Here is a 115,343-nt window from a genome sequence, read left to right on the forward strand (position 1 = left end):
CACCACCAACGTGCCGGTGTTCGGCAACGGCTGCGACCAGGCCGACCATGTCTATGCGATGTTCAGTGACATCACCGAACTGAAGCGCAACAACACCCTGTTCGCGCGCGCGCAGTCACTGGCCCACATCGGCGGCTGGGAGTGGGATCGTGGCCTGCAGCGCCTGTACCTCACCGATGAGGCGCGGCGCATCGTCGGCCAGCCGGCCGATCTTGAGGACATGCCGGACCTGCTGGACTGCCTGCGCAGCGACGACCGCGCCGCCCTGCAACAGGCGCTGGCCGACACCATCGAGCACCGCAGCAGCTTCGGCCTGGAGCTGCAGGGCCAGCGTCGCGATGGCCACTCGTTCTGGATCCGGATGATCGGCGAGGTCTCGGCCGGTGATGTCGATGCCGCGCGCATCACCGGCACCGTGCAGGACATCACCGAGCGCAAGCAGGCCGAGGAAACCCTGCGCGTGCAGGCCCGCACCGACCCGTTGACCGGCATCATGAACCGCGATGCGGTGCTGAGCGACCTCGGCGTGCGCATGGACAGCCCCAGCCACGACCGCGTGGCCGTGCTGTACATCGACCTGGACCGTTTCAAGGTGGTCAACGATCTGCTCGGCCACAACGCCGGTGATGAACTGTTGATCGAAGCGACCCGGCGCATCGCCTCCGCGATCGGCACCGAAGGCCTGCTTGCACGCTTTGGCGGCGACGAGTTCCTGGTGATCTGTGACCTGCGCGACCAGCCCGACCAGGCCGAACAACTGGCTGAGCGCATCACTGCGGCCTTTTCGGCGCCGTTCCAGCTGGGCAGCGACGAGTTCCCGGTCACCGCCAGCATCGGCATCGCCCGTGCACCGCGCGATGGCAACCGGCCGCAGCAGCTGATCCAGAACGCCGACACCGCGATGTACGAGTGCAAGCGACGCACCCGCAACGGCTGGCAGGTGTTCTCCCCGGAACTGGCACAGCGCCAGCATGACCGCCTGCAGATCGAGAGCCGGCTGCACAAGGCGCTCGATGGCGACGAGTTCCACCTGGTCTACCAGCCACAGGTCAACCTGCGCAGCGGCGCCACCATCGCCTGCGAGGCCTTGATGCGCTGGCACAACACGCAGCTGGGGCAGATGCGCCCGGACCTGTTCATCCGCCACGCCGAGCACACCGGCGACATCGTGCGCATCGGTCAATGGGCGTTGCGCGAAGCCTGCCGGCAGGTCCGGCAATGGCAGGACGATGGGCTCGGCCTGGTACGAGTGGCGGTCAACGTGTCCTGGCGGCAGTTCGTCGGTGAGGATCTCGCCCGCTGGGTGCGGCAGGTGCTGGATGAGTTCGGCCTGCCCGGCAGCGTGCTGGAGCTGGAGTTCACCGAGCGGGTGCTGATCGAAGATGCGCCGGACACCCTGCGCACTTTCGCCCGCCTGCGCGAGATGGGGGTGATGCTGACCATCGACGACTTCGGCGAAGGCTACAGCGCGCTGAACTACCTGCGCCGGCTGCCCATCCATGGGCTGAAACTGAGCCAGTTGTTCGTTGAAGGCATTCCCCGCAACCGCTCGGATGTGGCGGTGTGCGAGGCGGTGTGCGCGATTGCCCGCAGTCTCGGCCTGGGCGTGGTCGCCGAAGGCGTGGAAACCGAGGCGCAACGGCAATGCCTGCTCGACCTGGGGGTGACCGTCGGCCAGGGCTTCCTGTTCGCCCACGGCCTGCCCGCCGCGGACTTCGAGCGCCGCCTGCGCCGCGCCCGCGAACTGGGCTGAGGCCGGCGGCGCAGTGCACAACGGCGGCTGCCGCCGCTTCCGTTAGAATCGGCGGTTCTTGAACCTGCAGGACCGTGCAATGCAGCTGTCTTCCGTACGTGCCGTGATCACTGGCGGCGTCTCCGGCCTCGGCCTGGCCGTGGCCCAGCACCTGGTTGCCCAGGGCGGCAAGGTCGCCCTGTTCGACCTCAACGACGCCAAGGGCGCGGCGGCTGTTGCCGGGCTGGGGCAGGACAACGCCCGCTATTTCAATGTCAACGTCAGTGATGAAGCGTCCGTGTCGGCCGCCATCGACCAGGCCAGCGATTTCCTCGGCGGCCTGAATGTCGCCATGAACTGCGCCGGCATCCTCGGCGCTGGCCGCGTGCTGGGCAAGGAAGGCCCGATGCCGCTGGCCGGGTTCCAGGGCACGGTGATGGTCAACCTGGTCGGCAGCTTCAATGTCGCCAAGGCCGCGGCCAACCGCATGCAGCACAACGAGGCCGGCGTGGACGGCGAGCGCGGCGTCATCATCAACACCGCCAGCGTTGCCGCCTACGAAGGGCAGATCGGCCAGGCCGCCTACTCCGCCTCCAAGGGCGGCGTGGTGGCGATGACCCTGCCGATGGCCCGCGAGCTGTCGCGCGTCGGCATCCGCGTCAACACCATCGCGCCGGGCGTGTTCTGGACGCCGATGGTCGATGGCATGCCCGAAGCCGTGCAGGAATCGCTGGCCGCGTCGATCCCGTTCCCGTCGCGCCTGGGCAAGCCGGAAGACTTCGCCAGCCTGGTCGGCCACATCCTCGGCAACACCTATATCAACGGCGAGACCATCCGCCTGGACGGCGCCACCCGGCTCGCTCCGAAGTGATTCCCCCCGGGCGCCGGGACGGCGCCCTCCCCCAACGACCAACATCATCATGAAAGCCAACGACATCAAGAAGGGCAACGTCGTCGAGTTCAACAACGGCGTCTACCAGATCCGCGACATCGAGCGCAGCTCGCCGCAGGGTCGCGGCGGCAACGTCCGCTTCCGCTTCATCATGTACAGCGTGCCGGGCGGCAACAAGCTCGATGCCAGCTTCGATGCCGACGACAACCTGGTCGAAGTCGAACTGCTGCGCCGCCAGTCCACCTACTCGTACAAGGACGGCGATGCGTTCGTGTTCCTGGACGACGAGGACTACACCCCCTACACCCTGGACGCGGACGTGATCGGCGATGACGCTGGTTACATCACCGACGGCCTGACCGGCATCTACGTGCAGGTGATCGACGACCTGCCGGTGGCGATCCAGTTGCCGGCCTCGGTGGTGCTGGAAGTGGTCGAGACCCCACCGGAACTGAAGGGTGGCACCGCCACCAAGCGCCCGAAGCCGGCCAAGCTCAACACCGGCATCGAAATCATGGTGCCGGAATACATCGTCAACGGTGAGCGTGTGCTGGTGAATACCAGCACCGGCGAATTTGCTGGCCGTGCCGATTAACCGCGCTGCGCTGATCGCCTGCCTGTCCCTGCTTGCGGCGTGCTCGCCGCAGGCAGCGGACAACGGCGCAGGTGGTGCCACGCCAGAGGCCGTAGCGGTCGATCCGGTGGGTGCCACCGCACCGGCAGCGGCGTCGCCCGCGGCCCTGCAGGAACCCGCCGAGGAGCCCTCCGCTACCAGCCTGCCCTCGAGTTACGAGGAACTGGAACAGGCCCGTGCTGCCGCTGGCTGTGCGGTCTCCAACGACGTGTACGACATCGAAGACATACGCATCTACTGTCAGATGCCCGACGACGTGCAGGCGTTTCTCGCGCGCGAAAACACCTGCCAGCATTTCGCCGGCGAAGAGCCCTACGACGACGAGCGCCGTCGGGAACTCGAAGAGGCCAGCGCGACGTACTGCGAGGGTCGCGAGAAGATCTTCGCCGACCTGGTGGCCCGCCACCAGAACGACTGCGCGATCCGCAAAGCACTGATCGGCATCAATGGTCGCTACGACCTTGCGTTTGAGCTGGACATCAAGCCCTGCGAGGGCTGAAGCAAAAAAGGGGACGGAGGGGATTAAGTCGTTCATGGCACAAACGACTTAATCCCCTCCGTCCCCTTTTTCTTACTTGCCGCCGAAGTTGCCGCAGCCGTGGTATTGGCGCGTGCCCACGGTCAACATCGCCTTGGCCTCGAACGCCTCACCACTCATGTCGTCCTGGCAGGTGGTGCGCTGGAAGCTCAGCTTGATGTCGGTGCCGTCGGCCGCCTTGCCGACCCAGCCATCTGCGCCCTCGGTCGGCTTTGCGACGGTGAAGCGGCGCTCGCCGTAGTCGACGTCCACCTGCAGGCCCGGTGCATCACCATCGACGACGGCCAGCCAACCCGGCTCGTTGCCAGTGGCACGGAACGCCGCGTTGCCGGCACTGCCATCGCCCTCGGTCGCTTCCACCGCTGCACACTCACGATCCGCTTCGCCCTTCAGGCTGAGCAGCGCTTCATCGCTGCCGCGGGTCCAGAAGCTGTTGCCCTTGCCGTCGGCATACTTCGCACCGGAGGCCGCGCGTTCGGAGGACATCGCGAAACTGCGCCCGCCGATCACAACCATCGCTGCGTCCTCACCGTTGAAGGTCGCGCGCACATCGAGGTCGCCGCAGCGATAGAGGGTTTCGTTGCCGCCGCCATCAACAGCGGCAGCCACAGGTGCCGGTGTCGGCGTTGCGACCGCATCGCCTGCGCCACTGGCGGCCGGCGTCTGCGCCGGCTGACAGGCGCTCAGCGCAAGGCCGAGGGAGGCAGCCAACAGACTGGAAACTACACGCATGGCTCGACTCCTTGTCGAAACTACAGAGACCTTGGACCCTACCATCTGCGCGCAAACGGGGCCTGAAAGCTGCATGACCGTGTTCAGCCTGCCAGCACCGCCATCGACAGCAGCTGCGCGCCGCTGGCACTGGAAGCGCTTGTCCAGACGCGCAACAGGCGAAAGCGCTGCACGTGTTCGCGTCCCAGCCAATGCACATGCAGCTGAACATCGCCGGATAACAATGCCAGGCGTCCACACAGCAACGTTTCAACTGCATGCACCTGCAGCGCAAGAATCTGCAGGCGTCCTTGCCGCCAGTCCCTCAGCCAGGGCAGGTCGAGCATCCGACCGCCCTGTCCGTCCATCATGAACAACACCGGTGACAGCAGCGCAGTGGCTGCGCCATGGTCGCCGTCCAGCAGCGCATCCCGCAGCTGCTGCTCCAGCACGCGCAGCTGCGCCTCGTACAGGCCCTCAGGGCTCCTGCTTTCCATCCACCTGCTTTCCATCCACGCTTCCTCCCGGCGTCGGCCGGCGTCGGCGCAGGCGCTGCGCAAGCCAATGCTGCGCGCCCTGCACCACCACATAGAACACCGGCACGAAGAACACGGCCAGCACGGTCGCGCTGACCATGCCGCCGAACACGCCGGTACCGATGGCCTGTTGCGTTTCCTTTGAAGCACCCTGCGCCAGCATCAGCGGCACCACACCCAGCGCGAACGCCAGCGAGGTCATGACGATCGGCCGCAGCCGCAGGCGTGCCGCTTCGATGGTCGCCTCGACCAGGCCGCGTCCCTGCTGTTGCAGCTGGCGGGCGAACTCGACGATCAGGATCGCGTTCTTCGCCGAAAGCCCGATCACCGTGATCATGCCGACCTTGAAGAACACATCATTGGGCATCCCGCGCAGCAGCACTGCAGCAACGGCGCCGAGCAGGCCCAACGGCACCACCAGCATCACCGCCAGCGGAATCGACCAGCTCTCGTACAACGCCGCCAGCACCAGGAACACCACCAGCATCGACAGCAGCAGCAACCACGGCGCCTGTGCACCAGACTCACGCTCCTGCAGCGACTGGCTGGTCCACTGCAGGGCGAAGCCCGCTGGCAGCTGCTGTGCAAGGCGCTCCATCTCGATCATCGCCTGACCGGTGGAGACCCCGCTGGCGGGTGCGCCGGACAGGTTCAATGCCGGGAACCCCAGGTAACGCTGCAGCTGCAGCGGCGCCTCGGTCCAGTGCGCGGTGACCAGCTCGGACAACGCCACCATGCCGCCCTCGCTGTTGCGGACATACAGCTTCAACACGTCCTCCAGCTGCATCCGGTGCGGCGCATCGGCCTGCACGATCACCTGCTGCATGCGTCCGCGATTGGGAAAATCGTTGACGTACTGCGAGCCCATCGCCGCCGACAGCGTTGCACTGATGTCGGTGAACGCCACACCCATCGCCTCGGCCTTGGCGCGATCGATGTCCAGGCGCACGTTGCTGCCCGCCGGCATGCCATCGGCATGCACTTCGGCCAGCAGCGGGCTGGCCTCTGCCAGTTTCAGCAACTGCTGCAGGGCGGCCCGCAGCTCGGCCTGGCCCTGCCCGGTACGTGCCTGCAGCGCCAACGAGAACCCGGAGGAACGGCCAAGACTGTCGATGGCCGGCGGCATCACGCTCATCACCTCACCTTCCGGCACAGTCGCCATGGCCTGCTGCGCCGCCTTTACTTCGTCCGCTGCGGTGCTGCCGCCGCGCTCACCCCAGTCCTTCAACATGGTGTAGGTCAGTGCTGCACTCGGGCCGGAACCGGAGAAGCTGTAGCCGAGGATGGCCTGGTTGGACGCGATCGCCGGCCGCGAGGCGACGTGCTGCTCGTAGGCTTCGACCACCGCCAGCGTGCGTTCGGCGGTTGCTTCGGCCGGCAGCTGGATGGAGGTCATGAAATAGCCCTGGTCCTCTTCAGGCAGGAACGCACCCGGCAACCAATGCAGGCCGATCAGCAGTGCCACCAGCAAGGCAGCGAACAGGCCCATCACCCGGCCACTGCGCCGAAGGACCGCCGCCACGCCCTGCCGGTAACGCCCGGTCATCCGCTCGAAGCCACGGTTGAACGCACCGAACACACCGCCGCGGCCATGGTGACCACGCGTGCCTTGGCGCAGCAGCGTCGCGCACAACGCCGGGGTCAGGCTCAGCGCCAGCAGTGCCGAGAACAGGATGGACACCGACATCGCCACACTGAACTGGCGGTAGATCGCACCGACCGAGCCACTGGCCAGCGCCATCGGGATGAATACCGCGGTCAGCACCAGGGTGATGCCGATCACCGCACCGGTCAGCTCACGCATCGCCTTGATCGTGGCCTCGCGCGGCGGCAGGCCCTCTTCGGCCATGATCCGCTCCACGCCCTCGACCACCACGATAGCGTCGTCAACAATGATGCCGATCGCCAGCACCATGCCGAACATGGTCAATACGTTGATCGAGAAACCCAGTGCCAGCATCACCGCAAAGGTGCCCAACAGCGCGATCGGCGCGACCAGGGCGGGGATCAGCGTATAGCGCCAGTTCTGCAGGAACAGGTACATCACCGCAAACACCAGCAGCATCGCCTCGACCAGGGTCTGCAGCACCTTCTGGATCGATACCTTGACGAAGGGCGCGGTGTCGAACGGAATGCTGGACTCAACACCGTGCGGCAGCAGCGGCTGAAGGTCGGCCATGCGTTCGCGCACAGCCGTGGCGGTGCGCACCGCATTCGCACCGGGGCGCAGCTGCACGCCGGCGGCCGTCGCCGGATAGCCGTCTTCGCGCGTGCCCCAGGCATAGCTCTGCGCACCCAGCTCGACCCGGGCGACGTCACCCAGCAGCACCCGCGAACCATCGGCACCGGCGCGCAGCACGATCGCTGCGAACTGCTCGGGCGTGGACAGCTGGCCTTCGGCACTCAAGGGCACGGTGATGCGCTGGCCGGGAACACCGGGCGAATCGCCGATGCGACCCGGCGCGATCTCCAGGTTCTGCTGCTCGATCGCGCTGGCCACATCGCCCATGGTCAGGCCGTAGCCGGTCAGCCGGGTCGGGTCCAGCCAGATCCGCATCGCCTGTTCGGCACCGAACAACTGCACGCGGCCGACGCCGTCGATGCGCCGCAGCTCTTCGATGATGTTGCGCGCCATGAAATCGCCCAGCGCCGCTTCGCTGACACTGCCATCGGGTGAGCGCAGGCCCACCAGCATCAGGAACCCCGAGTCGGCAGCCTCCACGAACAGGCCGTTCTGGCGCACGCTGCGTGGCAGGCGCGGCTCGATCGCCTTGATCCGGTTCTGCACGTCCACCTGTGCCAGCTCGGGATCGGTACCGGGCTTGAAGGTCGCGGTGATCGACGCTTCGCCGGAGGTGTCCACCGACGATTCGAAGTACAGCAGGTGTTTGACGCTGGACAGCTCACGCTCGATCAGGCCGACCACCGCGTCATTCAACGTCTGCGGGCTGGCGCCGGGATAGCTGGCATAGATGCTGACACTGGGAGGTGCGACCGCCGGATAGCGCTCAACCGCCAGCCGCGGAATGGCCAGCACGCCGGCCAGAATGACGAAGATCGCCAGCACCCAGGCAAACACCGGGCGATCGATGAAGAAACGAGCCATGTCGTAGGTTCCTGGAAGGGCTCAGCCCTGGCTTGCGGGTGTCGGCGTTGCGTTGGCGTTGGCGCTGGCGACCGGCACCTGCCAGTCGCGCGGATCGACCAGCACGCCCTCCTGCAGGCGCTCCTGGCCTTCCACCACGACCTTCTCGCCCGCCTTCAGGCCATGCCGCACCAACCATTGCCGGTTGACGCTACCGTCCACCTCCAGCGTGCGGATCACTGCTTTGCCATCGGCGGCGATGACCCAGGCATAGGCCTGGCCACCGGCGCTGCGCAGCACCGCCTGCTGTGGCAGCAGCAGCGCGCTGGCCGGCGCACCGCGCGGCACCCGCGCACGCACGTACATGCCCGGCAACAGCTGCCGCTCAGGGTTGTCGACCAGGATGCGCAGGATCACATCGCCGGTGCGTGCATCGACATTGACACCGGAGAACAACAGCCGGCCGCGCTCGGGCAGCGGCGTACCCGCCGCGCCGATGATCGTCACCGGCAGCTCGCCGTCCACCGCACCGCGCCGCAGGGACTGCAGCTGCGATGCAGGCTGGCGCACGTCCACATAGACCTGGTCGATCTGCTGCACCACCGCCATCGGCTCGGCATCGGCGACGCCGACCAGCGCGCCTTCGGTCACCAATGCCTGGTCGATGCGGCCATCGATCGGTGCACTGACCGTCGCATAGCGCAGATCGAGCTGGCGTCGCGCCAGGATCGCGCGTGCCTCGTTGACTGCTGCGCGGGCCTGCTCGTGCTCGGCGCTGGCATCGTCGCGATGCTGCTGGCTGACCGCCTGCGCGGCGGCCAGTGCCTGCAGCCGCTGTGACTGCACCCGGCTGCGGCCGAGGGCGGCCTCACTGCGCTGCAGGGCCGCCAGCGCCGAATCGACGTCGGCGCGGAACGCCGCCGGGTCGATCTGGAACAGTGGCTCCCCGGCATGTACTTCCGCGCCCTGCTCGAACATCCGGCGCTGCACGATGCCGCCGACCTGCGCACGGATCTGCGCGGTGCGCACCGCCGCCACCCGACCGGGCAGTTCATCATCACGCTGCACCACCTGCGGGCCGACCGTAACCACGCTGACACGCGGCACGGCTTCGACGGTGGGTTCGGGGCGGGAGCAGGCCGTCATGGCCAAGGCGAAGGTCGCGACCAGCGCGACCGGAGTCCTGAAGGTTCTCATTGCTGTGCACAGTGCCGCAGACGCGGCTGACGAATCATGAAGCGCGCAGTGTGCGTGGCGATGATGGGGTTTCGATGGAGGAACTGTGGAGATACGATGGAGGGCAAGCACCTTCCGGCCTCGCCTTGCCATGCATGCCTCCCCTGCCCTCGCGGCGCTGGTCCTGATCGTCGAGGACGAAGCCGAGATCGCCGACATTCTTGCCGCCTACCTTGAACGCGAGGGCCTGCGCACCCTGCGTGCGGCCGATGGCCAGATTGCATTGGACATGCATCGCAGCATGCGCCCGGACCTTGTACTGCTGGACGTGCAGCTGCCGCGGCTGGATGGCTGGAGCGTGCTGACCCAGCTGCGCCAGCGCGGCGAAACGCCGGTCATCATGCTGACCGCGCTGGACCAGGATCTGGACAAGCTGACCGCACTGCGGATGGGCGCGGATGACTATGTAGTCAAGCCGTTCAACCCCGCCGAGGTGGCGGCACGCGTTCGCGCAGTACTGCGGCGTACGCTGCGCAGTTCGCGGGCGGATGCGCCCAGTGCCCTGCGCGTCGGCCCGCTGCTGATCGACACCGCCACCCACGCGGTGCATGTGGAAGGCGACGGCTACAGCCACGAGCTGCTGTTGACGCTGACCGAGTTCAAGCTGCTGCATTGCATGGCATTGGCGCCGTCACGGATCTTCAGTCGCAGCGAGCTGATGCACGAATGCCTGCCGGAAAGCGAAGCGCTGGAACGCACCGTGGACAGCCATGTCAGCAAGCTGCGGCGCAAACTGGACGAAGTGGGCCTCACCCAGATTCCGGCCAGCGTGCGCGGTGTCGGCTACCGCCTGATGGCAGACCGCTGATGCGCCGCTCCGGGCTCAGCCGGCACATCATCGTGTCGATGTCGCTGATGGTCGTCGGCGTCATCGTGATGGTGATCCTCTCTTCGTGGCTGCTGTATGCGGTACTGATCGAGTTCTTCCCGGCCAGCGCCGAAGAGCCGGAAGGATGGCTGCCGACTGGGCCTGAACTGGCGTGGATGGTCGGGGTGATCCTGACCGGGCTGGCGCTGGCGATCGCCGCCTCGTTCCGTCTGGCCCATCGCATCCTGTCGCCGCTCAATTCACTGGTGGACAGCGTACGTGCGCTGGCCGGCGGCGATCTCGGCGCGCGCGCCACGGCCGAGGCCAACTCCCCCGGCGAGGTCGCAGCGCTGGTGGACGACTTCAATGCGATGGCGCGCCGCCTGCAGCACATGGAAAGCGAACGGGTAATGTGGCACGCGGCCATCGCCCACGAACTGCGCACGCCGGTGACAATCCTGCGCGGCCGCCTGCAGGGCCTCGCCGAAGGCGTGTTCCAGCCTGATGAGTCGCAGTTCCGCAGCCTGCTGGCGCAGGTCGAGGGCCTGTCGCGGCTGATCGAGGACCTGCGGGTACTGAGCCTGGCCGACAATGCCCGCCTCGATGTGCGCCGCGCCCGCACCGACGTTGTGGCCGAAGTGCATTCGGTGATGACCCTGGTCGATCCTGCCTTCCGCAGCGCCGGCTTCGTGCTGGAGCTGGAAACCAGCCGCGAAGAGCACCCCGCCCATTGCGACCCGACGCGGTTGCGGCAGGCGCTGCTGGCCTTGCTGGAGAACGCGCGCCGCTATGCCAACCCGGGCAAGGTACGCATCGCCGTGCATGACACCGTGGCCCACGTGCAGGTGGCGATCGAGGACGAAGGCCCCGGTATCGACCCGACCCTGCACGCGGACATCTTCAATCCGTTCATGCGCGGCGACGGCTCACGATCGCGCCTGGGCGGCGGCAGTGGCCTCGGCCTGGCGGTGGTCAAGGCCATCGCCGATGCGCACGGCGGCCAGGTCTACTGCACGCCGGGCACGGCCGGAGGCAGTCGTTTCGTCATCGAGCTGCCGCGCCAGTAGGCGGCACTTCGGCGGCCTGCTCACGCACCCGCGCACCCAACACAGCGAGATTGCGGTCGATGTCATCCAGCTCGCGCTGCTGTGATGCCGGCAACTGCGCGCGCAGCTGCACACGCAGCGCCTGCCAGGCGGGTACCGTCTGTGCGCTGGCAGCGGCCACTGCCCGTGCAACTTCCGCCTGTTCTTCCGCCTGCGGCAGGCCGTAACCAGCGTCGGCCAGCAACTGGCCCGGGCGCAACCACTGGCCGCTCTGTTCCAGCAACGCACGCAGCGAACGGGTGGCCGCGCTGTCCGGGTCGGCCAGCAACCGTCGCTTCAGTGCGTCGCGTGACCGCAGTTCCGCGCGCCGCTGCGCCGCCTGTTCCAACAACAGCAGGCCGGCGCTGGCACGCACATCACCGCGCAGCAGCCACGGTGCGCGCTGTTGCGCCGGCAGCGCCAGCCATGCGCGCACATCGCGCGCCGGCAATGCCATCTGCGCTGCGGCAACCGAGAACAACTGCTGGAAGTGATCGCGCGCGGACGCAAAGTAGTAGCCCTGCGCCTGTGCCTGCGCGGGATCGGCCAGCACCTGCTCGTCCAGGGCGTGCAGCCGCGCCAGCCGTCGCCGCAGCCCGCGCGGGCTCAGCTGTGCCAGGCCGGCTTCGCCCAGACGCGGAACACCTGCCTGCAGCAACTTCGCCGTCTCCACCGCGCAGTTGTTGCTGACGAAGTAATAGCGGCCGTCATAGCTCCAGTGCACCTGTGCAGTGCGCTCGAGCAGGCTGGCGATCTCACTGCGGTCCAGCTGCAGCGGCAGCGAGGCCAGTCCGCGCAGTTCGACCTTGGTGTACTCGTCCACCACCTGCTGCAGCGGCAGCACGAACAGGCGCGAAGGATAGCCACCGGTCAGGCCGCGCCAGTTGGAAATCTGCACGTCGCCGACGAAGGCGCGAAAGGACAGCACCCGGTGATGCTCCAGGTCCAGCCTGCAGTCCGGTCCCGGTGCGCGGCCAGGACGGCAGATCACCAGTCGCAGCATGCTGTGGCCCCAGCGGCTCATCGGCTGCGCACTGCCTTCGGCGAACAGATAGTCCACGGCGTAGACGCGGGCCGGGTCCAGTGCCAGCAGCGACGCGGCGCCCTCTTCCGCGTCGGCCTGCAGCAACGGAACGGTGCCCGCGCAGTGCGGCGCAGGCAACGATGGCGGCGTACCGAAGTGTGCGCGATACCATTGCGCCAGCGCCGGGCGCCGGCACGCGAACTCGGCATCGAGCACGAAGTGTTCGGCGTTCACCGCCAGGTACTCGGTCGGGTCGGTCAGTTCATAGGCATCGGGACTGCGGTCGCGGAAGGCGTTGTCGCCACGGCCCAGGTGCCAGGGTTTGCGCTGCCAACCTGCAAGGTCACGCCAGCGGGCGCTGCGCGACCAGTTCGCAACAGTGCGGTCGGCGACATGGGTCAGTTCATGCACCAGCGCGCTACGCCGCGCGCGGCGGGCACCGGCCACGTCATCATCCAGCAGGTCGCGACGCAGCGCGATGCGTCCGGCGAAGGCACGGCCATGTACGTTCGCGGGCAGGTCGTCACGCCAGCCGACCTTTACCTGCGCGGGCAATGCCCGCAGCAGGCCTTCCGGCAGCAGCGACTGCACATCACTCAGTGTCTGCGTCGCCACCTGCTGCTGCGCCGGGCTCAGCCCGGTCGGGTCCAGCTGCAGGCGCTCAGCCGCATGCGCAGCGTGAGCGATCAGCAGTAGAGCCACGCCATGCGTGGCTGCGCTCCGAACAGATGTCATGAGGTTGCCGGCCAGCGGCCGGCACTACCCGGGCGCTGGATCAACGCGCCAGAAGCGCGCGCGCCAGCTGCAGGTCGCTCTGCTGCTGTGCAGCTGCATCGTGCTCGCGCAGGTGCACCAGTGCCGCCTGCAGGCGTGCGCCACGGATCTGGCCATCGCTGGCGACAAAAGCCGCCGCATCATCGCGTGCAGCCAGCACCACCTTGTCATCGCCCGAGCTGCTGCCCGAGGAACCCGAAGAAGCGCCCGTCGCCGACCCGGCCGAGGTGCCGGCAAAGCTCGAAGCGAAGCCGGCCAGCGGCAGGGACAACAGGGCAACCAGCAGAAGCGGACGGATCATGGTCAGGGAGTTCATCGATTGGGTGGGTGGAGCGTAACGGCTGGGTGAAGTCTTTGCCCGTGTCAAAGGTCGAACAACTTTCCGGGATTCAGCCGCCCTTCGGGATCGAACGCGCGCTTGACCGCCTTCATCAGCCCGATCTCGGCCGGGCCACGGGTGCTGTCCAGGTAGCCCTTCTTGACCAGGCCGATGCCGTGCTCGGCCGAAATGCTGCCATTGAAGCGCGCCAGCACCTGCGCCAGCAGCTTGGTCACGTGCTCGCACTGGGTCACGAAGTCGGCATCGCTGGTGTCATCCGGCTTGAGCACATTGATGTGCAGGTTGCCGTCACCGATATGGCCGAACCAGACCACATCGAAATGCGGGTAGGCGTCGCCGATCAGCGCCTGGGTCTCGGCCAGGAACGCCGGCATCGACGAGATCCGCACCGAGACATCGTTCTTGTAGGGCTTGTAGCGCGCCAGCGCCTCGGTGATGCCCTCGCGCAGGCGCCACAGCTGCGCCGCCTGGGCATCGCTGGCACTGATCACCCCGTCGCTGACCCAGCCATTGCCCATGCAGTCTTCGAAGGCGGCCATTGCCGCAGCTTCCTGCGCTTCATCGCCGGCAGCGAATTCGGTCACCACGTAATAGGGGTGTACTTCATCGAACGGTGCCTGCGCGCCGTGTGACAGCACGTGCTCCAGCGCACGGTCGGTGAAGAATTCGAACGCCTGCAGCTGCAGTCGCGCGCGGAAGGCGGCGAACACCTGCATCAGCACGTCGAAGCTGGGCAGCGCCAGCAGCATCACGTTGCTGGCCGGCGGCGGGTCGGTGAGTTTCACCGTGGCCTCGACGATCACGCCCAGGGTGCCTTCCGAGCCGATCAGCAGCTGGCGGAAATCGTAGCCGCTGGAGTTCTTGATCAGGCCCTTGTTGAGCTCGAGCAGTTCGCCCGTGGCGGTGACCACCTTCAGTCCTGCGATCCATTCGCGGGTATTGCCGTAGCGGATCACCCGGATGCCACCGGCATTGGTGGCGATGTTGCCGCCGATCGAACACGAGCCGCGTGCAGCGAAGTCCACCGGATAGATGAGGCCGTGCTCCAGCGCGGCGTTGTGCAGCGCCTCCAACGGCATGCCGGCCTGCACCACCAGGGTACGGTCGACGGCATCGTAGTCCAGCGCCTTGTTCATCCGTTCCAGGCTCAGCACCAGCTCGCCATGGGCCGCCACCGCGCCGCCGGACAGGCCGGTGCGACCACCGGACGGAACCACTGCCACGCCTTCGGCCGCGCTCCAGCGCATCACCGCCTGCACTTCTTCCACCGTGGCCGGCAACGCGATCGCCAGCGGCGCCGGCGTCCAGCGCCGGGTCCAGTCGCGCCCGTAATGCTCCAGGTCGGCAGGGTCGGTCTTCAGCTTCAGGCCGGGACAGGCCTGCTGCAACGAGGCGATGCGGGAATCGGTCATGACGGTCCAGCGCGGTGCGTGAAGAACGGGCAAGCGTGCCAGCGGCCGGGCCCAGCGTCCAGCCCTGCAGCGCCATCAATAGCTGCAGTTGCAACCAATTGCGCACTGCACCATGGGCGTTGCGATCTGGCATAGTGGTCAGCCCCTGTCCCACTGGCCGTGCCGCCCCATGTCGCCGAAGAAGACCTCGTTCCCGAAGCAGGATATCCGCGTGCTGTTGTTGGAGGGGGTCAGCCAGACCGCCGTGGAGGTGTTCAGCGCCGCCGGCTACAGCCAGATCGAGGCGCACACCAAGGCACTGCCCGAGGACGAACTGAAGGCGCGCATCGCCGAGGCGCACATCGTCGGCATCCGTTCGCGCACCCAGCTCAGCGCCGAGGTGCTGGCCGAGGCCAAGCGCCTGATCGCGGTCGGCTGCTTCTGCATCGGCACCAACCAGGTCGACCTGGATGCGGCCGAGCTGGCCGGTATTCCGGTATTCAACGCGCCCTACTCCAATACCCGCAGCGTCGCCGAGCTGGTGATCGCCGAAGCGATCATGCTGACCCGCGGCATCCCGCAGAAGAACGCCGAATGCCATCGCGGTGGCTGGTCGAAGTCGGCCAGCGGCAGCCATGAGGTGCGCGGCAAGGTGCTGGGCATCATCGGCTACGGGCATATCGGCACCCAGGTGGGCGTACTGGCCGAATCGCTGGGCATGCAGGTGATCTTCCACGACGTGGAAACCAAGCTGTCGCTGGGCAATGCCCGTGCCGCGGCCAGCCTGGATGACCTGCTGGCGCGCGCCGACATCGTCACCCTGCACGTGCCGGAGACGCCGTCCACGCAGTGGATGATCGGCAGCACCGAGCTGGCGAAGATGCGCCGTGGCGCGCACCTGATCAACGCTGCGCGCGGCACCGTGGTCGACATCGATGCGCTGGATGCTGCGCTGGCCAGCGGCCACATCGGTGGCGCGGCGCTGGACGTGTTCCCGGTCGAGCCGAAGGGCAACGGCGATATCTTCGAATCACCATTGACCCGCCACGACAACGTGATCCTGACTCCGCACGTGGGCGGCAGCACGCTGGAAGCACAGGACAACATCGGCATCGAAGTGGCCGCCAAGCTGGTGCGCTACAGCGACAACGGCAGCACCCTGTCGGCGGTCAACTTCCCCGAAGTGACCCTGCCCGAGCACGCCGACAGCCTGCGCCTGCTGCACATCCACCAGAACGTGCCGGGCGTGCTGTCCAAGGTCAACGAGATCTTCTCGCGGCACAACGTCAACATCGACGGCCAGTTCCTGCGCACCGACCCGAAGGTGGGTTACGTGGTGATCGACATCACCGCCAGCGAGGAACAGGCCAGCGCGGTGCGTGACGAGCTGGCGGCGATTCCGGGCACGTTGCGCACGCGCATCCTGTATTGAGTGGCGCGCCGCCGGGCGGGCCCCGGCGGAATGCATCCGGCACCACGCCATCCACGCTTGGCGTGGATCTGCTGGCATTACGCCCGTTTGGATACTGCGCCATCCACGCATGGCATGGATCTACCGGCATTGCGGCCGTTTGGATACTGCGCCATCCACGCATGGCGTGGATCTACTGGCATTGCGCCCGTTTGGATACTGCGCCATCCACGCATGGCGTGGATCTACCAAGAGATCGCGCGACCAGTAGATCCACGCCATGCGTGGATGCTTTTTTCAGCGCGCCAGCCAGCGCCGCGCCATGCGCTGCATCGATTCATCCGACTGCGGATCGCCGGCGACCTCGGCCACCGGCCGCCAGGCCAGCTCCAGCGACTCTTCGCTGAGCACGAAATCCTCCCCGCCCAGCGCACGGATCACGAAACGCACGTCGTAGTGCCAGTGCCCCGGCACGTCTTTGCGTTCCGGAATCCAATGCTTGTCCAGGTCGAAGATCGCCGGATCGTCCAGCACCAACCCGGTCAGGCCAGACTCCTCTTCGGCCTCCTTCAGCGCCACCCGGGCCAGGTCGCGGTCGCCGTCGGCGTGGCCGCCCAGCTGCAGCCAGCGCTGCAGCTTGCGATGATGGGTCAGCAGCAGGCGCTTGCCATCGGCGCTGACCAGCCAGCAGCTGGCGGTGAAATGGCCTGCCAGCCGCTCGCGGCGGAACGCATCCTCCACATCGTCGATCAATGTGCCGAATTCGGCAGCGAGGGCGTCGTGGGCGGGTTCCTTGCGCGCATAGTCATGCAGCAGGCGGCGCAGGCGATCGTCAAGCACGGCAAGGGATTCGGTGGTTTCGCTCATGAATGCGGGGTGCCCGGAAAAATACCGGTCATTATCGCCGCTCATTGTTGCGTTTGCGCTTGTGCGGTGCCTTCAGCATTGGCTAAGGTACAGCGGGCCGTTTGCGCGGCCTTCACCATTCGGGCCGCTGGCAATGTACCGGCAGCCCTCCCAATCCGATCATCAGGAAGTACTGCATGCTGAAAGCTCTGTTGAGGGTCAAGCCGGTCGAACCGGCCGGGCACGTCGATGCCGGCGAACCCATCGAAGGCAGCCTGGACGGCGAAGCCACGTTGAAACGGACCCTCACGGCGAAACACCTCATCATGCTTGGCATTGGTGCGGTGATCGGCGCAGGTATTTTCGTGCTCACCGGCCAGGCCGCGGCCAACCACGCCGGTCCGGCGGTGATGCTGTCGTTCGTGTTCGCCGGGATCGCCTGCGCGCTGGCGGGCCTGTGCTACGCCGAGTTCGCCGCGATGATGCCGGTCTCCGGCAGCGCCTATTCCTACTCCTATGCCACCCTCGGCGAGGGCATGGCCTGGTTCATCGGCTGGTGCCTGGTGCTGGAGTACCTGTTCGCCTCGGCCTCGGTCGCGGTGGGCTGGTCGGCGTACCTGATCAGCTTCATCACCACCACGCTGCACATGCCGTTCCCGGACGCGCTGAGTGCGGCGCCGATCGCCTGGAACGGGCACGAGTTCGCCGCCTCCGGCAAGCTGTTCAATCTGCCGGCGGTACTGATCGTGGCGGCGGTGACCGGCCTGCTGTACGTGGGCGTGACCCAGTCCGCGTTCGTCAACGCGATCATTGTGGCCATCAAGGTGTTCGTGATCTGCCTGTTCGTGGGCATCGGCGCGGCCCACGTGGACCCGGCCAACTGGCATCCGTTCATCCCGGAAAACACCGGCGTGTCCGGCGAGTTCGGCTGGAGTGGCGTGTTCCGCGCGGCCACCATCGTGTTCTTCGCCTACATCGGCTTCGATGCGGTCTCCACCGCCGCCGGTGAAACCAAGGACCCGCAGCGCAACATGCCGATCGGCCTGCTCGGCTCGCTGGCGGTCTGCACCATCGTCTACATCATCGTCTGCGCGGTGCTGACCGGCATGCTGCCGTACCACCTGCTGGGCACCGACAAGCCGGTGGCCACCGCACTGGAAGCCTACCCGAGCCTGTCCTGGCTGAAGACCGCCGTGGAAATCGGCGCGATCGCCGGCCTGTCCTCGGTGGTGCTGGTGATGATGATGGGCCAGACCCGCATCGCCTACACCATCTCGCGCGATGGCCTGCTGCCGAAGGTGTTCGGCAAGGTCCACAAGCGCTTCCGCACGCCGTACTGGGCCACGATCGTGGTCGGCGTGATCGCCGCCTCGCTGGCCGGCATGGTGCCGCTGAACGTGCTCGGCGAGCTGGTGTCGATGGGTACCCTGCTGGCCTTCGCCACGGTCTGCGTGGGCGTGCTGATCCTGCGCTACACCCGCCCGGAGCTGCACCGCCCGTTCCGCGTGCCGCTGGTGTGGGTGATCTGCCCGCTGGGTGCGCTGTCGTGCCTGTTCCTGTTCTGGCAGGCGTTCGTGGTGCACTGGCACCTGTTCGTGGGTTGGACCGTGCTGGGCCTGCTGATCTACTTCGGCTACGGCATGCGCCACAGCAAGCTGGCCAAGTCGCCCTGATCCTCCCGACGGGCCGGCTCCTGCGCCGGCCCGTCGATATCCGCAAGCATTTCCGCCCTCGCCCGTTCACGGGGCGCACCGCACAAGACCACCACACATGTTCAAGCAACTGTGGGCCACCAAGCACCCGCACGCCGCCCACGAAGACGCCAACGGCCTCAGCCTGCGTCGCCACCTCGGCCCTTGGGGTCTGACCGCACTCGGCATCGGCGCGGTGATCGGCGGCGGCATCTTCGTCATCACCGGCCAGGCCGCCGCCAACCACGCCGGCCCGGCCATCATGCTGTCGTTCGTGCTGGCCGCGATCTGCTGCGCCTTCTGCGCCCTGGCCTATGCCGAGTTCGCGGCGATGGTGCCGGTCTCCGGCAGCGCCTATACCTATACCTACGCCACCTTCGGCGAGCTCTCGGCCTGGTTCATCGGCTGGATGCTGGTGCTCGAGTACGGCGTATCCGCCTCGGCCGTGGCGGTCAGCTGGACCGGCTATTTCCTCAGCCTGCTCAGCCATTTCGACATCCATCTACCGGCTGCGCTGGTCAGCGCCCCGTTGGACGCGCAGCTGCGCCCCACCGGCGCCATCGCCAACATCCCTGCCGCAATCCTGGTGCTGCTGCTGACCTGGCTGTGCTACGTCGGCATCAGCAAGTCGTCGGCGATGAACATGGCCATGGTCATCCTCAAGACCGGCCTGATCGTGCTGGTGATCGTGGTCGGCTGGAAATACGTGGACACCAGCAACTGGACCCCGTTCATCCCGGCCAACGAAGGCCCCGGCAAGTACGGCATGGAAGGCGTGCTGCGCGGTGCGGCGATGGTGTTCTTCGCCTACATCGGCTTCGAAGCGGTATCGGTGGCAGCGCAGGAATCACACAAGCCGCAGCGCGACATGCCGATCGGCATGATGCTGTCGCTGGTGATCTGCACGGTGCTGTACATCGCGATGGCTGCGGTCATGACCGGCCTGGTGCCCTACCAGCTGCTGGGCACCGATGAGCCGGTGGTGACCGCCGTGGCCGCGCATCCGCAGCTGGGCTGGTTGCGGGTGGTGGTCGAGATCGGTGCGCTGATCGGCCTGTCGTCGGTGGTGCTGGTGATGATCATCGGCCAGCCGCGCATCTTCATGATCATGGGTCGCGACGGCCTGCTGCCGCCGGTGTTCACCAAGATCCACCCGAAGTACCGCACGCCGCATATCAATACGGTCATCACCGGCATCGGCATCGCCCTGCTGGCGGCGCTGTTCCCGTTGGACATCCTCGGTGAACTGACCTCGATGGGCACGCTGATCGCCTTCGCCGCGGTCTGTGCCGGTGTACTGATCCTGCGCCGCACGCAGCCGGACCTGCCGCGTCCGTTCCGCATCCGGGGCGCGTGGTTGATCTGCAGCCTGGGCGTGCTGAGCTGCCTGGCGCTGCTGTCGGCGATGACGCTGCACAACTGGATGTTGATGGGCGTGTGGACGTTTGTCGGCTTCGTGATCTATTTCTTCTACGGGTTCAAGCACAGCCGCCTGCGGGGGAAGTGAGGTTTTCTGCATTGCAGGGCCTGCGGCCCTGCACCTGCCTTTGAAGCCAGAGCAACGGCACCGGCGGCTCTGAGGGTTTGACGGGGAGGGGTGAGATTGCGGGGGACGCTGCAAGTACGTCCCTGTAAGCTCGGTCGCCGCATCCATGCGGCTCACGCCCCCGCAACCTCCCCCCTCCCCGCCTTCGACAGGTCCACGCAGCTGTCGGTAGATCCACGCCATGCGTGGATGAAGCGTTCCCGGAAATGAATGCTCGGGGACGAATCTGCTGTAGAGCGGAGCCATGCTCCGCTCCGAGCAAGCGCAGCGAAGCGATCCGCTTTCGCTTTTCCTTCTTCACTCCGTGGCTGGCCGCCCGCAGGAACCTGTCAGGGGTGGGGCGGGTGGGGCGTGCAGGGGCCTTGGCGCCATGGATGGCGCCATCGAGCTTACAGGGACGTACTTGCAGCGTCCCCTGCACGGCCCACCTGCCCCGCCCACCCCATGAACCGCTCTACGCGACCAGCCACGAGGGGCTCAGCCGTTGGCCGAATCCAGTAAAATCGCCCCCATGAACGCCCCCACCTTCCCCTACGACACCGCGCGCCTGAGCGAACTGGCCCAGCTGCTGATCGACAACGTCCGCGAACTGGCCCAGGCCGGCTGGACCCCGGCCACCAGCAGCAACTTCTCCCACCGCCTGGATGACCGCCACGCCGCGATCACCGTGTCCGGCAAGGACAAGGGCCGGCTGATCGAAGACGACATCATGGTGGTGGACTTCGATGGCAAGGCCGTCGGCCGCCCGCTGCGCCCCTCCGCCGAAACCCTGCTGCATACCCAGCTGTATCGCCGTTTCCCGGAGATCGGCTGCGTGCTGCATACCCATTCGCCGGTGCAGACCATCGCCTCGCGCCTGTATGCGCCGCAGGGGCATATCCGGGTGGAGGGCTACGAACTGCTGAAGGCCTTCGCCGGCAACAGCACCCACGAGATGGCCATCGACATCCCCGTGTTTGCCAACACCCAGGACATGGACGTGCTGTCGGCCCAGGTCGACGCCCTGCTCGACACGCAGACCCTGTGGGGCTACCTGATCGACGGCCACGGCCTGTACGCCTGGGGCCGCGACATGGCCGAAGCGCGCCGGCACATGGAAGCGTTCGAGTTCCTGCTGCATTGCGAGCTGGAGCTGCGCAAGCTGCGCCGCTGACGTTTCCGGTAAGGCCAGATGCCATTCTGGAATCTGGCCATCGACGCCACCCTGCTACCCTGTCCTCCCCCCGAGACGTTCAAGCTGCCGCCATGAGCCGACTGCGCATCTACGACGATACCCACCCCGAATCGCCGCTGCTGGATACCCAGGACGGCGCGATCATCGCTGCCGAACTGCAGAAGATCGGCGTCACCTTTGAACGCTGGCAGGCCACCGCGCCGGTCGCCCCGGGCGCAAGCCAGGACGAGGTGTTTGCCGCCTACCGCGCCGACATCGACCGCCTGGTCGCCGAGCGCGGCTTCAAGAGCGTGGACGTGGCCTCGATCGCGCCGGACAACCCGAACCGCGCCGAGCTGAGGAAGAAGTTCCTCGACGAACACTTCCACAAGGAAGACGAAGTGCGCTTCTTCGTCGCCGGCTCGGGCCTGTTCACCCTGCACGTGGGCGACAAGGTCTACGAGATCGAGTGCGTGAAGGATGACCTGATCGCCGTGCCCGACGGCACCACCCACTGGTTCGACATGGGCGATGAGCCGAGCTTCGTGGCGATCCGCTTCTTCACCGAGCCGGATGGCTGGGTCGGTCACTTCACCGGCACCGACATCGCGCAGAAATTCCCCCGTTACATTCCGACCCAGGCGTCCTGATCAATGCAGCCCCGCGTCATCCTGACCGACATCGAAGGCACCACCAGCAGCATCTCGTTCGTCAAGAACGTGCTGTTCCCGTACGCACGCCAGGCGCTGCCCGGCTTCGTCGCCGAACATGGCCAGCAGCCGGAGGTGCGTCGCTGGCTGGACGCCGTCGCCACCGAGATCGGCGGCGCCTGCCAGGACAGCCTGGTGGCCGAGACGCTGCAGGGCTGGATCGACCAGGACCGCAAGCACACCGCGCTGAAGGCCCTGCAGGGGCTGATCTGGGATGCGGGCTACCGTCGTGGCGACTACACCGCGCACTTCTACCCGGAAGTAGCGCCGGTGCTGAAGGGGTGGCACGCTTCGGGCCTGCCGCTGTATGTGTACTCCTCCGGTTCGGTGCCGGCGCAGAAGCTGTTCTTCGGCTTCAGCGATGCCGGTGACCTCAGTCCGCTGGTGTCGGGCTGGTTCGATACCGAAGTCGGTGGCAAGCGCGAGGCCGACAGCTATCGCCACATCGTGCAGGCCATCGGCGTTCCCGCTGGCGAGATTCTGTTCCTGTCCGACGTCGTCGAGGAACTGGACGCCGCTCGCGAAGCCGGCCTGCAGACACGCCTGATCGATCGCCTGGAGGACTACCCGATGCCGCGCATCGGCGCAGCCGCCAACGGCCATGATCGCGTCGAGAACTTCCAGCAGATCCAACTGTAAGCGCGGCCCGCCGATGGGCTCTGCGGCATCGGCTACCGGGTACCGCTCCTGGTAGATGCCAACCTTGGTTGGCATACGGCCGATGTGTCAACCAAGGTTGACACCTACCAGAACGTGGTTCAGCCACCCTCAACGATCGTTGAGGGTGCGCACCTTCAACGCCTCACGCAGCGCAGTCAGATCCACCGGGCCACGCACGGCGATGTCACGGGTTTCGCCCGGCAGCAGGTCCAGCAGATTGTCTTCCACCTGCACGTCGAGCGCGCCGAAATCGATCCAGACCGCGCGCACCAGCGCTGCGCTCTGCAGCCGCAGGCGGTAGTGGTCACCGTCGATCGTCAGGGTTGATTTCAGCTGCTGGCGTGGCAGCACCTGATCCTTAGCTTCGACGAACCCAACGACCTGCTGCGCCGTCACCCTGCCGCCCTGCAGCAGCTCGAACACCGCCACCGTCCGCGCAGGGTCAGCACCGGCCAGCAATTCGGCATCCGCGTAGTTGCCGATATCGGTCACCCCGGCAGCGACCAGCGTCACCGCCTGCTCGCGACGGCGCAGTACCTTGCCTTCCACGTCCATCACCCGCAGGCGCCACCGCGCATCCAACGGCGCGGCCTGGTCATTGATCAGGCGCACGCGTGTCCTGCCCTCATCGCGCAGCGCGACCACGGTGACCGGCGCGAAGAAGCGGCGCGCGGCAAAGTGCAGCGCCTTCCAGCGGCCGAAGTAGTCCACGCTCGACCACGACGCACCTGGCCAGACGTCGTTGAGCTGCCAGTACAGTGAGCCCATCGTGTACGGCCGCGAAGCGCGATGGTGCAACGCCGCCAGGGCGATGCCATCGGCCTGCATCACCTGGCTCAGATAGACGAAGTCCTCGAAGTCCTTCGGCGTGCCGTAGCCCAGCTCGATGTAGTGCAGCAGGCGCGTATTGCCCTCGCCGGCCATGAATTTCTGATGCGCACGGATCACCGGACTGTCGATGCGCTGCTCCGCACGGGTAGCGATCTGGTCCACCGTCGCCACTGCAGGCCAGGCCTGCAGGCCGTACTCGGACATGAAGCGCGGGGTCTCGCGCAGATAGGCCTGCACCGGCAATGCCGGATTGCCCCACACCTGCCAGTAGTGCTTGTCACCGCGGGTGGAGTCGTTGGCCTTCTCGTCCAGATCGTTGCTCGGCGAGCTGGACCAGTACGGCACGCCCAGCCCGTCTTCGCTCACCACCTGGCGCAGGTCGTTGCCGAACAGGTCAACGTAACCCTGCCAGACCTTCGCTGCAAACGCCGGATCTGCGGCCTTCAGGTCGCGGCCGTGGCCCCAATCCTTCCATGCTGTTTCTTCTTCGTTGTTGCCACACCACAGCACGATGCTGGGATGGTGCCGCAGCCGGCGCACGTTGTCGCGCGCCTCGGCGACCACGCTGGCGCGGAATGCCGGGTCGTAACCCGGCTGCATGCCACCGCCAAACATGAAGTCCTGCCAGACCAGCAGGCCCAGTTCGTCGGCGATATCGAAGAACGCATCGTCTTCGTAGTAACCACCACCCCAGTTGCGCAGCATGTTCATGTTGGCATCGCGCGCGGCGACCAGTACCTGGCGCAGTCGCGCAGCATCAACACGCGCAGGGAAGGCATCGAACGGGATCACGTTCGCGCCCTTGGCGAAGATCGGCACACCATTGATCACGAAGGCGAAGCCCTGCCCTCCCTTGTCGTCCTGCTCGCGGCGCAGCTCGACCGTGCGCAGACCGATACGCTGCTCGCGCTTCAACGTGGAATCGACACCACCGTCGAGCGAGGCCATTACGGTGTAGCGGTCCTGCGCACCATGGCCGACCGGCCACCAGCGCCGCGGCTTGGCCAGTTCAACCGGCACCTCCACGCTGTTCTGGCTGGGCTTCAGCTCGACCGTGCGCTGCACCCGTGCAACGCTGCGGCCATCGGGATCACGCACCTCAACGTCTACCGCCACCGGACCGGCGACCGCGCCCTGCTCCATCTGCAGCACCACGGCCAGCCTGGCCTTGCCTGCATCAAGCGCATCGGTGCGTACGGCCAGGTCGGTCAACCGATGCGCGCCCCATGCCTGCAGGTCAACGCCGCGCCAGACCCCAGCCGTCACGTAGCGCGGGCCCCAGTCCCAGCCGAAGTGGTAGGCCGGCTTGCGCGCGAAGTTGCCGACCATCGCGTCCTTGGGTTCATCGCCGTACGGCGAAGGATAATTGCCTGCGATTTTGTGCGGCATCGCCTGCACGCCCGGCAGCAGCGTGGGGATCGGCGAACGGAACACGATCTGAAGCTCATTGCCCTTCGCTCGCAGGCGACCTTCGACGCGGGCGCGCCAGGTGCGGTGGGCATTGTCGGCACGCAGCAGCGGCTTGCCGTTGAGCTTCACCTCGGCATAGGTATCCAGGCCATCGAAGCGCAGCTCGGCGTTGGGCCTGGCCAAGGTGACGGCGTCCACATCAAAACGGGCGCGGTACTCCCAGTCAGCCAGGCCGATCCACTGCAGCTCGGCTTCGGGCGCACCGACGTAGGGATCGCGGATCAGCTCGTGCGCCAGCAGATCGGTATGCACGCTGCCCGGCACCGTGGCCGCGCGCCACTGCTGCAGGCCCGGATGCGCCGCGCCCTGCGCGTCGCCGGGCAGCAGGCGGAATTCCCATTGCGCCTGCAGCGGTGCGGCGGTTGCAGGGAATGTGGTCGCCGCGATCAGCAGCAGGAGAAGACGGACAACGAGGGGAAGGCGATGCACGTGCGGACTCCTGTTGTTTTTGCCAGGCGTGGCCTGGCACTACTGCATTCGGACGATGTTCAACGAACGACGTTCAACACTTCGTAGCAGGCGCCCATGGTGTGGTAATCGACCTTGCCAGCCGGGCTCTTCTCGTCGCTGTACTTGCGGTTGTCTGCGTCGAGGATACGGAACCACGCGCCGTACTGATGGTCGACGAAGTGCTCCCACGAGTACGCCCAGATACGGTCGTACCACTGCCAATAGCGCTCATCGCCGGTGCGCTTGGCCATCAGTGCAGCGGTGGCGAGGGTCTCGGCCTGCACCCAGAAGTACTTGTCGTCGTCGCAGACGAAGCTGTCGCCGCCGATCGGCGCGCCGTCCATGCCGGGCTGGCGGCGCGACTCCGGTGCGAAGCCGTAGTACAGGCCGCCGCGCGCCTCGTCCCAGCTGCGCTCCACGGCCACATCGAACAGATGCTGCGCGGTCGGCAGCAGCCAGTCGGCCTGCACGTGGCGGTCCAGGATCAGCAGCAGCTTGGCCCACTCGGTCTGGTGCCCCGGTTGGAAGCCCCATGGCCGGAACAGATGCTTGGGATCGTCCAGGTTGTAGTCCCAGTCGATGTTCCAGTTGACGCCGTAGTGCTCCCAGACCAGACCGCCGGCCTTGGCCGCCTGGCGGCGGGTCATGTTGTCGGCCAGCTGCAGCGCGCGCTCGACATAGCGCTGCTCGCCACTGGCCTCGAATGCAGCCAGCATCGCCTCGCACATGTGCATGTTGGCGTTCTGGCCACGGTAACCGGTGAAGTTCCACTGGCCGTCGGCCTCGTCCCTGTACAGGCCGTGCTCCGCTTCCCAGAAGCGCGCTTCCAACAGCTGCCAGGTCTCATCCATCCACGTGCGGGCTTCTTCGATACCCGCTTTCAATGCACAGCTGTAGGCCAGCAGCACGAAGGCCACGCCGTAGCAGTGGTTCATGTCATCCTCGACCACGCCATCGCGCAGGGTCCAGGCGTAGCCGCCCGTAGCCGGGTTGCGATGCACCTCGCGCAGGTAGCGCACGCCGTGCTCGACCGCATCGCGGTACTCGGCATTGCCGAATTCGCGGTAAGCCATGGCGTAGTTGAAGACGAAACGGGTGCTGCTCACCAGGTGGCGATGGCTGGCATCGTAGATGCTGCCGTCGTCACGGAAGTAGTGGAAGAAGCCGCCCTTCGGGTCGATGCAGCGCGGGTGGTAGAACGCCATGGTGTCGGAGATGTGCGCGCGCAGGAAGGCCGGGGAACGGAAATCAGGCGAGGTGCTCATGCGGGAAGATCCTGTGCCTGCAGCAATTGCTGCACTTCATCGAACGAGGGCATCGCAGCGAACGCGCCCTTCCGTGTCACCGCCAGTGCGCCAACGGCGGCGCCGAAGCGCAGCGTGGCGGCGATCGCCTGCGGGTCCTGGCAGAACGCGGCAAAACCCGCACCCGCCCCACCCCGCTCCAGCAGCCCGACCAGCACGCCACCAACAAAGGCATCACCGGCGGCGGTGGTGTCCACGGTGGGCACGCGGAAACTGGTGACCTTGCCCTGCGTCTCGCGGGTGTACCAATGCAGCGTGGCGGCGCCGTCGGTGATGATCACCCAGCGTGCCTGCGCGGCCAGCAGGCGCCGCAGCACCAGCGCCTCGCCGTCATCGCCAAGCGGTGCCGCCAGGTACTCCAGTTCCTCGCGCGACAGCTTGACCAGGTCGGCGCGTTCCAGCGCCTGCCACAGCCGCGGTGTCGGGTCGACATCGGCCGGCCAAAGCGCCGGACGCAGGTTGAGATCCAGGCTGACCACCGCACCGGCCGTGCGTGCGCGGTCCATGCCGGCGAACGTCGCTTCGGCGATGTCCGCTTCGGTCAGGCTGTTGGAACAGACATGGAAGCACTGCGCGCCATCGAAGCAGCCTGCCTGGAAGTCGCTGTCACGGAACAGCAGGTCGGCGGCAGGCGGACGGTAGAAGCTGAAGCTGCGCTCGCCGCCCGCGTCCAGCGCCACGAAGGCCAGCGCGGTCTTGGCCGCGTCGGTGCGCACGATGTAGTCGGTGCCGACGCCGTGTTCGCTCAGGCTCTCCGCCAGGAAGTCGCCGAACATGTCGCGGCCGAGCATGCCGACGAACTGGGTCTTCGCGCCCAGCCGTGCGGCGGCCACCGCGACGTTGGCCGGTGCACCGCCTGCGTACTGCAGGAACGCGCGCGGTGTATCGGCCGAGGCCGGTGGCTGCGCTAGTAGATCGATCAAAATTTCGCCGAAGCAGACGATGGAACCCATTTTCGACTCAGCCTCCCTGCGTGCCGGCAGCCGGCGCGCGGGCGCCGACCAGTCCGTAGAAAATGATGTAGCCGTAGCACAGCAGCGGCAGGATGAAGCTGGCCTGCACGCCGACGTGGTCGGCCAGAACGCCCTGCAGGTAAGGCACCACGGCGCCACCGACGATGGCCATGATCAGCAGGCTCGAGCCCTTGCTGGTCAGCGGGCCCAGACGCTCGATGCTGAGCGCGAAGATAGTGGGGAACATGATCGAATTGAACAGGCCGATCGCTACCACCGAGTACAGCGCGACATTGCCGGAGGTCATCATGGTCAGCGTCAGCAGGCCGACATTGACCAGCGCGAAGATCGCCAGCAGTCGGCTCGGCGAGAAGCGCGCCAGCAGTGCCGAACCTGCGAAGCGACCGATCATCGCCATCGTCCAGTAGGCCGACACATAGTGGGTGGCTTCCTGCTCGCTGAAGCCGCCGATGGTGGGCATCGACAGGTAGTTGACCAGGAAGCTGCCGATCGACACTTCAGCGCCGACGTAGAAGAAGATGCCGAGCACACCCAGCAGCAGATGGCGCTTGCGCAGCGCGTCCAGGTAGCTGTGCTGATGACCCTCGTCAGCCTGCTCGGTGGTGTCGTTCAGCGCCGGCAGGCGGAACAGGAATACGAACAGGGCCAGCAGCACCAGCGCAATGGCCAGGCCCACGTAGGGGCCCTGCACTGCGTGCGCCTCGGCGGTACGGTAGGCCAGCTGTTCGGCGGCCGGCAGTGCAGCAATCTGCTCACCGCTCATGGCCGTGTTGGACAGGATCAGCATGCCGCCGAAGATCGGCGCGATGGCCGTACCCAGCGAGTTCAACGCCTGCGCCAGGGTCAGGCGGCTGGAGCTGGTCTGCTCAGGGCCAAGCAGCGCCACATACGGGTTGGCCGCGACCTGCAGCACGGTGATGCCGGTGGCCAGCACGAACAACGCACCGAGGAAGGCGCCATAGACGCGCAGCTCAGCGGCCGGCCAGAAGCCCAGCGCGCCAATGCCGGCGATCACCAGACCGGCCACGATGCCCTTCTTGTAACCCAGCGCTGCCACCAGCCGCCCGGCCGGCAACGACATCAGGAAGTAGGTGCCGAAGAAAGTGAACTGCACCAGCATCGCCTTGGCGTAGTTCAGTTCGAACACCGCCTTCAGATGCGGAATCAGGATGTCGTTGAGGCAGGTCAGGAAGCCCCACATGAAGAAGATGGTGGTGACCACGGCCAGCGCCTTGCCGTTGGTGACGGCAGGCTGGTTGCCCGGGGAACCCGATGGGCGGGGCGTTGCGGAGATCGGCATGCGGTACGCGCCTCGATGCGCGAAAGGTCGTTGGTGCGTGGAAGGGTGAAATCAGTTCAGCAGCAGAGCATCAGTTCGGACGTGCGGCACTGCTTTCGCGGATGCGCAACTGTACCGGGGCGACCGTGCGCCGTGGTGGCGCATCCGGTTCCTCCAGCCGCTGCAGCAGCAGGGACGCCGCCTGCCGGCCGCGCTCGCGAGGATCGGCGGTCAAGGTGGTCAGCGGCGGCACGGCGACCGACGCTTCGGAAATATCATCAAAGCCGGTCACCGCGAAGTCACCGCCGGGGCGGATGCCGCGCGAGTTCAGGCCCAGCATCAGCCCCAGCGCGACGGTGTCGTTGTAGCAGACCGCCGCGCTCGGCCGATGGCCGTCGACGAACAGTTCGTCGGTGCGCGCGGCCGCTTCCAGACGGTTGGGTGCCGATTCGATCATCCAGCCCGGCGGCAGCGCCAGCCCGGCTTCGGCCAGTGCCTGCTGGAAACCCGCGCGGCGCTGGTGGCAGGAACTCGATGCGGCGTGGCCACCGAAGAACGCGATCTGGCGATGGCCGCGCTCGATCAGGTGGCGGGTGGCCAGGTAGGCGCCATGCTGGTTGTCCAGGGTCAGGAAGTCCCACTCGGCGCCGTCCAGTTCGCGGTTGAACAGCAATACGTTGGCATTGGCACCCAGCGCCTGCCGCAGCAGCGTGGCATCGCTGCCTTCGGCCGGTGACAGGATCAGGCCCGCAGGCGTGTGTTCCATCAACGTGGACAGCACCGCCTGCTGGCGCTCGGGTGACTCGCCGGTACTGCCGAGCAGGGTCACGTAGCCACGCCCACCCAGCGCTTCATCCACACCGGAGGCGAATTCGGCGAAGAACGGGTTGGACAGATCGTTGATCACCAGCGCGATGCTGGACGATGTGCGTCGCCGCAGGTTCGCTGCAGCACGGTTGTAGACGTAGCGCTGGCGCCGCAGCTCGGCCTCCACCCGGGCGCGGGTATCGACGTTGACCAGCGGGCTGCCGCGCAGCACCAGCGACACGGTCGCGCGCGAAACGCCGATGGCACGGGCGATGTCGGTCACCGTCACCGCCTTGCCGGAACGCTTGCTGGAACTGCCGCCGTTGTCGTTCATCGTCTTCCCGCACTCCGATGGATGCTCAAGCCTAATGGATCGCGGCCCTGTCGTGCCGTGCCGTTCGCTGGGTTGCCTCGAACGGCACAGCCCGGCTCAGTGCAGCTGGCTGCCTGGTGCCGCACACCAGGACACCGGCAGATCCTTCACCGCCGTGCCCCAGCCCTGCGTCGGCGCCGTGCCGTCAAGCGCGAAGCGCAGCTTCGGGCCCTGCTGCAGCTGGTTCCAGCCCAGCCATACCGGCGCATGTGCCTGGCCATCAACCTGCACGCCCTGCACGTACTGCAGGCGGCGGCCATCGGCGCCTGGCGCCTCGATGCGCAGGGTGCGGCCATTGCCCAGCTCGACCTCGACCTTGGCAAAGCGCGGCGTGTGCAGCAGGAACTCGCCGCTGCCCGGCACCGCCGGGTACACGCCGATCGCACTGAACAGGTACCAGGCCGACATCGTGCCGAGGTCGTCGTTGCCGGTCACACCGTTGGGTGCATTGGTGAACAGCTGCTGCGCCGCACGCACCACCGCGGCGGTCTTCCACGGCTGGCCGATCAGCGTATACAGCCACGGCGAATGCAGGTCGGGCTCGTTGTTGGGGTTGTAGCGGAACTGGTTGTAGTAGCTGTACGGGCCGACCACCCATTCCTTGCGGGCGGCATTGAGCGGGTCGGCCTGCAGCGCATCCATCGCGAAGAAGGCATCGAGGCGGCGGCCGGCCTGTTCGCGGCCGTCCATCGCTTCGACCAGGCCCGGCACGTCCTGCTGCGCCAGCCACTGGTACTGCCAAGCCGTGCCTTCATGGAAACCATGGTGCGAGCGCGGGCTGTAGTGGCCATCGGCCGGGGTGTACCACTGGCCATCCTCGGTACGCGGACGCGGGAAACCGGTGAAGCCGGTCTCGGCATCACGCACCTGCGGGTCCCACACCTTGCGCCAGTTGCGACCGCGCTCACGCAGCGTCGCCGCGTCCTGCGCATGGCCGAGGCCATCGGCCATCTGCGAAAGCGCACAGTCGGCCAGCGCGTATTCCAAGGTAGCCGAACCACCGTGGTGCGGATCAACGTCCATGCCCTTGGACGGGAACGCGCGGTCGTAGACCACGTAGCCCTTGTCCAGATAGGTTGGATTGCCGGAACGGCCGGCCATGCGCGAGTTCAGCGGCGGCGTGCCGAAGGCATTGCGGCGCAGCGCGTCCCATGCCTGCGATTCACGGCCTTTGAGCGCACCGAAGCGCCACAGGTCGACCATGAACGGGGTGACCGGATCACCGGTCATGATGTTGGTCTCGAAGTTGGCATAGCCCCAGCGCGGCAACCAGCCACCCTGCTCGTCGATCGCCAGCAGAGTACGGCCGATGTCGCGCGCCACGTCCGGACGGGTCAGTGCCAGCCACTGGTTCTGCGCACGGTAGGTATCCCACAGCGAGAAGTACTCGTAGTAGGTCCAGCCATCGGCGCGATGGATGCCATCGTCATAGCCACGGTAGCGGCCATCGGCATCGTTGCCGGTCATCGGCTGCAGCAGTGCGTGATAGACCGCGCTGTAGAACACGGTGCGATCGTCGGCAGTGCCGCCCTGCACACGCACGCGTGCCAGCTGCTCACGCCACGATTGCTGCGACAGCGCGCGCATGCGTTCGAAGCCGAGCAGCGCCCCGCCCTGCATGCCCTCGGCGCGCAGGTTGTTGCGCGCACCTTCGGCGTCCACATGCGAAATCGCGCTGACGGCAGTAACCGACTTGCCCTTGCCCAGGTCGAAGCTGAGCCACGCGCCATTCGGCTTCTGCTCGCCTTCCATGCTGTGGCGCGCGCCCGGCAGGCCACCGCCCTCGCCCCAGGTGCCATGCGCCTTGAACGGACGGTCGAATTCGATACGGAACCAGGTGGTGTACTGATGGCCACCACAGAAGCTCTTGGTGACCAGCTTGCCTTCGACCACGCGGTCACCCACCACGTCGACCACGCTGCCGATCACCGAGTGGCGCTCGTTGGCCTGACCGACATTGACCAGCACGTGACCATCGCCCTTGCCCTGGCTGAAGGTGTAACGCTCGGCAGCCGCGCGGGTACGCGCCGTCGCTTCCGCATCAATGCCGCCGTAGCTGGTCAGACGCACCTTGTAGTAGCCGGCCTGGCCGATTTCGCCGTCATGGGTATAGGCCGAGGCATACGCCTTGTGGTCGAACTGCTTGGGGTTGGCGGTATCGAAGTCGCCGCGGGGACCGATGCTGCCCGTCACCGGCAGCACCGAGACCTGCCCACCCTGCTCCCAGCAACCGGCGCCGGACAGGAAGGAGTGGCCGAAGCCGCGGATCTTGTCGTCGTCGTAGCGCCAGCCCGAATAGTGGCTGCCGATCGGGCTGACCTGGATCAGGCCGAACGGCGCCGAGGCACCGGGGAAGGTGTTGCCGTCATCCTTGCTGCCGATGAAGGTGTTGACCTCGCGCTCCAGCGCGGCCGGCGCGGCCTGCAGCCAGGGCGTCACCGCGAGGGCCAACAGGCAGGCGATGCGGGCGAAGGGCCGATGGGACAGTGCCGACAGGCGGCGGTCGGGACGACGGTGGGACAACCTGGTCACGGGCAGGACTCCTTGGCGGCAGGGCGGCAGCGAAGGACCGGCCGCACAGGCCGAGCCCTCGTTTCCATCGGTATAAATCCGCACCCTGGCGGATTTAGATCGATTCAAGTAGAGCATGGGAATTTCGCCCAATGCATTCTGCGGCGCAGCATGAAGGGTGGGCTTCGGCCGGGCTGCGCCCGGCACCCGCAGAGGCAACGGCCGAAGCAACAGCAACAACAACTGCAACAGCAACAGCTGCATTCCGTGGGATGGCGGGGTGGGTCCGGTTGCGGGGGACGCTGCAAGTACGTCCCTGTAAGCTCGGTCGCGCCATCCATGGCGCTCACGCCCCCGCAACCGGACCCACCCCGCCTTCGACAGTTTCCTGCGATCTGCTGGAATGGCGTGGCGCGCTCCTGGTGGGTGTCGACCTTGGTCGACACGTGGTCCACGTCATGCGTGGGTTCTCTTCAATCAGATATGGAGATACTTGATTTCGATGGATTTGATCGACGCAAGGCGTCGAAGAACCATCCGTCACCGCAGATGTGTCGAGGGCGGGGCGGTGTGGGTTGGCAGGACCGTTGGCGCCATGGATGGCGCCATCGAGCCCCCATGGATGGGTTCACGGCGTGTCCTGCCAACCCACACCGCCCCGCCAAACCCATAGAAAACCAGAGCTGCTTTTGACGTTGCCGTCGCTTCGGCCTCTGCGGGCGCCGGGCGCAGCCCGGCCGGCCCACCCCTTTTGCGCATGTAACCGCTTACAGCAATTTTCCCCGAAGGGTCATTTGCACGACACGTCGCTGCCATATTGCGCAGCAACATGCGTCGGCGCCGTTGCCGTGCTAAAAATCGCCCCGCCCATCGCTTAGATCGATCCAAGACGACAGCGCGATGGCCCGGAGTTGGGGAGCAAGACAGGACGTGCCGCGCTATCTGCCAGGCGCTCGCTGCATCTGCAGGGCGAAGGCAAGATCGGCATCACGAATTAGATCGATTCAAGTTTCCGCGTCAGTCAGTCACCGGATCAATCCAGGAGAGAGGGAGAGATGGCAATGAAGCATTCAACACGTACGCAGGGCCACGACGCGTTGTCGCTGGCCATCGCGCTGGCCCTGGCCGCCGCCGTCGCCCCGCTTGGCGCTTCCGCGCAGCAGGCGGCAACGACCGGCGCGCAGGACGCCACCACCCTGGACAGCGTCCAGGTCACCGGCTATCGCTACGCAATCGAAAAGAGCCTGCAGCAGAAGCGCGACGCCAACGCCGTGGTCGAAGTGATCACCGCCGAGGACGTTGGCAAGTTCCCCGACAAGAACGTGGCCGACGCGCTGCAGCGCGTGCCCGGCGTGGTCATCACCCGCAGCGGTGGCGAAGGCAAGTCGGTCAGCGTGCGCGGCCTCGCGCCCGACCTGACCCTGACTCAGTTGAACGGCAACTTCGTCGCCTCGTCGGAAACCAACAACGAAGCCACCCGCTCGTTCAACTACACCCTGCTGCCGTCGAACATGCTGTCCAGCGCCGAGCTGTTCAAGTCGCCGGAAGCTCGCATCGACGAAGGCGGCATCGGCGGCACGGTCATCCTGCACACCCGCCGCCCGCTGGATATGGAAGCCAATTCCGGCTACGTGAACCTGGAAGGCACCTCGTCCGACACCAGCCACGACGTCGACCCGCAGGTGTCGGCGCTGTATTCCTGGCACAGCAAGGACGAGCGCTTCGGCGTGCTGGTCGGCGTGACCCAGCAGAATCGCACCAGCCGCACCATGGAAGCCAGCACCGAGGACTATCAGTGGTACGGCAACGGCACCACCGCCCGTGATGCCAACGGCAACCTGCTGGAACAGGACGGCATCCATTACTGGTGGGGCAAGTCCGGCTTCAACAACCAGACCGGCAAGAACTACAGCGAGTTCTTCATGCCGACCTCGGTGAACTTCGCGGTGAAGGAAGAGAAGCGCGAGCGCACGGGCGGCCAGCTGACCTTCCAGTTCAAGCCGATCGACAACCTGACCCTGACCGCCAACTACTTCCGCTTCGAGCTGCAGGGTGATTACACCCAGAACATGCTGAAGGTGCCGGAGTGGAGCATGGCTCGCTTCAACGGCGACGGGAACTGGGCTGGCGGACGACTGCTCAATGGGCTGGACTTCGACCCCAGTGGCAGCATCGTGACCGGCGCACAGTTCGAAAAGCTGCCGGGCAAGACATATATCTGCAGCGAAGAGCAGGCGAAGGCGGCCGGCCTGGCACCGGGCGGCTGGGGCCCGGATGACTGCACCATGCCTACCCCGCAGTTGACCGGTGGCTACAGCAAGGAAAAAGCGCTCTCGCAGACCGCCGACCTGACCATCGATTGGGACATCAGCCCGCTGTGGAAGGCGTCGTTCACCGGCGGCCGCACCTGGTCTGAAGGCGGCCCGTCGATGAACTTCCGGATGTCGGCCAAGCCGCGCCGAAAGGTCGGCAACGAATGGCAGTCTGTCAATTACACCGCCTGGGACCTGACCGGTACGCCATCGGCACAGTTCTCACCGGATCTGCAGCAGCAGTTGATGGCCGGCATCGCCGAAGTGGACACCGGCTCCACCGACTCGTCGTGGATGCAGACCGAGGTCGAGCAGAACTACTTCCAGGCCGATTTCACCAAACTGTTCGAAGCCGGTTGGCTGGATTCGATCCAGTTCGGCACCAAGTACCGGGACGGCAAGGTGCACCGCAATACCGGCAATACCTACTGGGTGTGCCAGGGCCTGGACCCGGCGGACTACAAGAACAACCGCTACCAGGCCGGTTGCGATTCAACTGCCGGCGATGCCCAGCCTGGCTTCTTCCTGTCCAACCCGATCAGCAACATTGCCGGCGGCTTCAACGCCAACGTGTTCCCGGGCATCAACTACCCGGCCTACATCGATTACCTGAACAAGACCTACGGCGGCTCGCATAACCGCACCGAGGAAGACTTCGTCTACGACGTCAACGAGAAGATCTACTCGGGCTACTTCCAGGCCAACTTCCGTACCGAGCGCGTACGCGGCAACGTCGGCGTGCGCGTGGTGCGCACCAGGCAGTTTGCCCAGTCCAGCGATTCGGTCGAACGCTTCAACGACTACTTCGTGGACAACGCCAGCGGCGCGCCGATGAGCTGCGATGACCCGGCCGCCGATCCCGCCCTGCGCTGCCAGGGCGGCTTCGTGCGCGTGCCTGACACCCAGGCCAGCGACAAGGTCTTCACCTTGGCCTCGTTGGACAAGACCTACACCGACTTCCTGCCCAGCTTCAACATCGCCTGGGATATCACCGACAACCTGGTGCTGCGTGGCGCGGCTTCGAAAGTGATCGCCCGCCCGAGCTATACCAGCATTGCCTATCCCGGCGGCCTCACCTACATCAGCGAGGAGTACAGCAACGACCGCCGCGTCGCTGGCGGCACCGACACTCCCGGCTGGTATGGCTCGGGCAGCAACAAGGCACTGGAACCGTTCAAGGCCGTTCAGTTCGACATCGGCCTGGAGTGGTACTTCAAGCCGGGTTCCGCAGCCGGTGTCGCGCTGTTCCGCAAGAACGTGGACAACTTCACCGTGCCGGTGGTGCGCGATCAGCAGATGACCGTCGGCGGCCAGACGGTCACCGTGCAGAAGTACCGCACCGAGGCCAACGGCCGTGATGGCGTCTCGCAGGGCGTGGAACTGTACGGCCAGTACACCTTCGACATGGGCTTTGGTGTGCAGGCCAACTACACCTACAACGACACCAACCTGGCCTCGATCGTGCTCGATGGCGAAGAGATCGGTTCTTCGCCACTGGTGGGCAGCGCCAAGAACCAGGCCAACGTGACCGTGTTCTACGAGAACGACAAGATCCTGGCCCGCGCCTCGTACAACCGTCGCGGTGAAGTGGTTGGCGGGCTGCAGAATGGCATGACCACCTACACCAAGCCGTACAGCCAGCTCGACCTGAACGTTGCCTACAACCTCACGCCGGACTGGACGGTCACCGCGGCAGTGCTCAACGCCACCAAGTCGGAACTGCGCAGCTACATCGGCAATGACAGCCAGGCCCGTCTGCTGTCCAACCTGTATGCCGGCCGCCAGTTGTACTTCGGCGTGAACTGGAAGTTCTAAGGTCTCACCCCCGCCTGTGGGCGGGGACGATCCTCCACGGCAGCCGCGCTGGTACAGGTGGCTGCCGTTTTTTGTGGTCCCTTCGCTCCGGGGAACGCTTGACCCTGCCATCGTTGCAAAGTGCACACTGCCTCCACCCCCAAGTGAATCGAAGGAGCTACAGATGGAATTCCATGTGGAAGGCATGACCTGCGGTGGCTGCGCGCGCAGCGTGACCAAGGCGATCGAACTGGTCGACCCGGCAGCGACCGTGTCGGCCGACCCGGCAAGCCGCCGCGTGCAGGTACAGACGTCGGCCAGCCAGGCACAGATCGTCGCGGCACTGACCGAAGCGGGTTTCCCGCCACGTACGGCCTGATCACGCTGCCAACTGCATGAACAATGCCCGCCCCGCGCAATTGCCGGGGCGGGCATTTTCTTTTCCATCTGTCTTCGTCAGGTCCTGCGCGCGCGCCTGCGTACTGCCCCGGCGGGCGCTGCAACCGGCGCAGCGCCCTCTTCGCCCTCGCCCAGCCGCTGCAGGATCGGGCACTCGGGTCGATCATCGCCGGCGCAGCAGCTGATCAGCGATTTCAGCGTGTCGGCCATCTGCCGCATGTTCTCGATGCGCTGTTCCAGGTCATCGATGTGCTGCTCGGCCAGGCGCTTGACGTCGGCGCTGTGGCGCGACGTGTCGTTCCACAGGCCCAGCAGGTCGGTGATCTCGGCCACCGAAAAGCCGAGATCACGCGCGCGACGGATGAAACGCAGCCGATGCACGTCGGACTGCGAATAGGCGCGATAGCCCGCGCCGGTGCGGTCAGCGGGCGGAATCAGGCCGATCTGCTCGTAGTAGCGGATCATCTTGGCCGACACGCTGGATGCCTTCGATGCTTCACCGATGTTCATGCAATCGCTCCTTCAGTGGGCCGCATGGGACGCGTCCGCCATCGGCGCCTGGAAGCGCCGCAGGCGCAGCGCATTACCGAGCACGAACACACTGGACAGGGCCATGGCACCGGCCGCGAACACCGGTGACAGCAACACGCCCCATACCGGATACAGCGCACCGGCCGCGACCGGAATCAATGCGGTGTTGTAGGCAAAGGCCCAGAACAGGTTCTGGCGGATGTTGCCGATGGTCGCCTTCGACAGCGCGATGGCGTTGGGCACGCCCTGCAGGTTGCCGGACATCAGCACCACGTCGGCCGACTCCACCGCGACGTCGGTGCCGGTGCCGATGGCCAGGCCGACATCAGCCTCGGCCAGCGCCGGCGCATCGTTGATGCCATCACCGACGAACGCGATCTGACCGTAAGCCGCCTTCAACCGGCGCACTGCCTCCACCTTGCCTTCCGGCAGCACTTCGGCCACCACTTCATCGATGCCGAGCTGGCGGGCGATGGCCTGCGCGGTAGCGGCGTTGTCACCGGTGATCATCGCCACCTTCAGGCCAAGCTGGTGCAGGGCGGCAATGGCGGCCGGCGTACTCGGCTTGATCGGATCGGAGACGGCGATGATCGCCGCCAGGCGGCCATCGATGGCGGCATACAGCGGCGACTTTCCTTCGTTGCCCAGGCGATCGGCCAGCGCGGCGAAACTGCCGATGTCCACGCCCAGCGAACGCATGAAACGATCGGCGCCCACTTCCACGCGTGCGCCATCGACGGTGGCACGCACGCCCATGCCGGTCACCGACTCGAAATCAACCATCGCCGGCAGCGCGATGCCCTCCTCCGTCGCTGCCTCGACAATGGCGCGGGCGATCGGATGTTCCGAGCGCGACTCCACCGCTGCCACCCGTGCCAGTACCTGCGCGCGATCGAAGCCGTCGGCGATCTCCAGGTCGGTCAGCAACGGGCGGCCTTCGGTCAAGGTGCCGGTCTTGTCCACCGCCACCACCTTGGCGTCCTTCAACAACTGCAGCGCCTCGCCCTTGCGGAACAGCACGCCCATCTCGGCGCCGCGGCCGGTGCCGACCATGATCGAGGTCGGCGTCGCCAGCCCCATCGCGCACGGGCAGGCAATGATCAGCACGGCCACCGCGTTGACCAGCGCGAAGGTCAGCGCCGGCGACGGCCCGAAGATCAGCCACACCAGGAACGTAGCGAGGGCCGCCAGCATCACCGCCGGCACGAACCACAGCGTCACCTTGTCGACCACGGCCTGGATCGGCAGCTTGGAGCCCTGCGCCTGTTCAACCAGACGGATGATCTGCGCCAGCATGGTCTGCCCACCCACCGCCGTCGCACGCAGGGTCAGTGCGCCCTTCTGGTTGACGGTGCCGCCGACCACGCCGCTGCCTGCCGACTTCTCCACCGGGATCGGCTCGCCGGTGATCATCGACTCGTCGACGAAACTGCGACCTTCCGTCACCTCACCATCCACCGGCACGCGCTCGCCCGGACGCACTTCCAGCAGGTCGCCCAGCAGCACCTCGTTGATCGGGATATCGACGATGCGCCCTTCGCGGCTGACGTGCGCCACCTTGGCCTGCAGGTTGACCAGGCGCTTGATCGCCTCTGACGTGCGGCCTTTCGCGCGCACCTCCAGGAACCGCCCGAGCAGGATCAACGCGACGATCACCGCCGCTGCTTCGTAGTAGACATTCACCGTGCCCGCCGGCAACAGGTGCGGGATGAAGGTGGCCACGACCGAATAGCCGAACGCCGCAGCGGTACCCACCGCCACCAGCGAGTTCATGTCAGGCGCCAAGCGCAGCAGCGCCGGGAAGCCCTTCTGGTAGAAGCGCCGGCCGGGAATGGCCAGGACCAGCGTGGTCAGCACGAACTGCAGGTACCAGCTGGCCTGGAGGCCGATCGTGGACATCACCCAGTGATGCATGCCGGGAATCAGGTGCGAACCCATTTCCAGCACGAACACCGGTGCTGCCAGCACGCTGGCCAGGATCAGGTCGCGTTTCAGCGCCACCCGCTCGGCATCCTTCTTTTCCGCCGCTTCCTCATCGACCTGGGTGCCGCCATCGATCGCGTGCGCCGCGTAGCCGACCTTGTCGATCGCCGCTACCAATGCGTCGATGCCGGCGACGCCGCGCACGGTCGCACGTTCGGTGGCCAGGTTGACGCTGGCCTGGCTGACGCCCGGCACCGCCAACAGCGCGCGCTCCACGCGCCCGACGCAGGACGCGCAGGTCATGCCTTCCACGGCCAGTTCGGTGGTCGCAGCCGGTACCTCATAACCCACTCTTTCCACCGCCTGGATCAGCGCGTCGCGGTCGATCGGACCAGAGGAGCGGATGTCCGCACGCTCGGTGGCCAGGTTGACTGAGACGCTGGCGACCCCCTCGACCTTGGCCAGGGCCGCCTCAACCCGGCCAACACAGCTGGCGCAGGTCATGCCTTCGATCGGCAGGCTGAGGGTGGAAGTCGTCCCGGGGACGGCGGTAACGCTGGAGGTGCTCATGGCCTGGTTTCCCTGGTTCCATCTGGAGAGGTGACCAGCCTAGACCTTGCCATCGTGGGAAGGTCAAATCCACCCTCTCCCGCCGATGGCCCATCCATCCCGCGCGCGCCCAGTAGAGCCACGCCATGCGTGGCTGCCCGTCACCCCGTGGCTGGCGCCGGGTCGTGCCCGGCGCCGCCGTCCCTCAGAAGGTGAACACATACTCCAGCGCGAACTCACGACCCACCGCACCGAGCAGACGCGTCGGGGCGAAATCGTAGTCGACCTTGTACGGGTCCTTGTGGTTCCAGCTGGTCGCGTTGAAAGCGTTGTTCACGTACAGATTGACCTTCATGAACTCGGTCACCTGGTAGCCAACGTTGAAGTTCCAGGTGATGAACGGCCCGACCCGGCCGTAGTAGCGCGCCGTCTGCTGCCCGGCGTTCGGGTTCGTATTGACCGATCCATCCGGACGCGTGGCAGGCTCCAGGCAGTTCAGCGACGGACTGTCGCTGGGCACGTAGCCATCGGCGAACGGCAGGCAGCCGCCGGGGTTGTCCAGGCGGTCGGTGCCCCAGTGGTAGCGCACGCCCGGCACCGAGCCGATGCGGTCGGCATACACGTTCGCGTTCCAGTTGCCGCCCTGCCAGGCCAGGCTCGCGCGCAGCTTGCTGCGCAGGTCACGGTCGCGGCGCTCGGGGTTCGGGTCGTTGGCGTAGCGCTGCTCCTTCGTCGAGATCTGGTTGGTGTAGTTCACCCCCAGCTGGAAGCTGCCCCATGCGGCCGTCTCCAGTCGGTAGCGCGCGCTCAGGTCGATGCCACGCACCTCGCGGCTGGCCAGGTTGAACGGCCCGCGCTCGATCGACACCAACCGCCCGCTGCTGTCACGATTCACCCGGGCGAGGATGCCGGCGCAGTACTCGCCACCCGCCGGGTTCGCCCACGGCGTACCGTCCATGTTCTTGCCGGTCAGGCAGCCCGCTTCGCTGGCCAGTACTTCGTCCGCACCGACGTCGACGATCATGTCTTCCAGCTTGATCGCCCAGTAATCCGCGCTCATCGACAGGTTCGGCAGTACGTCCCAGACGAAGCCGACCGTCCACGAATTGCCGGTCTCCGAGCGCAGCAGTGGCGTGCCCCGACGGTTCACGTCGAACGCATACCAGACATCGGTATTGCCCACGCCGCAGTTGTTGACCAGATACGCGCCGCTCTCGATGCAGCGCAGGCGGTCGTAGGTCAGCACCTCGGAACTGCTGGCCTGGCCCAGCAGGTAGTGCATGTCCGGCGCGTGGAAGCTGGTCGCGTAGGAGCCGCGTACCAGCAGCGACTCGAACGGTCGCCATTCCAGACCGGCATTCCAGGTGGTTTCCTTCTGGCTGCCGACATCCAGCGCCTCGCCGCCGCCGTCGGCCTTGTAGCTTCCATAACGGTCGTAGCGTGCCGCAGCGGTGGCGATCAGGCTGTCGGCCAAGGGAATCTTGAACTCGACACCGGCCGAATAGCGGGTGCGCTCACCACCGCCACGATCAACGTTCTGCAGGTCGAAATCGATGCCGGCACGCGGATCCGGGCTGAGGTGATAGCCCTGCTTCGCCACTTCGGCCACCGCCGCGAACGAAATCGGACCGGCCCAGCCCTGCAACAGTTCACCAGTGATGTCGGCCGAGGCCTGGTTGACGTAGGAGGACGCGCGGTTCTTGGCGACCGTGCCCATCTGCCAGTACTGGTCCGGGGTGATCGGGTTCCACCAGCGCGCTTCGTTCAATGCGTAGATGGCCTCTCCGTCGCCGGTGGTGCCCAGCCGTGGGCCGAGGAAGAAGTCGTACGACTTCTGTTCGTCCACCACGTTCTGCCGCTCTTCAACGCGGTAGTAGGAACGGCCAACCGTGGCGCTCCAGTCGAAGCGATCGGCCAGGCGTCCGCGCAGGCCTGCGCTGATATCCCACGACAACTCGCGGTTGGTATTGCGCAGCGTGTCCAGGCCACCGACTTCGTTCGGCGTGAACTGGCGCACGCCGAGCACCGGGCGATTGCGGTTGGCATCCCAGTAATAGCCGTTGGCATCGTCGATCAACGAAACGCTGGGGGGATTGGTGCCCCAGATCGCCTCGGACCGGTACACCGCCAGGTTGCTCCAGGCCTGCAGGCCATCACCGAAATCGAAGGTGCCATAGAGATTGCCCGACACGTTCTCCGAGCCGCCAGTCAGCAGCCAGTTGGCGTAGTCGGCGCTCATGCCGCACAGGCGGCCGGTGTTGCTCACTGTATTGGCGTTGTAGTTGTAGACCAGCCGATCGGCGGTGTAGTACTCGCCAGCGAATTTCTCGCAGGTACCGTCCGGCGGTGCCAGGCGCTGGCCGTTGCTCGGGTCGATCAGCGCCAGGCCTGCGGTGGGACGGAAACCGACCTTGCGCTGTTCCATGTTCCAGGACGGGTACAGCGCATCGTCAGCGTCGTCCATCTGCGGCCGGTCGCGGCCGAACAGCGGATCGCGCTTGGTGTACTGCAGTGCATAGGTCACGCTCCAGTTGTCGCCGGTCTTGCCGCCCGCCCAGGACAGATCCCAGGTATCGCGGCCGCCTTCGGTCGAGGTACCACCGCGCACGCGCACTTCGTCGCCGTCGTAGTTGGTCTTCAGGATGACGTTGACCACGCCGGCGATGGCGTCCGAACCATAGATCGCCGACGCGCCGCCGGTCAGCACTTCGATGCGCTCCACGGCAGCGGCAGGAATGTTGCTGTAGTTGGAGAAATTGGTCTCGCCGCCATAGGGCAGCGGGTAGTCGGCCACGCGGCGGCCGTTGACCAGCAGCAGGCTGCGGTTGGGGCCCATGCCGCGCAGGTTCAGGCCGCTCGCGTTGGGTGTGTGCGAGCCCCACTGCGACGCCGCTTCGACGGTGCCGGTCGCTTCGGTCAGCGTCTTCAGCGCGTCGTAGACGGTGACGAAGCCTTCCTTCTGGATCTGTGCAGCGGTGATCACGTTGACCGGGGCCGGGCCCTCGACGCCGGCACGCTTGATGCGCGAACCGGTAACGGTGACGGCATCGAGGTCCTTGGTGGACGACGTGGCCGCTTCCTGTGCGCCAGCGGCAAAGGGCAGCAAGGCAAGGACGAGGGCCTGGGACAGCAGATGACGACGGTTGCGGACGGACTGAGCCATGGGTGGTTGCTCTTGGATGGTGGGCGCGCGGTCGGATGGCGATCCCGGGCGTTGAATCGATCCTTCTCGATTCGATCACCCTCCCCTGTGGATCGATCCAAACTAAAGCACAGCTGAACCACGCCCGGCATGCGGCGACGCAGCAAAGCGCTGCGACACGTCGCTTTCAGTTCCCGGACTCTAAGAAAATCATATATTTGCGAAACATCGCTGAAAGAACTACGCACGAAGCGATGACACGATTGCGACAAACACGCGCGGAACGGTTTTGTCCGTCTTCAACGACTTCAAAGGTCCGGTGGATCTGGAACAAACCAGCCATCGCGGAGGACGTAGTGGCTTGATGCGTTGCCTCCGGGTCCGATACCCCACCATTCGATGGTGAACCCGTCGTCCTGCCAGGTCACGGAAGAAAGATCGGATTCACTGCCGGGGCTTCCCGAGTTCTGACTGGCGAGGGAGACGGTCTCCAGGCAGCTGCTGATCACTATATTGCCGCGTTCGATGGGCTTCGGCCGGGTCAATTCGTAGACGAACAGATGTATCTCGCGCCCCGCGCCACAGCGGCCCGTCGGATTGGAGGTGTTTGAATCGAACACCTGATACAGCGCCCGAAAGCGCTTGTTTCCAAGCATATGTACGCGAGTGTCGACGAACGCGCCTGTAGCAGCGGGTGCCAGCGTCACCCCGCTCAGCATAGCGCGGATGCTGTTTTCCTCCGGACCGGCCGCCTTCCAGATCAACACTGGTGACTGTCCTTCATCCGCAGCTATTGCGGCGGTTGGCAGCAGACAGAGAAGTAGCAAGAGCAGTCGAGGCATGCGGAAGGAGGATCGTTGCCACAGGGAGTTGGACCCCACTGTCGACAATCCTGACTTGCTCGTCCATTCGGAAACACGGATGCCCCTGCTCTCCGCTGTTTGGCGGACGGACTGTCCATCCGCGCATGTCAGAAGCGTCACTTTTCGGCAACGGGTTCGCGTTCGGCAATGGGGTCGGAGCCCTTCTGCGAAGGGATCCAACCCCGGCAGCTCTCAGGCGTCCAGCGCCTTCCGCAGTGCGGTCACTGTCGCCGTGTCGGTCTGGCTCCAGTCCGGGTCCAGCCCGCGCAGGGCCGGGTTCTGGAACTGCATGGCCGAGCACCGCTGCCCCTTGGCCGAGGCATGCAGTTCGACGCAGCCGGTCCGCCACGCCACGGCGGCGATGTTGCCGGGGCCAAGCCCGGCACCAGCCATGACGCTGATCCGGCCGGCCGCCTGTGCGACCAGCGCGGCCAGTACCTCGGCACCGGTTTCGGCGCTGGCCTGACCGCCGGAGGTCAGTACCCGCTGGCAGCCCAGCCCGATCACCTGTTCCAGCGCCGCCGGCAGATCGCGCGCGGCATCGAACGCACGGTGGAAGGTCACCTGCAGCGGGCCGGCCGCCCGCACCAGTTCCCGGCACAGCGGCAGGTCGATGTCGCCCTGCGCATCCAGCGCACCGATCACCACGCCATCGCAGCCCAGCGCGCGGCACTGGGCGATATCACGCAGCATCAGTTCGGTTTCCAGCGCGTCGTAGTGGAAATCACCCGGGCGTGGTCGCACCAGCACGAACAACGGAATCTGCAGCCGCTCGCGGGCGATGGCGATGCCGGCAAACGACGGCGTAGTGCCGCCCTCAGCGAGATTGTCGAACAGTTCGATGCGGTCTGCGCCACCGGCCTGCGCGGCCAACGCCGAGGCCACCGAGTTGCTGGCGATCTCCAGCGTCAGGCGCACGCTCACGCCTGCGTGCTCGCATAGATCGACGGCGAGTCGCGCAGGTCATCCTGGCGCTGCGCATCGCACACCGCATAGACGAAGCCACGATGCAGCGCATAGGCACCGACCTCGCCCTGCTTGTTCATCGCCAGGAAGCAGACCTGCAGCGTGCGGCTCGCTTCGGGGCGCTTGCGCACCACGCGGTCGATCGCCTCGCGGCACGCCTGTGCCGGTGAACGCCCCTGGCGCATCAGCTCGACCACCAGGAACGAGGCCGCGTTGCGGATCATCTCTTCGCCCACACCCGAGGCGGTGGCGGCGCCCACTTCGTTGTCCACGTACAGGCCAGCGCCGATGATCGGACTGTCGCCCACCCGGCCGTGCAGTTTCCAGGCCATGCCGCTGGTGGTGCAGGCACCGGCCAGATTGCCCTTGGCATCCAGCGCCAGCATGCCGATGGTGTCGTGGTTGTCGGTGTTGCCGGGTAGACCGCGGCGCTCGGCATTGATCTGCGGCGCGTACTTCTCGGTCTTCAACCATTCGCGCCACGCCGCTTCGGCCTTCGGGGTCAGCAGGTGCTGCCGCTCGAAGCCCTGCTGCACGGCGAACTGCTGGGCGCCCTCGCCCACCAGCAGCACGTGCGGGCTGTTCTCCATCACTTTGCGGGCCACCGAGACCGGATGCAGGATGTCGACCAGCGCAGCGACCGCGCCACAGCGGCCATCGCCGTCCATGATGCTGGCGTCCAGGCTCAGCACGCCGTCGCGGTCCGGGTTGCCGCAATGGCCGACGGTGGGGTTGCACAGCTCGCTTTCGGCCCAGCGTGCACCGGCTTCCACCGCATCCAGCGCACTGCCGCCCTGCGCCAGCACTTTCCACGCGGTCTGGTTGGCCGGCACGCCGAAGTCCCAGGTCGATACCACCTTGGCTCCGCCCTGCGTACGCGCCTTCACCACCGGCAACGCTGCCACACCTGCGGCCAGTGCACCGGCCTGCAGGAACTGCCTGCGATCCACCATCTTCGCCTCCGTCTGCATGCTGCGCCCGCCGGCCCGATGCCGGCAGCGCCGATCAATCGTGCGCGGGCGTCCGCGCTGCGTGCCAGGCCGCTGCACCGAGCACGCCCAGCTGGCCATGTTCGACCCGCCACACCGGCACCTGGCGCAGCACGTCGGTCAGCACGCCCTTGTTGAGGAAGCGCTCACGGAAACGGCCGTCGGCCAGGAAGTCCTGCACATGGGTGGAAATGCCGCCGGCCAGGTACACCGAGCGCGCGCCGACGGCGATCGCTGCGTCACCGGCCAGGCTGCCCAGCCAGGCACAGAACACCTGCAGGGTCTCCACCGCCAGCGCATCGTCGCCTTGCCGCGCAGCCGCGATCAGCGCTTCGGTGCTGGTCCATTGCGGCGCCACGCCGCGCAGTTCGCACAAGCAGGGATACAGGTTCATCAGGCCGCTGCCGGACAGCACGCGCTCGTTGTCCACGTGCGGCCAGCGCTGCAGCAGCTGGCCCAGCACATGCAGTTCCAGAGCGTTGCCGGCCCCCAACGCAGCGTGGCCGATCTCGCTGGCCAGCACCGGGCGCTCGCCATCGGCGAAGCGCAATGCCGCCCCCAGGCCGGTGCCCGGCCCCAGCACCAGCGCCGGGAACGTCTTGGCCGGATCGGCATCGCCGTTCAACGGCACCAGCGTGTCGGCCTGCAGATAGGGAATGGCCAGCGCCACCGCTTCGAAATCATTGATCAGCTGCAGGTCGGGCAGGCCCGACTCGCGGCGCGTTGCCGACAGCGATACCGTCCACGGCAGATTGGCGTTGATCAGGGTGTCGCCGTCGAGCAGGCCGGCGATGGCGACCACCGCGCTGGCCATCGGCTGGCCGAGGCTGGCGGTGAAATCGGCGAGGATCGCCGCCAGGCTGGGGTGGTCGGCACAGGCGTAGGTGCGGTAGCTGCCCAGCCGCGGCGCCTGCCCCGGCACGGTCTCGGCCAGCGCCAGACGGGCGAAGGTACCGCCGACATCGGCGACCACCAGGCTGCGTGGAACGCCGCTGCGGGCGGGTTCGGATGGAACCGGGGACACTGCTGCAACGTTCACGCTGGCCTGCTTGGATCGATTGAATCGTCCCGATTCTCAGGCATCCGCCGGCCTTTGCCTAGCGCGGCGACAGCGGCACCCGGGGTCACATGCCTTCCTGCTCGGCCACCTGCACGCCATCCACCAGCACCCGCAGGCGCTGCGGACGGAACCCGGCGAACAGCAGCGGCCGGGTCCGCTCCACCAGCACTTCATGGCCGGCGATATGGCGCTGCCACGACTGTACCAGCGAGAACGAGAAGTGCGTGCCCGGATGCAGCGGGTGCTGCACCCAGACCTTCTCGCTGGCGCTCTGCAGCATCATCGCGCCGGTGAACCAGTGGCGGCTGAGGGTGACCGGCGTGGTGCCGGCCATGAAGCGGATGTCCATGCTGCGTCCTTTCGTGATGGAAGTGCGTGACGGAAGCCCGGCCCGCGCTCAGGGTTGCGCGGTCTGCAGGTTGTAGCTGGTGCTGGCGGTGAACACCGCACCATCCGGCTGGGTGGAACGCACCTCGACCTTGTGGCTGCCCACGGCCAGATCGGTCGGCAACGCACCACGCCACAGGTGCGGCGAAGCAGTGGCTTCCGGCGAACGATCGTAGCCGCGCAGCGTGGAGGCCAGATCGTCGGCGACGTTCTCCACCATCAGCCGCGGATCAGGCTGGCTGACCTGCTTCATCGGCTGCCAAGCGCCGCCATCGACGCGATACTCGACCACGCTGGCATCCTCGCCCATGTACACGTTGGCGTAGATGCCCCACGCCGGGTACGCGCCCTTGCGCAGCACCTTTGGCGCATGCAGGCCGATCTGCTCGCTGGCTGCCGCACCGGCCACCCGGTACTGCAGTCGGTAGCTGCCGTTGCCGGCCACGTCCAGCAGCGCATAGCCCTTCGGCGTGCCATCGCTCATGGTGCTGTCCGGTACGCCGGCGGCATTTTTCACGCCCGACCAGAACGCACCGCAGTTGGCACCGACGTTGTACTCATGCAGCGGCCTGGCACCCTGCCAGCCGTCAGCCTTGCCGTGGTAGACGTGCTGCTGGGTGTGGCTGTGCCCGCTGAGCACCAGCACGTTGCGGAAGTCCTTCAGCAGGTCGAACAGGCGCTGACGGTCTGCATGGCGGAAGGTCTCGCGCCCCGGCGCCGCATCGAACAGCGGGATGTGCATGCCCAGCACCAGCAGGCGGTCCTTGTGCAGGCCCTTCAGATACGCAGCCAGGAAGGCGAACTGATCCTCGCGCAGGCCGCCGACATACTTCGGCTTGGCAGTGGGGTCGTACACCACATCGTCGAGGAACACGAAGCTTGCGCCGCCCTCTTCCACCGCATAGGTATCGGGGCCGTAGATGTTGCGCCAGCTGTCCAGCGAATGCGCGTCATTGGCCGCATCGAAATCCAGGTCGTGGTTGCCGGGCACGTGGAACCACGGCACGCCGAGTTCGGTGGTGACCTTGTTGATCGCCGGGTACAGGGTCAGATCGTCGTTGACGATGTCACCCAGCGTGGTACCCAGACGCGCCTTGGTCTGCCCCACCAGCGGCGCCACGATCGACTGCTGGTAGTAGCCGATGTCCTGCAGGCTGGCGGTCTGCGAATCGGTGAACACCAGCATCTGGAAGCCACGACGGCTGTCATGCCGGTCGTTCTGCAGGGCGAAATCCCAGTTGCGGGCGACGTCACTGGTGGCCGCGATGCCGCCGTACTTCAGCGCCGGGGAACCGTTCGGCCGGTAGTGCCGCCAGAACGACGGCAGGCCGTCGGCAGCCTTCGGGAAGGAATAGGCATCGGGCTTGATGACGAAGACCGTCTGGCCGTCACGCACCGGCAGGCTGTAGCTGCCGTCGGCAGCGGTCTTGACGATGGTTTCGCCATTGGACACCTGCACCCCGGCCAGACCCGGATCGGTCGCACCGCGGCCCGGCTTGCCGTCTCGCTCCAGATAGACCTTGCCGCTGACCACGGTGTCCGCGGCCCAGGCCGGCGAGGTCAGCAACAGGCAGCACAGCCAGACGGCAGGCAGTTTCATGGGGGCGGGTCCGGGAAAAAGAAGACGCCATATTGTAGGTGCGGACCGTTGGTCCGCACACCTTGTTCAACGATGGCGCTTTTCCAGCACGTCGCGGGCATCTTCCAGCGACAGCCCACGCGCGCGCAGCAGCACCAGCAGGTGGTACAGCAGGTCCGAGGCCTCGCCCAGCAATGCCTCATCGTCCTGTGCCACTCCGGCCAACGCCGTCTCCACGCCTTCTTCGCCCACCTTCTGCGCGATGCGGCGGATGCCGCCTTCGAACAGAGACGTCGTATAGCTGCCGGAAGGACGCAGCGCCTCACGCACGGCGACCAGCTGGTCCAGGCCACCGAGGAAGTCCTTCGGCGCGCCATCGAAACAGCTCTCCGCCCCGGTGTGGCAGGTTGGGCCTGCCGGGCGTGCCAGCACCAGCAGCGTATCGGCATCGCAATCGACGCTGATCGACTGCACCACCAGCACATTGCCGGACTGCTCGCCCTTGGTCCAAAGGCGCTGCTTGCTGCGGCTGAAGAAGGTCATGTGGCCGATCGCCAGCGTCGCTGCCAGCGACTCGGCGCTGACATAGCCCAGCATCAGCACCTGCAGGGTGTCGATGTCCTGCACCACGGCTGGCAACAGTCCATCACCTTTGTCCCAGTCCAGCGTTTCCAGCGCCTGCGGCGACGGCCGCACATCAATAGACATCTCGTACCTCGATCTGCTGCTCGCGCAGGTAGCGCTTCAAGTCGGCAATGGCGATGGCGCCACTGTGGAACACGCTGGCCGCCAGCGCACCGTCAACGTCGGCCTGGTCAAAGGCCTGGGCAAAGTGCTCCATCGCACCCGCACCACCCGACGCGATGAGAGGCACCTGGCACAGCGCACGCGCCTGTCGCAGCTGCTCCACGTCATAGCCGCGGCGCACGCCATCGCTGTCCATGCAGTTCAGCACGATCTCGCCGGCACCCCGGCGCTGCGCCTCGACGATCCAGTCCAGCGTGCGCAACGGCACCGCCTGGGTCTTGTCCGGGTCGCCACTGAATCGGCGCACGCGCCAGTGGCCGTCTTCCTCGCGCACCGAGTCGACACCCACCACCACGCACTGCACGCCGAATTCTTCAGCCAGTTCGGTGATCAGTTCCGGGCGACCCAGCGCGGGTGAGTTGATCGATATCTTGTCCGCACCGGCGAACAGCACGCGACGCGCCGTCTCCACACTGTCGATGCCACCGGCCACGCAGAACGGGATATCGATCAGGCGCGCGATGCGTTCGATCCAGGCCACGTCCACCGAACGTGCCTCTGGGCTGGCGCCGATGTCATAGAACACCAGTTCGTCGGCGCCCTGGTCGCGATAGCGCTGGGCCAGTTCGGCGATGTCCCCCATGTCGACGTGGTCGCGGAAGCGCACGCCTTTGACCACGCGGCCATCGCGTACGTCCAGGCAGGGAATGATGCGGCGGCTCAGCATGCCAGCGCCTCTGCCAGGTCCATCCGCTGTTCCAGCAGCGCCTTGCCAAGAATCGCACCGCCGCAACCGGCGGCCTGCGCCGCAGCCACATCGGCCACGTCACGGATACCGCCGGACGCCTGGACGGCCACGCCCGGCAGCAACGCCGCCAAGTGCTGGTACAGGCTGATATTGGGGCCGGCCAGCATGCCATCACGGGCGATGTCGGTGCACAGCAGGTGGCGCATGCCCGCCTGCGCGTAGCGTTCGGCCAGCGCATCCAGGGTCACCCCCGCGTTTTCGGTCCAGCCATGTACCGGCAACTGCCACTGCCCCTGCGCGTCCTGGCGTGCATCGAGGGCGATGGTCAGCCGTTCCGGGCCGAACTCGGCCAGCCAGCCAATTACCTGCTCCGGCTCGCGCACCGCCAATGACCCGATCACCACGCGGCTGGCGCCGGCATCGAGGATGCGCGCCACGTCGTCGCGACCGCGCACGCCGCCACCGGTCTGCACCTGCAGCGGCGTCTGCGCACGGATCGCGGCCAACAGCGGCGCCAGCGTATAGCCACCGGCACGTGCGGCATCCAGATCGACCAGGTGCATCCACCGCGCGCCCTGCATTGCGAATGCCTGCGCACGCGGCAACGGATCGTCGCCATAGTGGGTTTCCTGCGCGTAGTCGCCCTGGCGCAGCCGCACCACGCGGCCATCACGGATATCCAGCGCGGGATAGACGGTGAAACTCATGCGGCGGTGCCCTCAAGGAAATTGCGCAGCATCAGCGAACCGGTGTCGCCGGACCGCTCTGGATGGAACTGGGCGCCGAAGTAGCGACCCTGCTCGACCACGGCGGTGAACAGGCCGCCGTGGTCGCAGGCGGCTACGGTATGGCTGTTCAGCGGCGCGGCGTAGCTGTGCACGAAGTACGCACTGGCGCGCTCGGGAACCCCCTGCAGCAGCAACGACGGGCGCAACGGCAGCAGCCGGTTCCAGCCCATGTGCGGCACGCGGATGCCACAGGCCGGCACCAGCTTGCGCACCACGCCGGGGATCAATCCCAGCGTATCCACGCCGGCCTCTTCGGAGCGATCGAACAACAGCTGCATGCCCAGGCAGATACCCATCAGCGGCACCTGCAGCTGGCGCAGCGGCTCGACCAGGCCCTGCGCATGCAGACGCTGCATGCCGGGGCCGGCCGCACCGACGCCGGGCAGGATTACCCGTCGCGCACCGGCCAGGCCAGCGGGGTCGCGGACCAAGCGCACCGTGGCGCCGAGCCGCTCCAGTGCGTAGCGCACCGAGCCCAGGTTGGCGCCGCCGGCATCGATCAGCACGACCTCGCTCACAGCGCCCCCTTGGTGGTCGGCAATGCGGTGCCCTGCCGCGCAAGCGCAGGCCGCAACGCACGCGCCAATGCCTTGAAGCAGGCTTCGACCTTGTGGTGGTCGTTGTCGCCGCGCACCTGCAGGTTGAGATTCAGGCCGCTGGCATCGCACAGCGATCGGAAGAAGTGCGGGACCAGTTCGGTCGGCATATCGCCCACACGCTCGCGCTTGAACTCGCCGTCGAACACGAAATACGGGCGGCCACTGAAATCCAGCGCAGCGCTGGCCAGGGTTTCATCCATCGGCAGGGTGAAACCGTAACGGCCGATGCCGCGCTTGTCCCCCAGTGCTTCGCGCAGGGCCTGGCCCAGCGCAAGGCCGGTGTCTTCGATGGTGTGGTGTTCGTCGATGTGCAGATCGCCCTCGGCGCGGATGTCCAGGGCGAAGCCACCGTGCTTGCCGATCTGTTCCAGCATGTGGTCGAAGAAAGGCAGGCCGGTGTGGATATGCGCGTCGCCGGCACTATCCAGATCCAGTTCGACACGGATCTTCGTTTCCTTGGTATTGCGCTGGACCACCGCCGTACGCGGCGCATCGGCAAGTGCGTGGGCAATGCCCGGCCAGTCCCACTCACCACCAAACTGTTCGGTGCGCAGTTGGAAGCCACGGATGTTGAGGTTGTCGGCGAACTGCAGGTCGGTGATGCGGTCGCCGACCATGCCCGAGCGCGCCCAGTCGATGCTGCGGTCCTGGAGGTAGGCGGTCATCAGGCCGATGCCCGGCTTGCGCGTCGGCGCGTTGTCTTGCGGCCAGCTGCAGTCGACCAGCACATCACGGAAAACGATGCCCTGGCTTTCGAAGATCTGCAGCATCAGGTCGTTCGGGCCATCGAAGCTGGCGCGCGGATAGCCTTCGCTGCCCAGGCCGTCCTGGTTGGTGACGATCACGAACTGGTAGCCGGCATCGCGCAGCTTCAGCAGCGCCGGGATCACCTGCGGCACAAAGCGCAGCTTCTCGTAGGCATCGATCTGGAAATCCGCCGGTTCCTCGATGAGGGTACCGTCGCGGTCGATGAACAGGATGGGCGTCATGCCGCAGCCCTCCGTGCCGACAGGGCCGCAAGCACGCGGTCGTTCTCCTCGGGGCTGCCGATGCTGATGCGCAGCGCATCGCCCAGCTGCGGCGCAGCGCGCTGGTCGCGCACCACCACGCCAGCGGCGAGCAGCGCGTCGAACGCAGCCTGCGCATCGGCGAAGCGGACCAGCAGGTAGTTGCCGGCCGATGCGTACACCCGAAGGACGCCCGGCAGGCCAACCAGCGCGGTGCCCAGGCGCTCGCGCTCAGCGATGACCGTGGCCACGCGTTCGGCGGTGCGTGCCAGCGCGGCCGGCTGCAGTGCCTGCACGGCCAGCTCGGCGCACGGCGTCGGCACCGGGTACGGCGCCTGGCAGCGGCGCAGCACCGCGATCAGTTCAGGCGCGGCGATCAGGGTGCCGATACGTGCGGCGGCCAACGCGTGCGCCTTCGACAATGTGCGCAGCACCGCCAGGTTGGCGTGCGTGGCCAGCAGCGTGGCCGCCGATGCGCGCTGCGCGTACTCGACATAGGCCTCATCCACCACCACCAGCGCCTGCCCACGCAGGGCGATGGCCACGCGCTCGATCTCCGCCAGCGGGATATCGCTGCCGGCAGGATTGGACGGCGCGCACAGGAAAACGAGCGTGGCGCCCTGCCCCTTCGCAGCGGCAATCACCGCATCCAGGTCCGTGCGCAGGCCCTCTTCATCATCGATCAGCGGGACCTCAATCAACGGCGCACCCTGCAGGCGTGCGCAGACCGCGTACATGCCGAACACCGGCGGCGTCACCAGCACGCCATCGCGGCCGGGCACGCACAGGGCGCGCACCAGCAGATCGATCGCCTCGTCGCTGCCGCGGCCTACCAGCAGTTGTTGCGGCTGCACGCCGTACAGCGATGCCAGCGCTTCACGCAGCGCAGCCGGTTGCGGCTCCGGGTAGCGGCGGCTGCCGCCGGTGGCATCGGCCGGATTGGCCCACGCCGATTCATTCGCGTTCAACCACACCTCACCCTGCACAGCGCTGCTGCGCGCCGAACTGTAGCCGGCGAAGGCCTGCAGATCCGAGCGCACCAAGGCCAGCACGCCGTCGATGTCCGCGCTCATGCGGCCACCTCCATGCGCAGCGCCACCGCACGTTCGTGCGCGTCCAGCCCTTCGGCGCTGGCGATGATGCGCGCGCAGCCACCGATCGCGGCCAAGCCGGCGGCACTCGCGCTCTGCACGCTGATCAGGTTCTGGAAACTGGCCACGCTGACACCGCTGTAGGCACGCGCGGCACCGGCGGTGGGCAGCACGTGGTTGGTGCCGCTGCAGTAGTCGCCCAGTGCTTCCGGCGTGTAATCGCCGAGGAACACCGAACCGGCCGCCTGCACCTGGCCCAGCCAGTCGCGCGGTTCACGCAGGGCCAGGATCAGGTGTTCAGGGGCGTAGCGGTTGCTGATCGCAAACGCATCCGCCAGCGATTCCACCTGGATCAACTGCGACGCCGACAGTGCCTGGCGGGCGATGTCCTGCCGCGGCAGCAAGGCCACCTGGCGTTCCACTTCAGCCTCGACGGCGGCCAGCATCGCCGCGTCATCGGTCAGCAGCAGTACCTGCGAATCCGGGCCGTGCTCGGCCTGCGACAGCAGATCGGCGGCGACGAACGCCGGATTGGCGCCGGCATCGGCAATCACCAGCACTTCCGACGGACCGGCTGGCATGTCGATGGCGGCGGCACCGTCTTGGGCAACCTGCTGTTTGGCCTCGGTGACGAAACTGTTGCCTGGCCCGAACAGTTTGTCGCTCGCCGGGATGCTCCCGGTGCCATAGGCCATCGCCGCGATCGCCTGCGCACCGCCCAGCTTGAACACGCGTTGCACGCCGGTCAGGCGCGCAGCCACCAGCACCGCAGGGTCGGCCGTTCCGTCGGCACGCGGCGGCGTGCACAGCACTACCTGCGGGCAACCGGCCAAGTGCGCCGGCACTCCCAGCATCAGCGCGGTGGACGGCAACGGCGCACTGCCGGCCGGCACATACAGGCCAACCCGGCCGATCGGCCGCAGCATGCGCTCGCAGACCACACCCGGTGCGGTTTCCACTGCATAGCCCTGGCCCATCCCCGCCTTGTGGAAGCGGGTGATGCGCTCGGCCGCCTCGACCATGGCCTGGCGCAGCGCGGCCGGCACGGTGGCTTCGGCGGCAGCGAACTCGCTGTCGGAAACTTCGAAATCCTGCAGGTCCACGCCATCGAAGCGCGCAGTGATCGCGCGCAACGCGGCATCGCCCTGCGTGCGCACCTGCGCGATCAGCGTGGCCACCGCATCACGGGTCTGCTGCGCCACGGTCTGCACCGGGCGGGTCAGCGCCGCGCTGCGCGCGGCCTCATCAAGTTGCGACCAGATAAGACGATTCATGCCAGTGACCGCTCCACGCTCAATACCATCAGGCCCTGGGCGCCGGCACGCTCCAGCTCTTCCATGCGCTGCCAGGTCAACGGGCCGGGGCACATGGTCTGCAGGCGCAACGCACCGCCATCGGCAGGCAAACGCACCAACGGTTCGGCATCGGCCAGCAGTTGCGCCAGCGCGTCGACGCGGTCCTCTGTGGCGCGGAACATCAGCAGCTTGCGGTCCTGCCGCTGCACCACACCGTCCAGGCGACGCAGCAGCATGCTGCGCAGGGCGCCACGGGCATCATCGGGAACGCGCACCGCACCGGCCAGCACGGCCTCACTGTCGAGCAGGTTGTGCACCGGGGTGAGCTGGTTGGCACGCAGGGTGGCGCCGCTGGAGACCAGATCGCAGATCAGGTCGGCGGTGCCCAGGCGCGGCGCGATCTCCACCGAGCCGGACAGCTCCACCACCTGCGCATCCACGCCTTGCGCGACCAGCCACTGCTTGAGGATGGCCGGGTAGCTGGTGGCGATGCGGGTACCGGCCAGTTGTGCGGGCCCCTGCCATTGCCACTCTTCCGGCACCGCCAGCATCAACCGGCATTGACCGAAGCCCAGCCCACGCAGCGCGTGGTAAGCATCCGGCAGACCGATCTGGCGACGCGCAGCGGCCTGCTCGTCCAGTTCGTTGCGGCCGACGATGCCGAGGTCGCAGACGCCATCGGCAATCAGGCCGGGGATGTCGTCGTCGCGCACCAGCAACAGGTCCACCGGCAGCGATTCGCCATAGCAGAACAGCTTGTCGCGGCTCTCGCGCCAGCTCAGGCCACAGGCGCTGAGCAGGTTGCGGGCGGGTTCGGCCAGCCGGCCACTCTTCTGGATGGCGATACGCAGCCGGTCTCGCGCCGGCGCTGCCTGGGTTGCACTCATGGGGGAGGTCTCGAAGTTCGGAACGGGGCGCGGATCAGCGCGAAGCAAGGCGGTCGACGGCGGCGGCATAGCCTCGATGGCCATGCTCGAGCGTGCGCGCCACCCGTCCGGTGGTGGTCACGCTGACGCCGGTGCGTTCGTGGATCTCGCGGTACGGCACGCCCTGCTGCAGCAGCGGCACCACCTTCCAGCGGTCGGCCATGGCTTCCAGCTCGGCCGGCGTGCACAGGTCACGCAGGAAGGCGACCACCTGTTCCGGCTCGCGCAGGGCGGCAAAGGCCTGGGCCAAGGCGTCCAGATCGGCTTGCGGGTCTTTGGCGGCGATGTCGGGGCGGGCTTTCACGGACAGGACTCTTGCATCAATGTAATAGCGTGTTAGTACATTAACGCATTCTTGCGCGCTGCGTCAAATCGTGGGCTTTGGGGGTACGGCAGGGCTGCGCCCTGCACCCGCAGAAGCCGAAGCAACGTCAAAAGCTGGTTTCCTGAGGATTTGCGGGGCGGGTCCGGTTGAGGGGGACGCTGCAAGTACGTCCATGTAAGCTCGGTCGCCGCATCCATGCGGCTCACGCCCCCTCAACCGGACCCACCCCGCCTTCGACAGTTGGCCGCGATCTGGTGGATCTCGCCGGGAAAGTGATCGAGAACGGCTTTTGTAGAGTCGAGCCATGCTCGACTGCTCTTCGTATAGGCACGCGAAACGCCCACCAATGGTGGGCGTTCTGCTTTCAAATAAAGAGCCTGGCCCGACTCAGGGCAGACAGCGGACCTCCGCCTGCAGCGCGCCGCGCCGCAGGCATTCGCCGAACAGGCTGCCCTGCCGGCTGGGATGGGGCCGCACGTTCTGCAGCGCCACGGCCCGGCCGGGGCACGCCCGCGCGGCCAGGACCTGCAGATCCTGCTCAAGCTGCGCGCGGTCGATCACGTGGCAGCGATCAACCACCAGTTGGTACTGCGCCGGGCCGATCCGGGTGCTGCGCAGCGCCGGATCGCTCTGGCAGCCTGCCAGCAGGAGCAGCATCAGCGCCCCTGCGGCGGCGGGCTTCACGCCATGACCCGCGACTGCTCCAGTTCCACCTGCAGGGTGCTGGCCAGTTCGTCGCGCGAGATCTCGAACTGCTGCTCGCGCAGCAGGTCCTTCACTGCCACCACGCCGCGCGCCAGTTCGTCCTCGCCAGCCAGCACCACGAAACGGATACCTGCCTTGGCCGCGTACTGGAACTGCTTGCCGATCTTCTTCGGCTCCATCTGCACTTCGGTGTTGATGCCACCAGCGCGCAGGCGACGGGCAATGTCCAGCGACTGCGGCATGCCCTGCTCGTCCATCAGCGCTACCAGCGCCTGCACGCTGCTGGCCTCGATGCCCTCGATCAGGCCGGCTTCGCGCAGCTGCCAGAACAGGCGCGACAGGCCGATGGAAATGCCAACGCCCGGCAGCTTGGACTTGCTGTAGTGGCTGGCCAGGTCTTCATAACGGCCACCGGAACAGATCGAACCGATCTGCGGGTGGTCGGTCAACGTGGTCTCGTACACCGTGCCGGTGTAGTAATCCAGGCCACGGGCGATGGAGAAGTTCAGGCAGTACGCACTCTCCGGCACGCCCAGCGCCTGCACCAGCTGCAGCACTTCGCGCAGCTCGGCCACGCCGGCACGCAGGATCTCCGACGAACCGGCGCCGGCTTCCAGTGCCGCCAGCTGCGCCAGCGCATCGGCATGACCCTGCGAACGCACGGCGACGAAGGCCAGGATCTTCTCGACCTGTTCGGCCGGAATACCGAAGCCCTCGCCCACCAGCGTCTCGCGCACGTAGTCGGGGCCACGCTTGTCCAGCTTGTCCACTTCGCGCAGCACCGCCAGCTGGCGCTCGCCTTCGGCCACGCCCAGGCTCTCGAAGAAGCCGCGCAGCAGCTTGCGGTTGTTCAGCTGGATGCTGAAGTCACCGATGCGCAGTTCGGCAAACACCGCGTGGATGACCGCCAGCACTTCGGCGTCGTAGCGCACGCTCAGGCTGTCCTTGCCGATCACGTCGATGTCGCACTGGTAGAACTCGCGGAAGCGGCCGCGCTGCGCACGCTCGCCGCGGTACACGCGCTGCATCTGGTAACGACGGAACGGGAAGGTCAGCTCGTGTTCGTGCTCGGCCACGTACCGCGCCAGCGGCACGGTCAGGTCGAAGCGCAGCGCCATTTCCGGCAGCGAGCGGTCGCCGGATTCGGCGGCGTTGGCCAGCGCGCCGGTGGACTGCACGAAATACACCTGGCGCTCGGTCTCGCCGCCGGACTTGGTCAGCAGCACATCGGACAGCTCGAACACCGGCGTCTCCACCGGCAGGAACCCGAAGCGCTCGTAGTTGCGGCGGATGACGTCCAGCATGCGCTGGAACGCAATCTGCTCGCGCGGCAGCAGTTCAAGGGTGCCGGGCGGGGTACGGGGCTTGATCACGGGCGGAACTCCTGCGGGAACGGGACGTGGGAGGGGGCGACATTCTAGCGCCCCGCATCGCGTGACCGTGGAATACGGGGTCCAACGGCCGCTTGAAGTATCATAAAGCCCTCCCCCGCCCGCGATACGCCCACGCAACATGTCCCGGCCTTCCGGCGCTCCGCCCGCCACCAACGACCCCGCCGCGCCGTCCTGCGCCACGCTGGACTGCCTGCACTGCTCGGTACGCCACCTGGCGGTGTGCTCTGCGCTGTCGCCCGATGAGGTGCAGGCGCTGGAACAGGTGACCGTGTCGCAGCAGTTGACGATGGGCAGCACCCTCGCCCGCAGCGGCGAAGAGCGCCAGCATGTCTATACATTGACCGGTGGCGCGCTGCGGCTGGTGCGCACGCTTGCCGATGGCCGCCGCCAGATCAATGGCTTCGTGCTGCCCGGCGATTACCTGGGCCTGAGCGGCAGCGACCACCATCGCTATGACATCGAAGCCATCGCCGACAGCCGCGTCTGCCGCGTCGCCCTGCCGCAGATGAAGGGCCTGCGCGCGCGCTATCCGCACCTTGAGCGCAAGCTGCTGCAGCGCGCCTGCCAGGAGCTGGATGCTGCGCAGGATGCCGCACTGGCGCTGGCGCGCCTGCAACCGGCGGAAAAACTCGCTGATTTCCTGCTTCGCCTGGCCGCGCGCGAGGCCAAGCTGGGCGGGGATGGCCTGCGCGTTTCGCTGCCAATGGGCCGCGGCGACATCGCCGATCACCTGGGCCTGACCATGGAGACGGTCAGCCGCACCTTCACCAAGCTGCGCCAGCAGGGTCTGATCGCCCTGCCCCATCTGAACGTCGTTGAGATCCTCGACGAGGATGGCCTGCGCAGTCTGGCCGGTGAAGTGCTGGGCTGAGTGCCCGATCGGTATCGGGTTGCCGGCCAGCGGCCGGCAACCACGCAGACGCCTCCGTCAACGCAACAACACCTCGCGCAACGCCGCGTAATCGGCCGCCAGTGGCTCGGCATGCGCTGGACGCTGCAGCAGCGCCTCCAACGCCGGCGGCACCGCCACCGTCTCGCCGATCAGCGGCTCCACCACCGCCTCGAACTTGGCCGGGTGCGCGGTAGCGACTACCGCCCAATCGCCCTTGGCGCCGCCCGCGCGCAGATCCTGCAGCACCTTTATCGCCGTGGCCGTGTGCGGGCAGAACAGCTCGCCATTACTGGCATGGACACTGGCGATGGTCGCGCGGATGGTCACGTCATCCACTGCAAAGGCGCGGAACGCCGCGCGCAGTTCGGCATCGTCACCCTGGTACAGCCAGCGCAGCCGCTCGAAATTGCTGGGGGCGCCGACATCCATGGCATTGGCCACGGTCGCAATGCTGGCCTCGGGCTGGTACTGATCACCACCGAAGTAGCGCGGCAGCACCGCATTGGCATTGGTGGCCAGCACGATCTGCCCGATCGGCACGCCCAGCGCGCGTGCCAGCACCGCCGCCATCGCGTTGCCGAGATTGCCGGTCGGCACCACCAGGTTCAAGCGCCGTTGATGCTGCGCATGATGGGTCAGCGCCGCGTGCGCGTAATAGCTCATCTGCGGCAGCAGCCGGCCCAGGCTGATGCTGTTGGCTGAGCTGAGCGGCACCTGCGCCTGCAGGTCGCGGTCGGCCAGCGCCTGCTTCACCATCGCCTGGCAATCATCGAACGAACCGGCTACCCGCAACGCCTGGATGTTGTCGCCGAAGCAGCCGAGCTGATGGGCCTGTCGCGGTGACACCCGCCCATCGGGATACAGCACCACCACACGTACACCGGGCTGCCGATGGAAGGCCGCCGCCACGGCCGCGCCGGTGTCACCGGAGGTAGCCACCACGATGGTCAGGTCGCGGTCCTTGCCGGTCTGCAGCCGCGACAGCACACCGGCCAGGAAACGCGCACCGATGTCCTTGAACGCAGCCGTCGGCCCATGGAACAGCTCCAACACGTGATCACCACTGTTGCCCAGCGCACGCAATGGCACGGGGAAATCGAAGGCCTCACGGCAGATCGATGGCAAGGCATCGGCCAGCGCATCCCCGTCGAAGAAAGGCGCCAGCAGGTCAGCGGCGGTGTCGGCCAGGGTCGCACCGGCCTGCAGCGTGCGCGGCGCCGGCAGCGCCTGCGGAACGTACAGCCCAGCATCAGGCGCGAGCCCGGCGGCGATGGCCGCACTGAGTCCAACAGCCGGCGACTGGCCACGGGTCGAAACGAATTGCATGGGATCGATATCCGGCAGGAAGGGAGAATTCAGCACAAGTGGGCTCCGGGTGCATCGAGTGGCGAGATCCAGGCATCGCTGTCGAAACCAGCAGCGGCGAAGGCCGCACGCACCGGTTCCGCTGCCGCGCGCGCCTGGTCGGCATCTTCAAACCAGGCGAATACGCTGGGCCCGGCGCCGGAAATGCCTGCGCCCATCGCGCCTGCAGCCAGTGCGGCGTCACGCGCCGCGTCGAAGCCAACGATCAGGCCCGCCCGCCGCGGCTCGATCAGCACGTCGCGCAGGCCGGCGCGCACCAGCGATGCATCACTGCGATGGCAACCACTCAATACCAGCGCCAGGTTGGCGCTCTGCGCAACGAATTCGCTCAGCGCGTAGCTGCCCTGCAGCGCCTGCCGCGCACGCCGGGTTTCCAGCACCGCATGTGGATGCACCAGCAGGCTGTGCCAGCTGGCCGGTACCGGAACCGGCACCAGGCGATCGGCCGTGCACAGCGCCACACCACCCAGCAGCAGTGGGCCGACGTTGTCGCCATGGCGGCCACCGCTGGCCACGGCTTCGCCATCCAGTGCGAACGGATACAGCGCCTCACGCGGCAGTGGCACATCCAACAACGCATTGGCCGCCACCAGTGCGGCCACGCAGGAGGCAGCCGATCCGCCCATGCCGGAGCCGAAGGGAATGCCTTTGTCGATCTCGATGGCAAAACCGAAGCCCAGTCCCAGCCCCTCACGCAGCGATATCAGCGCCGCGCCAGCGGTGTTGCCGGTGGCTTCCAGCGGCAGCTCCACCGCACTGCCGCGGATCGCATCGATGCGCACCCGTGGTTCGTCGATGCGACGCACGCTCACCGTATCGCCGATACCGGCGATGGCGTGGCCCAGGATGTCGAAGCCCACGGCCACGTTGGCCACCGATGCGGGCGCGAAGGCGCGTGCGATCACAGGCGCGCCCCTTCGCCGGCCGCCACCCGCAGCAGATCGGCGAACACACCGGCAGCGGTGACTTCCGGACCCGCGCCCGGGCCCTGCACCACCAGCGGGTTGTCGCAGTAGCGGCGGGTACGGAACTGCACCACGTTGTCGGTCAACCGCAGGTTGGCGAACGCGTGGTCCGCCGGCAGCTCCTGCAGGCCGACCGAGGCACCGTCCGGTCCCAGCCGCGCGACATAGCGCAGCACTGCACCGCGCTCGCGGGCGTCGTGCAGCCGTGCCAGCAGCGCGTCATCGGATGCGCCCAGACGGGCCATGAAGTCGTCCACGCTTCCCTCGCGCAGCAACGCCGGCACCAGGCTCTCGACCTGCACCTGCTCCAGGCTGAGTGCGTGTCCGGCCTCGCGGGCCAGGATCACCAGCTTGCGCGCGACGTCCACACCGGACAGGTCATCGCGCGGATCCGGCTCGGTGTAGCCCATCGAGCGTGCCTGCGCGACCAGTTCCGAGAACGGCTGGCTGCCGTCGAAGCGATTGAACAACCAGGCCAGCGTGCCGGAGAAAATGCCTTCGATCGCCAGCACTTCGTCGCCGGTATCCACCAGGTCACGCAGCGTGGTGATCACCGGCAGGCCGGCACCCACCGTGGCCTCGTAGCGGAAGCGCGCGCCACTGGCGGCGGCCGCCGCGCGGATGCGCTGGTAGCGTGCGAGCGGCCCGGCACCGGCCTGCTTGTTCGGGGTCACTACATGGATGCCTGCGGCCAGCCAACCTTCATAGCGCTCGGCAACCTCTGCGCTGCCACTGCAGTCGATCACCACCGCATGCGGCAGATGTGCGGCCAGCAGGTGCTCGGTGAACTGGTCCAGGTCACTGGCCTGTCCGGCGTCCTGCAATGCCTGCCGCCAGTCTTCATGCAGCCCATCGGCCTCCAGGCGCATGCGCGAGCGTGACGCAAGCGCGCGCAGGCGCAGGTCGACATTGGCCTTGGCCAGCAGCTGCGGGCGCGCTGCCAGCAACTGGTCCAGCAGCGCGGCGCCGACATTGCCCGGACCGATCACGCCCACCGCGAACGTCTGCGGCGACAGCCAGAACCCCGCATGCGCGGCACGCAGCGCGCGGGTCGCGTCGGCGCTTGCCACCGCCACCGAGATGTTGCGCTCGGACGACCCCTGCGCGATCGCCAGGATGTTCACCTGCGCCCGGCCCAGCGATTCGAACAGCCGCGCAGCCACGCCAGGCTGGCCCGCCATGCCATCGCCGACCGCGGCCAGCACGCTGACGCCCTCGCTGACCTGCACGCGCTGTACCTGGCCGGCAGCCAGTTCGTGCGAGAACGCCTGCACCACGGCATCGCGACCACGCGCCGCTTCGCCAGCACGGACAACGCAGCAGATCGAATGTTCGGAGGACCCCTGCGAGATCATCACCACCGAGACCTGCGCCTGGCGCAGTGCGGCGAACACGCGTTCGGCGGTACCCGGCACGCCGATCAGACCGGTGCCTTCCAGATTGAGCAGGGCCAGATCCGCGCTCAGCGTCAGCCCCTTTACCGGACCACGTGGCGAGCGCTCGGCGCTGATGCGGGTACCCGGATGACCGGGATGGAACGTATTGCGGATGAAGATCGGCAGGCCCAGCCGGATTGCCGGCGACATGGTCTGCGGATGCACCACCTTGGCCCCGAAGTAGGCCAGCTCGCAGGCCTCGTCGTAGCTCAGCGCGTGCAGCTGCACAGCCTCCGGCACCAGCCGCGGGTCGGCCGACAGCACGCCGTCGACGTCGGTCCAGATATGCAGTTCATCGGCATTGAACAGCGCGGCGAAGATCGCACCGGAATAGTCGCTGCCGTTGCGGCCCAGCGTGGTGACGCGATCCTGGCGGTCGCGGGCGACGAACCCGGTAGCCACCACGCGCAGCTGCGGGTGCTGCAGCCGCCACGCGGCAAGACGGCCGGCACTGGCATCCCAGTCGACATCCACGCCCAGTTCGCCATGGCCGACCACCAGCACATCGCGTGCATCCAGCACCGCGCAGTCCTCACCCAGCGCGCGCAGATGGGTGCCAAGCAACTGTGCGGAGAACACTTCGCCCAGGCCCTGCACGCGGTCGAGCACTTCGCGCGGCAGTTCACCGATCACCGCCAGGGCGGCCAGCACCTCGGCCAGCTGATCGAAGCGCGCGTCGATCCAGTCCACGGTGTCGCCCACCTGCTCACCCAGCAGCGCTACAGCGGCGCCGCGATGGCGTGCGCGCAGTGCATGCCAGGCTTCCTGCCAGCCGGCATCGCCCTGGGCTGCCAGGTGCGCCAGTTCGATCAGCGCGTCGGTAACACCCTTCATGGCCGAGACCACGCTGACCTGCAACGACTCGGGGCGGGCCAGCAGCAGACCGGCAACATGGCGATAGCGCTCAGCGTCGGCCACCGAAGTGCCGCCGAACTTGTGCACGACAGTGGACGGCGCAGCCAGAGCGGACGCAGCAGGCGAATGGGCGGGGGCGATGGAAGACATGCAGACCTCGGTTGGAGGCCCCGTCGCATGCAGGTGGTCGAGTTTCCCCGTCACCTGGATGGTGCGGGGCCGTTGTTTTCGGGAGTTACACGAAGACGACGGGCCGCACCAGGGCAGTGGTGACGGTGGTGGTGGTAATGGTGGTGGTGATGGCGACCGGCGCAGTCGAACGGCCCGCGGTAGCGGGGGCGATCAGACGGGCGTTGGCGGCATCAAGGACCATGGCGTACAGAAAACACCGGCACGATGGCCGCTGTCAAGTGTTGCGGCGCAATATTTCTTTGCGGCGATCATCGGCCAACGTGCCGGCATTTGGTTGCAATTGAGACAAAACGGTGATCGTCGGCTTCAATGCGTCGATTCAGCCGACATGTTCGGTGATCGCGCGGGGCGTGCGGTGCGCATGCGCGCACAACAGCACGCCGCCGACCAGCAGCACGATCGCCAGCAGTTCCAGCAGGCTTGGCCAACGTCGCTGCCAGGCGAAGGCATAGAGAAGCGCGAACAGGGTTTCGAACACGATCATCTGCCCGGTCAGGGTCAGCGGCAGCAGGCGACTGGCGCGGTTCCAGAACGCGTTGCCGAGGATCGAAGCGACCACCGCAACGCCCGCGCTGATGGCCCAGAACCCACTCCACTGCGCGGCCGTATGAGTCCCAGCGTGTCCGATGAACGCCATCGGCACCAGCAGCAGTGACAATCCGCCGGTAGTGACGCCGGTCAGCAGCGACCAGTCATGGCTGGAAAGATCAGGCCGTCGTGCCAACCAGCGGCTGTTGCCGATGGAGTACAGCGCCCACGAGAACAACGCACCGAACGCACACAGCAGGCCGATCAGGCGCTGCCGCCAGGGGGTGCCCAGGTGTTCGGACATCAGCGCTTCCCAGCCGACCATCGCCACCCCGAGCACGCACAGGCCCAGCGCCGGCAGCAACGGCTTCAACGGCACCGCGCCCTGCTCGCGCACGCCCACCAGGGTGACCACGACCGGAATCAGGCCGACAATCAACGAAGCAGCGGCGCCACCGGCCCACTGCACCGCCGTGGCCAACAGCAGGAAGTACACCAGGTTGCCGGCCAGGCTCAGCCACAACAGGCCGATCCATTCGGCGCGGCCGAGCTTCGGCGCCAAGCGCTTCCAGCGCGGCAGCAGCAGGGCCACCGCGATCAGGCCATAGACCAGATAGCGGCCAGCGGAGAGCTGCAGTGCGTTGAAGGTGTTCAGCACGGCGGGCGCGAGGAAGACCACGCCCCACAGCGCACCGGCGGCAATGCCATTGGCGATGCCCAGAGCAATCGGGTTGTTGCGCATTGCAGGTTCTTGGTGGGAGAGCACAGGCCGCGAAGTGTAGGCGACAGAGGGAACGGCGTATTGACCGAGGCTACTGGCCGCCCGCCCGCCGCCATGCTGCCGGGGTCTGCCCGCATTCGCGGCGCAGCGCGCGGGTCAGTGCACTCTGCTCGGAATACCCAGCGGCCAGTGCGATGTCGCTGATCGATGCCGGGCTGACCCGCAACTGGTGCTTGGCCCAGCGCAGCCGGCTGGCACTGAGCCAGGCCTGCGGGCTGACCCCGAACTCACACCGGAACACCGCATGCAGACGGCTTTCGCTGATGCCGACAAAGGCGGCCATGCGCGCTACCGACCACACCTGTCCGGGCATTGCCTCCACGGCAGCGCACAAACCCTGCAGGCGCGCGCCGCTGCCCGCTGGGGCGAACATCCGCAGCAGTTCCGGCAGCAGCGCCGGCACCGGCTGCCCTGCCTGTACCCGGGCAAGCCGCTGCCGCAATGAGGCAGGTAGATGCAGCCAGCGTTGCCGGCACAGGTGCTCCTGGGTCGCGTCATCGAGCACACCCGGCCCGCAGTCGACAATCACGAAACCGTTGGGGCCGTCGGCCACCTGGTCGTGTGCCTCGCCGGCAGCCACGAAGGCACCCTGCAACAAGTCAAGACGGCCGCCCCTGCCCTCCATCTCGAACTGCAGCTCACCCTGCAGTGGCAACACCCACTGCGCATAGTCGTGGCGATCCAGGCCGGTGGCCTGGCCGTAGTGTCGTAGATGGAAGATCGCGCCCATTCAACGAGTGTGCGCGCGCCGCTACCGGCCCGCAACGTTGCCGGGCGCTGGCGACACAGCCTCGCGCTAACCCTCCACGCCAAGGAAGGTGAACGGCGCGCTGGGCACGAAGTGCTGCAGCGCATCCCCGGCAAACGTATTGCGCTGGTCACGGCCGAGATCGAGCTTGAGCACCTTGCCGCCGAAATCGACCTTGGTCAGGTCGACCCAGAAGGTGTTGGGCGTCAGTGCCGACTCGAAGAAGTACAGGCGCCGCTTGTGGTCGGCGACCGTGCGCCAGCGGGTGGACGAAATGTTGGGCTCGCCCGGCGTGGTGATGCCGAACGGCACCGACACGTTGCGGATCACGCTGAACACACTGGCCAGCGCCTCCACCGGATCTTCCGCTTTCGGAATCGCGTTGATGTAGAACGACGCACGCGCGAAGCGGTCGGCGGAACGGTTGGTGCCGGGCAGCATCACCGTGCCACCGATCTGCTGCCAGTAGCTGTTCAACGCCAGTTGCTGGTCGAAGATCGGCGAATTGGTCATCACCTGGTAGCGGCGATCGTGGTGGATCACCTGGCGTCCGCCGATGTACTCGACGATCGCGCTGTCACCACTGGCATCGGACAGCGACAGATGCAGCGTCGCCTGGCGGTCTTCGCCAGGCACCTTGTCGGTGACGATCGAATACGGCTCGCGCTGCAGGGCGGTCACGGCTTCTTCCACCGTGGCGAAATTGTCCAGCACGTACTGCGCCCACAACGAGATCGACAGGCCGGGCTTGCCGCTGCGCTGAGCCGGGTATTCCGACTCGACCAGCCACAGCAGGTTGGCGACCAGGCCCTTCTCGTTCATGCCATCGGTGGTGGAGATGTCGTAGCCGGTGGCCACCACGCTGCCGTAGCGCGCAGTCCATGCGATCGAGCCCGGCCCGGCCTTGCCAGTGCGCGCGATGCCACGCGGCAACACGTAAAGATTGGTGGCGACATCCACTTTCCAGTCCATCGAGCGGGCGGTGATGACATCGCCGTTGTCGCCCAGATACACCGCGCGCGTGCAGGCCATCGCCGGCATCGCCGCTGTCGCCAGTGCCGCCGCCAACAACGCGCTGCCGTTCCACTTCATCCGTGCCATGCCATGCTCCTTTCCCCGGGAAAAGTGATCTGAACCCTGCACCGGTGAGGCAAACGTGAAACCTCAGCGCAGCCAGCGGTCATGCAGCCAGAAACCACCCGCCATCGCCGGCACGAACCACAACGCTTCGCGCGCCCTCACCGCCAACGCGGCCAGCGCGGGCCCCGGGCAATACCCGACCCAGCCCCAGCCGATGCCGAACACTGCCGCGCCCAGCAGCAACCGCTTATCGACCGCCTGCGCTGCCGGCAGCTGGAAGCGCTCGGCGCAGCATGGGCGGTGCCACCGCCGCAGCCAGAACTGACCCAGTGCACTGACCAGCAGTGCCGACGCCAGTACCCAGGCCAGCGTGGGATCGAAGTCGCCGGCCACATCGAGGAAACCGAGCACGCGACGCGGGTCGGTCATGCCGGCCAGCGCGAGGCCGGCGCCGAACAGGCCACCGGCAGCACATGCGGCCCACAGGCTGCGGCTCATGACAGGCCTCCGCCGTGGCGCACCAGGAACGTGGTGAGCATCGCGCAGGCCATGAACACCAGCACCGCCACCAGCGATCGTCGTGAACCACGGGCGAGCCCACAGACACCGTGGCCGCTGGTGCAGCCATTGCCCAGCCGCGTACCGAAGCCCACCAGCACACCGGCAGCGATCAATTGCCAGGCCGGCAGTGCGTCACGCAACAACACGCGCGGTGGTTGTCCCGCGCCCGCCTGCCAGCTCAGCACCGCCGCCGCAGCCACCATCAGTCCGAGCAGGAAGGCCCAGCGCCAGCCACGATCACCACGTGGTGCGGCCACGGCGCCTGCAGTGATGCCGCTGATGCCGGCCACCCGACCGAGCGTGGCCAGCAGCACCACTGCCGACGTACCGATCAGGCCGCCGCCTGCAATTGCCGCCCATGGCAGGTTCACGTCCTGCCCCTCTGTATCGCGCGCATCGGCTTGCCCTTTAATTTAGATTTCCCTAAATTAGACTTTCCTGAACTATCGGGTCAATCCGTGCCCAGCATCACCACCGACAGTGCCGCGATGGCCGCGCATGCCGCACAGGCGGCCGCCCTGCTGAAATCGCTGGCCCACCCGGCGCGACTGCGTGTGTTGTGTCGTCTGGTGGAAGGCGAAGCACCGGTGCCGGAACTGCAGGCGGTGACCGGCCTGAGCGCATCGGCGCTGTCACAGCATCTGGCCGTGCTGCGCAATCTGGATGTGGTGGCAACGCGACGGCAGGCACAGACACTGCACTATCGGCTGCTGGACGGTCCGGCGCTGGGGGTACTGCAGGCATTGCACGCGGCGTACTGCACTCCGCAGCGCTAGCGATCAGCCCGCGCTGAGCGCCGGCCGCACGACCTCGGTCAACAGATCCACCGCGGTAAACAGTGCACTGTCACCGTTCACCGTACGGGCGAACCCCGCCCAGTCCCCTGCGGAAAGCTGGCGCAGCAGCGCAGCGTCCACCGGCAACACGCGCATCGCCCAGTACGGAAACTGACGCTGGCCAACCCGGCCGCGCGCGAGCTCGACGATGTCGACATGACTGCCAGCCTGCAGGATGCGCTCATACACCGAATCGATGCCATCGGGTGGACCTTCGATGTACTGCAGGAAGCGCTCGCCGTCATTCAGCAACACGCCGGTCACCCCTGCCACCTTGTTGAAGCGCGCGGCATCTTCGACCAGCGCCTGCAGACGTTCGGCAGAAAGATCCGGCTTGGACTGGCTGACGTAGGCGATGGCACGCAGTGGCATGGAGCTTCCTTTGCAAGAGTGGTGCCACGGTAGCAGTTGCGGACGCGTCCGTCTCAGTACGCTCACGCGTCAGCTGAAGAATTCAGGAAACGGCCGGGCTGCGTCCATCGGCGCGGCGCGGCAGCAGTGCCTCGAACACCACCTGTCCTGCGTCGTTGCGCGCGCTCAGCTGTCCACCATGGGCACGCACGAACTGGTCAACGATGTACAGGCCCAGCCCCAAGCCGTTGCTCTGGTGGAAGCTTGCCTTGAACGGCTCGAACAAACGCGGCAGCAATGCTTCATCGACATGGCCGGCGTTGCTTACGCGCAGCGCGACCACGCGTGCATCGCCGCCATCGACCTGCACCTGCACCACTGCATCAGCGCCATGGGTGAGTGCGTTGCCGACCAGGTTGGCGATGATCTGCCCCAAACGATCCATGTCGCCCTGCAAGGTCGAATCACCGCGCACATCCAGTGCGATGCGATCAGCCCGATGACCGGCACCGGCCTCCACCAGCACCGCACGCGTCACCTCGGCCAGGTCGCAGGTACCGGTCTGCAGGCGCAGGCCACCACTTCGGATCCGCGAGAAGTCCAGCAACTGCTCGACCATGCGCGCCATCCGCAGCGTGCTGGCTTCCAGATAGCTCAGTGTCTGCTGCGCGCCGGCATTGTCGGCCGGCAGCTCCAGCGACAGCTTGTCGGCGCACAGCAGGATGGCCGACAGCGGCGTGCGCAGGTCGTGGGTCAGCACCGCGGCCATGGTCTCGTTGAGCTTCAACGCGCGCTCCAGCGCCTCGTTGCGTGCCTTCAGCAGCTGTCGCTGCTGGTAGAGCTCGATGAACACATTGACCTTGCTGAGGATCACCTGCGGCGCCACCGGCTTGTGCAGGAAATCCACCGCGCCGGTCCCGTAGCCCTTGAAGACCCTGTGCGGATCGTCCGGCGAGGCGGTCAGGAAGATGATCGGCACGTCGCGGCTGCGCTGCGAGCCGCGCATCAGCTCGGCCAGCATGAAACCATCGATCTCCGGCATGTGCACGTCCAGCAGCGCCAGCGCCACCTCGTGCTCCAGCAGCAGTTCCAGCGCCTGGGCGCCGGAATCGGCCAGCAGCAGGTTGACGCCCTCGCGGCGCAGCAGCGCCTCCATGGCCACCAGGTTCTGCGGCACGTCGTCGACGATCAGCAGGTTGACCGGGGCCTGCGACTGGGCAGGGTCCGGCGGCAGCAGGTTCATGCAAACAACTCCTTCAGGCGGCGACACATCAGTTCAAGGGGCAGCACGGCGTCGGCGCCGGCATGCTGCAGGGCGGAGGCCGGCATCATCGATGCTTCGGCCTCCTCGGGGCATTGCAGCCAGGCCTGGCCACCAGCGGTGCGCACCGCGGCCACGCCATCACTGCCATCGCTGCTGGCACCGGTCAGCAGGATCGCCAGCACACGCGTGCCGAACACGGCTGCGGCGGATTCGAACAGCGGATCGATGGCCGGCCGCGAGAACAGCACCGGATCGTCCATCGACAGTGCGATGGCCTGCGTGTCTTCCACCAACAGGTGGTAATCCGGCGGCGCGAACGTCACCGTTCCCGCCTGCAGCGGCTGCTTGTCCTCCGCTTCGCGCACGGTCAGCGCGCAGTACGGTGCCAGCACATCGGCGATGCGGCTGGAACGGTCGCGCGGCAGGTGCAGCACCACCAGTACCGGCACCGGCAGGGAGGCCGGCAACGCGCCAAGCACGATCTGCAGGGCGGCCACGCCACCGGCCGATGCGCCGACCACTACTACTTCAGGGCGGAACATCGCCACCATCAGGCCACCTTCCGGTACAGGCGGTGCTCCCGCGAACAGGCTTCGAACGCATCGTGATGGCGACCGAACTGCAGCGATTCCTTGCTGCCCAGGCCGAGGAAGCCGCGATGCACCAGTGCTTCGCGGAACAATCCCACCGCCCGATCCTGCAGGTCGCGGTTGAAATAGATCAGCACATTGCGGCAGGACACCAGGTGCACTTCTGAAAACACCGTGTCGGTGGCCAGGCTGTGATCGGCGAACACCACATTGCGGCGCAACTGGCGGTCGAAGACCGCGCCGTCGTAGGCGGTGGTGTAATAGTCCGACAGTGAACCGGTGCCGCCAGCGGCAAGGTAGTTCCGGCTGAACTGCGCCAGGCGGTCAATGCCGTAGGCACCGGCCTCGGCCGTGGCCAGTGCCGCGGGGTTGATATCGGTGGCGTAGACGATGCTGCGCTCAAGCAGTCCTTCCTCATGCAGCAGGATCGCCAGCGACCACACTTCCTCGCCGGTACTGCAGCCGGCCACCCACAGCTTCACCGAGGGGTAGGTGCGCAGCACCGGCACCACCTGTTCGCGCATCTGCCGGAAATACTCCGGGTCACGGAACATCTCCGAGACCTGCACGGTGAAGAACTGCATGGCCTGGGCGAACAGCTCCGGCTCATGCAGAAGCCGATGCTGCAGATCCGACAGGCGCTCGCACTCGTAGCGCTGCATGGCCTGGCTGACGCGACGGCGCAGCGAGGACACCGCGTAGCTGCGGAAGTCGTAGTGGTAGCGCTGGTACAGCGCTTCCAGCAGTACCTTCAGCTCCAGGTCGAACAGCGCCTGCTCGTTCATTGCCGCGAGCACCAGACCCGGCACAGCGATACCAGCTTGTCCACGTCGATGGGTTTGGCGATGTAGTCGTTGGCACCGGCCTGCAGGCAGCGCTCACGGTCGTCGGGCATGGCCTTGGCGGTCAGCGCGATGATCGGCAGGTCCTGCAGGTGGCGCTGCGCGCGGATCTCGCGCATCGCCTGCAGGCCATCCTTCTCCGGCATCATGATGTCCATCAGCACCAGGTCCACCTCACGCTGGGCCAGCCGATCAACGGCCTCCTGGCCGTTGCGGGCGATCTCCAGCGTCACCCCCAGCGGCTCCAGCACGCTGGACAGCGCGAAGATGTTGCGCACATCGTCCTCGGCCAGCAGCACGGTGCGTCCGTCGAGCACGGTGTCGCGGCGGCGCGCTTCGCGCAGCAGGCGCTGCTGGTCGCTGGGCAGGTTGGCCTCCACGCTGTGCAGGAACAGCGTCACCTCGTCGAGCAGGCGCTCGGGCGAACGCGCGCCCTTGATGATGATGCTCTTGGAGTAGCGGCGCAGGCGCTGCTCTTCCTCGCGGCTGAGGGCACGGCCGGTGTAGACGATGACCGGCGGGAAGCCGACGTCATCGTTGCCCGCCATGTGCTCAAGCAGGTCGTAGCCACTGCCGTCGGGCAGCGACAGGTCCATCACCATGCAGTCGAAGGTGACCGTGCTCAGCTGTTCCACCGCTGCGGCAAGCGTGCCGACAGCGGCGATCTGCAGCTGATCGCGGCCCAGCAGCAGTTCCAGGTTGCGGCGCAGGTCGTTGTCATCCTCCACGATCAGCAGGCGCCGTACGTCGCGCTGGCTGGTCTGTTCAAGCTGTTCGATGGCCGCCACCAGCCGCTCGCGCGTGGTCGGCTTGATCGCGAAACCGATCGCACCCAGCTCGCGCGCCACCTGGCTGCGGTCCATGCCGGAGACCACGTGCACCGGAATGTGCCGGGTATCGGGATTGCGCTTGAGCCGTTCGAGCACGGTCAGGCCGGAGACGTCGGGCAGGCCGATGTCCAGCAGGATGCCGTTGGGGCGCAGGTCCGCCGCCAGCGCCAACGCCTCTTCGGCGGTGGTGGCTACCACGCAGTCGAAATCGAGTTCGTGCGCCAGCGTCACCAGCGCTTCGGCGAAGACCGCATCATCTTCCACGGCCAGGATCAACCGCCCTGCGTGGTGGCGCCGGCCACGGTCATCGGCCACCGCGGCGACCGGAGTGGCGCTGGAGCGCTGGGCCAATGGTGCAGGTGCCACCGTCGCGGCGGGAGCCCGCTGCATGGGAACGGGCACGGCCACTGCGGCGTCTGCGGCGGCCTCGGCCATCGGTGCGCCCTGCAGAGGCAGTTCGAGAATGAAGCAGCTGCCGCGGCCCGGCTCGCTGTCCACCTGGATATCACCGCCCATGCGTACCGCGAGGTCACGCGAGATCGACAGACCCAGGCCGGTGCCACCGTAACGGCGGCGGGTGCTGCCATCGGCCTGTCGGAACGCTTCGAAGATCAGCTGCAGCTGGTCGCGTGCGATGCCGATGCCACTGTCGGAGACCTCGAATCGGATACGGCCATTGCCGCCGCTGCGAACGTGCAGGCTGACCTTGCCGTGCTCGGTGAACTTGACCGCATTGGCCAGAAGATTCTTCAGGATCTGCTGCAGGCGCTGGTTGTCGGCCACCAGTTGGCTGGGGGCCAGGCCATCGGCCTCGATCTGCAGCGTCAGACCCTTCTGCCGCGCCATCGGCTCGAAGGTCTCACGCAGCCGCTGCAGCACGCTGTCGACCACCACCACTTCATCGGCCAGTTCGACGTGCCCCGCTTCGATGCGCGACAGATCGAGGATGTCGTTGATCAGCGCCAGCAGGTCGTTGTTGGAGGAGAGGATGGCGCGGGCGTACTTCACCTGCTCGTCGCTGAGCGCGCCGTCCTTGTTGTCGGCCAGCAGCTTGGCCAGGATCAGCGAACTGTTCAGCGGCGTGCGCAGTTCGTGCGACATGTTGGCCAGGAACTCGGACTTGTAGCGTGAGGTGGCGGCCAGTTCGTTGCTGTTGCGCACCAGCTGGCCCTGCGCGACCAGCAGCGCCTGCTTCTGCGACTCCAGCTCGTGGGTGCGCTCTTCCAGCTGCACATTGCTCTGCTCCAGCTCGGCCTGCTGCTGTTCCAGATGGCTCTGCGACTGCATCAGGCTGCGGCTCTGCTCTTCCAGCTCTTCGTTGGCCACGCGCAGCTCTTCCTGCTGTGCCTGCAGCTCTTCGCCCTGGCGCTGCGACTCCTCCAGCAGCACCATCAGCTGCCCGCGCAGCATCGAGGTACGCAGTGCCATGCCGATCGTTTCGGCGCAGCGCTCCAACAGTTCGTCATCCAGCGCGCGCTGCTCACCCACAACCGAGCGACCGAGCTCGATCACACCGACCACGGCACCGTCACTGCTGATCGGGGCGAGGATGCGCTCGCGCACAGGCACACGTCCCAGGCTCGTCTGCAGCTCCAGCGTGGTCGCGTCGCCACCCTGCAGGTGCCGCGCCAGCTGGTCGCGGGCCACCTGCCCTGCCACCCCTTCCTGCAGGCCCAGCGTCGCCGGGATGCCGGTCGGCAACGCCAGTCCACCGGTCAGCTGCAGGCGGCCTCCATCCAGTCGATAGAGCGCTCCAACGTCCGCACGCAGGTGGGTTGCCAGTGCCGTCACCGCCGCCTCGGCGATCTGTTCCGGTGCCAGCTCGCCGCGCAGACCAAGCGCCACTGCGTTCTCAGCTTCCTGCAGCCACAGCGCGCGCATGGCTTCGCGCCGCGCCTGGATCGCACGCGATGCGATCAGCGCGATCATCAGGAAAGCGGCGCCGCCGATGGTCCGGTTGACGAACGAGAAGGACGAATTGGTACTGGCCGGCGCCACGTTGTAGCCCACCGCCAGCAGCACGCAGGCGCTGACGGCCACCACGAACGGCACCCGGGCGCTGCGCTGGAACACAGTGACGCCGATGGCCATGAAATAAGCCAGCCATACGGCATAGCCCAGCGGCACCACCAGTTCCAGCGCGGCCGTCGCCGTCACCAGCACCGCCGAGGTCATCCAGATCCAGCGGTCACGCGTAGTCGCACCAGGACGCATGCAGGTCGGTTCCACATTGGAAAAGGGGGCTGATGTTACTCCGTGTCGCATTCAGCCGCATACGACCTATGGCACGGGCGTTGCGTGCACATCTTCTTCACACTCCACTGCCTACGTTCTCGTGCCTCACACAGGTAATACGCATTTCATCGTGGTCGCTGCCGCTTCGACGCCGTCCGTGCTGACGGACCCTTCCCGACAGCTGCGATTGCTGATCGACAGCGTGCGCGACCATGCGCTGTACCTGCTCGACCCTGATGGCATCGTCTGCAGCTGGAACCCCGGCGCGGAGCGCATCAAGGGCTATCGCTCGGAAGAAGTCATCGGTACCCATTTCGGACGCTTCTACCTGCCGGCCGATCGCGATGCCGGCGAGCCGCAGCACCTGCTGCGACTGGCGGCGGAAAGCGGGCACCATGCCGCCGAAGGTTGGCGGGTGCGCCGTGACGGTTCTCCGTTCCGTGCCAGCGTGGTCATCGAATCGGTGCTCGAGAACGGTGAACTGGTGGGCTTCGTCAAGATCACCCGCGACATCACTGAACAGTGGCAGGCGCAACGGCTCCTGCGCGACGCGCAGCGAGCGCTGCGCCAGACCCAGCAGTTCGAGACGGTCGGGCAGCTCAGCCGCGGCCTGGCCCATGAGTTCAACAACCTGCTGACCACCATCGTCAATGCGCTGGACCTGCTGTCCGCACGCATGGGGGATGATGAACGCGCCAACGCCCTGTTGACCACCGCGCAGGCGGCCAGCGATCGTGGTGCGCTGCTGACCCGGCAGCTGCTGGCCTTCAGCACCGGGCAGACCCTGATCCGTGAAACGCTGGACATCAATGCGCGGATCCGCGACTGGTTGCCCGCCCTGCAGGCCACCTGCCCTGCTGGCGTCACCCTGGAAACCGCGCTGGCTGCCGGCCTGCCTGCGATACTCAGCGACACCGTGCAGCTGCAGACAGCGCTCACCAACCTGGTCGGCAACGCTGCGGACGCCACGGTTGGCGACGGCCGGGTGCTGATCGCCACCGCGCTGGAACACCGCATGGACCCCGACGCCGACACATCCCGGCAACGGACCTATGTGACGTTGAGCGTCTGCGATGAGGGCCATGGCATGGCCCCGGACATCGCCGAGCGTGCGACCGAGCCTTTCTTCACCACCAAGGACATCGGCAAGGGCAGCGGTCTGGGCCTGAGCCAGGTGTTCGGATTCACCACCCAGAGTGGCGGCTTCGTTGATGTGTCCACCACGCCCGGTGTCGGCACCACGGTCAGCCTGCTGCTCCCTGCAACCGAGGACCCCGCACATGACCGATGATCCAATCCGCGTATTGATGGTGGAGGACCAGACCGATCTGCGCGAGATGATCGGCCTGGCCCTGCGCGACTTCGGCATCGACGTGGCGACCACGGCGGATGCGCAGGAAGCAGTCGCCCTGCTGCAGGGTGGCGCGCGTTTCGATGTGGTGTTCAGTGACATCAGCATGCCCAACGGCATGTCGGGCATCGAGCTGAGCGAGCATGTGGCGCGGGACCAGCCGCAGGCGCGGATGATTCTGTCTTCCGGCTATGCGCGCTCGCAGTTGCCGCCGCTGCCCGAGCAGGTGGAATTCCTGCCCAAGCCTTACCGGTTGCGGCAGCTGGTGGAGCTGCTCAAGCAGGAGTGAGGGACCGCTGTTTTGCCAGGCATGGCCTGGCACTACTGGGTAGCGACGTTGCTGTTTTGCCAGGCATGGCCTGGCACCACCCGTAGTGTCCGCCGAGGGCTTGGCAGGCATGGTCTGGCGTTGCCCTGTCATTAATAGCGACCCACCAGGTTGAGGTACCAGCCGCGGTGCGTGTAGTCGAACTTGGTCAGGTCGTCACTGAAGTCGGTGAAGTTGTAGCCCACGCCGACCCGGAAGTTGCGGCCGACATCGCGGTCCACACCGGCCAGCCAACCCTGCCGGCGACCGCCATCGCGTACGTCCAGCAGGCGGTACTCCAGCAGGCCATGCCATTGGTAGTACAGGTCATAGCGCAGCTGCGCGGCACCGAAGTTCGTCGCTGAATCGAACCACGGGCCGGTGCCGCGACCATAGCGCACCTCGCCTTCGCGGCGGGCCAGCTTGGCCGCTACTTCCCAGCGCTGGTCGATGCGGTACACGCCCTCCAGCGACAGCACCTGGGTCCGCTGGTCGTAGTCCACGCCGTTGACCTGGCCCATCGTCGACAGGTCGTACAGATAGCTGTAACGGCCGAACAACGCCCAGCGATCATTGTCCCAGGGGCGGTAGGCGAAGCCGAGATTGCCTTCGATGAAGCGTGCACCGGCCACCGGGTTGATCGCATCGTCGGTGTCGGCGTAGTTGAACCGCGCGGCAATCCGCCAGCTGTCATTGAGACGATGGCTGAGGCGATTGGTGCTGACCCATTGCGTGCGCCGCTCCGCACCGGTGTCACGACGCCACTCCACCTTGCTCTGCCACTCGGTACCCGGCGACGTACGGCCACCGGACAGGCTGATGGCCTTGCGGTCGACCTGGCCACTGCTCGCATCCAGCTTGCCATCGCTGAGGGTGAAGCCCGCGTTCCAGCCCACCGCCGGATAGAAATCCATGCCGAAGGTGTTGGCCAGGCCCGATTCCTCGCCGGATTTCAGGAACTGGCTCTCATTGAACACGTTGACCTGGTCAGACAGGCGCCAGCGCTGGCCCAGCGTCCAGCCATCCTGCGCGTTCGGGCTGAACAGCGGGTCGTACTCGCTGCGGTCGGTGGACTGGGTGAACGCACCATAGAAACTGTGCTGTGGGGTCAACTTGTACTCGGCATTGACCTGCGCGGCGCTGCCACGATCACCATCACTGACCTCGGCACCGATCGTGGACAGGTTGGCGAAGGTGTAGGTGCCACCGGCGACCACCGCATCATTGTCCGCGTAGCGGCCATGATCGTCATCGACGGTCAGCTGGCCGCCACCATAGAGGTCCAGCGCGGTACCGATGCGATGGGTGTAGCGCGCTGCCGCCAGCACACCGGCATTGCTGCCGATGCCGCGGTCTTCCTGCACCCGGCGCAGCTCGGCCGACACGCGGTCGTTGTCGCCGATCCGCCACTCGACGGTGGCCTGGGCCTGGATCAACGATTCATTGCCGCGCCGCGCTTCGCTGTATCGCGCATACAGGCTGAAATCGTCGGTCACGTAGCCCAGCAGCTCGGCGCCCTGCTCACGCACGCGCTGGCCGGTATCGAAGCGGCCCACCGAATAGCCTCCCTCGACCTGCCGCCACCAGGCACCGGCACTCCAGTCGCGCTGGGTCCAGCCCAGCTCGCGCAGGTTCACCCGTGCCTCCACCGCCGTCGCCTCGCCTTCGCGCTGCCCCTCGGGGTTGAGGCGGGTGAAGCTCAGGCCACCGTTGTCGGAGAAGAACACCGGCGCACTGGTCGCCTCGCTGCGGCTGTGCTCGACCTTCAGGTAGGTGCCACGCCCGGCCTGCAGGGTCAGGTCCGCACCGCGCAGCGAATAGTCCTGCCCGGCGCGCTGTTCGTCCACATAGGTAGCCCCCACCGCCACGTGATCGCCGAACCAGTGCTTGCCACGCACGCCGGCGGTGATGTCGTCATTGTCGAAGCCGGTCGGTACCCATTCGTAGTCGACGATCAGGCGCTGCTCGTAGCCGTCCAGCGGCACGTCGCGGCTGATCCGGCGCAGGTTCTCGCGGCTGACCTGGGCCAGTGGCCGGGTCAGCAGGATGCGTCCCTGCAGTGCGTCGATCTCGTAGTCGGCACCGCGCACCAGCGACACCCGCTGCTCGACACGGCCGGTGGTGCGGTCACGGATTTCCAGTACCACCTGGTCCGAGCCGCGCAGGATGCTGGCGTGGCGCAGGTAGTACAGGCTGCCGCCGGTGCCGATGAACTCGCTGTGGCCCGGCGCGGTCTCGGCCTGCGAGCCGAACAGGCGCAGTTCGGTCTGCGCATCGCCCCATGCATTGGCGCCGCGCGAACGCCACGACAGCGCAGCACCGTACAGCGAACGCACGTACTGGGCGTATTCGGTACCGCTCAGACCGGTGTTGTAGTTGCCCCACAGTGCCTGGTTCTTGTCCCAGTCCATGCGCAGGTAGAAGCGGCCCATGCTGTCGACGTCACGCTGGGTCAGCGAATCGTCGCCATAGGTGGGGTAATACAGGTCCGGGTCCAGGCTGCGGAACAGGTCCTGCGGATCGGCGGTGGTGAAGCCGGTGAACAGTTCGTCCAACGGCCGGTTCTGCGTATCGGCCTGTGCCGTCAGCAGATAGCGGCCGCGCGTCTTGGCCTTCAGGTAGAACGCCAGCCGCCCATCACTGAGCACATCATCATCGCGCTCGCCACGGGCGACGTCGCGGCCCGCACCACTGGCCTTGTTCTGGTACACCGTGACATCGGCCAGGCCGACACCGAACAGATAGCGGCCGCTGACATCCACCTCCAGCGTGCGCGCGATCGCTGGTGCATCGGGGCGCTCGACCCGCACATCGAACGCGTGATGACCGATAGGCATCAGGTATTCGGCGGCGAATTTGCGGTCCTGGTCCAGCGGATAGCTTTCGCCGTTGATCTTCAGTGCCGCGCCAAGCGGCAGGTCACGACCCCGCAGGCGCACGCGCGAGCCGTACACCGGAATGTTCTGCTGACGCAGGCCGTTGCTGTCGAACACCTGCTCCAGCAGCGACAACGAGGCGGCCTGATTGGCATCGACGGCCGTACCGCGGCGATCTTCCAGGGCGTCACGCAGCTGCTGGTTGCCACGCTCCACTTCGGCCAGCGTCACCAGCTGCATGGACTGCGCCGAGGTCTCATCGACATTGCCTTCGGCATCGTACGCGCGCAGCACATAGACCAGGCGGTCGCCACGACGCAGCGGCGTGGACGCCGGCAGCGTACCGTCCCAACTGCCCTGCCCGACCGCAGCCACCGGCAATTCAAAGGTCGCCAGGGGCGCGACCCGGTCGCTGTCGCTGCCGCGGTAGATGCTCACTTCCAGGCGTTTGATGAACGCGGTGTAGTTGCCACGCACGAAGAATTCGACCGGCCGCACGATGCGGCCCTGGTCGAAGGCCACCATCCCCGGCGCCGAGATCGACAGCTCGGGCTGGCCCATGGCGGGGTCTTCGGTGGCCCAGATCGCGCCGCCCTCCGGCAAGCGGATCATGAACTCACCACGCACGGCCGCCTTACCCGGCTCATCCAGCGCGATGCTTACGCGGCGGTCCGGCTGCAGTACCTGAGACGACGAACGCGTCGACGTACCTTCGGTCACCGGCTCATCGAAGCTGCGCGAGCGCAGGGTGAACAGCAGGTCGCCGTCGGCGCTGCACTGGTTGCTCTCGCAGTGGATGGGCGCGGCGTCGCTGGACGCGGCGTTGGCCGGCGGTGGCGCCGCCTGCGCGGTTGCTGCCAGGCCCAACAGCAGCGCCTGGTACAACACAGCGCGGTGCAGGCGGGCAGAACGCCGGGCAACAGAGTGATGGGCGCTCATCGGCGGGCCTCCTGTTGGCGGGCCGCCGCGCGGGTGGCGGCGGTCTCCTCGTTGCGCACACGCAGACGTTGCTGCACGGCGGGGCTGAGCTGGACGCGCAGCGCTTCGAACACGGCGTTGGCGCGGCGCAGGCCCAACGCCTGGTTGTAGACGTGGCTGCCACGCACATCGGTATGGCCGACCAGGCTGACCTGACCGCCCCCCATGTTCTCCAGGCGCGCGGCGATCACAGCCAGCAGCGGCTTGAACTCCTCGCGGATCACCGCCTTGTCGGTGTCGAACAGCACGTTGCCCAGCAACGCACCACCGGCATCGACACCAGCGACCAGCGAGTGCGGATCGCGCACATCGGTACGCAGCTGCACGCTCAGGCCAGCACGCGACCCTTCGGCCACCTCGGCCTGCAGCGCATCACGCACGGCTACCGCACGGGCGAAGGCCAATGCCTGGCTTTCGCCGTTGGCAGCAATCACCACGTCACCGCCCTGGTAGCGATCGACCACCTCGGCCATCTTCGCCAACACCGGGCGATAGCTGGCGCGCAGTTCGCTGCTGCCCGGGGCGAACAACACCTCGCCCAAGGCCAGCTCGGCGCGCTCGGCAGCCGCCTGCGGCGACGGCGGCAGGCGCACGCCGAAGCTGAAGCGGGTCGGCACGCCCTGGGTGACCCGACGCAGCAACGGATTCTCGGTGGTCAGCTCGGAACCACCCGGTACCGTTGCCGGATCCAGCTTGACGATGAAGTTGCGGCCCAACCGCGCATCGCCACCGTGCACATCGGCCAGGTGGTAACGACCGAACGGATCGGTCTCGATCAGCAGGCCCTCCACCGTGGCCAGGCGCACGCCGGGAATGCCCTGCTCCTGGATGCCGTGGTTGCCGATCACGTAGGCAACCTCATAGCCCTCGGCCACCCGCGCGATCTCGCGATGCACGACCGGCTCGGCCGCGGTCAGGCCCTTGGCCGCCTCGCCACTGCGCTGCACGGTTGTGACACCCTTCGCATCCAGCTGCAGGCGATGACCCTGTGCGCTTTCCAGCACGAAATCATCGGTGAAGGACAGCTCGCGCAGACGCTGGCGGATCACCACCTGGTGGCTCTCGACCGTGTCCGAGGTAGACGCAAGCCCATGCACCACGCCCACCTGCACGCCATGCAGCAGCGGCGCGCTGGCATCGGCCAACGGCTGCGGGCCATCGCCACGATCCAGCGTTGTCGAACCCGGCACGTAAGCGTCGGGCGCGAATCCGCCCTGCACGCGTACACCGGTCAGTTCCGCGCTGTCCTGCCAGCCGTCGCCATCACGATCATCGAACACGCTGCCGAACACCAGGCTGTCTTCCAGCAGCGGATCGGCGTCCATGCGCACTTCAGCGGTCGCCACGTTCGACAGCGGAGTGCCGTCATCGGCAGTGGCCACGGCCTGGTTGATGTGGTTGCCGGCACGCACGCCCGCACCGACACGCAGCAGGTAGGTGATGGTGGCACTGCGGCCCACGGCAATGTCGACCGCGCCGATGCGCAGCGGGGTCTGGCTGCCGCCCAGCGAGAACGCGCCGTCGTCGTCGGCCACGCGCATCGAGCCATCCACGTAGCTGAAGCCCGGCGGCGGTGTATCGACCACCACGCCGCCGCGCCAATGGCTGCTGCCGACGTTCTCGACCACCAACTGGTAGCGCACCAGGTCGCCGACTTTCACCAGGCGCGGGTTGGCGGACTTGGTGATGCGCAGCGCGAAGTCCGAAATCACCTTGTGCCGCGTTTCGCAGGTGGTGCACTCCGGCGGCGGCGAACCATCCGGGTACTGGCCACGCAGTCGGTTCAGCACCTCGGTGCGTGCCTCCTGGTTGACGATGGCCTGGTAGACGAATTCATGCTGTCCCAGCGGGGTACCGGTCGGCAGCGTGCAGACGATGTCGGTCCCCTGCTGCGCGCAGCCGGCCGGCAGCGTATCCACGCTCAGGCCTGCGTCGGGCGTATCCACCAGTTGCAACGGCTGCCGCAGCGAAGCACGCTCGACGGTGGCCCGCAGGGTATAGCGCAGCCGGTCACCCGGGCGCACTTCACTGCCACTGGCGGGACCGGACAGCTTTTCCAGCACCACGCGCGGCTCGGCCAGCACGTGCTCGGTACTGCAGGTGCCGATGCAGGTCGGGGTATCGCCACCACTGCCCAGCACCGCGTTGCGGACGCTGCCACTGGCCTGCGCATTGACCAGCGCGCGATAGCCCAGCGTGTAGGTGCCGGGTGCGGTTCCCGCAGGCAGCGTGCATACCAGCGGATTGCTGGCATTGCAGGTAAAGGAACCCGGCTGGGTCACCGACTGCAGGTCCAGGCCCGCACCCAGGGTATCGGTGAGGGTGAGCACATCGCTGGTCTGCGAGTTGGCGACCACCACCTCAACGCTGTAGTCCACTGCATCCCCCATGTTGACCGGCGATGCCGTGCTGGAGGACTTGCGGTAGGTGACCGTCGCCGCCAGCACCGGCGTGGTGGTGGTGCAGTCGGTGGTGCAGGTATTGGTACCGGTGCCGCTGCCAAGCACGGCATTGCTGACGCTGCCCTTGGCCTGTGCATTCACCGTTGCGGTGTAGTTGACCGTGTAGGTGCCCGGTGCGGTGGCGGCCGGCAACGTACACACCAGCGGATTGGCCGCATTGCAGGTGAAGCCGGTGCTGGCGGTGACTGATCCGAAGTCCAGGCCCTGCCCCATGTTGTCGGTCAGGCTGAACACAGTGGTGGTGCGCGAGCGGCTGACCACGGTGGTCAGGGTGTAGGCGATGCTGTCACCCACCTTGACCGGGCCGGCGGCGGCCGAGGTCTTGCGGTAATCGATCTGGCTGCCTGCCACCGGCGTAGTGGTATCGCAGTTGACGGTGCAGCTCGGGTTGTCACCGCCGCTGCCGAGCACCGCATTGGTCACCTGGCCGGTGGCCTGGGCGTTGACCACGGCGGTGTACGACAGGCTGTAGCTGCCCGGTGCGGTACCGGCCGGCAATGTGCACACCAACGGGTTGGCCGCATTGCAGGTGTAGGCGCCGGCACTGGTCACGCTGCCGAAATCCAGGCCGATGCCCAGCGTGTCGGTCAGCGTCACCACGTCGGTGGTGCGCGAGTCGGTTACCACCGTGGTCAAGGTGTAGGCCAGGCTGTCACCCACCGACACGGGGCCGGCACTGTTCACCGACTTGGCATAGCTCACGCCCGGCGTCGCCACCGGTGTGGTGGTATCGCAGTTGGTCGTGCACGAAGGTGTGTCGGGGCCGGTGCCGAGCACGGCATTGCGTACCGTGCCGCTGGCCTGCGCGTTGACCGTGGCGGTGTAACTCAGGCTGTAGGTACCCGGAACCGTGCCGGCGGGCAGCGTGCACACCAGCGGGTTGGCCGCATTGCAGGTAAAGATGCCCGCGCTGGTCACGCTGCTGAAATCGAGGCCGCTGCCCAGCGTATCGGTGAGGGTGACCACATCGGTGGTGCGCGAACGTGCAACGGTCACGCTGAGCGTATAGCCGATGCTGTCGCCCACCCGCACCGGTCCACCGGTGGAGGCCTGCTTGGCGTAGGTCACCTGCGGGCTGGCCAGTGGCGTGGTGGTATCACAGGCGCCGACACACGTCGGATTGTCAGGACCGCTCGGTACAACAGCATTGCGCACCTGGCCAACAGCCTGCGCATTGACGATGCCGGTATACGAGAACGCGTAGGTTCCCGGCACGGTGCCGGCTGGCAGCGTGCACACCAGCGGATTGCCGGGCACGCAGGTAAAGCCGCCGGCATTGGTCATGCTGCCGAAGTCCAGGCCAGTGCCCAGGGTGTCGGTCAGCGTGGTCACCGCGGTGGTGCGCGCATCGGCAACGACCACGCTCACTGTGTAGGCAACGCTGTCGCCCACCGCGACCGGGCCGGCCGTAGCGCTGGCCTTGGACACCGAAATGCGCGGCGCCGCCACCGGCGTGGTGGTGGTGCAGTTGCTGCTGCAGGTGGGAGTATCGGTACCGGTGCCCACCACCGCATTGACCACCTGGCCACTGGCCTGCGCGTTGACGGTGGCCGCATAGGTCAGGCTGTAGGTGCCCGGCACGGTGCCCGCTGGCAGCGTGCACACCAGCGGATTGGCTGCATTGCAGGTAAAGGCGCCGGCATTGGTCACGCTGCCGAAGTCCAGGCCGGTGCCGAGGGTATCGGTCAGGGTCAGCACGTCGCGGCTGTTGCCGTCGGCAATGGTGACATCGACGGTGTAGCTCACCGTCGCCCCCACCGCCACCGGACCGGTGGTGTTGGAGCGCTTTGCATAGCTCACCCGGGTAACCGGAACGGTCACATCGCTGCGGGTGCAGTGGTTGGCGTCGGTGCAGGCCTCGCCCGGTGCGGGCGGATTGCCACCGTTGAACGGATCGTAGCCACCACCGACGCTGGCGTGGTTGCGCAACAGGCCGCTTGCCGATGCGGACACGATCACAGGCAGGGTGAAGCTGCTGCTGTCACCAGGGGTGCCGGCTGCCGACAACACCTGGCTGCTGGTGCAGGTCACCGCCTGGCCGCTCGCAGTACAGCTCCAGCTGCCGCTGGTCAGGGTGCCGGTCCAGTTCGGCACAATGCCGGCCGGCAGCTGGTCACGCACGGTGATCGCACCTGCCGGTACGTTCGGCGGATTGCCGGTCGGCACATTGGTGGTGTTGCTGATCGTCAGCGTGTACTGGGTGCCAGCCTGGCCGTAGTTCCAGATGCCGCCGGTGGCATTGTTGCCCTTCACCACCTTCAGCGCGGGTGCGGTGATGGTGATCCGGTGGTCTTCCACTTCACCGTCATCGGCCACGCCGGTCGGTTGCTGGATCTGCGCCGCATTGGTCGCATAGCGCAGGCGCACGTAACTGGTACCCGCACTTACTGCGTGGGCACGGTCCAGCTCAGATTGGCGCCGCCGCCACTGCATGTGGCGATGTTGCTGCGCTCGCCCGTGTCGAATGTGCCGTTGCGGTTGAAGTCGATCCAGCCGGCCACGCTGCCGGTGCCCACACACGCCACCGACTGATTGATTGGGGTCCCGGCCTGCATCACCGTCAGCGCGTACGTCGTCGGCCAGGCGTTTTCTTCGTTGGGGTTGCCTGCGGGGAAGTTGTCGTCGCCCTTCGCATCGACGCTGTAGCTGCTGCGCTGTTCGGTATCGGGCCCAACGGTGCCGAGGAAGTCGGTCAGCGGCGGTGCCAGACCACCCGGTGTATAGCCGGCGGTATTGATGTTGGTGGGCGTGGCGTTGACCGGCAGGCCATCTGGCCGGAACTGCAGATCGTCCACCACGTGCATGGCATCGCCATAGCTCTGCGGCGCGTCGCCGAAGTCGGCGTACGGCACCAGCAGGCCGATGGCGATGGCGGTGGTGCCGCTGCCGCGCATCGAAAAGCCCATGTTCACCGCAAAGCTGCCCGGCGCATGCGCGGCATTGTCGAAATTGAGGAAGGTGACCGCAGCGGTGTTGTTGTCGTTGCCTGGTCCAAAGCGGACCACGCTGTTCGCACCGATCATCGACTTGGTGACGTTGTATGGGCCAGCACCGACGTTCTTGCGCACTTCGACCACGTTCCAGGTACCGCGCGCGGTGGCCTCGACGAACTCGCCGCTGTTGTTGATCGACTCGGCATCGGCCATCACCACGCCGCGCAGGCGGTAGGGCGTGCCGCCCAGCGTCGAGACGCAGTTGATCTCGAAAGACGATGTACCGCTGCTGCGCGATATCCCCGCGATCAGCTGATTGGCGCCGCCGGTACCACCGACGTTGTACAGGTCATCCAGACTGTCACCGCTGAAATTGCCTGGACGATAGCTCTGCAGGAGGCCACCACCGCTGATGTTGGCCAGGCTGCAGGTGACGTTGAGGTCGATGCCGGAGGCGATCGGCATGGAAATCGACGACGTGTCCCCGTTGTTCAGCGTCACCCCGTGCGTGCCCAGGTCGGTGCCGCCACCCCAGGTCAGCCACAGCACGGTGTTGCGGTACGGGCTGCTGCCGCCGGTCGCGTAGGCTGCAGCCCAGGCCAGCGATGGCAGCATCGCCGACAGCAGCAACAGCAGGCCCGCGGCCAGGCATCGTCCGGTCCGGCCGGGGCGTGCACTTTTTCCAGGATGAACGGATTCACCGCCCGCGCTGATGCGCGACGTCGTCGACTGCCACATGTCTGTTTTCCCCGTCGTCGGCCCGCCGAGGGCCGCTGCTCAGTGGATAGCCCGGGGGTCTTTCGATTTCCGTCCCGGCCTCACATGCACAGTTGTAGCAACCGCCCCCTCGGCCGTCGTGCACGGATCCGGCAGCCCGACCGCCCTTTCCGGCAATTCGTCACGCATTTTCGGAGCCCGGGCGAGATGCCTGGTGGACGCGCGCAACAAAAATGCCGCCGGGCCATGGGCTACCGGCGGCATTGAAGTGGAAGGGGAATCGCGCCGCGCGTGGCGGCCGCCGCGCTGCTACCAGGGCACGAAGAGCAGGATCAGCACGATCACCAGCAGCACTGCAGCGACGGTCAGCAGCACGTTGCGCTGGCGCCAGGAAGGCTTGGGGGTGCCGGGGGTATTCATGGGGGCGCTCCTAGGCAACCGTTGGGGACGCCACCAGACTGCCGAGTCCGGCTGCAGCAGCGCGTGCAGGTGATGTGCACCGCGAGTGCAGAGCCCGGCACCCTCCGCTCAATCGGCGGGACAGGCCATGAACAGCAGCTCCGCCGTAGATTCCTGTTCAATCGCGACGAATCCGAGGTTGCGATACAAGGCCACCGCGGCCACGTTGTCGCGATACACGCGCAGTGTCAGCCGCCGGACGCCTTCCTTCAGCGCCTGCCTGCTCAAGGATTGCATCAGCACACGCCCAAGGCCACGCCCGCGCGCCTGCGGAGAAACAATGATGCGACCGAGATGGGCGGTATCCGCTCCGGTCAGCCAGTACTGGCCGAAGCCAAGGCAGTTGTCCTGCGCGTCCAGCAATACCCAGCCAGGGCGGACTTCCAGTTCCAGGGCGTGGGCCAAGCGATCCGGCGCCAGCGGAAATGCGACGCCGGGCCCTGCCCATCGCTGGGTGGCCGCGGCCGAATCAAGCCAGCTGGCGATGGTCGCGTAGTGCAATGACTGCACAGGCTGCAGGTGCTCGGACATGATCATTGACGAGGGGATGTCACTCCGCACTCTAGCCCAGGGCAGCTACCAGCAAAGAAGGCAGGCCGTGACCCGCCCCGATCCGCGCTGCCACCTGCAAGCCGGAACCATGAGGACTTTCACGATCGGCTGTGGTGACCCCGGCCCGATTCGAACGGGCGACCTTCCCCTTAGGAGGGCCCTTCCACCTATCTATTAATCAATAGCTTAGAGGTGGCCGGGGACCGGCTCGGGGCCACTTCGCTCAAACGCCCCGCCGCAGCTGCTGCAGCCCTGCCCTCACCCGCGGTTTCTGCGGATCCCTCGCCTCGGGCTTGGTCGCTGCCGGCGGCTTGCGCGGCTCGAGCGCTTCTTTGACCCGCTCCAGCTCCGTTGTGCCCGCCTCGGCCAGACGCCGAACCTGCTGCAGCTGCTCTGGGGTGGGTGGCAATCCGGGTATCGGCGGCGGCAGTTCGGTGGGCGTACTGTCCACTAGCCGGGCTACCGCTTTCCGCAGCTTCAGCTCGGGGTAAAGCCTGGCCGCGCACCACCGCTCGGCATAGCGCTTGCCCTGCTGGATGTTGGCCGCACGCACGTCCTTGGTCTGCCACATCTTCCTGACGTCCATGTGCACGCGCGCACCGCCATCCTGGGATGGCGACACATGCGCGACCTGCCGACCGCTCCACCATAGCAACCAGCCGCCCCCCATCTGGACCCAACCAGAGGGTGGTGGCGCTGAGCGGAAACCTTGATAGCCGTGCGATAGAAGCATGGCCGGAAGGGTACGGCCGGACGTCTCAACCGCTGCGATTCGCTCAATCGTCAGTCTTAACCGCTCAGACTGGCCTACAGAGCACATCTCGCACTTCGCCATAGGAATCGACCTACAGCCGTATAGGCAATTATCTGATTGCTAGCCACCCGGCGCACTGAGATTGTTCGCGTGCTGTGCAGCACTACCCTACTCATGGAGAGACGGAAGTGAATTCGAAGCGAAACGATCGTAGAACTGCCCGCCCAACGTTGCGTCACCGATTACTGTGCGCATCTCTTCTTCTCATGTCAACCGGCGTTGCTCAAAATGCCTTCGCAGGCCAGTGGGTTCAAACTGGCCGCGTGCTCCTGCTAGATACCGAGGGTATCGCGCCTTACATCGTCTCGTGGACAAACACGTGCCAAGGCGGAGTGGAAGGACCCTCCGGCCTCTACACCTACGGGGATTGGGGTCCAGAGGGTCTTGGCTCGTGCCCGTCTGACGCGAACACGGGCTGGGCGCAAAATATGGGGGGAAGCTTTGGCTACTGCAGACCCGAACCCGAAAATCTTGGCGGGGGCTACTCCTGCACCGAGTACTCGCACACATTCGGCGGCCAAACTTACACGGGAGCAATTCCGGCAACGTGTAACGTGCCTGGGACCTACGCCATCAGCTACATGCGGCGCGCGGAACTCGTTTACTCCGGCAACGGAAACATGCCCAATGACTACTACGACCGGACCAACGAAGTCTCTGCCGAGTTCTACTGCCAGCAGTAGGCTGAAGCAGGACGCCTGACCGATTCAGAACCAACAGTCCCCGCGCAAGCGGGGACAATTGCCTATAGCCCCCGGCAATTTCATATGGCTCCGAGGTCCTTCACGACGGCTTGGTTCTTCTGCAGGAACCCAGCCAGCAGCCGCCCCCCAGCCACCTGACGTCCCTCCTGATTATTGAGCCAAGCAGCTTGGCTCTTTCCTGCTGCGAGCAAATCAGCTGCGGCGAAGCTGTCCGGCCTACCTGCCAACGGCTCTCCGGGCGAAGCCAAGCCCCCATCCAATGGTTGCACCACAGTTCTGCGGGAACTGTCGCTCGTGGCATAGGCCGTGGCCACCATCCGGCCGTTCTTGGGCGACCAGCCTCCAAGCACCAACTCGGTCCCGAGCTTCTCTAGCGGAAGACTCGCCTCGGCTACCGCCTTCTCGTAGTTCGGCCAAAGCTGGTCAATGACCAGACCTAGCTCTGCGGAGAGTTGCTCCATCGTGAAGTCGGCGCGGGAACTGGCCTGCCAACTCGTAGATGCGGAGGAAGAACTGGGTAGAGCCGCGCGTGGCCAGCACCAGGTTGTGCTGAGGGATCAGCAACAGCTTTGCACCTGCCGAATGAGCACCCGTGCGGGCATCTTCAGCCAAGGTATCCACCGCGACAACGAGGTAGTACTGACCCACCCCGCACCCGACAACCTAGCCGATGCCTGGCGACAGCTTCTTCCCACCATTGCCGCCAAGCATATGAATGACAGTAGCGCTCTCTTCACCGCAGCCTTTCAGCAGTCTCTAACCGTTTTGACCGAGCAAATGGGCGAAGTCCGTGGCCGCTAAGCAACTCAGGGATGGGCCGGGGCGGCGCTACTCAGGCGCCTCCGGGCTGAGCGGCCTTCGGCCCTGGATCCGGCAGGGCCATAATGCCCGACCTACCGGGTCGACACCATTGGGCAACCACACGCCGATGCCTGGGAATTACCCTACGGGGCACGCTCGTGTTCGCAGAGCCACCGCTGATCACATTAACTTTTTCTCAACATATATAGACACGCGCAGTGTTCATATCGCACACCCATTGCTGATACCCTCGAAGGCGGGGATCCATCAGCAAAGGAGATGCATGATGTCTGTTACGTGCAGTAAGAAATCGGCTTTTATGGCCGCAGGGTTAGCACTTTCTTTGGCATTCGCCAGCACTGCAAGTTCGCAACAATCACAAAACAAAGATGAAAGACCGCTCCCCTCAGTGGCGGAGAGTACGACGATTTTCCGTCAACTCGAGCCTGAGCTACAACGTTTTGTCGATAGGCAACCGCGACTTCCCGGCCAAGAAAAGCATGTATTCGTCAGAATCACTCCCGACCTTTCCACAGGCATCGTCTGGATAGATCTAGATTCGGGCTATACCCCTAAAGGACAAACAGAGTTCAGTGAAGAATTCGGCGATAAATTAGGCGAAGTAGAAGCGGAGCTTTACGAGTACCTGTCCGGAACTGTCGGATTCAAGTACGTTATTGCACGAATTGGGGGTAAAACGATCAACGAAATTTTCCCACCAGAGCGCCTACTAAAGCGCAAGGACCAGCGCAGCACCCGCGCCGCGAGTGGCCCTTTACCAGGTCTGGTTCTGATCAATCCAGGCCACGGCAAGTACTTCCACCATGGCGAGAATGTGTGGAAGTACGAGCGCCCCACCCCCTACGCCGGCACCACGAACGTCTACGAGGACGACGTCACACCGCAATACGCCTCGACTCTAGATACGTACCTAACCTCCCGCAGTTACATGTACGCAACCGACGTTCGCCATACCCGTGACATCTTGATGCCTTTCATCGAGCCGGAGAGCAACCTTCCATGGAAGGATCTGGCCGCCCGCTATTACATCAAGTCATTACTGCCAAACGAAGGCCCCAAGATCTGGAATTTGTATCCCAACGGGAAACCCGGCAATGAAAATCTTCGAGAATATGACGAAGACGTGATGGCTCGAGCGAAGTATGCCAACCACATCAATGCCGAAACTTTCATCTCACTACATACCAACGCAGCCGGACCGACGGCACGCGGGGCACTGGTGATGACTCAGTTAGATGACCCATCATCTGTGCAGCTTTCCAACAACATCCTCTGCTACATGAAAGAACAGATTAATGCGCTGGAGAACTACTCGGACTTCGTCATCAGGCCAGCCCTCGTCAATGGCAGTAACAAAGCAGAAGTGCGTGATCCCGAGATGCCAACCGCACTGATCGAGGTAGCATTCCACAGCAACACCGAAGACGCCGCGGCACTTCAAGACTCGGCGTTCCGCTCAGCGGCCATGAAAGGGGTGGAAAAGGGCTACCGCACGTTCAAGAAGGGTGAGACCGATTGCCGGCCACTGACGATCACCAATGTGCCGGCAGTCACTGGGCCACCCCGCAGAGACATCCCTTACACCGTGCAGTTTGTAGGGTCTCCTACCTATCCGCTCTACCTTCGCAGCAAAGTTGTGACCTGCCCGCCAAACTATCTTTGTAGCCAGAACTCTACGCAGTATGTTTCCCCTGGAAGCGCGCCAGGCACGCTTAATGCCGTGGCCCGCTGCACCACCGCTTACCCAGTTTCAGGCAGCGTCATCGTGCTGGACCGCTACTTGGAAGACAGTGATGGCGTAAAGAGCCCGATGGTTCGCACCTCGATTACCTGCGTGTAACTAGCCGTATAGATCAGCCTGTTCTCTCTACTTGAGCCCGTCCAGCTGATCGATAGATCCCGAAGGCGCCCTCTACCGCCTTCGGGGTCTTGGGCCGCTTCTTGCCCGGATCGTGGGCGTAGAGTGCAGCGAACTCCTGCAGCGACACGGTGGCGCCGGTCATGCGGACCAGCTTCTGGTAAGCGGCTTCGATCTGGGCGGAATAGCACATGGCCGCAATCTGGCCGCAGAGGGTGGCGTACTTCGCGGTCCAAGCGGCCCACACGGTTTCGCCCAGCTCCACGGTGGCGAACACCAGCGCCGGCGCCTGTGCGCCATCAGTCGGCATGCCCTCCACCGAGGCGGCCACCGAGTTGCGCAGGAACCCTGTGTCGACCGGCATCCTGCCGCCCTGACCCTCCGGGGTGCTGGCCGCCTCCATCAGCTTCGTTGCCCACTCTCGGAAGATGGCGCCCTGAATGACTTTGGCCTTCTCAGTGAAGGCACGTACCTGAGCGCCGAACTTACTGGCCACGCTTCACCTCCGCCACCATGTCGACCCGGTAGTGCTTCGTGCAGCCGCACCCGATGATTTCCTCCGCCCCCGCGCCCAGCGACGTGTCGCCAGGGAAGCGCAGCAGCGCGCCGCTCGGGGTCTGGAACGGCACACCGAAGGGGCGCGCCTGATTGTTCATTGCCTGATGACTGTGCCGGGTCCGGTCGTCGCCCGTGGCTGACCAAGTCCCCGTCACGTTTTCGGGCACCAGTCGCCCCGCCTCGACCGGCTGCCGGAACGCATCCTCGCGCCCAGCGTTCATAGCGGCGATCGACTCCGTGCGGGCGATCATCTCGCCGCGCAGCGCCAGCAGCCTGTCCGCATAGCGCGCAGCGATCTTCTCGGTGTCTGCCGGTGCCACCGGCTGGCCCACGTGACGATCCCATCCAGGCGCTTGTCGCGGCGATTGCCGCCGAAGTGCTGCGCCATCTGAACCGGATCACCGCTGGCCAGCTGCTGCCGAACGTTGACAACGAACTGCGCCTGTTGCGCGGTGAGCCCGACTACGCCACCGGTGCGGCGCCCGGTCTCCCCTACCCGCTCCGCTTGTAGCCGCGCACAAGGACACGTTGTCCGACTGGTCCGCCTCGGATGACAAACAGCTGGAATCGGCGGCAGCCTACACCGGCTGCGGCGCACCTTCTGCGCCCACTGGTCATGGCCGGGGTGCCGTTGCGACGGGTGCAGATCCTGGCCGGGCACGCTGATTACGCCACGACCGAGAAGTACTACGCCCATCTGACGCCTGAAGGCGACGATGGCGCAGTGGCAAAGCTCAAGTACTGAGCGGGACCGCTGGGACCAAATCCTGTGAATATCCGGGAAACAGTGGGAAATGCCCGCCGCTGCGGCTGCCCAACTTATTGATTGTGGTGACCCCGGCCCGATTCGAACGGGCGACCTTCCCCTTAGGAGGGGGACGCTCTATCCAGCTGAGCTACGGGGCCATCGGCAGCGGCAAAGGATACCGTGTCCAGCTGAATGGACCAAGCGGAGGATGTTCTGCACGGGATTCAGAGTAGATATGCTGGCCCGCCGCGACCCGTTGTGAACTGGATGTCCGACGTCTGGCGAACGCTCTCCACCCTTGGCGACAGCCGCTGGCTGCTGCCGATGGCGCTGGTGCTGCTGTTTACCCTGCCACCCACCGACAGGGCTTTGAAATTCCGGTGGCTGATCGCCATCGTGCTTACTGCGACCGTGACGCTCGTTTCCAAGCTGGCTTTCATGGGTTGGGGGGTGGGCATCAAGAGCCTGCATTTCACCGGTTTTTCAGGACATGCGGCCATGTCCAGCGTTGTCTATCCTGTTGTGGGTGCGATTCTGGCAGGCCCCAACCGCGCCCACCGACGAATCGGCCTGGCGGCGGGATGCGCTCTTGCAGCGGCGATTGCCTGGTCACGAATTCCATTGCATGCCCACAGTTTGTCCGAGATCGTTGCCGGGCTGACGCTAGGGCTGGCCTGCGGTGCATGGGCAATGCGCATCACACCGCCATCGGGCCGGCCCAGGGCCATTGTTGTACTGGCCGCCATGGTCGCCGGAGTGATCCTGCCCGTCAGCCTGCCGGACATACACACGCATCAGTTGGTCATCGCACTGGCGAAGTTCGTCTCGGGCAGGGTGGAAATCTTCGAACACTTCTGAATTCCGCGAACCAGGCTTCACAACCGCTTCACATTCCTTGACAGGGCAAATGAATAGCAGCCAACATAGCGGTGGAAAAATTTCCCTCACGGAGTAGGAGACCCCGTAGATGAAGAAGATGATTGCCGCCCTGGCCCTGCTGGGCCTGTCCTCGCCGGTGTTCGCTCAGGAAGCTCCGGTCGCCGCTGAAACCAGTGCCGAAGTTGCTGGTGCTGAAGCTGCTGGCGCTGCCGCCACCGGCACCCTGACCACTGCAGCGACCGTGGGCCTCGGCATTGCCGCCGCCGGCGTGCTGTACAGCGTTGCTGCGGACAGCAGCAAGGATGACGCGGGCAACAATGGCGGTACCGGCACCACCAACCCGCCGACCGGCACCACCGGTACGACCGGCACCACCGGCACCACCGGCACGAACTGATCGGTCCGCCGAAGCAGTACCCCGCCCTCGCCGGGCGACGTTCGGCGAGGGTTTTTTCATGCCCGTTCGGGCCAGGAACAGATTTCGATGGACTGCAAGCGTTTCGTAGCCACAATGACGGTGGCACTCACCCTGACCGGCTGCATGTGGGCTCCAGGCCAGCACCTTCGCTCGAGCACCTTCGCTCGCGATGATCAGCCCATCGGCAATGACCAGATCGATCTGATTCCAATCACGCCGAAGTTGATCGCCATGGAGCGTGCCAGCCGTGATATCGCGGCCCTCCCCGCCGCCCTGGTCCAGTATCAACCGGGCCCATATCGCATTGGCGCCGGCGACATCCTCTACATCACGGTCTGGGATCATCCGGAACTGACGGTGCCGGCAGGCCCCCAGCAACAGCTCAACGCTGCCGGTCGCCTCGTGCAGTCCGACGGCACGCTGTTCTATCCCTATATCGGCAAGATCGCCGCCACGGGCAAGACGCCCGGCGAACTTCGCGAAGAAATCTCCAGCAAACTGGCTCGCTACATCGAAGCGCCGCAGGTCGACGTTTCCATGCTGACCTACGCCAGCCAGCGCGTATGGGTGACCGGCGCCTCGCGCCAGGCCGCCACCGTTCCGCTGACGGTAACCCCGCTGACGATGGGCGATGCCATCAGCCAGGCGGGCCTGGACCCGGCGCAGGCCGATCTGTCGGGCATCCGCCTGACGCGGGATGGCACCACCTATACCATCGACCTCGATCGGCTCGGTCGCAATGGCGGCGGTGACACCAACGTGTTCCTCAAGGCCGGGGACCACATCTATGTGCCCTACCTCGACCACAAGGAAGTCTTCGTGGTCGGTGAAGTAAACCAGCCCGGCGCAATGAATTTCAAGACGGGCGAAATTTCCCTGAGCCAGGCACTTGGGCGCGCGCGCGGCCTGCTGCAGACCACCTCCAACGGCAACGCTGTCTACGTGATCCGCGGATCGAACGACCTGCAGAGCACCCCGTCGCAGGTGTTCCACCTGGAGGCCAAGTCCCCGACCGCATTTGCCGTTGCCAGCCAGTTTGACCTGCAGCCAGGCGACGTCGTGTTTGTCGGTGCCGCTGGCGTGACCCGGTGGAGCAGGTTCGTGAACCAGCTGCTGCCGTTCACCTCCATCATCAGCAACGCCGCCAGCGCGCGCAGCGACCTGGACAAGTAAGGTGGCCCGCACCATGAGCAGGATCGCTCAGGCGGCTACCCGACACGCAATCCGCCAGCGCCATGTGGCGCTGGCCCTGCTTGCCCTCGTCGCCGCAACCAGTTGCGGCGTTGTGGGCAAGACCAGCGTCAAGTCGGTCCAGATCGCACTGCAGGGCAAGCCTGACGTAGAGCCCACGGCAGCGCAGGTTGCGGCCAATCGCTACCCGCAGATCAAGGTCGTCGGCCCAGCGGGCGGCGCGGTGCTGGTACTCGGCAACATCGATTCCGGGCGCCAAGCCTGGTACAGCTCCGAGCGAAGCATCGTCTTTCTCAGGGATGGCATCGTCGTGGGGACCCACCGCAGCACCCCCGAACTGCAGGACATGACCATTGAAGGGGAGTCTCCCTTCCACGCCCTGCATCGGATAACAGACGGCACGACCGTGCAGCGGCGCTACGACGCCATGCCTGGTTACAGGTACGGAATGAACGTCACCGGCACCTTGGCCACCCTGGGCAGGGAAAAGGTCCGGATACTGGAGAGCGATCGCGACCTGCTGCATGTCCGCGAACGGCTTTCAGGCAACGGATGGAAACGGGACAACCACTACTGGGTCGATCCTGCCAACGGATTCATCTGGAAGAGCATCCAGGCCATCGCGCCCGACACCAGCCTGGAAGTTGTCCAGCTCAAGCCCTACTCGCAGGACCTGCAGAACCGATGACAGTGCGATCGACTCTCCTTGCGCTGGCACTGGCCCTGACCTTCCATGCCCACGCCTCATCGCCGATCGGCGTCGAGACGGCTGGCCATGTCCGCAATCCCGGCGCGCACACTCTCCCTGCGGGGGCTCGCCTCAGCGCGGCCGCACTCGCAGCAGCTCCGGATGCAGAGGCCTACATGCTGGGCGCGGCGCTGCTTCGGCAACGCTCACTGCTGCCCCAGACCCGTCTGAAAGCGGGCCTGCTCTTCGACCTCGAAACGCTCGCCTCTCAGGAGGATGCACCGGAGCTTGCCGACGCGGCTGCACAGTTGGCGCGCGAACTCGGCGACCTGCCAGTGACCGGGCGCGAGTCGCAGCTGCTTGATCCGCGTCGACTGGAAGCCAGTTCCGCGGAAAACCGGCCCTCGCTTGAGGGCGACCGCCTTGTCTATCCCGGCCGACCCGATACCGTGCAGGTTGTTGGCGCGGTAGTTCAGCCGTGCAGGCTCAAACATCAATTCACGCTCGACGCGCGGAGCTACCGCAGCGCCTGCCCGATCCTGCCCGCCGCAAGCCGGGATGATCTCTACATCATCCAGCCCGACGGCAAGGTACAGCAGCTCGGCGTGGCGCTGTGGAACCGCAGCGCGCCCATGCACCTGGCACCTGGCGCCGTGATCTACGTGCCATTGAGCGCGACGAAGATCCGCGCCATCGCCCCCGATGTCAACGAGGACGCCGTGCGCTTCCTTGCCACCCAGGTGCTGGATGCACCCGGAGTTTCATACTGATGCGCCATCGCTCCATCCCACTGGCACGCGCCAGCGTTGCCCTTCTCAGCCTGGGCGTCAGCGCCGCATTGCAGGCACAGACCGCCCCTGCGCCCACCGCGAGCGATTGGGGCGGCGTTGGCCTGCTGCAGACACCGACCGCGCGCATGGCCGACGACGGCGATGTGAGCTTCACCGCAAGCCACACCTCGCCCTACAGTCGCTACAACGTGGTGATGCAGCCCCTTCCGTGGATTGAAGGTGCATTCCGGTACGTTTCGGTGGCAAACCGACGCTACGGCCCGGAATGGCTGAGCGGACAACAGAACTACAAGGACAAATCGATCGATCTGAAGGTCCGGCTGTGGCAGGAAAGCCGATGGGCACCTGAGCTTTCCGCAGGCTTCCGCGATATCGGCGGCACCGGCCTGTTCTCCAGCGAATACCTGGTTGCAAGCAAGCGGTTCGGACCTATCGATGCAAGCCTCGGCCTCGCCACCGGCTACATCGGCAATCGAGGCGATTTCTCGAACCCGCTTCGGGTGATCAGCGACCGCTTTGAAGGGCGCCCGCGCGCGCAAGGCACCGGCAACTTCAACAGCAAGGGCATGTTCCGCGGCCCCGTCGGCATCTTCGGCGGCATCGCCTACCAGACACCTTGGGAACCCCTGCAGCTGAAGCTTGAGTACGACGGCAACGACTACAAGCACGAACCGCAGAACAACAATCAAACGCAGAGGAGCCCGATCAACCTGGGCGCAAGCTATGCACTGAATCACAACGTGCAGCTGCATCTTGGCTGGGAGCGTGGTGACACGGCCATGTTCGGCATCACCCTGCGCGGCAATGTGGCGCAGGCGAAGTCCACGCCCAAGTTGTTGGATCCTCCCCCGGTCGCACGCGCATCAGCGACGCCGCCGGCACAGTCAATGGATGACATCGACTGGCCCACGTTGAGCCGCACCCTGGAAGACAACGCCGGTCTTCGCGTCACGGGCATCAGCCGACGCGGGTCGGAAGTCATCGTCAGTGGAGAACAGCGCCGGTTCTACTACCCGGCACAGGGCATCGGCCGCGCGGCACGCATTCTTGATGCAGAACTGCCTTCCGATACGACGTGGTTCACGATCCAGAACACCCGCTTGGGTGTACCCGTTGTCGAAAGCAGCATCGAGCGCAGCACCTTCAACAGCTACCTCGACAATCGCACCCCACTGAACGAGTTGGCGGGCCATATCGAACAGGCATCGCCTGCACAGCAGCGCCGTGAGAGCCTGTATACGGCGCCACTTCGGCGCTATGACGGCGCCTTCAACATCGGATACCAGCAGCAGCTGGGCGGTCCGGATGGCTTCTTCCTGTTCCAGGTTGCAGGCACGTACTCGGCCAATTTCCACTTCACGCGCAACACCTGGCTTAGCGGAACCGCCAGCTACAACGCGTACAACAACTACGACCGTTTCCGCTACGACGCGCCGAGCAACCTGCCCCGCGTCCGCACCAACATCCGTCGCTACCTGACCACCGAAGACCTGACCCTGACCAACCTGCAGTTGACCAGCAATCATCAGCTGGGCAAGGACCTGTACGGCTCCGCCTATGCCGGGCTGTTCGAGGCCATGTATGGCGGCGTGGGCGGTGAGATCCTCTACCGCCCGCTCAATGAACGCTGGGCGGTGGGTGCCGAGTTGAACTGGGTGAAGCAACGCGATTTCGATCAGCGCTTCAGCTTCCGTGACTACAGCACCACCACCGGCCACGCCAGCTTCTACTATCAATGGGGCGATGAGCACAAGATCACCAGCATGATCAGTGCCGGCCGCTACCTGGCCAAGGACTGGGGCGCCACGGTTTCGGTCGCACGCGCCTTCGACAACGGCGTGAACATGGGGGCATACGCCACCAAGACCGACGCTTCCTCCAAGGACTTTGGCGAAGGCAGTTTCGACAAGGGCATCTTCATCTCGATCCCCTTCGACTTCCTGCTGCCTCGTTCGACACGCGCGCGTGCGACGTTCGCCTGGAATCCGCTGTATCGAGATGGCGGTGCACGCCTGAGCCGAAACTATGCGCTGTACCAGCTGACGTCGGAGCGGGATCCGGACTTCTTCTTCGACAATCTGGACAGAATCGACGACTGAAGGGTACCCGCCCCGTTCGACAGAGAACCCAGAAAGGGCCGGTTGCCAGCGCAGCCGGCCCTTCTCGTTTGCCTGCGTTGACCAAGCACCCTGCAGCCAAAAGAAAGGGCCGGTTGCGCGAGCAACCAGCCCTTTCTGTCTTGCGGGAGAAGGCTCTTCACCCAACCCGCCCAGCAGCAATCACTTCTCGTTTGAGGCGTACTCGTAATAGCCGTAGCTGTAGTAGCCCGTCGCACGCTTCTCGACGGCGTTGAAGATTGCGCCCTTCACCTTTACGCCATTCTGCTCGAAGCGCTTCATCGAGAGCTCGATCTCCTTCGGCTGGTTCACGCCGAATCGGGTCACCATCAAGGTAGAGCCGGCATGGTTGGCCACAATGGCAGCGTCGGTGACAGCAAGAATCGGCGGCGTATCGACGATCACCAGGTCGTATTCCTTGGCCAGGTCTTCCAGCAGCTGCAGGAACCGCGGGTGCATCAGCAGCTCGGACGGGTTCGGCGGGATATCACCCCGGGTGATGTAATGCATGCCCTCCAGGCCCGCGACGGTATGGATGGCATCCTGCAGAGTCACCTTACCGGCCAGCACGTCAGACAGACCACCCGTATGCGATACGCCCAGCACCTTGTGCAGGGTGCCCTTTCGCATATCAACGTCGATGACAAGAACCTTCTGGCCCGCCTGGGCGACCACGGCCGCCAGGTTCGCCGAAATGAAGGTCTTGCCAACACCGGGCCGCGGCCCCGAGATGGCCAGAATATTGTTCTTGGCCTCGAGCATCGCAAAGTGCAGGCTTGTGCGGAGGCTGCGCAATGCTTCCACTGCCAGGTCTGCAGGCTCGGCGGCAGCCAGAAGGTGGGAGCGCCCATCTGCCACCACGCGCTTCTTGCCACCCTTGCCCTTCTGAACCCTCAGAAGATTGCGTGAGTTGCTGAGCGGAATGGCTGCATACACCGGCAGGCCCAGCTCTTCGATCTGTGCCGGATCTTCCACGCCAGGATTGAGCATGCGCAGAAGGAACACGGCAGCCGTGGACAGGAATGCGCCCAGCAGGAACGACACAAGAACGATCAACGACTTGCGAGGCTTCACCGGCTTGCTGATATCGACGATCGCATCGTCCACGATCCGGACGTTGCCCACCGTGCCAGCCCGCGCAACATCCAACTGCTGCGCCTGGTTCAACAGCGCAGTGTAAAGCTCGTTGCTGACCTGGAGATCCCGGGTATGTCGCAGCAGCTCCTGCTGCGTATCAGGCAGAGCGCTGACCTCACGACGGAAACCACTCTTGCGCGCCTCAAGCTCGCCGATCTGGTTGAGCATCGCACGGTAGGCGGGATGCTCACGCGTGAAGCTGCGATCCATCTCCGCCTGCTTCAGGCGCAGCTGCTGGATGCTTGCCTCAACGGCAACCTCCTGCTCGAGCAGCCCCTTGGTCTGCATCGTGATGTCGACGGAATTTGAACGGGACTGGTAGGCCGCCATGGCCGCCTGCGCATCCTCAACCTGCTTGCGAACGGTTGGCAGCTGATCCTTCACAAAGGCGAGCTGCGTTGCCGCCTCAGCAGAGCCACGGTCGACATTCTGCCGAACGTACGCTTCGGCAATGTTCTGCACCAGCGCCTGGGCTCGATCCGCATCGGTGTCTTCATAGCTGACGCGCAGGATGCCGGAGTCCTTGCCCTGTTCGGATGCACGGATGTCTTCCTGCAACCCTGCGATGACGTCAAGGCGGCGCTGCTTGGCCAGCTTGAAGCGCATTCCCGGATTGGCGCTCAGGCTCGCCACTTCAATCTTGATCCCGCGCGCCTCGAAAGGCATGCCGACCTTACCGGCAAGGATCACCTCGCCCTCGTCATCGAGAAGCGAGTACTCCCCGGCATTGTCACCTGCGACAAGAGTCATCGGTTCGTCAAGCAACCGAGCAGGAACGTCCAGGCGATGAATCTTCAGCTCATCACCACCCCAGCCATAGCGGGAAAGCCCCAGAACGGGAGCCGCCACCTCGTTTTCAGCTTCACCCGAGAAGCGGCGCGCAATCAGCCCACCCACCAACGGGAAACGCACGGGCTCGACGACCGTCTCGAGCTGCATCTTGTCAACCGCGGTACCGACAATCGTACGCGACGTCAGCAGCGCAACTTCCGTAGTGGACGCAGTGCTGCCACCGCCCCCCAAAGAGGTCAGATCCGAAAGACCCGGAATGGTGGGCATCTTCGACTCGACCTGCACCGTGGCCTCGGCCCGATACACCGGTGGCGTCAAGATGGCGTAGGCAGCACCAACCAGCACGAACAGGAAGGTCGTGCCCAGAATCCACCATTTGCGATCAATGAGTACGCCCAGCAGATCCCGCAGGTCAATCTCGTCGTCTTCGCGGGTGGGCCGCGCACTGGTTTCCTTGGTCATAGCATCCGTTTCTTGAAAACACCGCACCAGCGCGGCAATTACTTGATATGGCTTGCCCAGCGGGCGACGCCCTGCTCGATCAAACCGTAGACGTGTTCAAACGCGATCCGCTGCTGGCGATAGGGGTCGGGGATCTCTGCCTTCCCATCCCAATGGCCCAGCAGGAATGTCTTGCCGCTCACCTGGGGAACCTCACGGGCAATTCTCGCCACATGGGACTGCTCCATCACCAGCACCAGGTCGGCCGCCGACAACACAGACGGTGTCGCCAGACGCCCTCGATGGGAGCCAGGATCATGCCCCTTCTCCCGAAGCAACTCTCCTGCGGTCTCATCTATCGGCCGACCGACCAATGCCTGAAGCCCTGCGGAGGAGACATGCACCCCAGCGCGATCCCGAAGCTGGTGCCGCATGAGAATCTCTGCGGTTGGGCTTCGGCAGATGTTTCCGATGCAGACCAACAGCACCTTGTTGAACATGAGCCAATCCTCTGGCGGTCGACATGAAGTACGTACGCCAGCCACCCACGCTTCGCATACGAAAGTTAGCCAACCAGTATACCTGCATCAACGTGCCACCCAGCTCAACCGAGCGACGCACCCCAGCTCCTGACACTCCCAAAACCGGACCTGTGTCACGACAGGGTGAAGGTTCTGTTATCATCGTGTGATCGATTGTAACAGCTAACTGGTTGGACTGACCGCCGGATCGGCGCCGCCAGCCCCCGGGCAGCGAGGCGATTGCTGGATGCACAGATCCTCAACAAGGAAGAAATCGACATGTCTTACGTGCCCGCCCGGCACCATGCCGGACTTTGGAACACCTCAGGAAGCAGGTTTGGACCCGCACTGGGCCTCGCCCTGAGGATCGGAGATCCCGTCGTTCTGGTAGCAGCCGCACTGGCGGCCCATGCACTGAGATTCGGCGAACTGCAGATGCCGATGAACTATGTCCGGCTGGTCGCCATCACGCTGCTTTTCGCACTTCTCGTCCTTGGATCGTCATCATTGTACGAGAGCTGGCGCGGGCGCAGCTTGCTCGCGGAGTTTGGCCAGGTCCTGATGAAGCTTGCCGTGATCTTCGGCGGCCTTCTCGCCTACTCCACTGCCATCCAGGTGACCGATGAGCTTTCACGGATCTGGCTTGCTGCCTGGTTTGGATTGAGCCTGGCTGGCGCATTTGCCCTCCGAATTGGCGTTCGCACCATAGCCGGCTGGATCCGAGCCCGGGGCGCAGATTTGCGAAGTGCCGTCATCGTGGGCGCCACCCCCGATTCGCAGCACATCGTCAGTTCCCTGAGGTCGGCGACCTGGGCAGGCATCGACGTGCGCGGCTGGTTTGCAACACCATCTGATCGCGGCAGTGTTCAGCACGCAAGCAAACTGGGAGAGCTGGACGGGCTCGGCGCCTATGTGGAGGCCAATCATATCGATCAGGTCTGGATTGCGCTCCCGATGCGCGATGAAGACAACATTGCGATTGCCCTGAATCAGCTGCAGCACTCAACGGCCGACATCAAATTCGTGCCCGACATGTTCGGACTGCACCTGCTGAATCACTCCGTCGAACAAGTTGCCGGCCTTCCCGTCATCAATCTTCAGCAGACCCCACTTCAAGGCGGCGCCCGTCTGATCAAGGCACTGGAAGACCGCATCCTTGCCGGCCTCATCCTGCTCATGATCTCCCCGATCATGCTGGCGATTGCCGTCGCAGTGAAGCTCAGCTCCCCAGGTCCAGTCTTCTATCGGCAGGAACGGATGAGCTGGAACAACAAGACGTTCTGGATGCTGAAGTTCCGCTCGATGCCAGTTGACGCAGAAGGCGCGTCTGGGGCGGTTTGGGCCAAGGCCGGCGAGAATCGCGCCACTCGCGCAGGAAGCTTCCTGCGCAGGACAAGCCTTGATGAGCTACCGCAGTTCATCAACGTCCTGCTGGGCGACATGTCGATTGTTGGCCCGAGGCCGGAACGGCCGGTATTCGTGCACAAGTTCAAGCACGAGATTCCGTCCTACATGAAGAAGCACATGGTCAAGGCAGGCATCACCGGCTGGGCGCAGGTCAACGGCTGGCGGGGTTCTACCGATCTTCACAAACGCATTGAATGTGATCTCTTTTACATTGAAAACTGGTCACTTTCGTTTGACCTGAAGATTGTCGTCATGACTCTGTTCAAGGGATTTCTCAACAAAAACGCATACTAAATCTCCACCGCGAGCTAGTGCAGAGCAGACCTGAGCACGAGGCAATGTCGCGACCAATATCCCAGCTTGCGGCCATTCGCAAGACGCAAGAAGAACACTGTGAGCAGCCCACCCCGCACCTCCAAGCCCCCTCCGCTGACAGCCGCAATTCAGATCTGCCTCCTGTGGGGCGGCTCGCTGACGGGAGCAGGACTGGCCTTCCTTACCCAGGTCGTGCTCGGCAGACATATGGGGCCAGGCGACTATGGCATCTTCAGCAATGCACTTGCGCAATGCATGTTGCTATCGCAGGTAGCCGGGCTTGGCATCCAAACCTTCTGGCTCAGTGTTTATGGCAGAGAAGGGCGTCAGGGCGCGAGATGGATTCCCGGCTGCCTGAAACTCCTTGCAGTATCCTCGACGCTGGCAGTGCTCACGCTACTCCTCACCGCAGCCCTTGGTCCAGGCTCCCACCGCACAGCTGAAACACTCGTTTTAATGGCGCCAAGCATTTTGGGCTTCGCGGCAGTCGAGCTCGTGGCGACCAAGCTCCAGCTTGAGGAACGATTCGCATCGGTCGCAGCATGGCAAATGCTTCATCACGGGCTGAGATTCGCCCTCATCCTCCCCATCGTGATGACTGCCACTGGCGACATCCTCCTTGAGACCAGCGCAGCGTACTCGCTGGCAGCAGTGATCATTGTTGCTGTCGCAATCCAGCAGCTACGCCGGATGCAGCGCAAAGATTTTGAACCACTTGGGCACCACTACGACCGGGCACTCAAGGACACAGGCGAAGCGCCTAGCATGCTGAGGACCCTCGCACACGTATGGCCCTATGGCGCTGACACGCTTCTCTACCTTGCCTACTTCCAATGCAGCAATATTCTGCTGCTGTATCTCGCAGGGGATCGCGACGCAGGCATATATTTTGCCGCTTTTACGATAATGAATGCAGCGTACCTTTTGCCGACGACGCTTTACACCAAGTTTCTCCTGTCAAAGTTCCATCGATGGGCTCATCATGATCAGGCCAAGCTGCTCAGTGCACTCAAGACCGGAGGCACCTCGATGCTGGCGGCCGGAACCGCATGTGGACTTGCCATCTGGCTCGCCAGCGACCTCATCATCAACATCCTGTATGGCTCAGGGTTCCAGGACGCCAAGCCCGTGCTCGCCACCCTGGCGATCTGCGCCCCGATTCGCTTCGTTAGTACCAGTATCGGTGCAATTTTAACCACAGGGTCCCAAATGCGAATGCGCGTGATAATCAAATCACTCTGCGCCGCCCTCTGTGTGGCCCTCAACATGCTACTTATCCCGGAGCACGGTGCGATTGGAGCTGCGATTGCCACCCTCGGCACCGAGGTTGGGCTACTACTGCTCTTCTCGATTACCATCTACTTTCGGCGCACCGCTATTTTCAGAAGTGCGCGTACTGAGCATGCGCATTGACCTAAATAGAATGAAATCCTGACAGGAACTACAGTGGAAACAAGGAATCCAGCCATCTCAGTCATTATGGCTGAATTTAATACAGACCCAGGACACCTTGAGGCGTCGGTACGGAGCATTACGAGTCAAACTTTTAATGATTTTGAACTCATCATTGTGGACGATGGCGGAACAAATGACCTTGAAGAATTGAAGTCACGAATAGGCGACAGCAGGATCATGATTATCCACAACGGGGAAAATAGAGGGTTCGTCTATTCGCTGAATCTAGCAATTCAAGCCGCAAGGGCATCGCTTATCGTACGAATGGATACTGATGACATAGCAATGGCTGATCGCATTGAAAAGCTCTATAAATTCATGTGCGACCATCCAGAATTCACTGTAGCCGCGTCCCTTGCCATAGAATTTTCCGACGAAACGGGCAATGGCCATATTCTCGGAAAGCCCGGAGAGAAGGGTCCAAAGCAGCTGATGCACGGCGACGCCCCGATTCACCCAGCGACAATCTATCGTCGTAGCGACGTCATTTCGGAAGGGATGTACGACAACTATCACCGCGCGGAAGACTTGGCACTTTGGTGCAAGCTCGTCGTAGCCGGGAAGCGAATCTTCGTCATGGACGAGATCCTGCTCAACTATCGCGTCAATCCCGGCGACTTCAGGAAACGCACACTGAAGAATCGCAGCGGTGAAATCAAGGCGCGACTGCACTACTACCCAGCGCTCGGCGCCTCCCCACTTGATTATTCTCATATCTGCAGATCAATTGTCGCCGGCATTCTCCCAGCCAAGCTGGTGATCAGCCTACGCAATATGTTTGTACTCGGCCCCAAGAAGGAACCCGGCGCATGACACATGATCAGGCCCTCAACACTTACATGGACGTCAAGTGGAAAATAAAGCGCATCGTGTCCGACGCAGGAATTCCGCTGCGCAATAAGTTTAGCCAAACAAGACGTGCTTTGAAGTCGCTTCGTGAAGTGGGGAAACCAGATCAGAGCAAGCTCGGCATCAAGGGGCGAATCTACGTATTTCTTCTTGGGAACGAATTGACTACTGCGGTAATTCTCCTTGAACTCGCAATGCTGAAGAACGTCAAGCGGCTAATCCCTTCCCATATCGTCAATCTATTTAAGTACCACTTCCTCCCGGCAAAGCTACTCTCCAGCTACCAGCGAAAGGGTCGTACGGCGTACATTTTCATGGTCCCTGATCTTGGCAATATTGGCGACTTAGCAATTGGCCTCGCGCAGAAGTCCTTCTTGGAAAGGAATCTTCACGGCTACGATGTGGTTGAAATTACTCACGGCAACACTTACGAGTCGGCCCGAGTGGTCAAGAAGCACTCCACTGTGGATGACATCGTATTTCTGACAGGCGGCGGAAATATGGGGACCATCTACAAGGATGCGGAAGAGCAACGCCGATTCTTGATACGCCTGTTTAAAAGAAACCGCATCTATCAGTTTCCGCAATCCATGTTCTTCGAGCACTCCTCGGCTGGCGCCAAGTTTCATGAAGAATCCAAACGCATATATTCCCAGCATCCGAGATTGACATTAATTGCCAGAGATCACGACAGCTACAATAAGATGAAGTCCAGCTTCCCGCAAAATGAAATTGCGCTACACCCCGATACCGTCATCAGCTTGGCGCCGGTGTCCTCCAAGGAATCCAGAAGGAACCAGGCTGTCCTTTCGATTCGCAGGGATATCGAGTCGGGACTCGACGGCAAAATCATTGCTTCGTTGGAGCAGGAATTGGTGAAGACTGGAATGCGAGTAATTCACCGCGATACCAACGTTGACAATATGCACCATCAGTTGGATGAGCGCGAAGGCTCAATATCAGCAATCTGGGATGCGTATCTTTCGTCTCGACTGGTAATCACTGATCGCCTGCATGGCGTCATATTTTGCGCAATTACGGGCACGCCTTGCATTGCAATGGACAATCTTAACGGGAAAGTCCGGAATCTCATTGAGACATGGCTGCAACAGGCCAGCTACATCGCTACGGTCGACTGTCCCAGTACGGAAGATATTCTGGAAAGGGCGTCCGTGCTGATGTCGAAATTCCCAGGCGGCGCAGAACCGATCACTCTTGATGCCGACTTCGAGCGTATGGCCAAGCTTTTCAACAGCGCAGACAGGCACTGACCATGAGCACAGTTGCTCACGTCGTCGAAGCAACCGCTACTGGCACGCTCACCATGGTGTGTGCCGCGGCGAATCTTTCGGCAGCCAGGGGCTTAAATGTCCATGTTATCTACTCCAGGCGACCTGAAACTCCGCACGATCTCGCCACCCTCTTTCACCGAGATGTCAAGCTACATGAGCTTCCAATGGGAGGCCCTAATCCACTCGAAGCGATAAGGCTATTGCGCAAGAAGATCGTTCGACTACGGCCAGACATCCTTCACCTGCACTCCTCTTTTGCGGGCTTCATCGGACGCCTCGCGACAATTGGTGCTGTCCCGAAAACAAAGGTCTTTTATAGTCCCCATTGCATCTCTGTGATGCGCAAGGATATCGGCGGCAAGCGATTCATATTCGCAGCGTTAGAGCGCCTGGCCAGCATCAGGAAATGCACATATCTCGCATGCTCAATGAGCGAGAAGAAGGAGATTCTTCGCTGGACCGGCGCCAAAGCCAAGCTCCTGGAGAACGCCGTAGAGTCCGTCTCAACAGCTGAATCAATTGACGCCACACTCCGCAACGGCCCAATAAGGATCGTGACAGCCGGCGGTGTGCGCTTACAGAAGGGACCCGAGGAATTTGCGAACATTGCAAAAGCGTGTCTGGAAGAAGGTATCGACGCAGAATTCAAATGGATCGGCGATGGAGAGATGAAAGCAGTTGATAAATTAGCCGCCAGCGGTGTTTCAGTTACTGGATGGTTGGCCAAGGCTGACGTGTACGCAGAGCTGAACGCTGCAGACATTTACCTCTCAACCGCAAGATGGGAGGGCCTTCCTGTATCCATCATCGAGGCCATGGCCAGCAGCACCCTGGTGATTGCCAACAGCTGCGCAGGAAATGTCGATGTCATCGACAATGGGAGAACTGGACTGCTCTTCTCCAACCCACGCGAAGCCAAGGAGCTTATCCAGCGCATCACCAATGGGAGCATTGAGTTCAATCGGATCAAGCGCGCGGCAAACATTGAAGCAAAGACCCGCTTCTCGCTGAGCGCTTTTGACAATCGCCTACACGAAATTTACGGCATCCCCCCTGAAATCCGACAAGACAGCCTATCAAAATGAGCATTGAAGTCTTGCTCTCACTATTCCTTCCGATTGTTTTTGGAGCGGCAATCATTTGCCTCACTGTTCGGAATTCGCCAGCGTATTCAGCAAATCAAAGCGCCAGCGCGAGCGCGCTAAAGATAATGCTACTGGCCGCACCGGTCTTTGCATACAGCTTCTATTTCGTCGCACTAAGGCCTCTTGACGCCGGTAACGACACATTCCGCTACGTCCTCACCTATTCCAAGTTGAATGGACCAGCTAGCGCAATCGCGACGGGCGCCCTTTACTACGGCAACACGGAATTCCTCTGGTGGCCGCTTCAAAGCATTCTGGCAACCTTTCTTAATGCCTCGAATTGGCTGATCGTCAATTTCGTATTGGTGTTTGTCGCAACATGGCTCTTCTACCGTAGCGCGGCACGATCGTTAGGGCTGTCAAGTGCAATCTTCGCCTTGGCTTTTCTTACGTTCTTCCTTGTCTACTCAGGGAACATCATGCGACAGGCACTTGCAGCTCCGCTGGGTGCGCTTGGATTCTTCCTGTTTTTCCAGAGGCACCGCATCTCCGCGTCCGTTCTCATTGCTGCAGCGATTGGCCTGCATTGGTCCAGCGTGGCGTTCCTCGCAGCTCCATTGCTTAACTTCCGCCTGCTTGATCGGGACAGGGCCTACCTTATCATTGCGCTCAGCGCACTTGTCTTCTCTACGCTGGCTTCCAAGATCATCGGAGACCTGGTTGCCACTATTGGCATATCCAGCTTGACTGACAAGTTCAATTTGTATTTCTCGGGGGCACATGAATCGCATGTAGGAGCCGTATGGAAGACGGCGAACTTCTGGATATGCACCCTACTGTCATTTTCATTTCTTGCCCTCATTGACACCAAATCTGTAAATAACAGCGTGCTACACAAGTACACCTGCCTTTTTCTATCACTAATTCTATTTGGCGTAAACACCGCCGACTTCGCTGAACGGTACATGCCCTTCCTGCTATTGGCAGCCCCCCTCCAGGCAGCGCTATTGGTGGACAGAATAAGGGCACCCTCCGCCTTTAAAAGCGCCATGTACCTGTACTCGTTCATCATCCTTTCCGCGCTCGTATTATTTGCCGAAAGCTCTCAACACACTCTCGGCTACACATTATAGAGGAAGGAAAATGGCCTATCGAGTCATGAGGCTAGTAGAGCTGATGCTAGCTGCCTTGAAGATATTATTACTAAGGATGTGCTACGGCCCTAACACACTGGTCGCGCACCCCATCGGATTCGGCCCTCGCCTGAGTATAAAGATCAGGTCGGGCGGGAAGGTATCAATCGGAAGGATAATTTCGAGGAGCGATCTTTCGATCTTCTGTGACGGAGGACGAATCATAATTTCGTCCGGCGCATTTTTTAATAAAGGATGTTCTCTCAATTGCATGAGCGAGATACGCATTGGGGAGAACACCCTCTTTGGCGAAGGGGTCCGTATTTACGATCACGATCACGCGATCTCAGAGACAGGCGTACCGCTGAAAGGGAGCTTCCTTGCCGACCCCATAGTTATCGGTAGCAACTGCTGGATTGGTTCCAACGTGCTGATCCTCAAGGGCGTGCGAATTTGTGATGGCGTAACCATCGGAGCGGGAGCGGTTGTCCGCAAGTCAATTATCGAGCCTGGCGTCTACGTCGCAAAGCAGCTCACCAACCTTTCAAAGGTGGGCTAGAGGCCTCGCCTGAAGTACACAAGCGGCATCCTCTAGTGCATTAATAACATCAAGAACGGAAACCAAATGACGCGCATCCTCATCTGCGGCGGCGCCGGCTACATCGGCAGCCACATGGCCCAGTACCTCGCCGAAACCGGCCACTCCGTAACCGTGCTCGACAACCTCTCCACCGGCCACCGCGGTGCCGTCCGCTGGGGCGACCTGCTTGAGGCAGACCTGTTGGATGCCGAAGCACTGAAGCGCGCGCTCCAGGGCCGCCACTTCGACGCTGTGATGCACTTCGCCGCGCGCTCGCTGGTGGGCGAATCTGTTACCGATCCTTACGCGTACTACGCCAACAACGTCACCGGCACCCTGAACCTGCTGGAGGCCATGCGCCGCCATGGCGTCGACCGGATCGTGTTCTCGTCCACGGCCGCCGTCTTCGGCAATCCACAGGCCGATGTGATCGATGAGGACCATCCCAAGGCGCCCATCAACCCCTACGGCGCCAGCAAACTGATGGCAGAGCGGATCCTCGCGGATGCAGCGACGGCCTACGGCCTGCGCTCGACCTGCCTGCGCTACTTCAATGCTGCTGGCGCCCTGCCCGACCACGGCATCGGCGAGGCGCATGCCTGCGAAACCCACCTGATTCCCAATGTCCTGCGTGCCGCGCTGGGCATTGGCGCAGCCATGAAAGTGTTCGGTGAAGACTATGCAACGCCCGATGGAACCTGCGTGCGCGACTACGTGCATGTGCAGGACCTGGCCCAGGCCCATGCGCTTGCCCTTGAGTACATGGAACACACCCCCGGCGCGCACGCCTTCAATCTCGGCAACGGCCACGGATTCTCGGTTCGCGAGGTGATCACCGCTGCCGCAACGGTGACCGGGCGCGAGATTCCATTTGAAATGGCCGAGCGCCGTCCGGGCGATCCAGCCAGTCTGGTTGCCTCTTCCACCCGCGCCCGCGAGATCCTGGGCTGGCAACCCAAGTGGACCGAACTGGCGCCCATCATCGAAAGCGCCTGGCAGTGGCATCGCCGCCCGCCGGCATGGTCGCCGCAACCGGTCGCCCGCAAAGCTGCCCGCGCGATGGACGAAGCCCTGCCTGCCTGAACAGGCGCTTGGCGCCTGACCCACTGCACGGCGACAGTCAACCCCGCAGCGCATCAAAGCCCGTCCTTGCCCCTCTGCTACCATCGTCGGCTCAGTTCGTCGCGCCCCCACCTGCCCGCGACGGCACCAAACACAACGTAACGAAACACAGGAGTCTGCATGTCTTCCGAGCTGCTCAAGTCCCTTGGTCTGGACGCGATCAACGCTGGCACCTACCTGGGCAACGGGGAGTGGTCGAGCGCTACCGGCGGTGAGCTGATCACCCCGATCAACCCGACCACCGGCGAGCCGATCGCGCAGGTCCGCGCCACCACCGAAGCCGAGTACGAAACCGTCATCGCGCGTGCGCAGGAAGCCTTCAAGGTCTGGCGCACCACCCCGGCCCCGCGTCGCGGTGAAGCTGTGCGCCTGTGCGGCGAAGCGCTGCGCAAGCACAAGGATGCCCTCGGTTCGCTGGTCGCGCTGGAAATGGGCAAGAGCAAGCCCGAAGGCGATGGTGAAGTGCAGGAGATGATCGACATCGCCGACTTCGCCGTGGGTCAGAGCCGCATGCTGTACGGCTACACCATGCATTCCGAGCGCCCCGGCCATCGCATGTACGAGCAGTACCAGCCGCTCGGCCTGGTCGGCATCATCAGCGCGTTCAACTTCCCGGTCGCGGTGTGGGCATGGAACTCGTTCCTGGCCACGATCTGCGGCGACATCTGCCTGTGGAAGCCGTCCAACAAGACCCCGCTGACCGCCATCGCCTCGATGCGCATCTGCAATGAAGCGCTGCGCGATGCCGGTTTCCCGGATCTGTTCTTCCTGATCAATGACGCCGGCACCGCACTGTCGGAAAAGATGGTGGCTGACAAGCGCGTGCCGCTGATCAGCTTCACCGGTTCGACCCAGGTTGGCCGCACCGTCGCCGAGAAGGTCGCGCATCGCCTCGGCCGTTGCCTGCTGGAACTGGGCGGCAACAACGCGATCATCCTCGACGAAACCGCCGACCTGAAGCTGGCGATCCCCGGCATCGTGTTCGGCGCGGTCGGCACTGCTGGCCAGCGCTGCACCACCACCCGCCGCCTGATCGTGCACGAATCCATCCATGACGACGTGCTGGCCACGCTGGTCAAGGCGTACAAGCAGGTGGAAGGCAAGATCGGCGATCCGACCGACCCGGCCAACCTGATGGGCCCGCTGAACAGCGACGGTGCCGTGCAGCAGTTCCTGGCGTCCATCGAAAAGGCCAAGGCCAGCGGCGGCACCATTGAAACCGGCGGTACGCGCATCGACCGCGCCGGCAACTTCGTGCTGCCGGCCATCGTCACCGGCTTGAAGAACAGCGATGAAGTGGTGCAGCACGAGACCTTCGCGCCGATCCTGTACGTGATGAAGTACAGCACGCTGGACGAAGCCATCGACATGCAGAACGGCGTGCCGCAGGGCCTGTCGTCCTCGATCTTCACCACCAACCTGAAGACCGCCGAGCGCTTCCTGTCGGCGGCCGGTTCGGACTGCGGCATCGCCAACATCAACATCGGCACCTCGGGCGCGGAAATCGGTGGCGCCTTCGGTGGCGAGAAGGACACCGGCGGTGGTCGCGAATCCGGTTCGGATGCATGGAAGGTCTACATGCGCCGCCAGACCAACACCATCAACTATTCGGATTCGCTGCCGCTGGCCCAGGGCATCAAGTTCGACCTGTGATGGCAAACGGTCCGGCCATGCACATGGGTCAGAGCCCCTCCGGGGATCCGACCCACGCCGTGCCGACCACTCAGGGTCGGATCCCCACAGGGGCTCCGACCCTCGATTTCACCGGCCGCCGGGTATTGATTGCCGGTGGCAGCAAGGGCATTGGCCGCGAACTGGCGCTGGCGTTTGCCGGCGCCGGTGCGCAGGTTTCGGCCTGCGCGCGCGGCCAGGCCGGCCTCGACGCCCTGCAGGCCGATGCGCAAGCACAGGGCACGCAACTGCACACCTTCTCCGCCGATCTGGGTGATCCTGCCCGAATCAGCGCCTGGCTGCAGGCCGCTGCCGACACGCTCGGCGGCATCGATGTGCTGGTCAACAACGCCACCGGCTATGGCATGGCCGATGACGAAGACGGCTGGGCCGCCAGCCTGCAGATCGACCTGATGGCCGCTGTCCGCGCATCGCGCCTTGCGTTGCCGTGGCTGCGCGCCTCCTCCGATGCCTGCATCCTCAATCTGTCCTCGATCGCCGCGCAGCAGCCGCGTCCCGGCGGTGCACCGTATGCGGCGGCCAAGGCCGCGCTCTCGCACTACACCACTTCGCAGGCCCTGGCACTGGCCCCGGACCGGATCCGGGTCAACGCCATTGCCCCGGGTTCGATCGAATTTGCCGATGGTCTCTGGGATCGACGTCGTGTCGAAGATCCCGCCCTGTACCAAGGCACCCTGGCGAAGATTCCGTTCGGCCGCTTCGGGCAGCCGCGCGAGATCGCCGATGCCGCGCTGTTCCTGTGCTCGCCGCTGGCGCGCTGGATCACCGGCCACGTGCTCAACGTCGATGGCGGCCAGGTGCTGATGGGCTGAATCTGTAGAGCCGAGCCCACGCTCGGCTTGCGCGCGCAGCGCGGGCGATGCCGTACCAGCCGAAGCGTCAGCCGAGCACGGGCTCGGCTCTACAGGGCACTGCCCATGGGATTGCCGGAGCAGAGGCACTATCATGTCGGCACTGCCACGGAGGACTCGATGAGCGTGCCACCCCGACAGAGCAACGCCCTGGCCGTGGTCAGCCTGATCGCGGGCATCTGCAGCTGGACCGTGCTGCCGGGTGTCGCCGCCCTCGTTGCGATCATCACCGGGCACCTGGCCCGCGCCGAGATCCGCCGCCGTGCTGGCGAACAGGACGGCGATGGCATGGCCCTGGCCGGGCTGATCATGGGCTGGCTCAACATCCTCGCTGCGGTGGGCCTGGTGGCCATCCTGATCTTCGCGATGGTGGCGGCCGGTGCCGACGCCAAACCTGGACTGCGCTGGTGAAAGCACGATGACCTCCCCGGACAGCACTGAACGCTTCAGCAGCCGCGTTGCGGACTATGTCCGCTACCGCCCCGACTATCCGGTCGCGCTGATGGACTGGCTGCATGGCCCCATGGCCGTAGCAACCAGCGCGCTGGTTGCTGACATCGGCGCAGGCACCGGCATCTCCAGCCGGCAGTTCCTGGCCGCCGGCCATCCACTGGTCGCCGTCGAACCCAACGCGGCGATGCGCGCCGCCGCCGAGCAATGGCTGGCGCCGCAGTATCCGCACTTCTCCGCCGTCGATGGCCGCGCCGAGGCCACCGGCCTGGCCGATGCCAGCGTTGACCTGGTCAGTGCCGCGCAGGCCTTTCACTGGTTCGACACCGTGGCCGTGCGCGCCGAGTGGCAGCGCATCCTGCGCCCGGGCGGGCTGGCGCTGATCTACTGGAATTCGCGCCTGCTCGATGCCAGTCCGTTCCTGGTCGGCTACGAACAACTGCTGCTGGACTACGGCACCGACTACACCGCGGTGGCCGAACGCTATCAGGACGACGCCACCATGCAGGCCTGGTTCGGCTCCGGCCTGCGCGGCATGGCGCAGCTGCCGAACGTGCAGCACCTGGACCTGGACGCCCTGAGTGGGCGCCTGCTGTCTTCTTCCTATGCGCCGCAGCCCGGCCATCCGCGCCACGCGCCGATGCTGGCTGCGCTGCAGGACCTGTTCGCCGACCACGCGGTCGACGGCCAGGTCGCTTTTGAATATCGAACCCGAGCCTTCCTCGG

General features: G+C 65.2%; 97 protein-coding genes and 2 tRNA genes (2 of these 99 cut by a window edge). 40 read left to right on the forward strand and 59 right to left on the reverse strand.

Features of this window, described 5'->3' with window-relative positions; genetic code table 11:
- From H3005_RS06010 to H3005_RS06025, 4 genes are all read left to right on the forward strand, one after another.
- Positions 1-1,753: the 3' portion of an EAL domain-containing protein gene (locus tag H3005_RS06010; RefSeq protein WP_191077764.1), read on the forward strand. The gene continues 821 nt to the left of window position 1, outside the view; 1,753 of the gene's 2,574 nt are visible here — the last part of the coding sequence; its start codon lies off the left edge, out of view; it ends in the stop codon at positions 1,751-1,753.
- Positions 1,754-1,832: 79 nt separating this feature from the next.
- Complete coding sequence (locus H3005_RS06015; RefSeq protein WP_100552429.1) at positions 1,833-2,603, forward strand: SDR family NAD(P)-dependent oxidoreductase; 771 nt, start codon at positions 1,833-1,835, stop codon at positions 2,601-2,603.
- 49 nt (positions 2,604-2,652) lie between these two features.
- Complete coding sequence (gene yeiP / locus H3005_RS06020) at positions 2,653-3,219, forward strand: elongation factor P-like protein YeiP (RefSeq protein WP_089240894.1); 567 nt, start codon at positions 2,653-2,655, stop codon at positions 3,217-3,219.
- Positions 3,209-3,757: a hypothetical protein gene (locus H3005_RS06025; RefSeq protein ID WP_191077765.1), complete on the forward strand. Its 549-nt coding sequence runs from the start codon at positions 3,209-3,211 to the stop codon at positions 3,755-3,757. The genes yeiP and H3005_RS06025 overlap by 11 nt, the downstream gene beginning before the upstream one ends.
- Before the next feature lie 72 nt (positions 3,758-3,829).
- Here the strand turns inward: H3005_RS06025 and H3005_RS06030 are convergent, their stop codons facing one another.
- The 4 genes from H3005_RS06030 to H3005_RS06045 form a co-directional block, all read right to left on the reverse strand.
- Positions 3,830-4,528, reverse strand: coding sequence for an MliC family protein (locus H3005_RS06030; RefSeq protein WP_191077766.1), 699 nt, complete (start codon positions 4,526-4,528; stop codon positions 3,830-3,832).
- A gap of 83 nt (positions 4,529-4,611) precedes the next feature.
- On the reverse strand, positions 4,612-5,004 hold the full coding sequence (locus H3005_RS06035; protein WP_191077767.1) for a nuclear transport factor 2 family protein: 393 nt from the start codon (positions 5,002-5,004) through the stop codon (positions 4,612-4,614).
- Positions 4,985-8,149 carry a multidrug efflux RND transporter permease subunit gene (locus H3005_RS06040; protein ID WP_191077768.1) on the reverse strand — a complete coding sequence of 1,055 codons (3,165 nt, stop codon included), beginning with the start codon at positions 8,147-8,149 and terminating at the stop codon, positions 4,985-4,987. Before H3005_RS06040 ends, H3005_RS06035 begins: the two co-directional genes overlap by 20 nt.
- A 21-nt stretch (positions 8,150-8,170) precedes the next feature.
- Entirely contained in the window at positions 8,171-9,325 is a 1,155-nt protein-coding gene (locus H3005_RS06045; protein WP_100552425.1) for an efflux RND transporter periplasmic adaptor subunit, read from the reverse strand.
- Positions 9,326-9,455: 130 nt separating this feature from the next.
- Between H3005_RS06045 and H3005_RS06050 the strand changes: the two genes are divergently transcribed.
- Positions 9,456-10,172, forward strand: a complete 717-nt coding sequence (locus H3005_RS06050; RefSeq protein ID WP_089240884.1) for a response regulator — start codon at positions 9,456-9,458, stop codon at positions 10,170-10,172.
- On the forward strand, positions 10,172-11,239 hold the full coding sequence (locus H3005_RS06055; RefSeq protein WP_100552424.1) for an ATP-binding protein: 1,068 nt from the start codon (positions 10,172-10,174) through the stop codon (positions 11,237-11,239). Before H3005_RS06050 ends, H3005_RS06055 begins: the two co-directional genes overlap by 1 nt.
- Here the strand turns inward: H3005_RS06055 and H3005_RS06060 are convergent.
- The 3 genes from H3005_RS06060 to H3005_RS06070 all read right to left on the reverse strand — a co-directional run bounded on the left by H3005_RS06060 (position 11,217) and on the right by H3005_RS06070 (position 14,807).
- The gene (locus H3005_RS06060) at positions 11,217-13,016 is read right to left on the reverse strand and encodes a DUF4105 domain-containing protein (RefSeq protein WP_191077769.1); all 1,800 of its coding nucleotides are present in this window, start codon (positions 13,014-13,016) and stop codon (positions 11,217-11,219) included. The genes H3005_RS06055 and H3005_RS06060 overlap by 23 nt on opposite strands.
- A gap of 40 nt (positions 13,017-13,056) precedes the next feature.
- Positions 13,057-13,356 carry a DUF2388 domain-containing protein gene (locus H3005_RS06065; RefSeq protein WP_100552422.1) on the reverse strand — a complete coding sequence of 100 codons (300 nt, stop codon included), beginning with the start codon at positions 13,354-13,356 and terminating at the stop codon, positions 13,057-13,059.
- 62 nt (positions 13,357-13,418) lie between these two features.
- A complete protein-coding gene (locus tag H3005_RS06070; protein ID WP_100465227.1) occupies positions 13,419-14,807 on the reverse strand; it encodes an FAD-binding oxidoreductase in 1,389 nt (462 codons plus the stop codon).
- Between the two features lie 169 nt (positions 14,808-14,976).
- Between H3005_RS06070 and serA the strand changes: the two genes are divergently transcribed.
- Entirely contained in the window at positions 14,977-16,218 is a 1,242-nt protein-coding gene (gene serA / locus H3005_RS06075; protein WP_089240876.1) for a phosphoglycerate dehydrogenase, read from the forward strand.
- A 276-nt stretch (positions 16,219-16,494) separates the two neighbouring features.
- Here the strand turns inward: serA and H3005_RS06080 are convergent, their stop codons facing one another.
- On the reverse strand, positions 16,495-17,064 hold the full coding sequence (locus H3005_RS06080) for an NUDIX hydrolase (RefSeq protein ID WP_191077770.1): 570 nt from the start codon (positions 17,062-17,064) through the stop codon (positions 16,495-16,497).
- Between the two features lie 176 nt (positions 17,065-17,240).
- Between H3005_RS06080 and H3005_RS06085 the strand changes: the two genes are divergently transcribed.
- The 5 genes from H3005_RS06085 to mtnC all read left to right on the forward strand — a co-directional run bounded on the left by H3005_RS06085 (position 17,241) and on the right by mtnC (position 22,782).
- Complete coding sequence (locus H3005_RS06085; RefSeq protein ID WP_100552420.1) at positions 17,241-18,716, forward strand: amino acid permease; 1,476 nt, start codon at positions 17,241-17,243, stop codon at positions 18,714-18,716.
- Between the two features lie 97 nt (positions 18,717-18,813).
- A complete protein-coding gene (locus H3005_RS06090; protein WP_100552419.1) occupies positions 18,814-20,241 on the forward strand; it encodes an amino acid permease in 1,428 nt (475 codons plus the stop codon).
- A gap of 550 nt (positions 20,242-20,791) precedes the next feature.
- Positions 20,792-21,433: a methylthioribulose 1-phosphate dehydratase gene (locus H3005_RS06095; protein ID WP_049467062.1), complete on the forward strand. Its 642-nt coding sequence runs from the start codon at positions 20,792-20,794 to the stop codon at positions 21,431-21,433.
- 92 nt (positions 21,434-21,525) lie between these two features.
- Positions 21,526-22,083: an acireductone dioxygenase gene (locus H3005_RS06100; RefSeq protein ID WP_025874787.1), complete on the forward strand. Its 558-nt coding sequence runs from the start codon at positions 21,526-21,528 to the stop codon at positions 22,081-22,083.
- Positions 22,084-22,086: 3 nt separating this feature from the next.
- A complete protein-coding gene (gene mtnC / locus H3005_RS06105; protein ID WP_100465222.1) occupies positions 22,087-22,782 on the forward strand; it encodes an acireductone synthase in 696 nt (231 codons plus the stop codon).
- 129 nt (positions 22,783-22,911) lie between these two features.
- Here the strand turns inward: mtnC and H3005_RS06110 are convergent, their stop codons facing one another.
- The 6 genes from H3005_RS06110 to H3005_RS06135 form a co-directional block, all read right to left on the reverse strand.
- Positions 22,912-25,533, reverse strand: a complete 2,622-nt coding sequence (locus tag H3005_RS06110; RefSeq protein WP_191077771.1) for a glycoside hydrolase family 2 protein — start codon at positions 25,531-25,533, stop codon at positions 22,912-22,914.
- A gap of 59 nt (positions 25,534-25,592) precedes the next feature.
- Complete coding sequence (locus H3005_RS06115) at positions 25,593-26,819, reverse strand: AGE family epimerase/isomerase (RefSeq protein WP_100552417.1); 1,227 nt, start codon at positions 26,817-26,819, stop codon at positions 25,593-25,595.
- Positions 26,816-27,811: a carbohydrate kinase gene (locus H3005_RS06120; RefSeq protein ID WP_100465219.1), complete on the reverse strand. Its 996-nt coding sequence runs from the start codon at positions 27,809-27,811 to the stop codon at positions 26,816-26,818. The genes H3005_RS06115 and H3005_RS06120 overlap by 4 nt, the downstream gene beginning before the upstream one ends.
- Positions 27,812-27,818: 7 nt before the next feature.
- Entirely contained in the window at positions 27,819-29,132 is a 1,314-nt protein-coding gene (fucP, locus tag H3005_RS06125) for an L-fucose:H+ symporter permease (protein WP_100552416.1), read from the reverse strand.
- 70 nt (positions 29,133-29,202) lie between these two features.
- On the reverse strand, positions 29,203-30,252 hold the full coding sequence (locus tag H3005_RS06130; RefSeq protein ID WP_100552415.1) for a LacI family DNA-binding transcriptional regulator: 1,050 nt from the start codon (positions 30,250-30,252) through the stop codon (positions 29,203-29,205).
- 96 nt (positions 30,253-30,348) lie between these two features.
- On the reverse strand, positions 30,349-32,787 hold the full coding sequence (locus H3005_RS06135) for a GH92 family glycosyl hydrolase (protein WP_165781018.1): 2,439 nt from the start codon (positions 32,785-32,787) through the stop codon (positions 30,349-30,351).
- A gap of 1,070 nt (positions 32,788-33,857) precedes the next feature.
- On the opposite strand from H3005_RS06135, the gene H3005_RS06140 reads away from it, so the two are divergent.
- Together H3005_RS06140 and H3005_RS06145 are read left to right on the forward strand one after the other, a co-directional pair.
- On the forward strand, positions 33,858-36,929 hold the full coding sequence (locus H3005_RS06140; RefSeq protein ID WP_191077772.1) for a TonB-dependent receptor: 3,072 nt from the start codon (positions 33,858-33,860) through the stop codon (positions 36,927-36,929).
- 163 nt (positions 36,930-37,092) lie between these two features.
- A complete protein-coding gene (locus tag H3005_RS06145; RefSeq protein WP_100552413.1) occupies positions 37,093-37,287 on the forward strand; it encodes a heavy-metal-associated domain-containing protein in 195 nt (64 codons plus the stop codon).
- Positions 37,288-37,364: 77 nt separating this feature from the next.
- On the opposite strand, the gene cueR is transcribed toward H3005_RS06145, so the two are convergent.
- The 20 genes from cueR to hisS all read right to left on the reverse strand — a co-directional run bounded on the left by cueR (position 37,365) and on the right by hisS (position 58,900).
- A complete protein-coding gene (gene cueR / locus H3005_RS06150) occupies positions 37,365-37,817 on the reverse strand; it encodes a Cu(I)-responsive transcriptional regulator (RefSeq protein ID WP_191077773.1) in 453 nt (150 codons plus the stop codon).
- A gap of 12 nt (positions 37,818-37,829) precedes the next feature.
- Complete coding sequence (locus tag H3005_RS06155; protein WP_191077774.1) at positions 37,830-40,331, reverse strand: heavy metal translocating P-type ATPase; 2,502 nt, start codon at positions 40,329-40,331, stop codon at positions 37,830-37,832.
- A gap of 184 nt (positions 40,332-40,515) precedes the next feature.
- Positions 40,516-43,473 carry a TonB-dependent receptor gene (locus H3005_RS06160; RefSeq protein ID WP_191077775.1) on the reverse strand — a complete coding sequence of 986 codons (2,958 nt, stop codon included), beginning with the start codon at positions 43,471-43,473 and terminating at the stop codon, positions 40,516-40,518.
- A gap of 287 nt (positions 43,474-43,760) precedes the next feature.
- The gene (locus H3005_RS06165) at positions 43,761-44,219 is read right to left on the reverse strand and encodes a hypothetical protein (RefSeq protein ID WP_191077776.1); all 459 of its coding nucleotides are present in this window, start codon (positions 44,217-44,219) and stop codon (positions 43,761-43,763) included.
- A gap of 288 nt (positions 44,220-44,507) precedes the next feature.
- On the reverse strand, positions 44,508-45,239 hold the full coding sequence (locus H3005_RS06170) for a copper homeostasis protein CutC (protein WP_191077777.1): 732 nt from the start codon (positions 45,237-45,239) through the stop codon (positions 44,508-44,510).
- Positions 45,236-46,234, reverse strand: a complete 999-nt coding sequence (locus H3005_RS06175) for a N(4)-(beta-N-acetylglucosaminyl)-L-asparaginase (RefSeq protein ID WP_191077778.1) — start codon at positions 46,232-46,234, stop codon at positions 45,236-45,238. The genes H3005_RS06170 and H3005_RS06175 overlap by 4 nt, the downstream gene beginning before the upstream one ends.
- A gap of 52 nt (positions 46,235-46,286) precedes the next feature.
- Positions 46,287-47,309 carry a glucokinase gene (locus tag H3005_RS06180; protein ID WP_089240843.1) on the reverse strand — a complete coding sequence of 341 codons (1,023 nt, stop codon included), beginning with the start codon at positions 47,307-47,309 and terminating at the stop codon, positions 46,287-46,289.
- Between the two features lie 85 nt (positions 47,310-47,394).
- Complete coding sequence (locus tag H3005_RS06185) at positions 47,395-47,679, reverse strand: hypothetical protein (RefSeq protein ID WP_025874818.1); 285 nt, start codon at positions 47,677-47,679, stop codon at positions 47,395-47,397.
- A gap of 48 nt (positions 47,680-47,727) precedes the next feature.
- The gene (locus H3005_RS06190; RefSeq protein WP_191077779.1) at positions 47,728-49,317 is read right to left on the reverse strand and encodes a calcineurin-like phosphoesterase family protein; all 1,590 of its coding nucleotides are present in this window, start codon (positions 49,315-49,317) and stop codon (positions 47,728-47,730) included.
- 66 nt (positions 49,318-49,383) lie between these two features.
- The gene (hisIE, locus tag H3005_RS06195) at positions 49,384-50,004 is read right to left on the reverse strand and encodes a bifunctional phosphoribosyl-AMP cyclohydrolase/phosphoribosyl-ATP diphosphatase HisIE (protein ID WP_191077780.1); all 621 of its coding nucleotides are present in this window, start codon (positions 50,002-50,004) and stop codon (positions 49,384-49,386) included.
- The gene (gene hisF / locus H3005_RS06200; protein ID WP_191077781.1) at positions 49,994-50,770 is read right to left on the reverse strand and encodes an imidazole glycerol phosphate synthase subunit HisF; all 777 of its coding nucleotides are present in this window, start codon (positions 50,768-50,770) and stop codon (positions 49,994-49,996) included. Before hisF ends, hisIE begins: the two co-directional genes overlap by 11 nt.
- The gene (gene hisA, locus H3005_RS06205; RefSeq protein ID WP_191077782.1) at positions 50,764-51,498 is read right to left on the reverse strand and encodes a 1-(5-phosphoribosyl)-5-[(5-phosphoribosylamino)methylideneamino]imidazole-4-carboxamide isomerase; all 735 of its coding nucleotides are present in this window, start codon (positions 51,496-51,498) and stop codon (positions 50,764-50,766) included. The genes hisF and hisA overlap by 7 nt, the downstream gene beginning before the upstream one ends.
- Positions 51,495-52,097 (reverse strand): imidazole glycerol phosphate synthase subunit HisH, encoded by a 603-nt coding sequence (gene hisH, locus H3005_RS06210; protein WP_089240831.1) that lies wholly within the window; start codon positions 52,095-52,097, stop codon positions 51,495-51,497. Before hisH ends, hisA begins: the two co-directional genes overlap by 4 nt.
- A complete protein-coding gene (gene hisB, locus H3005_RS06215) occupies positions 52,094-53,167 on the reverse strand; it encodes a bifunctional histidinol-phosphatase/imidazoleglycerol-phosphate dehydratase HisB (protein WP_100552404.1) in 1,074 nt (357 codons plus the stop codon). The genes hisH and hisB overlap by 4 nt, the downstream gene beginning before the upstream one ends.
- Positions 53,164-54,258 (reverse strand): histidinol-phosphate transaminase, encoded by a 1,095-nt coding sequence (gene hisC / locus H3005_RS06220; protein WP_100552403.1) that lies wholly within the window; start codon positions 54,256-54,258, stop codon positions 53,164-53,166. Before hisC ends, hisB begins: the two co-directional genes overlap by 4 nt.
- Positions 54,255-55,550 (reverse strand): histidinol dehydrogenase, encoded by a 1,296-nt coding sequence (hisD, locus tag H3005_RS06225; protein WP_191077783.1) that lies wholly within the window; start codon positions 55,548-55,550, stop codon positions 54,255-54,257. The genes hisC and hisD overlap by 4 nt, the downstream gene beginning before the upstream one ends.
- Positions 55,547-56,458, reverse strand: coding sequence for an ATP phosphoribosyltransferase (hisG, locus tag H3005_RS06230; RefSeq protein WP_100554107.1), 912 nt, complete (start codon positions 56,456-56,458; stop codon positions 55,547-55,549). Before hisG ends, hisD begins: the two co-directional genes overlap by 4 nt.
- A 34-nt stretch (positions 56,459-56,492) precedes the next feature.
- Positions 56,493-56,801 (reverse strand): YerC/YecD family TrpR-related protein, encoded by a 309-nt coding sequence (locus H3005_RS06235; RefSeq protein WP_025874839.1) that lies wholly within the window; start codon positions 56,799-56,801, stop codon positions 56,493-56,495.
- Between the two features lie 408 nt (positions 56,802-57,209).
- A complete protein-coding gene (locus tag H3005_RS06240) occupies positions 57,210-57,479 on the reverse strand; it encodes a hypothetical protein (protein ID WP_191077784.1) in 270 nt (89 codons plus the stop codon).
- Positions 57,480-57,502: 23 nt separating this feature from the next.
- On the reverse strand, positions 57,503-58,900 hold the full coding sequence (gene hisS, locus H3005_RS06245) for a histidine--tRNA ligase (RefSeq protein ID WP_100552400.1): 1,398 nt from the start codon (positions 58,898-58,900) through the stop codon (positions 57,503-57,505).
- Positions 58,901-59,039: 139 nt separating this feature from the next.
- Between hisS and H3005_RS06250 the strand changes: the two genes are divergently transcribed.
- Positions 59,040-59,792, forward strand: coding sequence for a helix-turn-helix domain-containing protein (locus H3005_RS06250; protein ID WP_100552399.1), 753 nt, complete (start codon positions 59,040-59,042; stop codon positions 59,790-59,792).
- 57 nt (positions 59,793-59,849) lie between these two features.
- Here H3005_RS06250 and thrC read toward each other — a convergent pair whose 3' ends face one another.
- The 8 genes from thrC to H3005_RS06290 all read right to left on the reverse strand — a co-directional run bounded on the left by thrC (position 59,850) and on the right by H3005_RS06290 (position 68,695).
- Positions 59,850-61,139 (reverse strand): threonine synthase, encoded by a 1,290-nt coding sequence (gene thrC / locus H3005_RS06255; RefSeq protein WP_100552398.1) that lies wholly within the window; start codon positions 61,137-61,139, stop codon positions 59,850-59,852.
- A gap of 29 nt (positions 61,140-61,168) precedes the next feature.
- Entirely contained in the window at positions 61,169-62,083 is a 915-nt protein-coding gene (locus H3005_RS06260) for a homoserine kinase (protein WP_100552397.1), read from the reverse strand.
- Positions 62,080-64,584: a bifunctional aspartate kinase/homoserine dehydrogenase I gene (gene thrA / locus H3005_RS06265; RefSeq protein ID WP_100552396.1), complete on the reverse strand. Its 2,505-nt coding sequence runs from the start codon at positions 64,582-64,584 to the stop codon at positions 62,080-62,082. Before thrA ends, H3005_RS06260 begins: the two co-directional genes overlap by 4 nt.
- A gap of 361 nt (positions 64,585-64,945) precedes the next feature.
- Positions 64,946-65,896 carry a DMT family transporter gene (locus tag H3005_RS06270; RefSeq protein WP_100552395.1) on the reverse strand — a complete coding sequence of 317 codons (951 nt, stop codon included), beginning with the start codon at positions 65,894-65,896 and terminating at the stop codon, positions 64,946-64,948.
- Between the two features lie 70 nt (positions 65,897-65,966).
- Complete coding sequence (locus tag H3005_RS06275) at positions 65,967-66,665, reverse strand: AraC family transcriptional regulator (protein ID WP_100552394.1); 699 nt, start codon at positions 66,663-66,665, stop codon at positions 65,967-65,969.
- Between the two features lie 66 nt (positions 66,666-66,731).
- A complete protein-coding gene (locus tag H3005_RS06280; RefSeq protein WP_100552393.1) occupies positions 66,732-67,784 on the reverse strand; it encodes a linear amide C-N hydrolase in 1,053 nt (350 codons plus the stop codon).
- A 63-nt stretch (positions 67,785-67,847) separates the two neighbouring features.
- Positions 67,848-68,261, reverse strand: coding sequence for a DUF6691 family protein (locus H3005_RS06285; RefSeq protein WP_100552392.1), 414 nt, complete (start codon positions 68,259-68,261; stop codon positions 67,848-67,850).
- On the reverse strand, positions 68,258-68,695 hold the full coding sequence (locus H3005_RS06290; protein ID WP_191077785.1) for a YeeE/YedE thiosulfate transporter family protein: 438 nt from the start codon (positions 68,693-68,695) through the stop codon (positions 68,258-68,260). The genes H3005_RS06285 and H3005_RS06290 overlap by 4 nt, the downstream gene beginning before the upstream one ends.
- 117 nt (positions 68,696-68,812) lie before the next feature.
- Here H3005_RS06290 and H3005_RS06295 point away from each other — a divergent pair, with 117 nt between their 5' ends.
- A complete protein-coding gene (locus tag H3005_RS06295) occupies positions 68,813-69,100 on the forward strand; it encodes a metalloregulator ArsR/SmtB family transcription factor (protein ID WP_191077809.1) in 288 nt (95 codons plus the stop codon).
- Between the two features lie 3 nt (positions 69,101-69,103).
- Here H3005_RS06295 and H3005_RS06300 read toward each other — a convergent pair whose 3' ends face one another.
- The 5 genes from H3005_RS06300 to H3005_RS06320 all read right to left on the reverse strand — a co-directional run bounded on the left by H3005_RS06300 (position 69,104) and on the right by H3005_RS06320 (position 75,251).
- On the reverse strand, positions 69,104-69,532 hold the full coding sequence (locus tag H3005_RS06300; protein ID WP_180166914.1) for a BLUF domain-containing protein: 429 nt from the start codon (positions 69,530-69,532) through the stop codon (positions 69,104-69,106).
- An 82-nt stretch (positions 69,533-69,614) separates the two neighbouring features.
- Positions 69,615-70,754, reverse strand: coding sequence for a hybrid sensor histidine kinase/response regulator (locus tag H3005_RS06305; RefSeq protein WP_180166913.1), 1,140 nt, complete (start codon positions 70,752-70,754; stop codon positions 69,615-69,617).
- Complete coding sequence (locus H3005_RS06310) at positions 70,751-71,326, reverse strand: chemotaxis protein CheB (protein WP_191077786.1); 576 nt, start codon at positions 71,324-71,326, stop codon at positions 70,751-70,753. Before H3005_RS06310 ends, H3005_RS06305 begins: the two co-directional genes overlap by 4 nt.
- A complete protein-coding gene (locus H3005_RS06315) occupies positions 71,326-72,150 on the reverse strand; it encodes a CheR family methyltransferase (protein WP_100465185.1) in 825 nt (274 codons plus the stop codon). The genes H3005_RS06310 and H3005_RS06315 overlap by 1 nt, the downstream gene beginning before the upstream one ends.
- Positions 72,147-75,251 (reverse strand): response regulator, encoded by a 3,105-nt coding sequence (locus tag H3005_RS06320; RefSeq protein WP_191077787.1) that lies wholly within the window; start codon positions 75,249-75,251, stop codon positions 72,147-72,149. Before H3005_RS06320 ends, H3005_RS06315 begins: the two co-directional genes overlap by 4 nt.
- A gap of 178 nt (positions 75,252-75,429) precedes the next feature.
- On the opposite strand from H3005_RS06320, the gene H3005_RS06325 reads away from it, so the two are divergent.
- On the forward strand, positions 75,430-76,563 hold the full coding sequence (locus H3005_RS06325; RefSeq protein ID WP_100554104.1) for a PAS domain-containing sensor histidine kinase: 1,134 nt from the start codon (positions 75,430-75,432) through the stop codon (positions 76,561-76,563).
- Positions 76,553-76,912 carry a response regulator gene (locus H3005_RS06330; RefSeq protein ID WP_089240789.1) on the forward strand — a complete coding sequence of 120 codons (360 nt, stop codon included), beginning with the start codon at positions 76,553-76,555 and terminating at the stop codon, positions 76,910-76,912. Before H3005_RS06325 ends, H3005_RS06330 begins: the two co-directional genes overlap by 11 nt.
- 131 nt (positions 76,913-77,043) lie before the next feature.
- On the opposite strand, the gene H3005_RS06335 is transcribed toward H3005_RS06330, so the two are convergent.
- The 6 genes from H3005_RS06335 to H3005_RS06355 all read right to left on the reverse strand — a co-directional run bounded on the left by H3005_RS06335 (position 77,044) and on the right by H3005_RS06355 (position 88,478).
- Entirely contained in the window at positions 77,044-80,745 is a 3,702-nt protein-coding gene (locus H3005_RS06335) for a TonB-dependent receptor (protein WP_191077788.1), read from the reverse strand.
- Complete coding sequence (locus H3005_RS06340) at positions 80,742-85,613, reverse strand: hypothetical protein (protein ID WP_331273742.1); 4,872 nt, start codon at positions 85,611-85,613, stop codon at positions 80,742-80,744. Before H3005_RS06340 ends, H3005_RS06335 begins: the two co-directional genes overlap by 4 nt.
- 17 nt (positions 85,614-85,630) lie before the next feature.
- Positions 85,631-86,917: a CshA/CshB family fibrillar adhesin-related protein gene (locus H3005_RS20905; RefSeq protein ID WP_223880086.1), complete on the reverse strand. Its 1,287-nt coding sequence runs from the start codon at positions 86,915-86,917 to the stop codon at positions 85,631-85,633.
- Positions 86,918-87,424: 507 nt separating this feature from the next.
- Positions 87,425-87,886 (reverse strand): GNAT family N-acetyltransferase, encoded by a 462-nt coding sequence (locus H3005_RS06345; protein WP_191077789.1) that lies wholly within the window; start codon positions 87,884-87,886, stop codon positions 87,425-87,427.
- Between the two features lie 132 nt (positions 87,887-88,018).
- A tRNA-OTHER gene (locus H3005_RS06350) sits at positions 88,019-88,123 on the reverse strand.
- A 7-nt stretch (positions 88,124-88,130) separates the two neighbouring features.
- The gene (locus tag H3005_RS06355; protein WP_331273743.1) at positions 88,131-88,478 is read right to left on the reverse strand and encodes a hypothetical protein; all 348 of its coding nucleotides are present in this window, start codon (positions 88,476-88,478) and stop codon (positions 88,131-88,133) included.
- Positions 88,479-89,275: 797 nt separating this feature from the next.
- Between H3005_RS06355 and H3005_RS21035 the strand changes: the two genes are divergently transcribed.
- Positions 89,276-89,404: a hypothetical protein gene (locus H3005_RS21035; RefSeq protein ID WP_263407383.1), complete on the forward strand. Its 129-nt coding sequence runs from the start codon at positions 89,276-89,278 to the stop codon at positions 89,402-89,404.
- 80 nt (positions 89,405-89,484) lie between these two features.
- On the opposite strand, the gene H3005_RS06365 is transcribed toward H3005_RS21035, so the two are convergent.
- A complete protein-coding gene (locus H3005_RS06365; RefSeq protein WP_223880087.1) occupies positions 89,485-89,886 on the reverse strand; it encodes a hypothetical protein in 402 nt (133 codons plus the stop codon).
- A 121-nt stretch (positions 89,887-90,007) separates the two neighbouring features.
- Here H3005_RS06365 and H3005_RS06370 point away from each other — a divergent pair, with 121 nt between their 5' ends.
- The gene (locus H3005_RS06370) at positions 90,008-90,226 is read left to right on the forward strand and encodes a hypothetical protein (protein WP_191077812.1); all 219 of its coding nucleotides are present in this window, start codon (positions 90,008-90,010) and stop codon (positions 90,224-90,226) included.
- A 283-nt stretch (positions 90,227-90,509) separates the two neighbouring features.
- Positions 90,510-92,087: an N-acetylmuramoyl-L-alanine amidase gene (locus H3005_RS06375; RefSeq protein ID WP_223880088.1), complete on the forward strand. Its 1,578-nt coding sequence runs from the start codon at positions 90,510-90,512 to the stop codon at positions 92,085-92,087.
- A gap of 13 nt (positions 92,088-92,100) precedes the next feature.
- On the opposite strand, the gene H3005_RS06380 is transcribed toward H3005_RS06375, so the two are convergent.
- Together H3005_RS06380 and H3005_RS06385 are read right to left on the reverse strand one after the other, a co-directional pair.
- A complete protein-coding gene (locus H3005_RS06380; RefSeq protein WP_191077813.1) occupies positions 92,101-92,601 on the reverse strand; it encodes a hypothetical protein in 501 nt (166 codons plus the stop codon).
- Positions 92,591-92,983 carry a phage minor head protein gene (locus H3005_RS06385; protein WP_331273744.1) on the reverse strand — a complete coding sequence of 131 codons (393 nt, stop codon included), beginning with the start codon at positions 92,981-92,983 and terminating at the stop codon, positions 92,591-92,593. The genes H3005_RS06380 and H3005_RS06385 overlap by 11 nt, the downstream gene beginning before the upstream one ends.
- Between H3005_RS06385 and H3005_RS06390 the strand changes: the two genes are divergently transcribed.
- Entirely contained in the window at positions 92,977-93,174 is a 198-nt protein-coding gene (locus H3005_RS06390) for a hypothetical protein (RefSeq protein ID WP_191077793.1), read from the forward strand. The two genes, H3005_RS06385 and H3005_RS06390, sit on opposite strands and share 7 nt — an antisense overlap.
- A 318-nt stretch (positions 93,175-93,492) precedes the next feature.
- Here H3005_RS06390 and H3005_RS06400 read toward each other — a convergent pair.
- Positions 93,493-93,569 (reverse strand) — tRNA-Arg (locus H3005_RS06400).
- Between the two features lie 109 nt (positions 93,570-93,678).
- Here H3005_RS06400 and H3005_RS06405 point away from each other — a divergent pair.
- From H3005_RS06405 to H3005_RS06430, 6 genes are all read left to right on the forward strand, one after another.
- A complete protein-coding gene (locus H3005_RS06405; RefSeq protein WP_191077794.1) occupies positions 93,679-94,269 on the forward strand; it encodes a phosphatase PAP2 family protein in 591 nt (196 codons plus the stop codon).
- A gap of 109 nt (positions 94,270-94,378) precedes the next feature.
- Positions 94,379-94,687 carry a hypothetical protein gene (locus tag H3005_RS06410; RefSeq protein WP_165780977.1) on the forward strand — a complete coding sequence of 103 codons (309 nt, stop codon included), beginning with the start codon at positions 94,379-94,381 and terminating at the stop codon, positions 94,685-94,687.
- 87 nt (positions 94,688-94,774) lie between these two features.
- Positions 94,775-95,881: a polysaccharide biosynthesis/export family protein gene (locus tag H3005_RS06415; RefSeq protein ID WP_100552382.1), complete on the forward strand. Its 1,107-nt coding sequence runs from the start codon at positions 94,775-94,777 to the stop codon at positions 95,879-95,881.
- A gap of 13 nt (positions 95,882-95,894) precedes the next feature.
- Complete coding sequence (locus tag H3005_RS06420; RefSeq protein ID WP_191077795.1) at positions 95,895-96,587, forward strand: YjbF family lipoprotein; 693 nt, start codon at positions 95,895-95,897, stop codon at positions 96,585-96,587.
- Positions 96,584-97,357 (forward strand): capsule biosynthesis GfcC family protein, encoded by a 774-nt coding sequence (locus tag H3005_RS06425; RefSeq protein WP_191077796.1) that lies wholly within the window; start codon positions 96,584-96,586, stop codon positions 97,355-97,357. The genes H3005_RS06420 and H3005_RS06425 overlap by 4 nt, the downstream gene beginning before the upstream one ends.
- Complete coding sequence (locus H3005_RS06430; RefSeq protein ID WP_191077797.1) at positions 97,357-99,477, forward strand: YjbH domain-containing protein; 2,121 nt, start codon at positions 97,357-97,359, stop codon at positions 99,475-99,477. Before H3005_RS06425 ends, H3005_RS06430 begins: the two co-directional genes overlap by 1 nt.
- A gap of 180 nt (positions 99,478-99,657) precedes the next feature.
- Here the strand turns inward: H3005_RS06430 and H3005_RS06435 are convergent, their stop codons facing one another.
- Both H3005_RS06435 and H3005_RS06440 read right to left on the reverse strand, forming a co-directional pair.
- Entirely contained in the window at positions 99,658-101,886 is a 2,229-nt protein-coding gene (locus H3005_RS06435) for a polysaccharide biosynthesis tyrosine autokinase (protein WP_100552379.1), read from the reverse strand.
- A gap of 38 nt (positions 101,887-101,924) precedes the next feature.
- Positions 101,925-102,365 (reverse strand): low molecular weight protein-tyrosine-phosphatase, encoded by a 441-nt coding sequence (locus H3005_RS06440; protein ID WP_100552378.1) that lies wholly within the window; start codon positions 102,363-102,365, stop codon positions 101,925-101,927.
- A gap of 261 nt (positions 102,366-102,626) precedes the next feature.
- On the opposite strand from H3005_RS06440, the gene H3005_RS06445 reads away from it, so the two are divergent.
- From H3005_RS06445 to H3005_RS06500, 12 genes are all read left to right on the forward strand, one after another.
- A complete protein-coding gene (locus H3005_RS06445) occupies positions 102,627-104,087 on the forward strand; it encodes an undecaprenyl-phosphate glucose phosphotransferase (RefSeq protein WP_223880089.1) in 1,461 nt (486 codons plus the stop codon).
- 99 nt (positions 104,088-104,186) lie between these two features.
- Positions 104,187-105,521, forward strand: coding sequence for an oligosaccharide flippase family protein (locus H3005_RS06450; protein ID WP_191077798.1), 1,335 nt, complete (start codon positions 104,187-104,189; stop codon positions 105,519-105,521).
- Positions 105,522-105,554: 33 nt separating this feature from the next.
- Positions 105,555-106,376, forward strand: a complete 822-nt coding sequence (locus tag H3005_RS06455; RefSeq protein WP_191077799.1) for a glycosyltransferase — start codon at positions 105,555-105,557, stop codon at positions 106,374-106,376.
- Complete coding sequence (locus tag H3005_RS06460) at positions 106,373-107,683, forward strand: polysaccharide pyruvyl transferase family protein (RefSeq protein WP_191077800.1); 1,311 nt, start codon at positions 106,373-106,375, stop codon at positions 107,681-107,683. The genes H3005_RS06455 and H3005_RS06460 overlap by 4 nt, the downstream gene beginning before the upstream one ends.
- A 2-nt stretch (positions 107,684-107,685) precedes the next feature.
- Positions 107,686-108,789, forward strand: coding sequence for a glycosyltransferase (locus H3005_RS06465; protein ID WP_191077801.1), 1,104 nt, complete (start codon positions 107,686-107,688; stop codon positions 108,787-108,789).
- Positions 108,786-109,922 (forward strand): EpsG family protein, encoded by a 1,137-nt coding sequence (locus tag H3005_RS06470; RefSeq protein WP_191077802.1) that lies wholly within the window; start codon positions 108,786-108,788, stop codon positions 109,920-109,922. The genes H3005_RS06465 and H3005_RS06470 overlap by 4 nt, the downstream gene beginning before the upstream one ends.
- 271 nt (positions 109,923-110,193) lie before the next feature.
- A complete protein-coding gene (locus H3005_RS06475; RefSeq protein ID WP_191077803.1) occupies positions 110,194-110,481 on the forward strand; it encodes an acyltransferase in 288 nt (95 codons plus the stop codon).
- A 66-nt stretch (positions 110,482-110,547) separates the two neighbouring features.
- Positions 110,548-111,585, forward strand: coding sequence for a UDP-glucose 4-epimerase GalE (gene galE / locus H3005_RS06480; protein WP_191077804.1), 1,038 nt, complete (start codon positions 110,548-110,550; stop codon positions 111,583-111,585).
- A gap of 159 nt (positions 111,586-111,744) precedes the next feature.
- Positions 111,745-113,277: an aldehyde dehydrogenase family protein gene (locus H3005_RS06485; RefSeq protein ID WP_191077805.1), complete on the forward strand. Its 1,533-nt coding sequence runs from the start codon at positions 111,745-111,747 to the stop codon at positions 113,275-113,277.
- Positions 113,277-114,128, forward strand: a complete 852-nt coding sequence (locus H3005_RS06490) for an SDR family oxidoreductase (protein ID WP_191077806.1) — start codon at positions 113,277-113,279, stop codon at positions 114,126-114,128. The genes H3005_RS06485 and H3005_RS06490 overlap by 1 nt, the downstream gene beginning before the upstream one ends.
- A 159-nt stretch (positions 114,129-114,287) precedes the next feature.
- Positions 114,288-114,578, forward strand: coding sequence for a DUF4190 domain-containing protein (locus H3005_RS06495; RefSeq protein WP_025874887.1), 291 nt, complete (start codon positions 114,288-114,290; stop codon positions 114,576-114,578).
- Between the two features lie 7 nt (positions 114,579-114,585).
- Positions 114,586-115,343, forward strand: partial view of a class I SAM-dependent methyltransferase gene (locus H3005_RS06500; RefSeq protein ID WP_191077807.1) — the 5' portion only. 13 nt of this gene lie beyond the right edge of the window; 758 of the gene's 771 nt are visible here — the first part of the coding sequence; the start codon lies at positions 114,586-114,588; its stop codon lies off the right edge, out of view.

Origin of the sequence: Stenotrophomonas sp. Br8 (assembly GCF_014763005.1) — a bacterium.
Taxonomy (GTDB): domain Bacteria; phylum Pseudomonadota; class Gammaproteobacteria; order Xanthomonadales; family Xanthomonadaceae; genus Stenotrophomonas; species Stenotrophomonas lactitubi.

What these genes read in the sequence shown, in the direction of transcription:
- H3005_RS06320 (WP_191077787.1), bottom strand. Translation starts at nt 75,251, where the DNA reads ATGCGTCCTGGTGCGACTACGCGTGACCGCTGGATCTGGATGACCTCG.
- H3005_RS06440 (WP_100552378.1), bottom strand. Translation starts at nt 102,365, where the DNA reads ATGTTCAACAAGGTGCTGTTGGTCTGCATCGGAAACATCTGCCGAAGC.
- H3005_RS06130 (WP_100552415.1), bottom strand. Translation starts at nt 30,252, where the DNA reads ATGAACGACAACGGCGGCAGTTCCAGCAAGCGTTCCGGCAAGGCGGTG.
- H3005_RS06490 (WP_191077806.1), top strand. Translation starts at nt 113,277, where the DNA reads ATGGCAAACGGTCCGGCCATGCACATGGGTCAGAGCCCCTCCGGGGAT.
- hisF (WP_191077781.1), bottom strand. Translation starts at nt 50,770, where the DNA reads ATGCTGAGCCGCCGCATCATTCCCTGCCTGGACGTACGCGATGGCCGC.
- cueR (WP_191077773.1), bottom strand. Translation starts at nt 37,817, where the DNA reads ATGAACATCGGTGAAGCATCGAAGGCATCCAGCGTGTCGGCCAAGATG.
- H3005_RS06430 (WP_191077797.1), top strand. Translation starts at nt 97,357, where the DNA reads ATGCGCCATCGCTCCATCCCACTGGCACGCGCCAGCGTTGCCCTTCTC.
- H3005_RS06345 (WP_191077789.1), bottom strand. Translation starts at nt 87,886, where the DNA reads ATGTCCGAGCACCTGCAGCCTGTGCAGTCATTGCACTACGCGACCATC.
- H3005_RS06305 (WP_180166913.1), bottom strand. Translation starts at nt 70,754, where the DNA reads ATGAACCTGCTGCCGCCGGACCCTGCCCAGTCGCAGGCCCCGGTCAAC.
- H3005_RS06310 (WP_191077786.1), bottom strand. Translation starts at nt 71,326, where the DNA reads ATGGTGGCGATGTTCCGCCCTGAAGTAGTAGTGGTCGGCGCATCGGCC.
- thrA (WP_100552396.1), bottom strand. Translation starts at nt 64,584, where the DNA reads ATGTCTTCCATCGCCCCCGCCCATTCGCCTGCTGCGTCCGCTCTGGCT.
- H3005_RS06190 (WP_191077779.1), bottom strand. Translation starts at nt 49,317, where the DNA reads ATGAAACTGCCTGCCGTCTGGCTGTGCTGCCTGTTGCTGACCTCGCCG.
- H3005_RS06035 (WP_191077767.1), bottom strand. Translation starts at nt 5,004, where the DNA reads ATGGAAAGCAGGAGCCCTGAGGGCCTGTACGAGGCGCAGCTGCGCGTG.
- H3005_RS06090 (WP_100552419.1), top strand. Translation starts at nt 18,814, where the DNA reads ATGTTCAAGCAACTGTGGGCCACCAAGCACCCGCACGCCGCCCACGAA.
- H3005_RS06410 (WP_165780977.1), top strand. Translation starts at nt 94,379, where the DNA reads ATGAAGAAGATGATTGCCGCCCTGGCCCTGCTGGGCCTGTCCTCGCCG.
- H3005_RS06280 (WP_100552393.1), bottom strand. Translation starts at nt 67,784, where the DNA reads ATGGCACGGATGAAGTGGAACGGCAGCGCGTTGTTGGCGGCGGCACTG.
- hisIE (WP_191077780.1), bottom strand. Translation starts at nt 50,004, where the DNA reads ATGTCTATTGATGTGCGGCCGTCGCCGCAGGCGCTGGAAACGCTGGAC.
- H3005_RS06050 (WP_089240884.1), top strand. Translation starts at nt 9,456, where the DNA reads ATGCATGCCTCCCCTGCCCTCGCGGCGCTGGTCCTGATCGTCGAGGAC.
- H3005_RS06485 (WP_191077805.1), top strand. Translation starts at nt 111,745, where the DNA reads ATGTCTTCCGAGCTGCTCAAGTCCCTTGGTCTGGACGCGATCAACGCT.
- H3005_RS06175 (WP_191077778.1), bottom strand. Translation starts at nt 46,234, where the DNA reads ATGGTGGATCGCAGGCAGTTCCTGCAGGCCGGTGCACTGGCCGCAGGT.
- H3005_RS06300 (WP_180166914.1), bottom strand. Translation starts at nt 69,532, where the DNA reads ATGCCACTGCGTGCCATCGCCTACGTCAGCCAGTCCAAGCCGGATCTT.
- H3005_RS06330 (WP_089240789.1), top strand. Translation starts at nt 76,553, where the DNA reads ATGACCGATGATCCAATCCGCGTATTGATGGTGGAGGACCAGACCGAT.
- H3005_RS06435 (WP_100552379.1), bottom strand. Translation starts at nt 101,886, where the DNA reads ATGACCAAGGAAACCAGTGCGCGGCCCACCCGCGAAGACGACGAGATT.
- H3005_RS06015 (WP_100552429.1), top strand. Translation starts at nt 1,833, where the DNA reads ATGCAGCTGTCTTCCGTACGTGCCGTGATCACTGGCGGCGTCTCCGGC.
- H3005_RS20905 (WP_223880086.1), bottom strand. Translation starts at nt 86,917, where the DNA reads ATGTGGCAGTCGACGACGTCGCGCATCAGCGCGGGCGGTGAATCCGTT.
- H3005_RS06405 (WP_191077794.1), top strand. Translation starts at nt 93,679, where the DNA reads ATGTCCGACGTCTGGCGAACGCTCTCCACCCTTGGCGACAGCCGCTGG.
- hisD (WP_191077783.1), bottom strand. Translation starts at nt 55,550, where the DNA reads ATGAATCGTCTTATCTGGTCGCAACTTGATGAGGCCGCGCGCAGCGCG.
- H3005_RS06370 (WP_191077812.1), top strand. Translation starts at nt 90,008, where the DNA reads ATGAGCACCCGTGCGGGCATCTTCAGCCAAGGTATCCACCGCGACAAC.
- H3005_RS06335 (WP_191077788.1), bottom strand. Translation starts at nt 80,745, where the DNA reads ATGAGCGCCCATCACTCTGTTGCCCGGCGTTCTGCCCGCCTGCACCGC.
- H3005_RS06100 (WP_025874787.1), top strand. Translation starts at nt 21,526, where the DNA reads ATGAGCCGACTGCGCATCTACGACGATACCCACCCCGAATCGCCGCTG.
- mtnC (WP_100465222.1), top strand. Translation starts at nt 22,087, where the DNA reads ATGCAGCCCCGCGTCATCCTGACCGACATCGAAGGCACCACCAGCAGC.
- H3005_RS06470 (WP_191077802.1), top strand. Translation starts at nt 108,786, where the DNA reads ATGAGCATTGAAGTCTTGCTCTCACTATTCCTTCCGATTGTTTTTGGA.
- galE (WP_191077804.1), top strand. Translation starts at nt 110,548, where the DNA reads ATGACGCGCATCCTCATCTGCGGCGGCGCCGGCTACATCGGCAGCCAC.
- thrC (WP_100552398.1), bottom strand. Translation starts at nt 61,139, where the DNA reads ATGCAATTCGTTTCGACCCGTGGCCAGTCGCCGGCTGTTGGACTCAGT.
- H3005_RS06375 (WP_223880088.1), top strand. Translation starts at nt 90,510, where the DNA reads ATGATGTCTGTTACGTGCAGTAAGAAATCGGCTTTTATGGCCGCAGGG.
- fucP (WP_100552416.1), bottom strand. Translation starts at nt 29,132, where the DNA reads ATGCCGATCTCCGCAACGCCCCGCCCATCGGGTTCCCCGGGCAACCAG.
- H3005_RS06055 (WP_100552424.1), top strand. Translation starts at nt 10,172, where the DNA reads ATGCGCCGCTCCGGGCTCAGCCGGCACATCATCGTGTCGATGTCGCTG.
- hisG (WP_100554107.1), bottom strand. Translation starts at nt 56,458, where the DNA reads ATGAGTGCAACCCAGGCAGCGCCGGCGCGAGACCGGCTGCGTATCGCC.
- H3005_RS06070 (WP_100465227.1), bottom strand. Translation starts at nt 14,807, where the DNA reads ATGACCGATTCCCGCATCGCCTCGTTGCAGCAGGCCTGTCCCGGCCTG.
- H3005_RS06065 (WP_100552422.1), bottom strand. Translation starts at nt 13,356, where the DNA reads ATGATCCGTCCGCTTCTGCTGGTTGCCCTGTTGTCCCTGCCGCTGGCC.
- H3005_RS06365 (WP_223880087.1), bottom strand. Translation starts at nt 89,886, where the DNA reads ATGGAGCAACTCTCCGCAGAGCTAGGTCTGGTCATTGACCAGCTTTGG.
- hisA (WP_191077782.1), bottom strand. Translation starts at nt 51,498, where the DNA reads ATGAGTTTCACCGTCTATCCCGCGCTGGATATCCGTGATGGCCGCGTG.
- H3005_RS06080 (WP_191077770.1), bottom strand. Translation starts at nt 17,064, where the DNA reads ATGAGCGAAACCACCGAATCCCTTGCCGTGCTTGACGATCGCCTGCGC.
- H3005_RS06040 (WP_191077768.1), bottom strand. Translation starts at nt 8,149, where the DNA reads ATGGCTCGTTTCTTCATCGATCGCCCGGTGTTTGCCTGGGTGCTGGCG.
- hisB (WP_100552404.1), bottom strand. Translation starts at nt 53,167, where the DNA reads ATGACGCCCATCCTGTTCATCGACCGCGACGGTACCCTCATCGAGGAA.
- yeiP (WP_089240894.1), top strand. Translation starts at nt 2,653, where the DNA reads ATGAAAGCCAACGACATCAAGAAGGGCAACGTCGTCGAGTTCAACAAC.
- H3005_RS06275 (WP_100552394.1), bottom strand. Translation starts at nt 66,665, where the DNA reads ATGGGCGCGATCTTCCATCTACGACACTACGGCCAGGCCACCGGCCTG.
- H3005_RS06475 (WP_191077803.1), top strand. Translation starts at nt 110,194, where the DNA reads ATGAGCGAGATACGCATTGGGGAGAACACCCTCTTTGGCGAAGGGGTC.
- H3005_RS06145 (WP_100552413.1), top strand. Translation starts at nt 37,093, where the DNA reads ATGGAATTCCATGTGGAAGGCATGACCTGCGGTGGCTGCGCGCGCAGC.
- H3005_RS06240 (WP_191077784.1), bottom strand. Translation starts at nt 57,479, where the DNA reads ATGCTGCTCCTGCTGGCAGGCTGCCAGAGCGATCCGGCGCTGCGCAGC.
- H3005_RS06120 (WP_100465219.1), bottom strand. Translation starts at nt 27,811, where the DNA reads ATGGGTTCCATCGTCTGCTTCGGCGAAATTTTGATCGATCTACTAGCG.
- H3005_RS06155 (WP_191077774.1), bottom strand. Translation starts at nt 40,331, where the DNA reads ATGAGCACCTCCAGCGTTACCGCCGTCCCCGGGACGACTTCCACCCTC.
- H3005_RS06085 (WP_100552420.1), top strand. Translation starts at nt 17,241, where the DNA reads ATGCTGAAAGCTCTGTTGAGGGTCAAGCCGGTCGAACCGGCCGGGCAC.
- H3005_RS06140 (WP_191077772.1), top strand. Translation starts at nt 33,858, where the DNA reads ATGGCAATGAAGCATTCAACACGTACGCAGGGCCACGACGCGTTGTCG.
- H3005_RS06045 (WP_100552425.1), bottom strand. Translation starts at nt 9,325, where the DNA reads ATGAGAACCTTCAGGACTCCGGTCGCGCTGGTCGCGACCTTCGCCTTG.
- H3005_RS06030 (WP_191077766.1), bottom strand. Translation starts at nt 4,528, where the DNA reads ATGCGTGTAGTTTCCAGTCTGTTGGCTGCCTCCCTCGGCCTTGCGCTG.
- H3005_RS06460 (WP_191077800.1), top strand. Translation starts at nt 106,373, where the DNA reads ATGACACATGATCAGGCCCTCAACACTTACATGGACGTCAAGTGGAAA.
- H3005_RS06250 (WP_100552399.1), top strand. Translation starts at nt 59,040, where the DNA reads ATGTCCCGGCCTTCCGGCGCTCCGCCCGCCACCAACGACCCCGCCGCG.
- H3005_RS06095 (WP_049467062.1), top strand. Translation starts at nt 20,792, where the DNA reads ATGAACGCCCCCACCTTCCCCTACGACACCGCGCGCCTGAGCGAACTG.
- H3005_RS06420 (WP_191077795.1), top strand. Translation starts at nt 95,895, where the DNA reads ATGAGCAGGATCGCTCAGGCGGCTACCCGACACGCAATCCGCCAGCGC.
- H3005_RS06270 (WP_100552395.1), bottom strand. Translation starts at nt 65,896, where the DNA reads ATGCGCAACAACCCGATTGCTCTGGGCATCGCCAATGGCATTGCCGCC.
- H3005_RS06060 (WP_191077769.1), bottom strand. Translation starts at nt 13,016, where the DNA reads ATGACATCTGTTCGGAGCGCAGCCACGCATGGCGTGGCTCTACTGCTG.
- H3005_RS06465 (WP_191077801.1), top strand. Translation starts at nt 107,686, where the DNA reads ATGAGCACAGTTGCTCACGTCGTCGAAGCAACCGCTACTGGCACGCTC.
- H3005_RS06315 (WP_100465185.1), bottom strand. Translation starts at nt 72,150, where the DNA reads ATGAACGAGCAGGCGCTGTTCGACCTGGAGCTGAAGGTACTGCTGGAA.
- H3005_RS06115 (WP_100552417.1), bottom strand. Translation starts at nt 26,819, where the DNA reads ATGAGCACCTCGCCTGATTTCCGTTCCCCGGCCTTCCTGCGCGCGCAC.
- serA (WP_089240876.1), top strand. Translation starts at nt 14,977, where the DNA reads ATGTCGCCGAAGAAGACCTCGTTCCCGAAGCAGGATATCCGCGTGCTG.
- H3005_RS06425 (WP_191077796.1), top strand. Translation starts at nt 96,584, where the DNA reads ATGACAGTGCGATCGACTCTCCTTGCGCTGGCACTGGCCCTGACCTTC.
- H3005_RS06355 (WP_331273743.1), bottom strand. Translation starts at nt 88,478, where the DNA reads ATGTGGCAGACCAAGGACGTGCGTGCGGCCAACATCCAGCAGGGCAAG.
- H3005_RS06415 (WP_100552382.1), top strand. Translation starts at nt 94,775, where the DNA reads ATGGACTGCAAGCGTTTCGTAGCCACAATGACGGTGGCACTCACCCTG.
- H3005_RS06160 (WP_191077775.1), bottom strand. Translation starts at nt 43,473, where the DNA reads ATGGCTCAGTCCGTCCGCAACCGTCGTCATCTGCTGTCCCAGGCCCTC.
- H3005_RS06285 (WP_100552392.1), bottom strand. Translation starts at nt 68,261, where the DNA reads ATGAGCCGCAGCCTGTGGGCCGCATGTGCTGCCGGTGGCCTGTTCGGC.
- H3005_RS06495 (WP_025874887.1), top strand. Translation starts at nt 114,288, where the DNA reads ATGAGCGTGCCACCCCGACAGAGCAACGCCCTGGCCGTGGTCAGCCTG.
- hisC (WP_100552403.1), bottom strand. Translation starts at nt 54,258, where the DNA reads ATGAGCGCGGACATCGACGGCGTGCTGGCCTTGGTGCGCTCGGATCTG.
- H3005_RS06295 (WP_191077809.1), top strand. Translation starts at nt 68,813, where the DNA reads ATGGCCGCGCATGCCGCACAGGCGGCCGCCCTGCTGAAATCGCTGGCC.
- H3005_RS06185 (WP_025874818.1), bottom strand. Translation starts at nt 47,679, where the DNA reads ATGGACATCCGCTTCATGGCCGGCACCACGCCGGTCACCCTCAGCCGC.